The organism is Aquirufa sp., assembly GCF_044239315.1.
GTDB lineage: Bacteria > Bacteroidota > Bacteroidia > Cytophagales > Spirosomataceae > Aquirufa.
This window is the reverse complement of the sequence record NZ_JBIIBQ010000005.1, coordinates 1-115,343: the sequence shown is the minus strand read 5'-3', so window position 1 is coordinate 115,343 and position 115,343 is coordinate 1. Positions and strand designations below refer to the sequence as shown.

Sequence of the window (115,343 nt, the reverse complement as noted above, 5' to 3'; positions counted from 1 at the left end):
GGGGAGCAGTTACTTTATTTGGCCCAATTAAAAGGACTTTCTAAGGCAGAGGCGCAGAATAGATTGAAGGATTGGTTTATCCGTCTGGATATAAAAGATTGGTGGAATAAGCAGGTAGATGATCTCTCCAAAGGAATGCAGCAAAAGACCCAGTTTATTGCTACCGTGGTACATGAGCCTAAATTATTGATTCTAGATGAGCCTTTTTCAGGTTTTGACCCCATCAATGCGAATATGCTGAAAGATGAGATTTTGGGGTTGAAAGAAAGGGGGACAACGATCTTATTTTCTACCCACCGCATGGAATCGGTCGAGGAATTATGCGATAGCATTGCGCTGATTAATCGTTCTCAGGTAGTATTAACGGGCGAAAAAGATGAGGTGAGGAATCGGTTCAAAAAGTTTGAGTACGAGATCTCCTATTCGGGTCAATTAGCTGATTCCAAGGCATTTGAAATCATTAGTGTCGACCCTCAAAAGAACAGAGCAACTATCAAATTGACTCAGCCTGACCAAACGAATCAAGCCATTGCAGCCCTAATCAAGCAAGTTGATTTATTTGAGTTTAAAGAGGTGATTCCATCCTTTAATGACATATTTATTCAAGTAGTAGCCGAAACGAAATAAGCCATGAACAAGATATTATTAGTGATTCAGCGGGAATATTTGACCCGTATTCAAAAGAAATCCTTCTGGATAGCCTCTTTGTTAGGGCCTATTTTAATTACGGCTATTTATGCCGTACCTATCTGGTTAGCGATGCAAGATAAGGAAGTAAAGCGGGTAGAGATTTTAGATGAAAGCGGCTTGTTTCAAATTGCAGATCTGAAGGATAAGGAAGTGGAGTTTACTTTAGTGAAAAAACCTGCTGAGGAATTGAAAAAGTCATTTACGAAGGAAGGATATACTGCTTTTGTACATCTTCCAAAGGATATTTTGACGCAATCAAAAGAGCTCAAAATCTATTCGGAAAAGAATTTAAGCTTGCCTTTAAAGTCAACGATTGAGCGGGTCATTGAGAAAAAGGTAAGAGCTACACTCATGAAAGAAGCAGGAATAGCTTCAGATATTTATGATAAAACGCAAGTAGACGTGGGTAGTGAGACCATTACGGTTTCTGATTCAGGTAATGAAACGAGTTCATCTTCAGGCGGGGCTATGATATTAGCTGGTGTGATGGGAATGCTACTTTATATCACCTTGTTATTGTATGGATCACAAGTAATGGCTGGCGTAATTGAAGAGAAAAGTAGTCGTATAATTGAAGTGATTATATCGTCTATCAAGCCTTATCAGTTAATGCTAGGTAAGATTTTAGGGGTAGGAATGGTGGGCTTAACCCAGTTTTTATTGTGGATTGTGTTAACGATTGGCTTGTCACAGGTGGCGTCGACTTTCTACTCTGTAAGTCCGGTAAAGCAGAAAATGGAGCAAATGAAAAAAGTGGATCCAGAGGCAGCTAAACAAGTAGAAAATGCGTCTCCTATGTCGGAAGTAACCAAAGTGATCGAAAGCACGAATATTCCGTTAGTCGTAGGTGGATTTCTGTTCTATTTCTTGTTTGGGTATTTATTGTATAGCTCTCTTTTCGCAGCGATAGGTAGTGCGGTAGAGAATACAGCTGAAGCGCAGCAATTTACTTTTATCGTTATGTTACCGATTATTTTGGCATTTGTGATGGCACAATTCACGATGCAGGATCCGGATAGTACGATGGCTTTTTGGGCCTCCATGATCCCCTTCACATCGCCGATTAACATGATGGTTCGGTTGCCTTATGGCGTTCCGATGTGGGAATTAGCGACTTCCATGGTTTTATTAGTCATAGGATTCCTAGGATGTAGTTGGATTTCTGCCCGAATATACCGTGTAGGAATTTTGATGTATGGTAAGAAAGTTACGGTCAAAGAGATGGCCAAATGGCTTTTTTATAAAGGTTAACTCGCCAGCCAATTAGCTAATTCTTCTGGTTTGAATCCAGCGAAACATCTGTCATTTTGGACCAAAATAGGTCTCTTGATGGCAGATGTTTTTTCTTGTAGATAGGTGAATACATCTAGATTTGCTTTTTCGGTATCGCTTAACTGACGGTAGGTGCTCCCCTGTTTGTTCAACACCGTTTCTTCGCCTAATTGCTCGATGAAATAGCGTAGTTGCGCGGCCTCGATGCCACTTTTTTTATAATTATGAAACGCAAAAGGAATCCCTTTTTCGTTTAAATAATCAAACGTTTTTTTCATCGTATTGCAAGCAGGAATTCCGTAAATAGTGAGCATCTTATTGATTTTGGTGGTATTTTTGTGAACTAAGACAAATTTAATACAAAACATCGTATGGAGTATAGAATTGAAAAGGATACTATGGGTAAGGTGCAAGTGCCTGCTCATGTTTATTGGGGCGCTCAGACGCAACGTTCCATTGAGAATTTCCCGATTGCTCAAGATATTAATAAGATGCCCAAAGAGATTATTCGGGCTTTCGCTTTTCTAAAAAAGGCAGCGGCGATTACGAATTTTGAGGCGGGAGTGTTAGAGGAAGCGAAGAAAAATTTAATCGCTCAAGTTTGTGACGAGATTTTAGAAGGCCAATGGGCAGATCAATTCCCTTTAGTGGTTTGGCAAACTGGTTCAGGTACCCAATCTAACATGAATTGCAACGAAGTAATTGCCTACCGTGCACACGTTTTGCAAGGGGGTAATTTACTCGATGAGCAGAAATTTGTACATCCAAACGATGATGTAAACAAGTCCCAATCCTCCAACGATACATTCCCTACGGCGATGCACATTGCGGCCTATCAAACGCTAGTAGAGGTAACCATCCCTGGAATTACAAAATTGCGTGATACATTGGCTGCCAAAGCAAAAGCCTTTAAAAATGTGGTTAAAATAGGTCGTACACACTTTATGGATGCGACTCCATTGACATTAGGTCAAGAATTTTCTGGTTATGTTTCGCAATTAGATCACGGTTTACGTGCAATCAATAACTCCTTAGCGCATTTATCTGAGTTAGCATTAGGGGGAACGGCTGTAGGAACGGGTATTAATACGCCTAAAGGTTATTCTGAGAACGTAGCAAAGCACATTGCAACATTAACAGGATTGCCATTTGTAACGGCTGAAAACAAGTTCGAGGCATTAGCTGCCCACGATGCGATTGTAGAGGCGCACGGAGCCTTAAAAACAGTTGCAGTTAGCTTAATGAAGATCGGAAACGATGTTCGTATGCTTTCTTCTGGCCCTCGTTCAGGGATTGGAGAAATCTATATTCCAGATAATGAGCCAGGCTCTTCAATCATGCCGGGTAAGGTAAATCCAACACAATGTGAGGCGATGACGATGGTAGCTGCGCAAGTAATGGGTAACGACGTTGCTATCGGAATCGGTGGTTCAAACGGCCATTTTGAGCTAAATGTGTTCAAGCCAGTGATGATTTATAACTTCTTACACTCTGCTCGCCTAATCGGTGATGTGTGTGTGGCATTCAATGATAAGTGTGCAGTAGGTATCGAACCATTGCATGATAACATTAAGAAGCACGTAAATAACTCATTGATGTTAGTTACCGCTTTAAATACAAAGATCGGATACTACAAAGCAGCTGAAATTGCTCAGACTGCGCACAAAAATGGCTCTACGCTTAAGGAAACAGCGATTTCTTTAGGTTATTTAACTGCTGAGGAATTTGATGCTTGGGTTAAGCCTGAGAATATGGTAGGCGAGATCAATCTATAAGGAGAAGAAAAATACGCGATTCTCGTCGCGAATAAATAAAAAAGGCTCATACATTCAGTATGGGCCTTTTTTTATGGGTTTACTTGGCATTTAAGCCATTTCTCTCAACTCTAAGCTATAAAACTCGTTCGGGAAAGGAAAGCTTGCTGCAATTTCTTCGGCTACTTGTAAGTCAGGCAAAATTAGTGTGACGATCTGAGAAATTTCTCCACCATCGATTTGCGAAATCAGTAGATGGTCTAAAATTCCACTTTGATTTAGGGCCTTTTTTTCACCTGAAAATTTCTGAAAAAGCATATCTGCGTAGGTCGATTTTAGACCTTTCAACCAGGTCCGAATTTGGTCTAATTCAGCTTCTGATGCAAGGCTAGATTCGCTGGAAATTCCGCTGACTGGACCTCTAATAATGAACACAAATCGCTTCATAAAAAATTGTATTATTCTACTAATTTAAAATTCGGACTGGAATTTATCAAAAGGATTTTCCTTCGGTATTTTCGGAGTTGGAATGGATTTTTCTTTCGGAGCTACCTTCGCTTTTGGTAGGAAAGGGGAGAGCCATTCATCTAATTGACGAAGTGCATCCTTCTCTAATGAATAATAAATGAAGACTCCATTTCTACGCGTACTCACTAATCCTGCATCTTTCAAAACTGATAAATGCCTGGATATAGTAGGGGCGGCGTAGTCAAATTGATCAAATATAGCCGTAGCAGGAAGCTCTCCGTCCTTTAATAGTTCGATGATTTTCCTTCTAGACTCATCCCCTAAAGCTTTTGCTATGTTCTCTACAGCCATGCTATTATTTGATATTTAGCTAAGTTAATATATTGATTTTAAATCTCCAAATCAACATATTGATATGCTTGTTAGCGGTTATACTAATTAATTAGCAATATAGACAAGTAATATTTAGCAATTTAGATAATTGATATTATCAATATATAGCAGTATTGCTAAATATTAGAATAGAGAGTAGAGATGGTAAGTGGTAAATGATGGATGGTGAATGGTGAATGGGCATACTCTTCTGGACTAGCGACTAGTGACTATCGACTACCGACTAAGTCGTAGTCGACTAAGTCACGAAGTGACGACTAAGCTGCAAAGCAGCGACTACTGAGTAACATACACCCTCTTAACCCGTTCACTGATGTTTGTCATCAATTCGTAAGGGATGGTTTCAGCTAGTTTTGCTAATTCGTATAATTGTATTTTTCCGCCAAAGGCAATAGCGGTATCTTCGAGTGTAATGTCTGGAAATTCACTAATATCTACCATGCACATATCCATGCAAATGGAGCCCACGGTAGGGCATAAATGACCCTTGATTTCGAAGCTTCCTTTACCCATGCCAAGGGTTCTTGAATAGCCGTCTGCATAGCCGATTGCAAGGGTAGCAATTCGGCCTTTTCCGTTCAATTTTCCGCGTCTTCCATAGCCGATTGTCTCGTCTGGAGCTATGTTTTTGATCTGGGAAATGGATGTTTTTAGTGTTAATACGTTTTCGATTTTGTTTTTTACGTTCGGATTACCTGTAATTCCGTATAAACTGATGCCTAATCTAACCATATCTATGCGTGCAGATGGGAAATTTGAGATGGCAGCAGAGTTAGCGATATGTTTGATTGTTTGATAGCCTAGACTGCTTTCAATTTTGGCGGCTGCAAGCTTGAATTTTGTAACTTGCTCTTCTGTGAACTCAGCGTGTTGTGGGCTGTCTGCTGCGGCTAAATGACTGAGTATGCTAGCTACCCATAGATGAGGCATTTGGGCCAAGTTTTCGCTTAATTCTTCGATTTCAGAACTATCAAAACCTAATCTTTTCATTCCTGTATCAAGCTTGATATGGATTTTGATATTTTTGCTTTGTGATGTTCCGTATTCGTCGATGGCTTTTAGTAGTTCGAAGCTATAGATTTCGGGTTCTAATCCATTTTCTGTTAGTTTATCTAAATCATCTATTTGAGGATTCATGACCATAATAGGCAAATAAATTCCCTGTTTACGTAAGTAAACTCCCTCATCTGTATATGCTACGGTTAAATAATCTACACCACTATTTTGTAATAAAGTGGCTATTTCGATGGCCCCAGTGCCATAGGCAAAGGCTTTGACCATCACCATTAATTTTGTTTCTGGGCCAATATCTTTCTTAAAATACCTAAGATTGTGTTGTATGGCGTCTAAATTGACCTCTAGCTGTGTTCTATGGGATTTATTTTCAAGTCTATTGGCTAGTTTTTCAAAATTGTATTTTCTGGCCCCTTTTAGTAGAATTTGGCTTTGGATGATGTTATTTAATTGACCTGAAGAAATTAGGTCTTCTGTATTGTGATAAACGTCTATTTCTTTGAAAAATCTTTTATTTCGGATTATTTGATCACCTATTCCAATAACTCGATCTATTTTATGCTGATGAATCAAGGTGGCAATGGTTGTGTATAGTTCTTCTTCGGGAATGCCTGTTTCAAGAAAATCACTCAGAATTAATACACTTTTCTTCGTACTATTTTTTTTCAAAAGGGGTAATGCGAGTCGCAAGCCATCTAAATCATTGTTGTAGGAGTCATCGATTAAGGTATTTCCACGTAAGCCTTCTTTCATCTCTAAACGCATAGAAATGGGCTTTAATGCGTGTGATTTGATACGTATTTCTTCTCGGCTGAGGCCTAGAATCGATGCCATGATGAGGCAATGTGTGCTATTTTCTAGTGAAGCGTCGTCGTTAAAATCGATTAGACTGTCGATAAATGTTTCACTTTGGGCAGCCTTTATTACTTTGATTTGGGCTGTTTTGCCTTTTGTTTGCCAAAAAGTGAACAAGCCTTTATCTGGGCTGATTGTATTCCATCCGATGAGTTCGCAAGAGGGGTTAGTTTCCTGCATGATTTGTTTGATGGGATCATCTTGGAGATTAGTGATTCGATAGACGAGTTTTTTTGCCTTTTTAAAGAGTTGTAACTTTTCTCTTAGTTTCTCCTCATCTGAACTGAAATTAGAGCCGTGTGCCTCTCCAAAATGCGTAAAAATACCATAGTCAGGTTGGAGCATAGTTTCAATTTTGCTCATTTCGCCTTTTTGGGAAATACCTGCTTCGAAAATACCTAGGTTATGTTTCTCTTGAATAGCCCAGATAGATAGTGGAACCCCTATTTGGGAATTATAACTCTTAGGGCTTTTAATCACCTTGTAGCGGGAACCGCAAAGAGTGGCAAGCCATTCTTTACAAATGGTTTTACCGTTCGATCCGGTAATGGCAATTATAGGGAAATTGAATTGTTCCCGGTGTTGTTTGGCGATAGTCTGCAGCGTTTTAATGCTGTTTTCTACTACATATATATTCGTTTGCTCCCATTTGGCCGCTTTATCAACTATTGAACCATGCCAGGCCGATTCTTCTACAATAAATTCACGAACTCCTTTCGCATACAAGGATTCCACATATTGGTGCCCATCGTGATTAAGACCGTTAACTGCAAAGAAGGCAGTTTTAGCTGGTTCGTAAATTTGACGGCTATCAAGACTTAAGTAGCTGGCGCGTAGGTGGGCAGGGTTTTTATGCTGAATCATGAATCTAAAATACAAAAAGGCGAGGAAAACACGCCTCGCCTTTTGTTAATTTATGTGAAATAGGCTAATTAAGCCTCTAAAGCAGCAACTCCTGGTAAAGTTTTGCCTTCCATATATTCTAATAAAGCGCCACCGCCCGTTGAAACGTAGCTAACGCGATCGCCATAACCGGCATTGTTAACAGCAGAAGCAGAATCACCACCTCCAATTAGAGAGAAGGCGCCATTTTCTTCTGTTGCTTTCACAACCGCATCAGCGATAGCGTTTGTTCCGATAGCGAAGTTAGAGAATTCAAAAACACCCATAGGACCATTCCAAAGGATTGTTTTTGATTTTGCAATGGTCTCCTGGAATAAAGCAATGGACTTAGGACCGATATCTAAACCTTCCCAACCATCAGGAATACATCCGCGTTCTACGGTTTGACGGTTTGCGTTGTTGTTGAAATCATCGGCGCAAACATTGTCTAAAGGCATAATTAAGTTCACGCCTTTGGCCTTCGCCTTCTCGATTAATTGCTTCGCTAAATCTACTTTATCTGGCTCAGAGATCGATTTACCAATCTTTCCTCCTTCTGCAAGAGAGAAGGTATAGGTCATTCCACCACCGATGATTAAATTATCCACTTTGTCCAAAAGACGCTCGATAATCAAAATTTTATCTGAGATTTTAGAACCACCCATGATTGCCGTGAATGGGCGCTCTGAATATTCTAGAATCTTTTGTGCGTTATCTAATTCTGCTTGCATCACATAGCCACTCACTTTATCAGTGAAGAACTGGCCGATAACCGCAGTAGAAGCGTGTGCACGGTGTGCGGTTCCGAAAGCGTCGTTTACCCAAACATTACCCAAGCGAGCTAGTTTTTTGGCAAAATCAACATCCCCTTTTTCCTCTTCCTTGTAGAAACGAAGGTTTTCTAAAAGCAAGATTTCACCTGCTTGTAAACCGTTCGCTAATTCAACCGCCTCATCTGAAATGCAATCAGTCGCAAATTTTACTTTCACGCCAAAAACCAATGACAAAGGCGTCACTAAGTGTTTTAACGAATATTTTTCGGTAGGACCATCCTTCGGACGACCTAGGTGAGACATTAATACAACCGATCCACCGTCTTTCAAAATCTTTTGAATCGTTGGAATCGTCGCCTTGATTCGGGTATCATCTGTAATTTCGAAACGCTCATTCAATGGAACGTTGAAATCAACACGTACTAACGCTTTTTTACCAGCAAAATTGAAATTAGCAACAGTTTGCATATTTTTGTTTTGATTTATGAATAAAAGGATATTCCCCTAAAAAGGTAGACAAAGATAAACAATAATGCGGAATGATCGAAAAATTGAGATAGAATTGTCTGAAACCTATTATTGGGATCATTTCAGCTATATTCTGCGCTATATTGATCGGCATTATTTGCCTCTTTTGCAGGAAAGAGAAATAGTATTTTTAAAAGATTTTTCTGAACTTCCGTTCGCTGCGCAATGCTTGTATTTGCGATTAGCCTCCCGTCGCTCGGCTTATTTTCGGATTGAAAAATTAAACTATCCTGAAATAGGAAATTTAGCAACTCCTTTGCAGATTTTACACTTGTCTGGTTTCTTGATGGACGTAGTAGAAGGGGTTGAATCGATATTTACGAAGCAGGAATGTGTGATTTTGGCCAAAAAACAAGGCATCAAAGTCACTTCCTCCGCCTCCAAAGAAGAAGCGGCAGCACTCGTTTCTTCCCCTGATCTAATCGCCGCATTTTCTGACGGAGTCGTAGCTCCCATTCGGATGGAGGTTTTTGCCTTTCTTCAGTTCTTGTTTTTCGGTACGCGTTCTAGGGATTTAACGGATTTTGTAGTGAAGGATTTAGGCCATCGAGCCTTCGTGGAAGTGCAAGAGGATGACTTAAAGCCCTATTTTCAAACTCGGGAGGAAGCAGAACAGAAATGGGCCATTTCGTTGTGGCGAGAGTGGTTTTATACATCTTCTTTTAGTGCAGATGAGATGCTAGCTTCGTGGCGGGTGCATATGTTGCCTTTAGCTTCTAGTTTGCTAGAACCATCCATTCGAGCATTTGAAAAAGCCTGTTATGCCTTAGGTCGTTTATTAGAGCGCGAAAAGGCCTATGTAGAGGCTTTGGAGGTTTATGAGGTTTCTTTAAGCGGTGCTTCAATGGAACGTCGAGTTCGGGTATTGCAGAAAATGGGGGAGATGGAGGAAGCCATCAACTGGGCTCGCTTCGGATTAGAGAAATGTGATTCTCCTACAGAGATTCATTTTTTCGAAGATTTTCTGGCCAAACAGGCCTCTAAGAAATCAATTAAACAAGTCACCTCTTCGTTAAAGCAAGCTGAATTAATCGAGATTTCACCAGAATACATCGGTCAAGTCGAAGCTGGAGTAGCCGCCTATTTCGAAGCTCAGGGCTATTATGCGGCTTTTACAGAGAACCAGATTTGGCGCAATTTCCTCGGTTTATTCGCTTGGGATTTGATCTTCTCAGAGCGCAAAGAAGGTTTTCATCACCCTTTTCAATGGGCACCTAGTCATTATGGGAGGGAATCTTTTGCGGGAGAATTGCCAATTCATTTACTGTCTGACCGCATTGAGCTTCTAGCCATCTTGCGCGCTCGGGCCGCTGAGAACCAAGGTGCGATGAATCCATTGGTGGATTGGTATTCCCTCGATTTTGATTTAATGGAACGTTTCTTGATTGCCATGCCTGCAGATGGTCTGGCGGCCATTGCACACTATATGTGGACCCATTTAGGTACGCATGTGAAAGGTTTCCCCGATTTATTTATCCAAAAGGGTGATGAGTATGCCTTCGTCGAAGTGAAATCCCCGAACGATCATTTATCGGCTATTCAGCATTTCTGGCACGATTTTATGAAAAGGAATGGGGTTTCTATACGATTGATTAGGTTGAAGTATAAAGGAGAGTAGAGAGTAGAGATAAGAGAGTATAGAGTAGAGATGGTGAAAATGGTAAGTGGTGAATGGTGAATGTTGGAATCAAAGGGGGCAAATTTCAAAGAGCAAAGTTCAAAGTTCAGAGACGGAATCGCCGAAGTGGCGATGGTATAGTGGGTTTTAGAGTAGAGAGTATAGATAATAGAGTAGAGATGGGATGGTAAGTGGTGAATGGTAAATGTTGGAATCGCCGGTGGCGATGGTATGGCGGGTTTTAGATTAGAGATAGTAGAGTAGAGATGTTAGTTTAAAGCATAGAGCACAAAGAATAAAGAATAAAGAATAGAGTTGGAATCGCCGGTGGCGATGGTATGCATATGCGGCCTTCGACCTATTTTTCCATCGTTAAGACGAAATTTATCTCTTATCTATTCTCTATTATCTCTTCTCTCTACTCTCTACTCTGTTTTGCGACTTCTTGCGACTTGTTTAACAGATTTTATTTGGCTCCGCCAAATAAAATCTGTTAAACACTTGACATCACCTAAAAAATAAGATACGTTTATATCGAATCTAAAACGTTCTTTTTTCTGTCAGCTTTGCTAAGATTCCCAAAGCGTGTTTCACCATTAAATTTTAAGCTTATGAAAGTGCAAGTTCACGCGATCCACTTTACTGCGGACCGCAAATTGGTAGAAAGCATTCAAGAAAAGTTAAATAAGTTAGATACCTTTTATGACCGAATAACCGGAGGTGAGGTGTTCCTGAAAGTGGCGACAAGCCTAGGAAAGGTAAAGGAGAAAATGTTAGAAATTAAGATTACGGTACCAGGAGCCGTACTATTTGTGAAAGAAACAGCAAAATCATTTGAAGAAGCGTTAGACTTAGCTTTGAATGCGATTGCAGAACAGATTAAACGATATAAATCAAAGACTACCGCCGTGAAGGCGCTTCGGGCCGAAGATCTGGCTAGCGAGGAATTTTAGAAAAAATTGAAACAAAAGAGGCGACCGAAGGTCGCCTCTTTTCATATCAGGGTAAAAGGAAATTAAATTCCGAAAGCAGACTTAACCGCATCGACGTAGTCTAATTTCTCCCAAGTGAATAATTCCACTTCTTTGCTTACTATTTGGCCGTTTGGACCAACAAATTCTTTTGTAACGATTTCGTTCTTACGTCCCATGTGCCCGTAAGCCGCTGTCTCAGAATAGATTGGGTTACGTAATTTCAAACGTTGCTCGATGAAGTAAGGACGCATATCGAAGATCGCTTCTACTTTGCGAGCGATTTCGCCATCTGTCATGTCTACTTTCGCTGTTCCATAAGTATCGATGAATAAACCGCAAGGTTTGGCTACACCGATCGCGTAAGAAACTTGAACTAATACTTGGTCACACAAACCTGCAGCGACTAAGTTTTTCGCGATATGACGCGTTGCATAGGCAGCTGAACGGTCTACTTTGGAAGGATCCTTACCAGAGAATGCCCCACCACCGTGAGCACCTTTTCCACCGTAAGTATCTACGATGATCTTGCGGCCAGTTAAACCTGTATCTCCGTGAGGACCACCGATTACGAATTTACCTGTTGGGTTAATGTGATAAGTGATCGCATCGTTGAATAAAGCTTGCAATTCAGGCTTTAATTTTGCCTTCACGCGAGGGATAACGATTTCAATGATGTCCTTGTTGATTTTTGCAAGCATTTCTGCTTCTGACGCGAAATCATCGTGTTGTGTCGAAACAACGATCGTATCGATACGTTGTGGCACGTGATTGTCGCTATATTCGATCGTTACCTGAGATTTTGCATCAGGACGAAGGTATCCAATTAACGAAGGCTCGTTATTGCGGATAGCTGAAAGTTCTTGTAAGATTTTGTGGGCTAAGTCTAAGGCCAAAGGCATGTAGTTGTCAGTCTCTTTGGTAGCGAAACCGAACATCATTCCTTGGTCACCTGCTCCTTGCTCTTCTGGATTCTTGCGATCAACTCCTTGGTTAATGTCTGCTGATTGCTCGTGAATCGCTGATAAAATACCGCAAGAGTTCGCCTCAAACATATATTCTGACTTCGTGTAACCAATCTTGCGAATTACCTCACGTGTAATGGCTTGCACGTCTAAATACGTTGTTGTGTTCACCTCACCGGCTAGAACTACTTGACCTGTGGTTACAAGTGTTTCGCAAGCTACTTTAGAAGTGGGGTCAAAGGCCATAAAATGGTCAATTAACGCATCAGAGATTTGATCAGCTACTTTATCTGGGTGTCCTTCAGAAACCGATTCAGAGGTGAATAGATAAGCCATGGGCGAATATTAGTTGTTTATTTAGATTAAAATCAGGGCAAAAATACGATTATTTCAAGGAACCCGCAAGTTCAAATCAGTTAATTATTGACCGGTAAATAGTTTTTAACGCGGCTCTTACGAAAGGAAAGGTAGGAACAGACCACATTAAACGTAGGTCTTCTTTCCAGTCGGTTTCTTCCTGTAAAAATTTGAGCAATAAAGCGGGCTTATTATTGTAAAAAAGGCTTTCAAAGACTTTGGAGCCGGCTATTTTTTGATCGATTAATACTTGCAAGAAGACTTCATCCAACCAAATTTTCCAAGGATTAACAGGAATTACTAGTGAAGTGGATGGACCTTTTTCAAGTCCAGCCACGAGGTCTTTACAGAATTTTTGAGTGCGGTAAAAACTGTAACCGGTTGTGGATTTTACGAAGCCACCTGAGGTGCCTATTTTTAGATGTTTTTGGTATAAATTCTCCGGTTTATTCGGATTGTTGCGCATAGGAATTACCCCGCTTTCCTCTTCTTTTAACAGGTAATCATCGTCTGTTAGCCCATAATAGGCGAATAAGTAGGATTTGATTTTGTCGCGGTAATAATCGGGTTCACGCAAGGTTGAAGAGAAAAAAGTGTATTCAAATAGGGCCTTGCGTGGACTAGTGGGCAAAACGTACATGAATTCACATTCATTCCCAAAAGCCACTCGGAAGTCGAATAAATGAGCAGCATCCGTTTCAAAGTTATTGAAATTACATTCGACTACCCAGCCTAAGAAGTGTTGCTTAAGGTGTTGAGGGTTGTTGTTTTCGCAGGGAAAAGGACTGAAACTATCGATGATTTTTTCAATGGCATAGTAGTCGCCCGCTGATGTTTGAACGCTAGAGCCTAAGCCTTGATATGTTATGGATTCGATTTCAGCCGCTAAGAAATGTATGTTTGGATATTTGCCAAGTTCCGCCTCAATGAATGTATACCAGGCATTCCCGTTTATTTTGCGATAGGAATAAGGTTCGATAGCAATTTTTAACGATGATGGTCTAGCACTATGAAAATAAAGGGAATCCCAGGATTTTTCAGCTAGAAAATCGAATTCGCCTGAATCGGAGTTCCAATAGCAAAAGGTTTGTTCGTTACGAATACCTCGATCGATAATCAAAACGCGTCGTGAACTGAGGTTACTTTGGCTTAAATAATACGCAAAAGATAAACCGGCCATTCCTCCTCCCGCCAGGATGAAATCGTATTCTCGATAGGCTGGAGCGGGTAATTGCATAAACTAGATGTGCTTTTCCGCGTGGTAACTTGAACGTACTAGGGCTCCGGATTCCACGTAGGCAAGTCCACGTTTCAATCCTTCCTCCTTGTACATTGCGAAGGTATCTGGGTGAATCCACTCAATCACTTCGTGGTGCATTTTAGTCGGTTGTAAATATTGCCCTAGGGTTAATACATCTAGGCCGTTCTCTACTAAATCATCCATCGCTTTTAGGACTTCGTCTTGTGTTTCACCAAGCCCCAGCATGATACCAGATTTATTGCGTTTTCCGAATTCTTTCGTCCGTTTAATTTGCTCTAAACTACGGGCATATTTCGCTTGTGGACGTACGTAACGATATAAACGTTCCACCGTTTCCATGTTGTGAGAAACGACTTCTTGACCGCCTTCAATCATACGGATCAGGGCATCCCAATTCGCTTTCACGTCTGGAATTAAGGTTTCAATGGTAGTGGAAGGGGTGGTTTCTTTGACCGCACGAACGGTTTGGTACCAAATTTCAGCCCCTTTATCTTTTAATTCGTCGCGGTTCACCGAGGTGATTACGGCGTGTTTAACTTGCATTAATTTGATTGCATCAGCCACGCGACGTGGTTCGTCTTCGTCATATTCGTTTGGACGGCCGGTTGCTACGGCGCAGAAAGTACAAGAACGGGTGCAGACATTACCTAAAATCATGAAAGTCGCAGTTCCTTCGCCCCAGCATTCACCCATATTGGGGCAATTACCGGATTGACAAATGGTATGCAATTTATACTCGTCTACGATTTTGCGGACGTTCGAATATTTCTCTCCGATAGGTAATTTAACACGCAACCAATCTGGTTTACGAGTATTAGCGGAAGGATTAACTTGAGGTAATTCAATCATTTTTTTTCTATTTACTTTTTCCAAAGAAAAAGGTCACGTAACCCGTCGTATAAACAGAGCGAGGGTTGGTTTGGTTTAAAATTTCAACAGGTTGACTGAAAAAATCAAGGATAAAACCCGTCTCGACTGCTAGATAATTTTGTTTTAAGGTTTCAAATTTAAACTCTAGAGCCGTTTTTACGTGCCATCCAGGTACTAATTTTGATTGAGAAAACCCTGAAAAAAAACTCCCCTCTCCATTAATGGAGGATTTGCTGTAAGTATTATTTAATGCTTCAGCCATTGGTACGCTGGTGGTTATATTTTTTCCAGCATCGGTATAAGATAAATCAACATAGTAGGGTTTTAATAGACCAAGTGTAGGTCCAGTGGAAATACGGCCACTCAAACTTGTTCCTCCCTCTTGAGCCTGATTTAAAAGTAAATAATGTTTACCATAACTCGTTCTAAGGTTGATTAGGTAATTCAATTTTCCCTCTACATAGGTTCTTCCATTAAATGAATAAGGGGAGTCGAATTCTTGGTAATCCTTGGTATTCGTTAGGTCTATATTTATAAAGGAGCGATTAGGTAGGTTTTTAACAAAACTAAATCCTCCCAAAAGGCCAGAATTGGTATTTGTATTAATACCAACTCCCCAAGAAGCGGAGTTCTTGATTTCTTTTTTCTGGGGTACGGATGATTTTCTTTGGCCCATTCCTAAAAAGGGCATTACTAAAATCATCCATAAGAAAAAAAATCTAGCCATGAAGGTAAGGTTTAATTTCGTCCACGGAAATATCCCAGTGCGTAGCAGAATAAGGGCAAGCTCCTTTATCAATTACTAGTACTTGAGGGGATTGATGCTCCACAGCGAATTGTTCAGCAATTTGGCCTGAAATAGGTCTATATGCGATTAAATCCAAATAATACGCTGGTGTATTTTCTGAATCCCAAGCTCTTTCAAAGCGATTTAATGCAGTAGAAGAGATCGAGCAACGGGTACTGTGTTTGAAAATAACTACCGGTTTTTCCTGAGAAGTTTCCACAATTTCAACTAATTGTTTCTCGTCTGTCAAGGGTATCCAATTCATAATCACCTGCCTTTTTCGTAATTTTATCAATTCAACTTCAAATTTAGTAAAAAATGAGGGTTTGCCTCTATTCTTTTATCTTGTTTTTATATCGAGTTCTTGTTCGATTGTTTGCTTTGTTTCAAAGTAAGGCTGCGTTAATGAATGAGGGTCAAAAACAGGTTTGGGTAGGTTTAGAGCGACACTTCAATTTGAATGATAAGCCGGTTGCCTGGTTTCATAGTGCATCGATGGGGGAATTTGAGCAAGGTAGACCCATCATCGAGGCGTTTAAAAAAGAAAATCCACAGTATTTTGTGTTGGTTACGTTTTTCTCGCCATCTGGTTATGAAGTACGTAAAAACTATACAGGAGCTGATTTCGTTAGTTATTTACCATTGGATGGCTATTTCAATAGTGAACGTTTTTTAAATTTAGTGAAGCCTGCTTTGGCGGTTTTTGTGAAGTATGAATTTTGGCATTATTATTTAACAGGTTTAAAAAAGCGAGCGGTTCCTACGATTTTAGTTTCTGCGATTTTTCGCCCTAATCAAGTCTTTTTTAAGTGGTATGGAGGATTTTATCGACGCTTATTGGATTGTTTTACGCATTTATTTGTTCAAGATCAGCCCTCTGCGGATTTGCTGAATCGGGAGAATGTAACGGTGGCGGGTGACACCCGTTTTGATCGCGTGCTGGATACCTTGCGAAATCCCGTTTCTTGGGATTTATTGACCCAATTTTTAGACAATACGGAATTTATGGTAGTCGGTTCTGCTTGGCAAGCCGATATGGATGTGTTAATTCCACTGATTAATTCAAAGAAATACCCTTTCAAATGGGTGATTGCACCGCATGAAATTCATGCGGAAGAGTTATTAGCTTGGGAAAAACAGATCGATTTGCCGGTTTCTTATTCCAAAGGTTCATTACGTGAAAATGCGGAAGTTCTTTTTGTCAATGAAGTAGGACGTCTGGCGAACCTATACCGGGGTGCCTCTTTTGCCTACATTGGTGGGGCCTTTGGCGATGGATTGCATAGTACCTTGGAGGCTGCGGTATTTGGGCCAACGGTCTTTTTTGGCAATAAAAATTACTTAAAATTCCGGGAGGCAAGAGAACTAATTGAATTAGGTCTGGCATTTCCAATTGCCAATACAGAAGAATTAAACCAGGCGATGCGCGTGATTTATGAAAATGACGAGGTGTTTGTTAACAAGCAAGTCCAATCTCGGGCATACGTACAATTACAAGTTGGAGCAACGGAGAGAATCATCGAATTTGTACGTAATTTAGCAAGCAATGGAAGGAGGTAAAGGCTTAATTATGCGTTCAACAGGATCTTGGTACGAAATTCGTTCTGAGTCAGGCAAGGTATATAAAGGCCGTTTGAAGGGTAAATTTAAGCTGAAAGGTCCCAAAACCTCTAACCCCGTTACCGTAGGTGATCGTGTCATTTATGCGGTTGAAGATGAGGCGAATGAAACGGTGGTTATTGAAGAAATTATTCCGCGTACGAATTACATTATTCGTAAATCTGTTCACAAAACAGGGCAGGGTCAGTTAATGGCCGCGAATGTGGATCAAGCGATCTTCGTGATGACCTTGAAATCTCCTAAAACATCTTTGGGTTTTTTAGACCGTTTTTTAGTTACTGCAGAGGCATTTCGAATCCCTGTGACCATCGTATTTAACAAGATGGATTTATTGAACGAAGAGGAAGAGGACCAAATCTTTGAGTACGCCGCGCTCTACCAAGAATTAGGTTACGGCATCTTGTTCACGTCAATTCCGCGTAGCCAAGGCGTGGATGAATTCAAGGCGATGTTTGCGGGAAAGGTGTCGCTATTAGCGGGTCATTCTGGCGTAGGAAAATCCAGTTTATTGAATTTAGTATCTCCACATTTGAATATAAAAGTGAAAGAGATTTCTGATTTTGCCCAAAAAGGGGTGCATACCACCACCTATTCCACCATGTGGGAATTAGGTCCTGAAACCTATTTGATTGACAGCCCTGGCATCAATGAATTAGGAGTCATGGAAATCGAAAAAGAAGAACTTTCTCATTATTTTCCGGAAATGCGTGCGCTGATTGGCGAATGCAAATTCAATAATTGCCTACATATTTCAGAACCGTCTTGTGCCGTTTTGAAAGCTTTTGAAGCTGGAGATATAGCACATAGCCGTTATTTGAGTTATTTGAGTATTTTTGAGAATAACGATAACCGTCGCTAAACCTATGGAAAAATCCTATTTGTGGGGCATTGATTTAGGAGGAACCAAAATCGAATGTGCCGTATTGTCTGCCCAAGATGTAACGAAAGTGATCGCCCGAGAACGTATCGATACAGAAGCTTCAAAAGGCTATGAGCACATCATTTCTCAAGTTGCTCTTTTAGCTTCACGCGTCTCAAAACAACTAGGAGTAACTCCTTCGCAAATTGGTTTCGCCACTCCTGGTGTTTTGAATCCAGCCACTCAAACAATGAAAAACTGCAATACGACCTCTATGAATGGTCGTCCAATGGCAGCCGATTTAGCAAAAGCTTTGGGTGTTGAAGTACGTTTAGCGAATGATGCAAACTGTTTTGCCTTGGCAGAAACCTTGATGGGTGCTGTGCAGGATATTAATCCAAAGGCTGAAGTAGTTTTTGGAATCATCATGGGTACTGGTGTAGGTGGTGGTTTAGTCGTCCACGGACAAGTAATTAATGGCTTACATGGAATTGGCGGCGAATGGGGGCATAATATTTTAGAGGAGGGCGGAAAGCCGTGTTATTGCGGTAAATCCGGTTGCGTAGAACATGTGATTTCGGGGCCCGCCTTGGAGGAATTCTATTTTTCTGTATCAGGCCAAAAACTCCGCATGCCGCAAATCTTACAGGCTCACCTTGATGGAACAGATGTCCATGCATCCGCAACTATAGATCGAATGTTAGAAAATTTCGGCCGCGCCGTTTCTACATTAATTAACGTACTAGACCCTCAGGTTATCGTCATTGGTGGTGGAGTGGGCAATATAGATTTGCTTTACACCGAAGGAATCGAACGAATCAAGAAATACATTTTTAATTCAGGGGAGGTGTTGACTCCGATAGTGAAGCCTAAATTGGGGGATTCGGCTGGGGTTTTTGGTGCTGCATTGTTGTTTCATTAAGATCTGTTTAGCAAAGCCATTTCAAAATTGGGCTGCGCCATAATTTCTAAAATCCCTCAACTAAAACAGCCTTCAGCTAAAAATTCGCTTGCTCTCAACTAAGAATCTAGGAGAATAGCTTTTGATTTTTATCATTTGAAAATTATGGCGCAGCCCAATTTTGAATGAAAAAATCGAAAGGTATTATTTCTAAAATCCTTCAACTAAAACAGCCTTCAGCTAAAAATTCGCTTGCTCTCAACTAAGAATCTAGGAGAATAGCTTTTGATTTTTATCATTTGAAAATCATTGCGGAGCACGATTTTGAATGAAAAAATCAAAAACTATACTTTTAAGAAGATTTTCTTCTTCCAAAACACCCAACACACCCCCCAGCACACCAACACAAAGGTTATCGCATACGCGAGCGAGCCGTTGTATTTACCAAAGATTGGTTCAAAAATATGCCAATAAAGCCAGTCACTGCCGGATTGTCCCTGGATTTGGTATTTACCTAATTGGATCGCGATGATTTCTGAAATACCGTAAGCGAGAATCGAATTAGTTCCTAACACTAGAAAGAAGGTATTCCCGAAATGACGTTCTTTTGTTTCAATCCACCAGTTTAATAAGCCGATTAGGATGAAGTCGATTCCAGCACAAAGCAGCACGAACGAACTGGTCCACAATTTTTTATTCACCGGAAAAGCTTGATCCCAGATGAGTGCAATGATGATAAATGCACTTCCCCAGCCTAAAAGACCGAGCAAGGCGGACTTATTTTCTTTGGCCTGATTCTCTAAATATAGACTGACTTGATAGCCGAAAAGACAAGTGGAAATTGCTGGAAGTGTGCTCAGGAAACCTTCTGGGTCGAACGCGATTCGAACTCCATTCACTACATTTCCATGGTATAAGTGTGATTCACCGAACAAAAATAGGTCTAATTTTCTGACCGCATTATGACTAATATCCATCCATAAACCGGCATCGCCAAAGGCATACATAATCCCCCAGAATGACAACAAAATGCCTGCATTAATCCAAGTAAGCCATTTTGCAGGAGTCTGCAAGGTAATGAAAGCGACGACACAATAGGATAGTGCGATTCTAGGTAATACGTTCAGAAAACGTAGATTTTCGAAGGAAAAATCAGTAAATGGGAAGTAAAAAACGAAGTAATTGATCAGAAATAAATACACGGTACGCTTCAAGATTTTGTTGCGTACGGATGGAGTTAATTCATAATTAAATGCCTTAAAAGAGAAGCGCATCGCTACTCCCACCATGAATAAGAAACTCGGGAAAACGAGGTCTGTGGGTGTAAATCCATTCCAAGTGGCATGTAGTAAGGGCCCATAAGTGAAATCGCCATTTCCATTATTATTGACTAGAATCATCCCCGCTAGGGTTATTCCTCTTAAGATATCAAGTGATAAAAAACGTGTTTTCATTGAAATAGGACAGGATAGGTTTGAGTAGTTGATTCTGTGGTAAATCTAAAATAATATTTCCCAGAAACGAAGGGTCCAAGGTAAATTGTTGATTCCGATTGTTCCAATCGAAAGGTGTGAACGGTCAGACCGGAACTATTCATCATTTCTACCGTCGCAGAATGATACGGCATTTTTATTTGAATAGGAGTTCCAGGACTAATGGGATTTGGAAAAATGATGATCGATTTTAAACTTGTTTCATTCCCTAAAATAAGCTCCATGACTGAGCTCGCTTTGTTATAATTAGGTAGGCCAAAACCGCGTAGCATATCTGGTGCTTCAAATTGATTTCCTGATTTTAGAATAGCTTGCCTAATTTGTTGAGCGCTATGTCTTGGATAAGTTTGAATGAGTCCTGCGGCAAGCCCAGCGATGAGCGGAGCTGAAAAAGAGGTTCCATTGGAAATACCCACCGAGCTATCGACATAGCCTACCACGGTAGAAGAGCCCATAGCGACCACGTCTGGTTTTACTCGACGATCAAAACTAGGTCCTAGAGAGCTAAAAGAGGATAAAGTACCTAGGGCATTGACTGATCCGACTGTCAAAATGGAATCTGCATCAGCTGGAGCTGTTATGTATTTCCAGCTATTGGCGCCTTCATTCCCCGCACTAATTGTACAAAGAATTCCTTTGCTAGCGGCCCAAGCGGCGGCCTTAGAAACGAGCGTCGATTTGCCATTCATGTCCGAATAAGTATGATTATGCAAGGGGTTATCAAAGGTTGAATAGCCCAAAGAAGATGATATAATATCAGTCCCCAAGCTATCTGCCCATTCCGCTCCTCGAAGCCAATTAGCCTCTTCCACGATTAATTCGTGCCTGTTTTCTTCTGTTTGGGCTAATGCGAAAGATGCATTGAAGGCCGTTCCGATAAGTTGACCTGGTGCATTTGCCGCGATAGTTGATAATACGTTTGTCCCGTGTCCACCGGTAGAATAAATAGATGAAACGCTGGGGTCTGTCTTTAAAGTCGCTAGTACTCTTTTTTCCGAAAACAGGCTTTGTAAGTAGGAGACAGTATTGGCATTTTTAAAGCCATCATCTAATAAAGTGATCAGGGTTCCTGTGCCATCTATACCTTTTGAATGCATCTGATCGATGCCTAGTTGGATTATTTGGTTACTCGAATTGCCGTAATTGGGATTAGCGTTTGTAGCTAGGATACCGGATTGAATTTGATAGGCTTGACTGGAATCAGCGGGGAAATTCCAATAAAGTCCTTTGACGCAGCTTAATGCTAAGACTTTTTTGAGCTCATTTGGTTTTTGGGAGATGAGAGCTCCGTTAATCCATTTTAGGGGAAAGAGGATGGTAGCACCTGTAGCTTTTACTTGGTTTAAGTAATTAGTGCTAACGGGTAGATCATGTTCAATGATGGGAACGCGGTTTTTTCTACGTCTTTCCAGGCTTTTGGAACTTAAAAAAGCTTCGGGATTGTTAACCGAATACGAGTTTGAAGACTTGTCTTTGAATAGGATTAAGTAGCGGTAGGTTTGCGCCTGAGTTGCACTGGACGTAAAAAGCAAGACAAATAAGATAAACCGCTGAAACATAAAGCAAATTAAGAATTTTACGCTAATTTCGAAGGATGAAAATAGTTGCCAAATCTTTCACGTCCCTCTTTCTCGCAGCCTGGATACTGGCAGGAAGTTTAGGGATTTCCTGGACGGAGGCAACATGTGTTTACACAGGGGCGAAAAAGATCTCTGTTTCTGAGGCGAATTCTTGCTGTAAAAAGTCAACTCAAGCTCAGCTTTCAAGAGCACAATGCTGCTTTTTGGACAAATACCAGGTCAAGTTTAACTTCGATTTAACGAAGGGAAATACGGCTCTTCAGTGGGTATTTACACCTGCCTCAACTGCCGTTTCTTATCCATCGGTCGAAGTAGTTTATCAGGAACTTGATTCCTTTACTTCTTTCCATGCGAATGCACCGCCGCTACCTCAGCAGGTTCGATTAGCGCAATTACAAGCGTATTTGATTTGATGAACTAGGGTTTCCTATTTTATTCATTTAAATCAAATCACCATGTATAAATTACTTTTTTTACTGAGTTTTTCAACGCTTTTGCAGGCTCAAAAAGTTGTACGCAAAGACAGCATCGAGCGCGATACGGAATTAAAAGAATTTCGGGTCATCGCAAATCCGGGCCAAAAAGACGATCAGGCTATTTTAGCCACTGAAGTCATGACCATCAAAACCTTAGGTAAAGCAGCTTGCTGCAATTTATCTGAAAGTTTTGAGACCAATGCTTCCGTTTCTGTCAGTTATGCGGATGCGGTGACTGGTTCAAAGCAGATTCAATTATTAGGCTTGGCTGGGAATTACGTGCAAACGAATGTGGAGAATATCCCGTCGATTAGAGGGTTGAAATCCACTTTTGGCCTCAATTATTTACCAGGAACCTGGATAAAGTCCATTGACCTCGCGAAAGGGACCATCTCAGTCGTCAATGGTTATGAATCGATGGCGGGTGCCATTAATGTCGAGCTAGCCAAACCCGACACCTCCGAAGTCTATTATTTAAACACCTATACAAACTCCCAAGGTCGATTTGAAATCAATCAACAGGGAGCACACCGATTTAATTCCCGATTGTCAACGGGCGTATTTACCCATTATTCACAGCAGGTATCCCGTTTAGATGGGAATAAGGATGGATTTCTAGATTTACCTTTATTTAATTTAGTGAATGTATTAAATCGCTGGAAATACGCGACAGATCGCTGGATGATTCAATGGGGGGCTAACTACTTGATGGAGGATCGTTTAGGGGGTCAAAAGGGCATCGAATCAAATTCTGATCGGTATAAAATCTACGGATTTGGTAGCAAGACGGAGCGTTTGGAGACCTTTGCTAAAATTGCACGATTGTATCCTCAGAAGCCTTATCAGGGTTTAGCGCTTATTTTGAGCACGGCTAATCACGTGAATGACTCTTATTTTTCAGTCAAAAAATACCAAGGCCGCGAGCAGAGTATCTATGGTAATTTGATCTTTCAATCCATCATCGATAATACGAATCATACGATTAAGACCGGGGCTAGCTTTTTACTCGATTCCTACCAGGAGTCTTACCTCGATTCGGCCTATGCTCGAACGGAGATAGTGCCTGGTATTTATGGAGAATATACCTGGACGATTCCGAATAAATTAACGATGGTTTTAGGCCAAAGAGTCGACTTTCACAACCAATTAGGCACCCAATGGGTACCACGCTTGCATGTAAAGTGGGATGCAGCACCGGATTGGATTGTACGATTGTCCGCCGGAAAGGGGTGGAGACGAGTGAATCCTTTGGCAGAAAATATGGGTTTTCTAATTAATAATCGTGCCTTAACGTTAATTGGGGATTTAAATCCGCTGGAGGTTTCCTGGAATTATGGAATCACGCTGACGAAAAATATGAACATAGGATCTCGCAAGGCTAATCTAGTGCTAGATGCTTTTCAAACCGACTTTACCCAGCAGTGGATGGTCGATATGGAGGCAGGAAGCAAGCTAAGGATGTATTCAATGCCTGGAGTATCCTATTCCACCAGTATTCAGGGGGAGTTTAATTACAGCCCATTCAAACGATTTGAAATGAAGGTTGCCTACCGTTACCAAGATGTGCAGGCAGATTACATACATAATGGTGGCGATTTAATTCGTCTTTCAAAACCCTTCCTTAACAAGGATCGCGTTTTAGTTAATTTAGCTTATTCGACTCCCTATGAAATTTGGAAATATGATTTAACCTGGCAGTGGAATGGTTCTCGCAGGATACCTGACCATAAATTATCCCATTTGCACACGGGCCCTATTCAGGAAGTAATGGCACCTCCGTTTTCCACTGTTTACGGTCAAGTTACGCGTCAATTTAAAAAGTGGGAATTGTATGTCGGAGTAGAAAATCTTTTTAATTTTACCCAAAAGAACCCTATATACGTTGCTAAAGATCCATTTGCTTTGGGTTTCGATGCTTCAATGGTTTGGGGGCCGATTGTAGGCACCATGGTTTACACAGGAATACGTTATAAAATCAATTAATATGAAAAAGTACATCTTAGTTTCAACCCTTGTGATGGGAATGTTTGGGGCCTTTGCATCCACTCAGGCAGATCAAAAAGCTGCTAAAGTAAGTAAGAAAGAAGAATATGCGTGTCCAATGAAATGCGAAGGCAAAAAGACTTATTCAAAGAAAGGTAAGTGCCCAGCGTGTACGATGGATCTAAAAGTAGTTAAAAAATAAACCCATGGAAAAAATCTTATTTTTATTAATGATGCCTCTTCTAGTGCTCGCAGGCCCTAAAGAGACCGTGAAAATCAAAACCTCTGCCATTTGCGAAATGTGCAAGGAGCGTATCGAAAAGAACTTAGCTCTAACGAAAGGCGTGGCTAAGTCCGATTTGAATTTAGATGATAAAGTTATTACTGTGGAGTTTGATGCAGCAAAAATCGATGCAGCTGGAATTCGCAAAGCTATCTCGGAGACGGGATACGATGCGGACGATGTGAAGGCGATCGCTAAAGACTATGCGAAATTGCCGAATTGCTGTAAAAAGAAAGATTAATTTAAATGGTGAATGTTAAGTGGTGAATGGTAAATGAGGTTCGGAGTAAATTTTCATTCACCATTTACCATTTATCATTTACCATTAGCTCTTCATACTCAGCGCAATCCTTTTCCTTACCTCATCCACCTCCGTTACTCGAACCTGCACTTTCTGTGCCACCTTCACTACTTCGTTCGGGTCTCTTACAAACTTATCGGCTAATTGACTGACGTGCACTAATCCATCTTGGTGAACTCCGATGTCTACGAAAGCGCCAAAATTCGTAATATTCGTCACAATTCCTGGAAGAATCATTCCCACACGTAAGTCCTTGATTTCGTTAACTCCCTCCGTGAATTCAAACGCCTCGAATTGCTCGCGAGGATCGCGTCCTGGTTTTGCTAATTCCTCCATGATATCCGTTAAAGTCGGTATTCCTACTTCCGCATTTACGTATTGATTCAAGCGGATTTGCTTGCGTAAGGATTCGTTCGATAAGAGGTCGGCTACTTTGCAATTCAAGTCTTTGGCCATCTTTTCCACGATTTCGTAGCGTTCGGGGTGAACAGCGCTGGCATCTAAAGGGTTCTTTGCATTGCGAATACGCAAGAAGGCAGCTGCTTGTTCGAAGGCCTTTTCGCCTAAACGAGTGACCTTTTTTAGATCAGATCGCTTGATGAAAGGTCCGTTTTTAGTGCGGTAGTCGATGATATTTTGGGCTAATTGTGGTCCTAGGCCAGAGACGTAGGATAGAATTTGCTTGGACGCCGTGTTCAATTCAACGCCTACCGAGTTTACGCAGGATATGACGGTGTCGTCGAGGGAGGCTTGGAGTTTCTTTTGGTCTACATCATGCTGGTATTGTCCCACGCCTATGGACTTAGGGTCGATCTTAACGAGTTCTGCCAAAGGATCCATCAAGCGTCTACCGATGGAAACCGCTCCACGAACGGTCAAATCCTTGTCTGGAAACTCTTCCCGTGCCGCCTCAGAAGCAGAGTAGATGGACGCACCGCTTTCGTTGACCATAATAATCGTGATGCCCTCGAGCTTTAATGAGCGCACAAAAGATTCCGTTTCGCGACCTGCCGTTCCGTTTCCAATGGCGATGGCTTGCACTTTGTATTTCTTCACCCAGTCTTGGATGGTGTGAGCAGCCTCAGCGGCTTGACCCGGTCCCGTATGAGGATAGACTGCCGTATTCGCTAATAAGGTGCCTTGTTCGTCTAAGCAAACGACTTTGCAACCGGTTCTAAAGCCGGGGTCGAGGGCTAAGACGCGTTTTTGGCCTAAAGGTGCCGCTAATAACAGTTGTCTGATATTTTCTGCGAATACGCGAATCGCTTCTTCATCGGCGCGTTTCTTTGCTTCCGCCCGCATCTCCGTTTCCATCGCTGGCATCAGTAAGCGCTTGTAGCCATCTTGGATGGCCAAACCCACTTGTTTCGCGCAGGCATTATTCCCTGTGATGAATCGGCGTTCTAATTTGTTTAGGACCTCTTCATCTGGACCCGTTAGATTTAGGTTTAAAATACCCTCGTTTTCGCCTCTAAATAAGGCTAAAACGCGATGGGAGGGTGCCTGAGCTAACGATTCAGACCAGTCGAAGTAATCTTTGTATTTGATTCCTGCTTCTTGCTTGCCTTTCGCGACAGCCGATTTTACCGTCGTCTTGCGCGTGAACAAGTTTCTCGCTTCCTCTCTTGCTTCAGCCGTCTCCATCATTTCTTCTGCTAAAATATCTCTAGCGCCAGCTAGTGCTTCCTCTACATTTTCTAAGTATTCAGCTGCTAGTGATTCTGGGTCTTTCAGGCCTTGCAATCGAATCTGATTTGCGAGCTCTTGTAAGCCTTTCTCGCGGGCCGCCATCGCGCGTGTTTTGCGTTTCGGTTTGTAGGGAAGGTAGATGTCTTCTAATTTGGCCAAAGTCTCTGCCCCTCTAACCGCCTTCTCTAATTCGGGCGTTAGTTTCTCCAGCTCCTTAAGCGACTTCAAGATCGCCTCGCGACGCTTCTCTAATTCCACATACTGATCGCGTAAGTCTCGAATCGCCGCCACCTGCACCTCATCTAAACTGCCCGTCGCTTCCTTTCGGTAACGGGAAATAAAGGGAATCGTGGCGCCTTCGTCTAATAGGGCGATGGTTTTCCGAACTTGATTTTCGGAGATGGAAAGGGAGTGGGATATGCGTGAGATCATCTATAGAGATGGTAAATGGTGAGTGGTAAATGGTAAATGGGGTTTGGTGTAAATTTTCATTTACCATTCACCATTTACCATTCATCATTTGTTTTAGTTTTCCGGAAACGCCTCGTGGAAATACCCCGCGAACTTCCAGATTTCCTGGATTTCAGAGCCCAAGATCGGATAAGGATCGTAGGTCTTGTTCGTCGAGTTCAAGATTAAAACTTTGCGTTCTGCGAGGTGATTGATGACTTGCTTTAATACGACGCCATCCTCGCGGGTCACGACGATGCAAATCGTTCCGTCCTTTATTTGAGTCCAGTCTTCCACGTATTCCGCGAACACGAGTGAGCCGGGTTGTAGGGGTAACATGGATTCGCCTTTGATGGGGAAAACGCGGTATTTTTTGTCCTTCGGCAGGAATGGAACCTGGAAGGTGGGTAATTCTTGGATGAAACCGATGTCGTCATAAGAGGCGGTGTATCCTGCCAAAGCCTTCACGGGTACCATCTCGATATTCTCTTCGTTGTTCTGATCGACGGTCGTGGCTAAGATTCGTAGCTTAGGTTTGTTGGATAGTCCGGGGATTCTCGTAGACAAATCCTCCTTCAATAATTCATCTACCTCGACATTGAAAAACTCCGCTAGGGAGATCAAATCCGCATATTTAGGCTCCGCTCTCCCAGACTCATAGGAGCCCAAGGTCGGCTTCTTAATATTCAGTAATTCGGCCAGTTTTTCCTGCGATGTTTTCTCGGACATCTTGCTGCGTAAAAAACGTAAATTCTGACTAAAAAAAGTGCTCATTGGATTTGCTTATTAATATAAAATGAATAAAATTCGTATCTAAAATTTCTTCGTATACTTTTCGAAGTTACGAAAGGTATTCAAAATACCCAAATATCTACCAATTTTATGCAGGAGCGCGCGATTGTGCACATGGATTTAGACAGTTTCTTTGTCTCGGTGGAGCGACTCCGAGATACAAGACTCGTGGGTAAACCGGTCATCGTGGGTGGAGGGTCGGATCGTGGCGTGGTGGCGGCGTGCAGTTATGAGACAAGGGCCTTTGGGGTTCGTTCCGCGATGCCCATGAAGATGGCGCTGAAATTGTGTCCGGATGCGATCGTCTTAAAGGGGGATTACGAGGCCTATGTGCAGCATTCGGAGATGGTGACCTCGCTGATTATGGAGCGGGCGCCTCTGGTGGAGAAGGCCTCGATTGATGAGTTTTATTTAGATATGACAGGGATGGAGCGCTTTTTTGGTTCCTATGCCTTTGCCCAGGATCTGCGGGATAGAATTAAAAAGCAGATCGGATTGCAGATGTCTTTTGGTTTATCAGTGAATAAGACGGTTTCCAAAGTCGCCACGAATCACGTCAAGCCCGCCGGCGAATACCAGGTGCCAGCCGGTCAAGAGAAAGCCTTTTTAGCACCCATGACGGTGAATAAAATACCGATGATCGGTGCCGTAACGGCCCAAACCCTACGGAACATGGGTATCGTCCACGTAGGAACGCTCAGTCAAATGCCGCAAAAGGTGTTAGAGCGAACCTTCGGGAAGTCGGGGACAATGCTTTGGGAAAGAGCAAACGGCATCGACTTACGTCCTGTAGTGCCTTATTCAGAACAGAAATCGCTGTCGAAGGAGATTACCTTCGAGCAGGATAGTACGGACGTGGTTTTGTTGCGACGGATTCTGGGTTCGTTAACCGAACAGCTGAGCTACGATCTGCGCAAACTGGGGCAATGTACGTCCTGTATTACGGTGAAGGTGCGTTACTCGAATTTTGACACCCATACCCGCCAAATCAGTATTCCCGCCTCAGCCAGCGACCACCGCCTGATTCCGGCGGTCTATGAATTGTTCGAGAAGCTCTATGATCGAAGGCTCTTGATTCGCCTGATCGGAGTTCGCTTCTCGAAGCTATTGCAAGGGCAAGAGCAGCTGAACCTGTTTGACGACGGGGCGAAGCTGGTTCCGCTCTATCAGGCGATGGATTCCCTGAAGAACCGCTACGGCGAGTTTTCCATCCTGCGTGCGAGTGGATTAATGGGGAGTGCCGAACGAAGGAATCGATTGCCTGGTGCTGGTGCGTCACACGCTACTTTACCTTCAAAAAACGACGAATAGATGTATTTAAATTGCCATTCCTACTACAGCCTGCGCTATGGTACGCTTTCGCCTGAGCAATTAGTTCAGGAGGCGAAGGCGCGTGGGATTACGTGTTTGGCGTTAACGGACATCCACCGGAGTTCGGGGGTATTCGATTTTGTGCAGGCTTGTGATGCCGCGGGGATTAAGCCGGTGGTGGGGATGGAGTTCGAGGCGGGTTATGTTTGTTTAGCGAGGAATGAGGCCGGTTTTTTGCAGATCAATGATTTTGCGACGAAGTATTTAGTGTCCAAAGAACCTTGGCCTGAGCGTCCTCCCGTTTCAGACGATGTGTGGACGATTTATCCTTTAGCGCTGCGTAAGAAGATTAAGACGCTAGCCGGGCCTCGGGAGCGTTGGGGGGTGCGGGCGAGTGACCGGAATTTGCTTTGGAAAGAAAAAGAGCTGCGTGATTTCGTCTGGTGCCAGCCTTTTACGTTTCTCGATCAGCGCGGTTTCTCGATGCATCGCTTATTGCGCGCGATTGATTTAAATACTTTGTTGAGTAAGCTGTCGAAGAAGGATCAGGCGCAGGAGGACGAGCGGCTCTATTCGCCAGCCGAATTACAGGCTTGTTGTGCGGATCATCCGGAGCTGTTAGTGGAGGCGGATAAGATCTTAGCCGATTGTGCATTTTCTTTTGATTTTAAAAAGCCGAAGAACCGTTCGCTGTTTAGTTCTTCCAAAGAGGACGATTTAGCGCTCCTCACCAAGCTAGCCTACGAGGGCTTGCGTTACCGTTATCCGCGGGGGGATCGAGAGGCGAAGGCGCGGGTGGAAAAGGAGTTACGGATTATCAATGAGCTGAATTTTAATGCCTATTTCCTGATTACCTGGGACATTATTCGCTATGCGCGATCCAGAGGCTATTTTCATGTGGGTCGAGGGTCTGGTGCGAATTCCATCGTGGCCTATTGCATCGGGATTACGGATGTGGATCCGGTGGAATTAGACCTGTATTTCGAGCGCTTTATCAATGAGCACCGGACGAGTCCACCGGATTTTGATATTGATTTTTCTTGGGATGAGCGCGACGACATCATCGATTATATCTTTAAGCGCTATGGTTCGAAGCATGTTTGCCTGTTAGCGACTTATGTGACGTTTCGGGATAAGTCGATTTACCGGGAGTTGGCGAAGGTTTTTGGCCTTCCCAAAGCCGAGATAGACGCCTGGCTCGATCCCGCCACCGCGATGCGTGAAGTCACTTCGGAGATTCAGGCGCTGATTGTGAAATACGGACAGCTATTGCTCGATTTTCCTAATTACCTGAGCATCCACGCCGGCGGAATCTTGATTTCAGATGCGCCATTAAGTGCGTATACGGCCTTAGAGGGCATGCCAAAAGGCTTCCCCATCTGCCAGTTCGACATGTACGTGGCCGAGGAAATCGGCTTTGCGAAGTTTGATATTTTGTCCCAAAGAGGCCTCGGGCACATCAAGGAAGCCGTCGACATCATCCGAGCGAACCGCGGGCAAGATGTGGACATTCACCGCGTGCAAGAATTCATGAAAGATGAGGGCGTGCGCAAACAGCTGATGCGCCACGAAACGATGGGTTGTTTCTACATCGAATCCCCCGCGATGCGTTCTCTTCTAAAGAAGCTGCGCTGTCAGGATTACATCACTCTAGTCGCCGCTTCGTCCATCATTCGTCCCGGCGTATCCTCCTCTGGGATGATGAAGGCCTATATCGAGCGCTTTCACGCGCCGGATTCGTATGAACCCGTGCATCCGCTGATGGGGGAGTTGATGAAGGAAACCTATGGAGTAATGGTCTACCAAGAAGATGTGATCAAAGTGGCGCATTATTTCGCGGGCTTAACCTTAGCGGAGGCCGATGTCCTGCGCCGCGGGATGTCGGGCAAATACCGCTCCAGAGCTGAATTTGATCGAATCAGGGAGGCTTTCTTCGCGAATTGTGCCGAGAAAGGCTATCCTGAAGCCGTTTCTCGGGAGGTGTGGAGGCAGATGGAAAGCTTTTCGGGCTATTCCTTTTCGAAGGCACATTCCGCTTCTTTCGCCGTAGAAAGCTACCAAAGCCTCTACTTGAAGACCTATTACCCACTCGAATTTATGGTGGCGGTGATCAATAATTTTGGGGGATTCTATCGAACCGAGTTTTATGTGCACGAGGCTCGCCGCTGTGGCGCACAAATAGAGGCACCGGAGATTAATGAGAGCGAATACCTAACCCGAATCGAAGGCAAGCGTATTTACCTAGGCTGGGTGCATATCAAAGGCCTAGAGAAGCGTGTGATTCAGGAAATGCTAGAGGCGCGGAGGCAGTCCGGCCCTTTCCGCTCTTGGGAGGATTTTGCACACCGGGTATCCATCGGAATAGAGCAATCTATTTTGTTGATTCGAATCGGGGCCTTTCGGAATTTAGGGCATGAGAAGAAACCACTATTGTGGGAGGCACATGCCCGTTTCCAAGGAAAAGTATCCACGGTAGTGGCTATGGAAATGTTCGATGATTTCTCCCCAGAAATGGGTGTGTTGCCGGCTTTAATTCACGATTCGGCGGAGGATGCCTTCGATCAATGGGAAATACTAGGCTTTCCCCTCTGCTCCCCCTTTTTACTGCTGGAGGAATTACCAGAGACCTTATTGAATGCGGATTTAGTCTTGCCCAAAGGCGATATCATCGGCTACCTCGTCACCCTCAAATCCACGCGAACGAAGCAGGGAGAACGCATGTATTTCGGCTATTTCGTCGACTTACAAGGTGAATTCTTCGATACCGTTCATTTCCCGTCAGACCTCAAAAACTATTCTTTCCGTGGTAGCGGAATTTATTGGATGCAAGGGGTGTCGATGGATGATTTTGGCCATCGTACGCTACGGGTACAGCAGTTAAGAAAATTAGCGTGGCGGGTGGATCCGCGGTATGTTTAAAGCATAAAGAATAAAGCACAAAGAATAAAGGAGAGTAGAGAGAATGGTAAATGGTAAGTGGTGAATGGTAAATGTTTCCTCTGGACTCTTTTCCTCCGGACTACCGACTACCGACTACTGTCTACTGACCACCGCCCACTGCCGCTTGCGGCGCGTAAACCTTTTTCCCTTAAATTGCGTTATACTACAAATGAAAATCATATGAAAAAGATTCTAGGATTAGTATTGATGTTTGTAAGCCTGCAGGCTTGTGGACAACAACCCAAACAAACGATAGCAACAACAGCAACGAAGACGATGGATAATTTGCCTAAAACAGAAGCCGAATGGAAGGCTAAGTTAACAGAAGACGAATATTATATTTTACGCCAAAAAGGCACAGAAAGACCCTACACAGGTAAATTCTTGATGCATAACGAAAAGGGAATGTATACCTGCAGAGGTTGCGGCGCCCCTCTTTTTAGCTCAGAATCGAAGTTTGATTCACATTGTGGCTGGCCGAGTTTTGACAAGGAACTAAAAGCAGGTGTCATTAAAGAAACCGTCGATAACACCCTAGGCATGCGTCGTGTCGAAATCACCTGTGCAAAATGTGGAGGCCACTTAGGTCACGTTTTCGATGATGGTCCCACGGATACGGGCTTACGTTATTGCGTGAATTCGGTTTCGATTGGGTTTGAAGCCGCGAAGAAATAAATTTCTACGGTAGTCAAAAGGTCGCCGCAAGCGGCGTAGTCGTCACTTCGTGACTTAGTCAAAAACTAATCTATTGACTAAGTTCGCAGGAAGACTAAGACGCAGTCGACTAAGTCCGAAGGACGACTAAGACGTAGTCGACTAAGTCCGAAGGACGACTAGCGCTTAGCGCAGCGACTTATCTAATTCTTCTTTCCCTATCAACCCCACGCTCGTCCAAGTCTTCACTCCATTTTTGTACATTTCCAGGTAAGGAATAGATTCAATTTTCTTGGATTTTGCTAATTCTTGGTTTTCGTCCACATCGATTTCGATGAGCTCTACTTTGCCATTCTGCGCCTTTACCCATTCCTTTAAAATAGGGCTTAGTTGCTTGCATGGGCCACACCAAGTAGCATTGTAGTCAATGATGACCATCGGCTTGCCTTTGATTTTTTCAGCGAAACTTGCTTCGGTTAAACCAGCTGAAGTTGCAACTTTTGCTTCGCCCGTTGCGATAGGTAAATTAGCTGACTGCCAGGCTAACATGCCACCTGTTAAATTGACGATGGATTTGAAGCCCATTTCCTTTAGCATTCCGGCAGCGGAAGAGGATCTGGCTCCTGATAAGCAGTAAACGTAAACTGTTTTGTCTTTTGCTAATTCATCAGCGATTTGTGCGAAAGCAGGTGAACTAACATCTGCATTGATGGCACCTTCAATATGACCATTTTGGAATTCTTCGATGGTTCTGACGTCCAAAATCTGTGCTCCCGACTCTTCAGCCAAGGCTGTTTGGAATTCTGTTGCGCCTAGATCTTGTTGTCCTTCTTTTGGCCCACAAGAAAATAATAGACCGGCTAAAAAAATAGAATAAAGTACTTTTCTCATTTCGAATATTGTTTAATAATTCCTTCCAATACGTTCGCTTGAATCACCCCCGATTGGCGCCAAACCGATTTTCCATCCTTAAATAGAATCATCGTGGGCACAGAACGGATTTGAAATTTATCTGCTAAGGTACGATTCTTATCTACATCGATCTTAATGATCTTTGCAGAGTTCCCTATTTTAGACTTTAATTGCTCTAAAATAGGCTTTAACTGCTTGCATGGGCCACACCATTCAGCTGAAAAATCAACTAAAACAGGTTCTGGCGATTTTAATAATTCGGCGAATTTGCTCATAAATATCAGTATCTAGTAGTCGGTAATCAGTCGCTAGTCGCTAGTCTCTAGTCCGGGGGGAGGGAGTCCGAAGGGAAATTGTAGAGTAGAGATAAGAGAGTAAAGAGTAAAAATATCATTCACCATTCACCATTCACCATTCACCATCTCCTCTCTATACTCTCTTATCCATACTCTAATTATTCTTTATTCTTTGTGCTTTATGCTTTAAGTGATGTCCAAGCCCCACCATTGTGCACCTGCTCGAATCCATTTGCTTTTAACATTCGTTTAGCCATTCCACTACGGCTTCCCGAACGGCAGCACGTGATGATAACTTGATCTTTCTTTAATTTGTTCAAATTAGCATTTAAAGTTTGTAAAGGTAAGTTGATGGATCCTTTCACGTGTCCATCTTTGTACTCCGCTGGTGTGCGAACGTCCACCACCACAGCACCTGAAGCCATTAATTCGTTCAGATCCACTTTAGGGCCAATGCCCAATAAATTCTTCAGTAATGTTAACATTTGATTTATAGTTTATCGACAAATTTAGCCTGTTTATGTAGGGTAATTCGTGACAAATGTCTCCTATCAAATGGAAGAACCAATAAATTTCAAATTGAAAATGTTAACTTCGATAAAAATATTCCTATGAAAAAGACACTAACATTGACGCTTGTATTCGCTTTTATCTCCCTATTTGCTTTTGCTCAAAATCAGACGCATAAAGTTGTAGTTCAACTGAATACTTCGGACACTTTAGTTTGGCAGGGTGCATTAAAAAACATCTCCAATCTTCAAACTGCTTTAGGCTCCTCCACTCAAATTGAATTAGTCGCTCATGGTTCAGGAATTAGTATTTTAGTTGATGGTAAAACTACTCAGAAAGCTAAAATAGCTGAATTAGCTGCTATGGGCGTACTCTTTAAAGCCTGTGAAAATACGATTCGTGAACGAAAAATTGATCGGGCTACAATTTTACCTCAAGTGGGAACCGTTCCTTCAGGAGTTGCTGAAGTCGTTCTCAAACAAGAGGCCGGCTGGGCTTATTTAAAATACTAGTGCAAGTTAAACCTGTCTACTAAAAAAGCCTGTGATAAATGTCACAGGCTTTTTTAGCTCCAAGGCAAAAACTTAGGAATATTCCCATCCATTATTCGGGGAATTTCTTCATTTAAAAATTGCCCATTCAATACGTTTTCATAGGCTTTTATATATTTTTTAGCCATCGTAAGTGCATCAAAAACATCTCGTGCATAGGCATGGCAATCATTTCTGTTAAAATCATCTGCCGATAGAATCGCCTGCGAAAGCTCCTGGTGATTATTGCTTAAATAACCGACTTCAGAAGTCACTAATTCGGGTAAGGATCCATAGGGTGTCGCGAAGATTGGGCAACCGAAATACAAGCTTTCGGTAATAGCTAGTCCAAAAGGCTCATGCCATCGAACAGGAAAAATTAAACCTTTAGATTGAGATAGTAAATCTAATTTTTGTTGGCCTCCCACCGTTCCATAAAACGTGATCCGTGGGCTCCAAGTCATCCGAAATCCCATTTTCAAGTTTAATCTGGTACCACCTAAAACAGCTAGCGTTTCACTGGGTGACATTAATACCGTATCGATCGCTCCTTGGACATTTTTCACACGCCAAGCAGCTTTTCCTAAAAAATGGAAATGATTTCTTGACAGTTTAAGATTAGGTTTTCCATAATCTGACCAATCTAATCCATTGTGAACAAATGAGTTAGATCCATAGCGAAGCGCATGATTTTGTGATACAAAAATGGCGTTTTTATCGAGAAGGGTATCTGAATTAAGATTACCATGAATCGTTACCACATAGGGTTTTGAAAGGCTTTCTTGAGGTAATTGATTTAAATGCACCACATCAATATATTCCGGGATTTGATCGTTTAATGGGAGTTGAGGATTCCAATTAAGTACGGAAGCAAATGGACAACTAGATCCTGCAGGCACTAAGAAAGTGACCTGGTGACCAAGACTGTTTAATGATTTTGCCAGCCCCCAAATCACCCGTTCGGTTCCTCCGTAACCAGATACTGGAATTTGCTGATCATGTACTATTAAAATGTGCATTTTGAGGAGGAATGAAAAACTAATTTACAAAATATCTGCCATTTTAAAGGGGATCGAGTTTGATGATTTATGATACCTCATTGTTTAAAATTTGCCTGATAAATTATAGACAACTAATTGTGTGATATTTGTCACTTTAATGAGACATATTTTGTCTTAATTTGTAAAAAATTAAATTAATTAATTTTCAAAATTCTCTTACGTTTCCCATGAAAGTACTTATTGGTTTTTTAGTAGGAGTAGTACTTTTTTTTATAGCTTTTTTTGTAATTAATCGCTATCCAATTAAGAAAGTAAATTATACAGATACCGCTTATAATAATGCAATCGTAGACCCTAATTTCACTCATGTTTGGACGGCACCATCTGACTGGCGCATGATGTATTTAGCGCCTGAAGAAAAGGAATTGGTTGTTTATGGTCGTGAATTGATCGCACATACCTCGGATTATTTAGGTCCCAAAGGTTCCGTGAAGTCGATTTCTAACGGAATGAATTGCCAAAACTGCCATTTAAATGCTGGTACCCAACCTTGGGGAAATAACTATTTCGCAGTTCAATCCACTTATCCGAAATTTAGGGCCCGTTCAGGCACAAGAGAAAATCAAATTAAGCGCGTAAATGACTGTTTCGAAAGGAGCTTAAATGGCAAGGCTTTGGACTCTACCAGTAGGGAAATGCGTGCGATTTTGGCCTATATCAAATGGTTAGGAACGGATGTAGCTAAGGGAAAATCTCCCAAAGGTTCAGGTATTTTTAAGTTGAAAGAATTAAAAAGAGCTATTGATCCAGCGAAAGGAGAAGAGATTTATGTTGCAAAATGCCAGTCTTGCCATCAAGTAGATGGGGGTGGTGTATTAGCAGAAGGGGGAAAGTCTTATACGTATCCACCACTTTGGGGAGCACACAGTTATAACCACGGAGCAGGTCTTTACCGGATGTCGAACTTTGCAGGATATGTAAAATACAATATGCCCTTAGGAGCGACCTATGAAAAGCCTCAATTGAGTGATGAAGAAGCTTGGGATATAGCGGCTTATGTTAACTCGATGCCAAGGCCATCAAAAGATTTATCAAAAGATTGGCCTAAAATAGCAAAGAAACCTTTTGATCACCCATTCGGACCGTATACAGATCCATTCTCTGAAGAGCAGCACAAGTATGGCCCCTATAAGCCGATTAAGGAATGGGTAGAAAAGGGTTTTTAATTTAGGCTAGCTCCAAGCAAATTATAGAGCCAATTCCTAATGCTATACCAGCTAATTGCATAGGTGATAAAGTTTCTTTAAAATAAAACCAACTAACAAGAGATAAAGTAACGATATTGAATATCACGAATATGGTTGATGCTGTGGCTATATTTTTGTACTTGAAACTATAGGATAAAAATACCATTCCTACTAGATAGATAGCTAAGCCTACTATGAAGGTTTTTATATTGTTACTGATAATCCAATTTTTCATTACAATATCGCCAATAGTCAGTATTGAACCGCCAATAAATAATAGGATTAAGGGTAGAAATTGTGCCATAGTTTTATAGTTGTAGATAAGCAAGTTAAGAAATTTTTAAAAATACAAAGTCATAAAAAAAGGATACCAATAAATTGATATCCTCATTCACCATTTACCATTTACAATTTTAATGGGGCAATTGATCTCTAAACTTGCCATAAACCCACGTACCTGCTAGTGCACTCAGAATAACGATAGAAATAGCCCATACTCCAGTCCCTAATTGAGCAAAAAGTGGACCAGGACAAGCCCCTGTAATGGCCCATCCAAAACCGAAAAGTAGGCCTCCATAGATTTGGCCTTTATTAAAAGTCTTGTCAGAGAATGTTATCTCTTCCCCATGAATAGTTTTTATCTTGAATTTTTTAATCAAGAAAACGGAAATAGCTCCTACGACAACTGCCGTACCAATGACGCCATACATGTGGAAGCTTTGGAGACGGAACATTTCTTGAATGCGGAACCAGGAGATGATTTCTGCCTTTACAAATACCACACCGAAGACAATTCCGACGGCTAAATATTTAAAATTATACCACCAAGGATGGTTCAAATTTGATTCGTTCAAACACATCGTGTCTAATGAACGTACTTCAAAATCAGTTTCTTTTTGTTGCGTATTCATCAGATTATAGGGATAAAATGTAAGGTAAAACAAAATTAGCCATCACGAACCCGCCCACCATAAAACAGATAGTGGCCACCAACGAAGGCCATTGGAGATTACTTAGACCCATAATAGCATGCCCAGAAGTACATCCGCCTGCATAACGAGTGCCAAATCCAACTAGGAATCCTCCACCCACCATCATGACAAAGCCACGAACGGTAAACAAATCATGTATTTCAAAGAGTTGTACAGGTACCATTCCAGAAAGGTCAGTAATCCCGTAGCCTGCTAATTCGTTCGCTAAATCCGGATGAATAATAATAGGTGCGTCAGAACCTAAGAATTGTGCTGCGATGAAGCCTCCAATGAAGATTCCACCAATAAAGAACAGATTCCACGATTCTTTTTTCCAATCGTATTTGAAAAATGGGATGCTACTAGGAATACAGGCTGCACAGATATGTCGCAGATTAGACGAAATACCAAAGTGTTTATTGCCTAAAATTAATAAGGCTGGGACAATTAGTCCAATTAATGCACCAGCAACATACCAAGGCCAGGGGGAAGAAATTGTTTCTATCATAAGAGGTTATTCAGTGTTCAGTATCCAGTAGTCGGTATTCAGTAGTCAGTAAAAATAGATTAGAGATAAGAGAGTATAGAGTAGAGAATAAATCTTTACCATTCACCATTTACCATTCACCATTCACCATTATCTCTACTCTCTACTCTCTAATCTACTTTATTCTTTGTGCTTTATTCTTTATGCTTTATAAAAGCGTTGTGGGGCAAATATACTCAGTAAGCTTGAATTCCCCCGACTCTTTGATTCCTTTAAATCCGCTGTTCACATCGATTAAATTATCATATCCGCGTGCGCGAAGCGTTGAGTTGAAAATCATCGAGCGGTAGCCACCTGCACAGTGTACGAAGTACGTTTTATCCTTGTTGATTTTTAACATGCTTTCGTTGATGAAGTCCAAAGGCGCATTTTCAGCCTCTACGATATGCTCGCTTAAATACTCTGAATTTTTACGTACGTCAATGATTTCACCTTCACCTGCTTTGAAACGAGCAAACATTTCTGCAGGGCTGATCGATATAATTGTATCCACTTCCTTATTTGCCGCTTTCCAAGCAGCAATTCCCCCTTTTAAGTAACCGATGGTAAAATCATAACCTACGCGTGCTAAACGCGTGATTACCTCTTGTTCGCGTCCTTCGTCCGTTACTAATAAGATTTCTTGCTTGATATCTGGAATCATAGCACCCACCCAAGGAGCGAAAGAACCATCAATTCCGATGTTGATTGAATTCGGGATAAAACCAGCAGCGAAAGTTTGTGGATCACGGGTATCTAATACTAAAGCACCTGTCTCGTTTGCGGCTACTTCAAATGCTTCTGGAGATAAGGCATGCTGTCCACGCTCCATAACCTTATCGATCGAATCATATCCTTGGATATTCATCAATACGTTTAATGGAAAATAAGCAGGGGGAGCCACTAAGCCTGTTAATACCTCTTTCTTAAATGCTTCTCTTGTTAGAGCTGGATTTAACGCGTAGTTCGTTTTCTTCTGATTGCCTAAGGTATCAGTCGTTTCCTTACTCATATTTTTACCACAAGCAGATCCTGCACCATGTGCTGGATATACGATAATATCGTCAGCTAAAGGCATAATCTTGTTACGTAAAGAATCGAAAAGGAGCCCTGCCAAAATATCTTCTGTTAAATCTGCTTTTACTTTTTGGGCCAAATCAGGACGACCTACATCACCGATGAAAAGCGTATCGCCTGAGAACAGGCTGGTTTCTTTTCCCTTCTCATCGATTAATAAGAAACAAGTAGACTCCATGGTATGCCCTGGTGTATGGATAACGCGAATGGTCGCGTTTCCTAATTGGAATTCTTGGCCATCAGTTGCTGAAATGCATTCAAATTCGCAAGCTGCATTAGGTCCATAGACAATTGGGGCACCTGTTTTGGCAGATAAATCAATGTGACCAGAAACGAAGTCCGCATGGAAGTGTGTTTCGAATACGAATTTGATTTTAGCGCCATTACGTTCTGCTTTCTCGATATAAGGCTGAACCTCGCGAAGAGGATCAATAATCGCCGCTTCTCCATTGCTTTCGATGTAATAGGCACCTTGTGCTAAACAGCCTGTATAAATTTGTTCTACTTTCATATTTTATCTGAAGGGGAAGGCAATTTGTTGAATGAGAATATAAATACCCATGACCAAGACGAACCAGCCAAATCCTACTTTAAGTTTATCTCCGTCTATTTTTTTACTCAAAATATCACCTACAAATATTCCGGCAATGGCTAAACTGGTCACGGTTAGTAATAAGTTCCAATCAATGATTTGCACTCCTAGATCACCTGTGAATCCAATTAATGATTTTGCGGCTATGATTAAAAGGGAAGTACCGATCGCTTGCTTCATCGATAGTTTTGATAACATAACCAGTGCAGGGATGATCAAGAAACCTCCACCAGCTCCTACAAGGCCAGTTAGAATTCCCACTACAGTACCTTCGATGAGAATCAGCGGGTAATTAAACACTTGTTGCTCTACGACATAGTCTTCCGATTTTTCCTTCTCACATTGTTCGCATTTCCCACTAATCATGGAGATAGAGGCGGCTACCATTAAAATGGCAAACAATACCATCATCAAAAATGATTTTGTAATCACAAAATCCCCCCAAATGAAAACATCAGAAGGAATATTTTGTATGATGAATTTGCGTGTTGCATATACTGCTGCGATAGATGGAATACCGAATATGATGGCTGTTTTTACATTAATCAAGCCCTGATTGTACTTTGGAATAGCTCCGACCAGTGAACTCGCTCCTACAATAAACAAGGAATAAGCGGATGCCAAAACGGGATTAACATGAAATAAATAAACTAAAACGGGAACCGTCAAGATTGATCCTCCTCCTCCTATGAGCCCTAATGATACGCCAATAAGTAGTGAAGCTAAATAACCGACAATTTCCATGTGATTTTGACCATTTTTGTTGACGCAAAATTCTGGAATAAATATCGCTTATTTCGTGATATTTATCACATACCTAAATCCACAATTTCAATCTGGTTTTTGTTAATATTGATGTAGCCTTTCTCTGCTAATTTCTTCATCAATCGCGAAATGACCTCTCTTGATGAGTTCAGTTCTTGAGCGATATCTGTGAAGGAGGCCTTTAGGATATTTGTTTTAAGGCTTTTTTGGTGTTGTTTTAAGTACCAAAGCAAGCGCTCATCTAGATTTCTAAATGCGATTTGATCTAAGGTATCTAGTAATTCTTCAAATCGAGAACGGTAGGTTTCCAGCACAAACTGGTACCAAGACTTGTATTTAGCAGCCCACTCGTCCATCAATTCGATAGGAATGGCAATGACTTCGGTGTCTACTAAGGCTTTGGCCATAATCTGAGACGACAATTGTCTTGCCGCACAAGTCATGGAAATAGCACAAGCTTCACCTGGATGTAAGTTGTACATGAATACCTCGTTGCCCTCATCGTCTTCTCTGAAAACCTTAACAATTCCCTTCGTGACTAATACAGCAGAGCGAATAGATTGTCCTGTTTTCATCAAATATTCGTCCGTTTTGAATTTACGTACGACACCTGCTTGCTGAATTTTTTTGCTTAATTCTGGCTCAAATTGCTTGAATAATTCCATTTTAATAGTTGATAACGGCTTGTTTTTCTAGGCTTTCGTAGGCGGCATCGATTACGCGCATACTCGCGGTTCCATCTTCTCCTGGCACGGCGGGTGCCACACCGGAGCGCAAAGATTGAAAAACATTTTCATAGAATGCCATATAATTTCCTTTTTCAGAAGGAATGCGTTCTGGGCTGCCACCATCTACATGCAACAGGCCATATTCGCTAACTGCATCTACTCCCCAGTTTTCGCCCATGGGCACATGGCCTTTGTCTAAATCGACCTCTTGGCGATCCGAACGGGTTTTGATGAAGCTTCCCTTCGTTCCATGTAATTGGAAAGCAGGAATAGGTTCTTTGAAATAATAGCCACTTTTTAAACGAACGCGCAAGGCTGGGTAGTATAATAAGATTTCGAACAAGTCGATTACTTCTGTACCTGGACGCGTTTTGCGTAAATCCGCAAACACGTGCGTCGGATTACCAAATAAATGCAATGCTTGATCTATTAAATGTGGGCCTAAATCAGTCACGATTCCTGCGCCGTGACCAGCGTCTTCCTTGTGTCGTTTAGGGGACATGAGTGGATTATATCGGTCAAAGTGAAACTCTGCTTCGACGATATCGCCAAGAACGCCATCAGAAAGCACCTTTTTCAATGTTAAGAAATCGGAATCCCAGCGGCGGTTTTGGTAAACAAAAATCAGTTTACCCACCTCTTTTGCTAAATCCACCAGCTGCTCAGCCTCTGAGGCATTACAAGTAAAGGCTTTTTCTACGACGATGTGCTTACCCGCTTTTAAAGCAGCAGAAGCATACTCGAAATGAGAATAAATAGGCGTGTTTACGATGACTAATTCGATCGATGGATCGGCTAAAACGGCTTCCATCGAATCATACGACTGCACACCAGGATAGGCATTCTCGATGTTTTTCTTGGAGCGTTCCCAGGATCCTACTAAATTGAACCCAGGATGTAATTGAATGAAAGGGGCGTGAAAAACACGTCCTGACATTCCATAAGATAATAAGGCAGTTTCGATCGGTTTCATGGAAGTAAAAATAAACAATTCAGACCTTTAAACATAAACGAATTATGATGAAAAAAATACTCGCATTCAGTCTCCTAAGTTTAACAGCGTTGGGACAGTCAAAACCTTTGGTCTCACACATGTTCACAGCGGATCCATCTGCCCACGTTTTTCAGGGTCAAATTTATATTTATCCCTCCCATGATATTGATGCAGGGGTAAAGGAAGATGATTTAGGAAGTCATTTTGCGATGCGTGATTACCATGTTTTATCTCAAAAGACGCCTGCTAACCCTGTGGTTGATCATGGTGTGGCATTAAAATTAGAGGATGTGGCTTGGGCTTCGAAGATGCTTTGGGCGCCAGATGCAGCTGAATCGAAAGGGACTTATTACTTATATTTCCCAGCAAAAGACAAGGAGGGTATTTTCCGAATTGGTGTAGCCTCATCGCCAAAACCAGAAGGGCCTTTTAAAGCAGAAAAGGACTATATGAAGGGCTCTTTCAGTATCGATCCTTGTGTTTTTAAAGATAAGGATGGAACCTTTTATATGTATTTCGGTGGAATTTGGGGAGGACAATTGCAGCGCTGGAAGTCTGGAAACTATATAGCGACGGATGAATCTCAACCTGCGAATGATCAACTTGCATTGATGGCTAAAGTGGCTCGCTTGGATGCGAACATGAAAGAGATGGCTGAAGCTCCTAGAAATGTACAAATCTTAGACGCGAATGGGAAGATTTTGTTATCGGAAGATCATGATCGCCGTTTCTTTGAAGCTGCTTTTGTGCATCAATACCAAGGGAAATACTATTTCTCCTATTCGACGGGAGATACGCATAACATTGCTTATGCCACAGGATCGAGTCCTTATGGACCATTTACTTATCAAGGTGTAATTCTTAAGCCAGTAAAAGGATGGACGAATCACCATTCTATTGTGGAGCAAAATGGGAAGTGGTATCTATATTACCACGATGTGGAGATTTCAGGTAGAACTCACTTAAGAAACATCAAAGTGGCGGAGTTGAAATACCGTCCGGATGGAAGTATCGAGACGATTGATGCGTATAAATAAAAAAAAGGGCCGCTCACGAAAATGAGCGGCCCTTTTAATAAGTGTAAAATTTAGGCTAAAATATTCTTAGCATAAGCCACACATTTCTTCACTTCTTCTACCGCTGTAGAACCTGCAGGAACTTCGTATTCTAATTCGATCGTTGCAGGGAATTTGTATTTCTTCTTTTTCAATAAGCTTAACACCTCTTTTAAAGGAGTGTCGCCCATTCCCCAGGCTAAGTTGCCAGCGCCATGTTCTTTCGAGGTGCGGTCTTTGATGTGCATACTAGTGATGCGATCGTGTTTCGCTTCGATGAACGCAAGTAATGATGCGGTTGTATGAGGAGCTCCTACTGCAATGTAGTGACCACAATCTAGGTTGATTGAATTGTATGGGTTTTGGGCCAAAGCCTCATCATACACCGTATCCTTCACCTGAGTGTGGGTGTGGTAGCCAAAATAAATCTTGTGTTTTTCTCCAAGAGCACCTAAACGTTGCGTTTGAGCGGAAGAGGTAGGCAATTCCATCGTCACCGACTTTGCACCTAAAACCTTCGCTGCCCGTAATGCTGATTCCACCTCTGCGTCTGAGTTTCTCTCACTAAAAGCATTCGGTTTGTAAGCATAAACGGAAATGCCAGCGTCATCTAACATCTTGCGAACTTCCTTGAATTTATCCATCGAAACGGTTTCTCTCCAAGCAGATACATCTTTTTGGTATTTTGCCATTGCAGCTTTCTGCTCATCCGTTAGAGTAGGACGTGGCTGACCTGGAGTCCAACGCATTGGAACTGGATTTACCGGACGGCCAGCGTAATCTTCTACCGCATCTCCCATTAATTCAATGGCAGAAACACCGGAATCTACACAATACTGAATGATTTGCTTGATATCTCCTGGCATTCCGCGGAAGGAATAGGTAATCGTTCCTACTTGAACGCCACCAAAAACCGAGTTTGGTTTAGCAAAGCTAAAGGAAGAATTAGATGCCCATAAAAGGCCTAAAGAGGCTAATGAGCCCGCCGCTAAAAACTGGCGACGCGATGGTTGGTTGTTATTTTTCATGTAATAGGTTTATTTTTGATAAAAATAAGAAAATATTCTTGGAAAACTATCTTGCTAAAGTTGCTTCTGTTTCCGTTTCCTTAGGGGCAAAACCTGTTGTCTCGAATGTTTCCTTTACCATTTTGCATGGTCAATTAACAGCGATTGTGGGACCCATGGGTTCAGGCAAGACATCTTTAGCGAAAGCCTTAGCGGGTCGATTGTTTAGGACTGGGGATGTTTGGTTTCAATCACGGAATCCAGATAAAAGAGCTCATGTGATGCTCGTAGAGCAACAACATCATTTTAAGAACCGCAGTAATCTTTCGGATTTTTACCTTCAGCAGCGTTTTAATTCTTCTGATTGCGAGGATGCCTATACAGTGGAGGAGGAGTTAGTAGGTTTAGAGTTAGGTGATTGGGTTGCACTTTTCGAATTAGAAGGCTTGTTAAAAAGACCCTTGATTCAGCTTTCAAATGGTGAGAATAAGCGTTTGCAAATTGTTAAATCACTTGCCTATCAGCCGGATTGGTTGATTTTAGACAACCCTTATGTGGGTTTAGATGTAAATGGCCGTGAAGTACTCACAAAAGGCTTACTTTCTTTACAAGCTAGAGGGATTTATTTTATTTTAGTTTCCTCGCCAGGTGATGTGCCGGATTTTATTAACCAAATCATTGAATTACCCTATCCGCTCCAAGAAAATGAGAAGCCAATTCCTTTGCTTCGTCCATTAAACCCTTTCCAGGTGGCTGTCAAAATGGAAAAGGTGCAGATTACCTATGGGACTAAAACGATTTTACAAGATTTTACTTGGGAAGTTAAACGGGGAGAACGGTGGGCGATTAAGGGTCCTAATGGGGCCGGAAAGTCGACTTTAATTAGTTTGATCACCGCGGATAATCCACAAGCTTACTCGCAAAATTTGACCCTATTTGATCGAAAACGGGGGTCTGGCGAGAGTATTTGGGATATTAAACGAATGATAGGCTATGTGAGCCCTGAATTACATCTTTATTTTAAAGAGGGAGGGTCCTGCTTTTCGGTTGTAGCTTCCGGCTTATTTGATGCGCAAGGCTTATTTAAGCGGGTTAATGAAGAACAAATCGTACAGGTGAATCATTGGATGCAGGTCATGGGTGTTGCTCATTTAACGGAAAGATCGTTTACTCAGATATCAGGCGGGGAGCAGCGTATGGTGTTGATTACTAGAGCGCTCGTGAAGAATCCAGAATTATTGATTCTAGACGAGCCCTGCCAAGGATTGGATGGAGTGCAGACAGATCGACTAAAGACCGTGCTGGATTATTTAGCTGCTCAATCAGAAATGACCTTACTCTATGTTAGTCATTATGACCGCGATATTCCGTCTTGCGTGAATCAGGTTTTGGAATTAAAAAGGCTCTGAAATGGATGGGCTGGGTTTTGAGAACCATTTAGGACCATCTGCTGTCATATAAACACAATCCTCTAAACGTACTCCGAATTCCCCAGGAATCGCAATCGTGGGTTCAATGCTAAAACACATCCCTATTTCCAGGGGAGCTTTGTTTCCACGCACCATATTGCCCCACTCGTGTCCACTCATTCCGATACCGTGACCAGTACGATGTGGTAAACCTGGTAATTTATAATTTGGTCCAAAACCTGCATCCACTAACACTTTCCGCGCTGCATGGTCAACGTTTTCTGCTGGAGCACCTAGTTTAGCCGCCTCGAAACCTGCCTGTTGAGCCTTCTTCTCAAGCTCCCAAATCTGTTTTTGTTTCTGGCTAGGCTCCCCAAAAACAATCGTTCTCGTAATATCAGATTCATATCCTCCCACGCTACATCCGCAATCTAGCATCACTATATCGCCGTTTTTAAGGATTTGTTTACGTGTACTTCCGTGTGGAAAAGAGGTTGCCACCCCGAAAGTCACCGACGCAAAACCAGGCGACGCACCTTGTTCTGTGTGTGCCTGAGCTATTTTTTGGGAGATTTGACGTGGTGTACATCCCAGTGTAAGCGCGGCAATTCCAGCCTGAATGGCTTTAACTGTTACGTCGTTTGCCTTTTGCATTAAGGCGATTTCGGCTGGGGATTTGATGATTCTGCACGGAATGGTGATGGAATCTGCGCTAATAAATTGAAAATTAGAAGTTTTGCGTAACCCATCGAAGATGAAGAAACGACAGAATTCGTCGATGCCTATTTGGCCCTTCTCAATCCCTATTTCTTTTAAAACACGTGCGGTTAAAGCAAATGGATTTTCATCCTCTTCCCAAATGGAAACTTTCGTCCCTGCAGGTGCCATTTCCAAAAACCGATCTTCTTCAAAAGCCGGACAGATAAAATTTATTTCACCTTTTGCTGGAATAACGGCTAACATCGATCTTTCTGACGGATACCAGCTGATGCCCGTGTAATAATTCATGTTGATTCCTGCGTCTAAAATGATCGCCTGAATTTGCTTTTCGGCCATCAATCTTTGCGCTTTTGCCACGCGTATTTTACGTTCTTCCACACTAATTGGGGTGAACTCAATGGGTGCTAGTTTAACTGAGGAAGAATTTAACGAAAGGGTAGAGGCTAAAAGTCCTCCTTTGATGAAGTTTCTACGTTGCATCCCGAAATTTAAAATAAATCATTTACAATAGAAATTCTCTCGGGATGAATTAACTTTAAAATCAAAATTAACCTATGCGGCTACTATTTATCCGTTTCTCGGCCATCGGCGACATTGTTTTAGCTTCACCCGCCCTTCGATGTGCGAAGCAGCAGATTCCCGGTGTTCAGATTCATTTCTTAACCAAGAAGTCGATGAAGGCCGTTACGGAGGAGAATCCATATGTGGATCAATTCCATTATTTTGACAAAGACTTATCCGCTACTATTCAGGAATTAAAGGCTTATTCTTTCGATTACATCATCGATCTGCACAAGAATCTGCGCAGTTTGCGGATTCGAAAGGTGCTGGGTGTTCCTTATTTATCTTATAATAAACTGAGTGTTGAGAAGTTTTTATTGACCAAATTTGGAGTGAATCGGATGCCTGATCGACACATTTCAATGCGAAGTGTGGATACTTTGGCACCATTAGGTGTCGTGTATGATGGTAAAGGATTAGATTATTTTGTTCCTTCTGGGGTTAGTCAGCCTGTTTTTTTTCCTGACGGCTATGTAGCTTTAGTGATAGGCGCTTCTTATTTTACAAAGAAATTGCCTTTGGAATCCTTGAAGGCATTGTGTTCCCAAATTCCCCACCCCATCGTTTTAGTGGGAGGGAAGGAGGAAGTCGAAGATGGTGAAGCTCTGTCAGCTATAGATCCTTCACGCATTGTGAATACGTGTGGGGCCTACTCCTTGCAGGAGTCTGCTTTACTTGTTTCGAAAGCTCGTTTAGTGATTTCACATGACACCGGGATGATGTATATCGCCTGTGCCTTTGATAAAAATATCATTGCCATCTGGGGAGCTACTTCTCCCGCTTTACAAGTGGAACCATTTATGCCAGATAATTCGTCGGCACACGTTTTCCAATCCATTGTCCCAGATTTAAGTTGTCAGCCTTGTTCGAATTTTGGTACGAATACGTGTCCCAAAGGGCATTTTAATTGTATGAAGAATCAAGATTTACCGGAGATAGCGCGGCAAGTGGAGCGGATGTGGTAATCCTTCTACGTGTATTTCAATCGCTTTAATCTTCCTTGATAGGCTTGGTAGTAGTTTTTTTGAGCGTTTTCATCTAAGAAAGAGCTTCGAATCAATCGCTCGGTCTCTGTTGAATTTGCTAGCATTTGGGACAGAATGCGTTCCAGCATCTTTTCGGGAATTTTAGCCAGTTTACCTAACTGTAGAAATTGATTCAATATTTTGCCTTGGTATTGTGATTTAGGGTAGAGGCCGCCTTGAAGTGCGAAATCAATTTCTGCTTGGTGCATCTCTGTGTTTAACAGATCATAGGCAGGGCTCAAAACGAAGTCGCCATCTTCAGTTTCCAAGAGGGAGAAATTCTTAAGATGCGCGTCACCATTCGAGAATAAGTAATTAAAAAGGATGAGTTTAAATAGTTTAGAAGCCTCGACAGCATATGCAGGCACGTATTTTTGCATGATTTGGAACAATTCGAGGTAATTTCCCTCGTATTTGTAGTTTATGCCATGGGTTTGTGGTGTTCTGCCTGCTAAAACGGCAAAGTCCTCCTTTGCCAGTTTTTGTCCTACCTCAGTACGGTCGAAGCGTTTGGTTATATAGGCCATTTCTCCATTTTGGAAGAATATCAAACCATTCTCCGCCGTCTCTATCTGAAACACCTGTTTTGCAATTTGCATTGTCAAATGTTCATTCGCCGGCATCAGATGTTTATTTCTACCTAAGGTAGGGATCGGCTTTAAAAGGTATAGCCCGCTTTCCCCTGCTTGTGCAAGTCGCAATTTGTTTTTCTCTAATACAAAAGAATATTTCTCCTGTGCCCCAGCAATTGATATACTGGTTCTATTCTCAAGGAAAGCACCAGACACTAGTTCAGAACTCGACGGAGAATCATAAGCAAGCACATGAGCAACTTTATGATTGGAGAAAAGTCGCTGAACGGCAGAGCGGCTATAGCTTGTATTTCCTTCCGTTAACGTACTTGGACAAAAGAGGAGTTGGGTATACATTTAGTTCAGGGACTGATTAATGGTAATGGCTCCACTCGTATCATACTGAGCGGTATGAAGTAGTATACCAAAATGATCTGCGGGGTCAATCTTCTTGAATCTGCAGACTGCCTGTTTATTTAAACCCTCCGGTAATAAATGAAAAAATACGGGAAAGAGGTGAGAGGATTTGAACTCCCTTTTTGACTTAGGCATGGTCAAACTTATGGCCGGTTTTTTCTTGTCTTCAAGCCACGTTTCCAAATACCGAAAATGAAAACTTCCGTTAGCTAATTGGCTCAAAATTCCCGCCGGTTCAGTCTTATAAAGAATCGTTGTCGACCTCATTTTCTGTGTTTGTATTTTTGATTTCTAATTGCAGTTCTAGTCCTAAAACATCGGCTAATTTTTGAATGGTTTCTAAGGTCGGATTACCTTTACCTGCTTCCAATTGTTTAATTGTCCTTAAGCTGACTCCTGTTAATAAAGCGAGCGTTTCTTGGGTCACTTGAAGTCTAATTCTACGCTTTTTTAGGGTTTCAATGATGTTATTTAGGTGCATTATAATGCTCTTTTAATTGTAATCATTAACAAATATTACCTATTTCAGTTAATATTGTGCAATATAATGCACTTTTAAATGAAAATGATGATTTTCGACTATTTTTTTGAAAGTAACCTTTAAATAAATACTGTTACCAAAGAGATTATACTAAAATGGAAGTTCTTAAATTCACTAAATCAACCAAAATCCGATTCACCATGGTATCAAATACAAATCAAACATACGCTAAAAAAGGTTCTAGTTCGTCAGGATTATTCGTCCTCTTTTTTATCGTCCTTGTGTGTTTAGGAGCCTTCGCAACGAACCCAACTTCGGTAGAACATAAGCTCATTTTGAAAGATAAAATGAGGGAGTATTTGAATACAGAAATAGACAAAATGCAACTAGAGAACGACAACAAATTTGCTGCTTTAGGAGCAAGTCTTGGGGCAGCTTTTGGAGGTATAATTATTGATAAATTCATCCATGAAAGTGTAGTGGTGGATGACTATTATTTATTCTCGATTACTAATGTTCGCTGGGAGGGAAAGATCAAAATGGTAGGGTTGGGAATATTCGGTAAAGTAATTTTACACCCCGATATTGATAAGAAACTGAAAGAAGGTTTAACTAAAAATAAATGATTATGAATAGGAATGTAAATGATAAGTGGTTAGGTGGCGTACTAGGTGGAATAGCCAGATCAATGGGTATTTCATCAGGTGTCTTACGCGCTATATTTATTGTTTTATCGCTTGGGATAGGCGGTTTAACGTTTGGAATTAGCTTCGGAGCAGTTGTTTTGATATACCTGATTTTTTGGATGACTGTTTCTGAGCAGTAGTTAATAATACTAAATTTTATGAAAAAAATAGCCCTATTGAGTTGTATTCTATTATTTAGCATTTCAGCTAAGTGTCAAAAAATCTTTTCTGTCGATTATGAAAGTCAAGCAGATGTTAAAGTGTTTGTTGTTAATTATGAAAGTCAGGCTGGCTGGAGAAATTCATCGAAGCAGCATTTTTTGTATTAATCATTACTCTTTGTTTAAAACAAAAAAGCCCGACATTTCTGTCGAGCTTTCTGAGCCTCCTATCGGGATCGAACCAATGACCTACTGATTACAAATCAGTTGCTCTACCAGCTGAGCTAAGGAGGCGCATTTGAGTTCACAAAAGTAAGCCAAATGGATTAAAACGCAAAAGATTGATTGAAAAAAATTAATCTTTTTTCAATTTCTCGAGTTCCTTTTCCGCTTGAGCAATTTTCTTTTCGACCTCTGCACGTAGTTTATCCGAGTTTTTAGACTTAGCAAAGAATTCTAAGTTATTGGTTAACACGGCGATATCATTTTCTAGTGCTTGAATTTTCTTGCGCGCATCTGGAGAAGCTGATTTTCTCTCCTCGCCACCAGAATTTGATTCAGACGACAAAGATTTTAATTCAAACCCCCAGGCAGCTAACTGCTCCTTCGGTTGCGTACGTGCTAAATCAATTAACGCATTCCAGGTAGTGCGGAAACTTTCTTGAATCGCTTTCACGTTGTTACGTGGAACGAAACCGATGGCATCCCATGCTGCTTTCTTTTGGCCTAGAGTAGCTAATAGACTAGGGTCTTTTAGCATCGCTTCCATTTCGTTAAGTATCGCTCTTTTCGCCTCTAAATTAGCTTCAAATTCAACGTCCTTTGCATTCTTGCCTTTCTCACGCGTTAAATTAAAATAGGCATCACAAGCTGCTTTGAATTTAGCATAGATTGAATCCTTTTGTTTTTCGGGAACGTGACCGACCTCTTTCCATTTTTTTTGTGTTTCGATGACCATTTGGGTCACCTCAGGAGTGACGGTTCCCGTTTCCACGATTCCGTTCACCTGGTCGATCAATAATTGCTTCGCTGCTAAGTTTGCTTTGCGCTCTGCATCGATCTTTGAGAAGAATTCGCTTTTGTGTTTGAAGAAAGTTTTTAAGTCAGACCAAAAATTTTGGCTCACTTCTTTTCCTCCATCACGAGGCAATCCACCTTTTAAATTATTCCATTGCTCTTGAAGCGCTAATACCGCTTTAGAAGCTTGGTTCCATTCACTTATGTTGGCAGCGGTGAAGTTAGCGTAGTGTTTCATTAAATCACCGATCTCGCGTTTAACTTTTAGATTCTCTTCGAAAACTTGCTTTTGGGCATCATTGATGGCTCTTTTTTGTTCGAAAAGCACATCTAATGATTTCTTTACTCGCGTCCACAGCGCCTCATTGTTATCTCTGTTAGCGGGGCCGATATGTTTGTATTCTTCGAAAAGCTCTTCGGCCTCTTTCAGTAGTTTTTGAATATTTCCTCCTTCGTTAATTGCAGCAGCCATAACCTCCAACTTAGCAGCAATGAACTCTTTAGCTTGTAAATTTTTCTTGCGATCTAACTCTAGAAGTTCAAAGAAAATGCTTCTATTGCTATAAAAACGATCCACTAAGGCGTGATAACTCTGCCAAAGCGTCTGATTCATCGGTCCCTGCACACTGCCTAAACCTTTCCACTCTTCTTGAATTTTCTTGAAGGCTTTAAAGCTCGCATTCACGTGCGCCGGATCAGAATTATCATCTGAATCCACTAAAGTTCTTAATTCATTAATTAAACGCGTCTTTCCCTCTAATGCTTTCTCTCTTAATTTCTCCAAATTAGAGAAGAATGCCCCTCTTTCCGTACGGATAAAAGCTATGGTTGCATCTATTTTTTGCGAGATTTCATCCCCCTTAAAGGAGAATCCTTCTTCTGAATCTTCATTGCCAGCTTTAAAAGCAGCTATAGCCTCAGCGCGTTCGCCTTGTTTAATAGCTTCCCATGCTGTTTTTACTTCTTTCGTTAATTCATCAACTTTTTTGAAGTTCGAAGATGAGGCGCTCGCTTGAAGAATGGTTTTCAATTGCTCATAAAAAGCTAAAATGCTTTCTTTCGTCGCTTTTGAAAGATCTAGAACAGGAAATTCCACGGCCTTTTCTTCCACTACTGGAAAAACCACTTCGGCTGGAGCAGCTGCTTCGACTACAGTCTCTTCAACTGAAGTCTCTTCGACTACAGTCTCTTCAACTACAGTCTCTTCGACTGGCGTTGCTTCAGATGCTGTTGCTTCTGTGGGTGTTTCTTCTTGTGGAGTGGGAGTGGTTTCCAATTCTTCTGCTGGATTGCTCTCTTCGGTGATCATAATCGTCGTTGTTTGCGTTTTAACTTAAAAGTTTTTCAAAAATACGCTCCATCGATACAGCATGACCAATTTTCTCATTTAGGTCTGCTATAGAAATGCGCTCTTGGGTCATCGTGTTGCGATCGCGAACGGTCACGGTGTTGTCTTCCATGGTTTGGTAATCCACCACCACACAATACGGTGTTCCAATTAAATCTTGACGGGTATAACGCTTGCCTATGGCGCCACCATCGTCGTATGTTGTATTGAAGGCAAATTTAATATTGTTAACAATCTCTTGTGCTTTCTCTGCTAGACCATCTTTCTTTACTAAAGGAAGAACGGCCACTTTTACCGGAGCTAAAGCCGGGTGGAAGTTTAAGAAAACACGTTGTTTTTCTTGATCTCCTTCACCCACAGTTTCCTCTGTATACGCATTGCAAAGAATCGCTAAGAATAAACGATCGGCCCCTACGGACGTTTCAACCACATAAGGTATGTAATTTTCGTTTATTTCTGGGTCAAAATACTGTTGTTTTTTTCTCGATAAATCCTGGTGTGCTTTCAAGTCGAAATCCGTTCTTGAGTGGATTCCTTCCATTTCCTTAAAGCCAAAAGGGAACTTGTATTCGATATCCACCGCCGCATTAGCGTAGTGGGCTAATTTATCGTGATCGTGGAATTTCAAAGAGGTAGCGGGAATACCTAAAGCCAAATGGAACTTCATACGTGTTTCTTTCCACTTCGAATACCATTCCATCTCCGTGCCAGGACGAACGAAGAATTGCATCTCCATTTGTTCGAATTCTCGCATTCGGAAGATGAAATTACGTGCTACAATCTCATTACGGAAGGCTTTTCCGATTTGTGCAATGCCAAAAGGCACCTTCATGCGGCCCGTCTTTTGGACATTCAAGAAATTAACAAAAATCCCCTGAGCAGTCTCCGGGCGTAAATAAATTAAACTCGCATCCTCAGATACTGCGCCTACTTGTGTGGAGAACATCAAATTAAATTGACGTACCTCAGTCCAATTAGCCGTGTTCGAAACCGGACACTTGATATTTTCATCGATAATAATCTGGCGAACTCCCTCTAAATCCCCTGCATCTAAGCATTTCGCCATCTTTTGTAACAAAGCCTTCGCTTCCGCCTCTTTTCCTTCTTCCTCTAATTGCGCCCCTCTTTCTTCTAATAAGGTATCCGCGCGGTAACGCTTTTTGGAGTCCTTATTATCAATCATGGGATCATTAAATGAATCCACGTGACCAGAGGCTTTCCAAGTCAATGGGTGCATAAAAATAGCCGCATCAAGACCGACCACGTTGTCATTCAACATCGTCATCGCCTTGTACCAAACCGTCTTTAAATTATTCTTTAGCTCAACACCATTTTGACCGTAATCATATACCGCTTGCAAACCATCATATATTTCCGATGAGGGAAATACGAAACCATATTCTTTCGCGTGTGAAATAATATCCTTTAAAGCTGAGGCGGTATCTTGTTTTTTATTTTCCATTAAATCAATCTTAATTTCAAGCGTATAAGTTTGCAATTTACCGAAAAGAATGAAAGAATGAGGCTCGCAATGTGTTTTTTCTTAATTTTGGGCTGATTTACATGGTAAAAACCAAGATATTGATGAAAAACGTTTCCTTCGCCTTAATTCAGCTATCCTGCAGCTCAATAGTTTCAGAAAACTGGCAAAAAACGATTTCCTCCATTCGCGACGCCGCGAGTAAAGGAGCGCAAGTGATATGCTTGCAGGAATTGTTTAAATCGGTCTATTTCTGTTACGAAGAAAAGCAGGATTTCTTTGCTTTGGCAGAAGCAATCCCTGGTCCATCGACGGACGAATTAGGGGCTTTGGCAGCGGAATTAAACGTTGTAATCATCGCATCTCTTTTCGAAAAGCGTGCTGCGGGTCTTTACCACAACACTACCGCGGTCATCGATGCAGACGGGAAATACCTGGGTAAATACCGTAAAATGCACATTCCAGACGATCCTGGCTATTACGAGAAATACTATTTCACACCGGGAGATTTAGGTTATCAAGTATTTAATACGAAGTTTGCCAAAATAGGCGTTCTCATCTGTTGGGATCAGTGGTATCCAGAAGCAGCCCGATTAACGGCGCTTCAAGGAGCAGAAGTGTTAGTTTATCCGACAGCCATCGGCTGGGATTTAGAAGAAAAAGACGGTGAAATCAACCGCGAACAATACCAAGCCTGGCAAACCATCCAGCGTTCACATTCGGTTGCAAACGGCGTTCCAGTCGTTTCAGTAAACCGCGTGGGAACTGAGAATGGCCAACAATTTTGGGGAGGAAGCTTTGTATCTAACGCCTTCGGTCGCGTTATTTTCCAAGCCTCCCACGATCAAGAAGAAATTGCTTTAGTCGATGTGAACGTCGATTCGAGTGAATACTACCGCAGAACCTGGCCTTTCTTTAGAGATCGCAGGATTGATTCGTATGGGGGGATTACGGAGAGGTTTATTGATTAAATAATAGATTATAGAGTAGAGAGTATAGATAAATACAGCTCGGAAAAATAGTTATCCTCTATTATCTCTACTCTCTACTCTATTATCTATACTCTCTTATCTCTACTCTACAAAATCAGCTCCGCTGATTTTTAATGCGCTTCCAGCCAATTCTCCCCCACACCAATTCCAGTTTCCATCGCGACGCCTAAATCCATAGCTTCGCACATGATCTTGTTGATTTGGATTTTTAGGTAGTCGACTTCGTCTTTATGTGCATCGAACACGAGTTCATCATGAACGGTTAGGATCATTTTTGATTTCAGGTTCTCTTTTTCTAGGAAATCTTGGATTTGAATCATCGCGACTTTGATCATATCAGCCGCAGAACCTTGAATAGGAGCGTTAATGGCGTTGCGTTCTGCAAAACCACGCTCGTTCATATTTGCGGATAAGATATCACGTAAATAGCGACGGCGACCTAAAACCGTTTCGACGTAGCCGTTGTCGCGGGCGTCGGTGATGCTTTGGTCCATAAACGTCTTCACTTTTGGGAACTCGACGAAATATTGATCGATGATTTCCTTCGCTTCTGTGCGGGAAATTCCTAATTGAGCAGCTAGACCGAAGGCAGAAACACCGTAAATAATCCCAAAGTTTACCGTCTTCGCCTTGCGTCGCATGTCCGAGGTAACCTCTTCTAAAGGGACGTGGAATACTTTTGCGGCAGTCGCTTTGTGTACATCCAAACCGTTATTGAAGGCATCTAGCATCGATTCGTCTTTCGAGAAGGCGGCCATGATGCGGAGTTCGATTTGGGAATAATCCGCAGATAAAATCAAGTGGTTTTCATCGCGGGGGATGAAGGCCTTGCGGATTTCTCGACCACGAACTGTACGGATAGGGATGTTTTGTAAGTTCGGATCCTTCGATGAAAGTCGTCCCGTAGCGGTAACGGCTTGCATGAAAGAAGTATGAATGCGACCGGTAGTAGGGGAAATAAGTGCCGGAAGGGCATCTACATAGGTCGATTTTAATTTCTGTAATTCGCGGAAGTCTAAAATCAGAGAGGCGATTTCGTGCTCGGCTTCTAGTTTAGAAAGCACTTCTTCGCCCGTCATGTATTGACCGGTTTTGGTCTTCTTTGCTTTCGGATCAAGCTTTAGTTTTTCGAATAGAATCTCGCCTAATTGCTTAGGAGAGGCAATGTTGAATTCTTGGCCAGCCGTGGCAAAAATCTTCTCCTGAACGGCTTTGGAATCCGCTTCCAAGGTTTTCGACATCTCTTTTAAGAAGGGAACATCTAAGTTCACCCCTTCGCATTCGATGGCAGATAAAACACGTGCCAGAGGCATTTCTACCTCGTTCAGTAGTTGAACAGCCTTTGGATTTGTCGTTAATTGTTTGTCTAAGAAGGGCTTTAATTGTAAGGTGATGTCGGCATCTTCTGCGGCATATTCCTTGATCAAGTTCAGCTCCACTTCCCGCATGTTGCCTTGCTTTGCGCCTTTTTTGCCGATCAAGTTTTCGATTGACATCGGTTCGTAGCTTAAATAGGCTAGGGCCAAAGCATCCATCCCGTGGCGTTTTTCTGGCTCGATTAAATAGTGAGCCAGCATCGTGTCGTAGGTGGCGCCTTTGATTTCGATGCCATAATTGCGCAATACGCTCATGTCGTATTTGATGTTTTGGGCGATTTTGATGGTTGATTCTTTGGCAAAAATAGTTTTAAACAAATCTGCCTGCACCTGACATGCCGCCTGATCCTCTGGGAATGGCACATAAAAGGCCTCGCCCTTGCGATAAGAGAAGGACATGCCCACTAATTGCGCCTCGATGGCCACTAAACTCGTCGTTTCCGTGTCAAAACAGAAGGAATCCTGGCGGTCCAAGAAACTAATCAATGACTTGATGGCATTCTCACCTTGCACTAAATGATACTGGTGCGCGGTATTGCTTAAATTCGAGTAGCTCGTCGTGCTGACCTCTTCTTCCTCTTCCGTCTCAGGGGCTGAAGCTACCGGGGCCGGCGAACCGAACATATCCATCTGGTTCGCATCCACCTTAGGCGAAGCTTTTACTTTAGCGACTACCGGTTCATCTTCGCCTAAAATACGCTTGCGCAAGGTTCTGAATTCTAATTCTTCTAAAAGCGGTTCTAGTAAGGCTCGGTTAGGCGGAGTCGCTTTTAATTTTTCTTCTTCGTATTCGATAGGTACCTCGAGCATAATACGGGCCAAATGTTTCGATAAAATGCCCTGCTCGCGGAAATTGACTAGGTTTTCCTGCAATTTGCCTTTTAACTGATCCGTATTATCTAATAGGTTTTCTAAAGAGCCAAATTGCTCGATGAGTTTTTGGGCCGTTTTTTCTCCCACGCCAGGAATACCAGGAATATTATCCACCGCATCACCCATCAAACCTAACATGTCGATAACTTGATCTACGTTCGCGATGTTCCAGCGCTGGCACACTTCTTTTGGCCCTAAAACTTCCACTCCCTTACCCATAAAGGCCGGCTTGTACATCTTAATGCGCTCCTCCACTAATTGACCGTAATCCTTATCTGGGGTCATCATAAATACCTCGATATCCGGATTCGCGCGTACGGCCTTCTTCGCAATAGTTCCAATCACGTCATCCGCCTCGTATCCATCTAAAATAAGTAGCGGAATATCCATCGCTTCAACCAAACGCTTCACATAAGGAATCGCAATCGTAATATCCTCCGGTTGTTCCTGGCGCTGAGCCTTGTAAGGCGTGTATTCTACATGTCGAAAAGTAGGTTTAGGTGTGTCAAAAGCTACCCCTAAATAATCTGGTTTTTCCTTATTAATGACCTCTAGGATCGTATTTGCAAAGCCAAAAACGGCGGAAGTATTGATTCCCTTCGAAGAGATGCGGGGTGTTTTGGCAAAGGCAAAATGCGCGCGATAAATCAAAGCCATCGCGTCAAAAAGGAATAATTTTTTCATGTAATTCAGCTATATTTGGGGAAAAGGAGTGCCTTTGTAAAGATAATAAATTTATCCTCGAAATTATGAACTTAGCTGACCTGCGCCTAAACTACCAAAAGGGAGAATTGCACGAACAACACGTACATCCAGATCCTTTTGCACAATTTGCCACTTGGTTTAAGGAAGCGCAAGCTTCTCAGCTAAATGAGCCTAATGCCATGTTTTTGAGCACAATAAGCACTTCTGGTCGCCCCTCTGGTCGCATCGTTTTATTAAAAACAGTTGACCACGGTTTCAGTTTCTTCACGAATTACGAATCACGCAAAGGCCAGGATTTAGCCTTTTCTTCTCAAGCCTCCATCACCTTTTTCTGGGGCGAATTAGAGCGCCAAATTCGCATCGAAGGCCACGTCGAAAAGCTCTCTGTCGAATTATCCACTGCCTATTTTCATTCTCGTCCACGGGAATCGCAATTAGGAGCCTGGGTTTCCGAACAAAGTAGCCGTGTTTCTCGAGAAGAATTAGAAAAACGCTATGCTGAATTAACTGAGCAATACGAAGGCAAAACGATTCCTAAACCAGATCATTGGGGCGGTTATCGATTAGTACCGGACTATTTTGAATTTTGGCAGGGTAGACCTTCTCGCTTGCATGACCGCGTGGTGTATGATGCGCGGGAGAAAGAAGGTTGGGAGTGTTATCGGGTAGCGCCATAGGAGATAAGAGAGTAAAGAGCAGAGATAATGGTGAATGGTAAATGGTGGATGGTGACTCCGGACTCAATTCCTCCGGACTAAATCCATCTCTACTCTCTACTCTATACTCTATAATCTCTACTCTAATATTTTCTTTTCCAACGTCTTCTGACTCTGAAACCCCTCACCATATTTCACCCCAATCTTGTGGCCCATTTCCATCGCGCGTGCTTGGATAAAGTTTAAGAAGTCTGGGCTAGAAATGTAAGAAGCCGGTTCAGAAGAATTGGGATCAAAGAATTGACTTTTGAAAGCGCGGATGGCGGCTTCCTTCTGATCCCATTGTGATGAAATATCGACTACAAAATCGGGTTCTAAATAGCGATCTTGGATGTAATGATAGACTTGTGCGGGTCTCCAGGCAGGAAGGTCTCCGGTTTTTATTTGGCGTAATCCAGATAAGAAACAAGCATCTATGGCTAATTGGGCGCCTTTGCCGTGATCAGGATGGCGATCTTCTAAGGCATTAGCCAGAACGATGTCTGGTTGGTATTTGCGAATGACTTCAATTAATTTCAATTGTGTTTCTTCGTCGTTTCTGAAAAAACCATCGCGGATGCCTAGGTTTTCACGTGCATGCAAACCGAGGATTTTAGTGGCGTCTGCCGATTCTTGTAAGCGAATTTCTGGAGTGCCACGTGTGCCTAATTCTCCGCGGGTGAAATCTACGATTCCCACTTTTTTTCCAGCAGCAATGTGCTTGAGAATAGTTCCAGCGCAACTTAATTCAGCGTCGTCTGGATGTGCAGCCATTACGAGAATGTCTAGTTTCATAGCGATTAATGAATGCGGATACGACGACCAGCTCGAATGATAGAGGAGTTTTTCATCCCATTTAACTTTTTCAATTTAGCAATCGAAACTCCTGTTCTTCTGGCGATGGCACCTAACGTATCTCCTTGGCGCACTTTCGTCCATGCTCTTGTTCTAGAGCGAACTTTATCACCTACGGAGCCATACTCATTCTTTAAGGATAAAGAGCGAATGTCAAAAGATCTCGCAGTGATAATAATGTGATCAGAAACCGGTTCGAATGGACTGAAGTTATATACATTCTTCGGGTTCATTGGATTACCCTCATAGCGCGTCTCAAAGTGCAGGTGTGAACCCGTACTGCGTCCGGTGCTACCACCTACGCCGATTTGGTCCCCTGCTTTTACAAGGGTTCCAGGCTCAGCGCCTGGCGAGGCTAAGTGTGCATAGAGTGTTTCAAAGCCGTTATAATGCCTTACGAGTACATAATTACCGTAACCAGATCGGTCGTAATGACTGACACGTACGATACCATCAAAAACGGAATATACCGGATATCCCGTCTCTAAATCTAAATCTACTCCAGCGTGTAAACGGCCCCAGCGCGGTCCGAATGGACTTGTTTGCTTGATTACTTCTAAAGGTGCTGCCCAGTTACGTCCCGATGCCTTATTATATAATTCGATGTCGACAGGTTCGTCAAATTCTTTGGCATCAATATCATACGGATCAATAATTTTCGTATCCCAAATCGCAAAATAAGAGGCTACGGAAACGAAATCCTCTGTTCCTTCTGGAGCCGCTTCCTCTTCAATCTCAACGATTAGATTCTCGCCTTCATCGATAGAGGTAGTATCGAAATTACTGATACTCGCATTGACCATTTTAATAGGCTCAAACTTACGTTCCTGTAATTCAGAGCCGGCTGTCACCCCTATGGATTCGGTCTCATTTCTGAATTGCAAGGGAGGAAGCTCATCAAGTTCATCCTTCTTCTTGTTCTTTTCTTGGAAAAGTTGGGAATTGGATTTGACTTCGATTTCTGTTTTTTTCTTGAATAAATTCCGCTCTTGGGCCTTCAAGCTGAAGCCCGAAAGAAGCAGTAGACATCCAAAAATATAGGTAATAAACCTCATAAGACTAGTTTAGTGTAAATTGTTCGCGGCTAACCAACGTTCCGCGTCCAATGCCGCTATACAGCCAGTTCCGGCTGCGGTAATCGCCTGGCGGTAAATGGAATCTTGGACGTCTCCGCAAGCGAAAACGCCTTCGATATTTGTTCTTGAACTTCCTTTTTCCGTAACTAGATATTCTTGTTTATCCATTTCTAATTGTCCTTTAAATATGGACGTATTAGGTTGGTGTCCTATAGCGACAAAGAAACCAGTTAAGGCGATTTCCTCTTTCGCTTTCGTTATATTATTGACAATTCGAATTCCTGTAACACCGTTCGCATCGCCTAAGATTTCTTCGGTCTCTGAGTTCCAGTGAATTTCAATTTTCGGGTTATTTTTCACGCGCTCTTGCATGATAAGCGAGGCACGCATTTCGTTTCTACGAACGATTAAATGTACTTTAGTACATAGATTAGCTAAATAACTGGCTTCTTCTGCTGCCGTATCTCCGGCGCCTACTACGGCAACGGTTTGATTGCGGTAGAAGAATCCGTCACAAACAGCGCAAGCGGAAACACCTAGGCCATTAAAGGTGGTTTCTCCTTCCAATCCTAACCATTTTGCACTTGCACCTGTGGCGATAATCACCGCATCTGCTTCTATTTCTGTGGTATCATCGATCCACACTTTTTTAGGAGAACTTGTGAAATCTACTCTCGTAGCCATTCCGAACCGAACATCCGTCCCAAAGCGCTTTGCCTGGTTTTCTAAATCTACCATCATGGCTGGACCATCTGTTCCTTGTGGGTAACCCGGGAAATTATCAACTTCTGTTGTAGTAGTTAATTGTCCACCTGGTTGACTACCTTGGTACATCACGGGATGTAAACCTGCACGTGAAGCATAAATGGCAGCAGTGTATCCGGCTGGGCCAGAACCGATAATTAGGCATTTGATTTTTTCAGACATTGGAATATTTATCGAATGGTAATGAGCCTACAAAATTCGGGAAATATAGGCAGAAACACAAGCAATGATTTTTCTTAATAATTCTTACATTTGTCAATTAACCTAAACTAAACGAATGAAAAGCCCAACTATTTTACAGAACCTTACATTTTGGGTATTGTTGTCCATTTTAGTGGGTGTCGTAGTGGGTCATTATTCTCCTGAATTGGCCTTGTATAAGGTACTTGATTCTAAGTTTACCTATAATTTATTGGGTGTTGATTTGAGTTTTGGACCTACGCTTAGTGAAGTTTTTAGTGGAGTCTTTATTAGTTTGGTTAAACTGTTTATCAATCCCATTATCTTCTTAACGATTAGTTTAGGGATTGTGAATATGGGCAACCTGAAAAAGGTAGGTCGTGTAGGGGGAAAAGCACTCCTGTATTTTGAAGTAGTAACAACGATTGCCTTGTTGATCGGATTAGCCGTTTCTACGTTGATTGAACCAGGAATAGGAGTGATTAGAGATGACATTGCCGGTGGAGATATTTCCAAATATACCCAGAAAGCGGCAGGGTTTTCTTGGATGGGCTTTTTGAAAGAGAATTTTACCGTACAGGTCTTAGGGTTCTCGATTTTCTTCGGAATCTTTTTGAACTACGTGCGAGGAAAGGCAAAGATGATTGCTGGTATGCAGCAGGCTTCGCATTGGGTATTCAAAGGATTAAAAGTCGTCATGTATTTAGCTCCATTAGGAGCTTTAGGCGGGATGGCATTCACCATAGGTAAATTTGGTATTCATTCCTTGCTTCCATTAGCTAAATTGATGCTGACGGTTTATGTGACAATGGCTGTCTTTGTATTTGTGGTACTTGGTTTTATTATGCGAAGCTGTGGCGAGCGTATCTGGGCGTTTTTAGGCTATATTAAACAGGAATTATTAATCGTTTTAGGTACCTCTTCGTCTGAGGCTGCCTTACCTTCTTTGATGCACAAGCTGGAGAAAATGGGCTGTTCTAAGTCTGTGGTGGGTTTAGTAGTGCCGGCGGGTTATTCATTTAACTTAGATGGGACGAGTATTTATTTATCGATGGCTACCTTATTTTTAGCCCAAGTTTATGGCGTACATTTGTCTTGGGAACAAATGCTAACCATTGTGGGCATTTTGATGGTGACCTCTAAAGGGGCTGCAGGAGTGACCGGAAGTGGATTCGTGGTTTTAGCGTCTACTTTAAGTGCTTTACAAGTGATTCCAGTGGAAGGTTTAGCGCTCTTATTAGGTGTAGATCGATTTATGTCTGAAGCAAGAGCTATTACGAATTTCATTGGGAATGGGGTGGCGACGGTTTGGCTTGCTAAACATGAGGGTGAATTTCAATCAGAACAATCAACAAATTAAATTATATGTCTATTTCATCCATTTTAAGGGAAGATGCACTCGAGTATCATGCAGGAGGGAAACCTGGAAAAATTGAGGTAAAACCCACTAAATCGACGGCGACTCAGCGCGATTTATCGTTAGCGTATTCGCCGGGTGTGGCTGAGCCTTGTTTAGAGATTGCTGAGAATGTGGAGAAGGTCTATGATTATACGGCCAAAGGAAATCTAGTAGGCGTCATCTCGAACGGTACAGCCGTTTTAGGTTTAGGTAACATCGGTCCAGAGGCGAGTAAGCCAGTAATGGAGGGGAAAGGAGTCCTTTTCAAAGTATTCTCTGATATTGATGTTTTTGATATTGAATTAGCGGTGACGGATCCAGATGATTTTGTGGATACGGTGGCTCGCTTAGAACCGACTTTTGGTGGGATTAATCTAGAGGATATCAAATCCCCAGAGTGCTTTGAGATCGAGGAGAAATTGAAAGCACGCTTGAAGATTCCGATCATGCACGATGATCAGCATGGTACGGCGATCATTTCGTCTGCAGCGCTACTAAATGCCTTAGAGATAGTTGATAAAAAGATCGATAGTACAAGATTTGTGATTTCAGGCGCAGGTGCAGCGGCTATTTCTTGCATTAAACTGTATTTGAAGCTTGGCGCTCGTATTGAGAACTTCACTATTTTCGATAAGGACGGATTAGTTTCTGCGGATCGTCCAGATTTGAATCGGTATTTAGCTCCATTAGCTGGAAAGGCGGGTAGAAATACTTCGTTAGCTGAGGCGATGAAGGGAGCAGATGTTTTTCTTGGTCTATCCGTAGGAGGTATCTTGAAGCCAGAGATGATAGCCGTGATGGCTGCGAATCCCATTGTATTTGCGATGGCGAATCCTATTCCGGAGATTGGCTATGATGAGGCAAAGGCAGTTAGAGAGGATTTGATTATGGCGACGGGTCGTTCCGACTTCCCAAATCAAGTCAATAACGTCTTAGGTTTCCCTTTTATTTTTAGAGGAGCTTTGGACGTACGTGCTTCAGAGATTAATGACGAGATGAAATTAGCGGCGGCGAAGGCTTTAGCTTGCTTAGCCAAGAAACCGGTGCCTGATATTGTGAATTTGGCCTATAATGAGAAATCGTTAAGCTTTGGCCCAGAATATATTATTCCTAAACCGGTAGATCCACGTTTGATAACCACCATCTCGATGGCAGTCGCTAAAGCAGCAATGGATTCAGGTGTTGCTACGAAGCCCATCCAGAACTGGGATGCCTATGAGACGCAATTAGCGAAACGATTAGGATTAGACAATCAGGTGATGAAGTTCATCTTGAAACGCGCTAAGTCGAAACCAAAACGAATAGTGTTCGCAGAGGCGGAGAACTTAAAAGTATTGAAGGCCGTTCGCGAAGTGTTAGACGAAGGTATCGCAAAACCGATTTTATTAGGGCGTAAGGCAAATATCGATGCGATCTGCGAAGAGCACCACATTGACTTAGGGGATATTGAGATTTTTGATTTTAAGCATCCAGATAACGCAGGCTTGTTAGCTGAGTTTGCAGAACTATTCTACGAGAAGCGCAAACGTCGTGGTTTCACTAAGTGGGAGGCGGAGAAGCAGGTTAGAAAGAGTAATTACTTCGCTGCGATGATGTTAGAGACAGATAGGGCAGATGGGGTCATTTCTGGTTTGACCAAGAACTACCCAGATGCGATTCGCCCTGCCTTACAAATCATTGGTAAAAAACCAGGTGTAACCAAGGTAGCGGGTATGTATTTGTTACTAAGTAAGCAAGGGCCACTCTTCTTCTCAGATACGACGATTAACTTCTCGCCGTCTGTGGCTGATATTGTGGAGATAACACAACTGACTTCGGAGGCAGTTGAACGCTTTAATTTAAAGCCGAAGATCGCCATGTTGTCTTATTCGAATTTTGGTTCTGCTGACGGGGAAGATGCCTTGAAGATGCGGGCAGCCACGCAAATCCTGAAAGAAAAACATCCGACCTGGGTGATTGAAGGAGAGATGCAGGCGCACTTAGCTTTTGACAAGGAATTAAGACAACAGAATTATCCGTTTGCGACGTTAGGAAATGATACAGCGAATACGCTTATTTTCCCTAATCTATCCTCAGCCAATATTGCCTATAACCTGTTAAAGGAAGCGGCAGATATCGAATACATTGGTCCTATTTTATTAGGATTACGTAAACCGGTGCACGTTTTGCAATTAGGGGCGTCCGTTCGCGAGATCGTTAATATGGTCGCGATTGCAGTAGTGGAAGCACAAACTGTTTAATGATACATCCAAGCTTTTCTCAAATTTAATTGAGAGGGGCTTGGATTTTTTATCTCTTTCAATTCCTGATTCATCGCCTCTAGAATCGCCTCCTTTTCTTTCTTCCCATCTGAACTGCGTAATTCACACCCGATAGTGGGTAAAAGCTCTTTAAGAGGTAACTCTTTGTTTCCGCTGATGTATTGGTCTAAGAATTTTTTAATTCCTTTCACTTGGGTCGTCTCTGCTATGAGTTGGAATAAATCATCGTCATCAAAGGATTTTTCTGGACCAAATCGAGCTGATAAGTCGCGGATGAGCTGCTGGGTTCCATAGCGACCTTTGGTTTCATTACGGAGGTATAAATCGAGACAAAGGCCAATAAGGGCTCCTTTTTGGTATACATTGCCATATTCTTCTTTGTATTTTCCCAAAACTCCTTTGCTCATTTTTGTAAAAGGAATCGAATTGTCAAAGCTAAAATAGCTGGTTCGGTGTTTCTCCGTCATTCGCTCGAGAAAAGCAGGTAGACTGATCAGTCCTCCCTGAAGCTGCATATGTTGAGCAGCATATTCAGTTAAGCCCTCATACAACCACAGATGCTTCGACATCTGTGGATTTTGGAAATCAAAGGAACCAATCTCTTTGGAATGAAGATTCAGCGGGGTTTGAATGTGAAAAAATTCATGAGCACTTACATCCTGAATGACAGGCCCCATGACCGAAATGGAGTCTTCAGGTAAATAATAGAAAGAGGACTGCGCATGTTCTAAGGCACCATAAGATCCATTCTTCAGATGAGCGGACATCACAATCAGGAAGGCATAATTTTCAACAGGGAAAGTGCCCCCTAGGTAGTTTAATTGGGCTTTCAATAAAGGTTTTAATTGCTCTTCCACCTCTGAAGCCTTTATTTTTCTGTTAGGTGAATAGACAGAAATCAAAATATCAGCATTTGCCACGCGCAAATGAACCGTATCCGCAGGAGCCACTAAGATGGGGGCATCAGTTAGTTGTTGGAAAGAGGAGGCAGTGTAGGTATTATTGTGCGCCTGCAAGGAGGAGGAGGCAACTAAGCCCTTTGGTGTTTTCAATTGCAATGAAACTGGTACTTGCTCTCTGCCTTTTATGTACCCTAATAAAGCATGCGTATTCAAGGCAAACAAGGTGTCTTGCTGAAAATTTGTCCCAGCCGGCTCGAAAATATAGGTTCCTTTGATCTCTGGACTATCCCAGGTATCATCTACTTCGTAGCTGAGTTTCGAAGCGTTTGGTAGAAAGAACGTATTCGTATCCTTTCTGACCACAGATAAGGCTTTCCCTGTGGCATCGAAGGCCTGCAGGTTGCTCACAAATCGCCCAAAATTATAGATGGCATACGTACCTGGAACCATTTTCGGGAAACAAAACTCCTTCACTCCAGCGGGTAATTTGACATTTACCGTTAACCGATCGTTCTGCAAACGATTTAAATCAATGGAATAGCGGAGGCTATCTTGTGCTTTTGCAACGGTGAAAAAGCAAAGGAAAATGAAAATCTTTTTAAGCATTAATTTTTGAAGTTCAGCGCCTCATTAGGCTCTATTTTGGTAATCAACAGGGTAGGAATGCTCATCATGAAGCTGACTAAAAGAATCGTAAGTGCATTGACCATTATCCAAGTAGGTGCATCCCATTGGATAGGCACACTGTTCATATAATAACTTTCAGGATCAAGGGGTAACAGTTGATAGCTTGATTGTAGGTAGCAGAAAAGAAAAGCAATGCCATTACCGATTACCAATCCTCTGACCAATATGAACAATCCATTCCACCAGAAGATTCTCCTAATCTGTGATGCGGAGGCACCCATTGACTTTAATAAACCCACCATAGGCACGCGTTCCATGATGAGCACCCAAAGTGTGGCAATCAGATTAAAGCAGGCTACCACGAAAAGCAGGCTTATGAAAATCACAATGTTTTTATCCAGCATAGACATCCAGTCAAATAGCGCAGGATAGATCTCTGTTACGGGCTGTATGCGCCATTCAGGAGGCATGCTTTTCGCTAAGGCATTCGTTTTTGCTTCTAGATTTTGATTTTCTTTGAAGAAAATCTCGTAGGTGCCTAACGAGTCAGAAGTCCAGCCGTTCATTTTTTGGACCCAATCCCGGTCTGCTAAAACAAATATTTTATCGATTTCTTCTAGCCCAGTCTCGTAAATGCCTTTAATCTTCACTTTCCGCGGTCTTTCCGGAGCACTTAAAAAATAGATAATTAGCGAGTTATTGGTTTTAACTTTCAATTGTTTTGCTAAAGTTTTACTCAGAATAACCTCTTGAGGTCCATTTATAGAGCCTGATCCACTGATGATGTTCTTTTCAAGTTGCTTGACGGGGAGATCTTTCCCAATACCTTTCACCACGATTCCAGCCAAACCATCCTTTCCCACAATAATACCGGGTCTCTGCACATGGGCTTGAATATGATCAATCTCAGGACGCTTTAAGGTTTGAGCTTCCCAGGCTCGGTTACGTACCAGGGGAATTTCTGAAAGAGAATGATTACCCGATATTTGCGAGATGCGTGCATCACCGGAAAAGTTGGTAAGCTTATCTTCAATAGTTGATTTAAATCCGAAAAGAATGGCAAACGACACCAGAATAATCGCTGTTCCCACAGCCACCGTTCCGACACCCACGTAGGTCACCGTCTTGGAGAAGGAGGTGTCCTGAGTTTTCCGAATACGCCTAGCGACAAAAAGAGGGAAATTCATTAGATTTGATTTTCAATTCTGAACCGCAAAGAAAACACGAATGGGGCGTAAATCAAATAGTATTGTTTTAATGTTCTGCCTTTTGGCTTTTACAGGATTTTCTCAAAAAGCGCTTATTCCAGGCGCTGCCCAATTCTCAGCCTATCTTCCATCCTTACAAGGAAAAAATGTCGCGCTCGTTGTAAATCATACCTCTGTGGTAGGGAAGACGCATTTAGCCGATACTTTATTGTCGCTGGGGGTATCGGTTAAGAAGATTTTTGCGCCGGAGCATGGTTTCAGAGGAACGGCAGATGCAGGGGCTCACATTGATAATGAAGTAGATAAGAAGACCGGTTTAGCCCTTATCTCTTTGTATGGAAAACACAAAAAGCCTACCGTAGAGGATTTGCAAGGGATAGATGTCGTAATTTTCGATATCCAAGATGTAGGTGCTCGTTTTTATACCTTTTCTTCTACTTTGCATTATGTGCTAGAGGCCTGTGCAGAGAATCAAAAACCCTTATTGGTTTTAGATCGCCCTAATCCGAATGGTCATTATGTGGATGGTCCCGTACTTGAAAAAGCGCAAGCATCTTTCGTGGGTTTGAATCCCATTCCGGTGGTACACGGTTGCACGCTGGGAGAATTAGCGCGTATGATTAATGGAGAGGGTTGGTTAGCGAATAGTGCCAAAGCCTCCTTGAATGTCATTCCTGTCGCGAATTATACGCATGCGTCCCCGGTTCGCGTAGCGATTGCACCATCGCCCAATTTACCGAATGATCAATCCATCGCTTTGTATCCATCGCTTTGTTTGTTCGAAGGAACTAACGTCAGTGTGGGTAGAGGAACGAATTTGCAGTTTCAAGTGGCTGGAACGAATATTGCAGGACTTGGGGATTACACATTTACACCCGTCCCTAAGCCGGGAGCGATGGACCCACCTTTAAAAGGCCAAACCTGTTATGGATACAACCTATCTACCTTGCCGGCTCGGAGTTTAGGCTTTAGTCTGAAATACCTATTGTATTTTTATCAGAAGTCTGGATTAGGGGAGAAGTTCTTTACTTCGCCTTCCTTCTTTGATAAGTTAGCAGGAACAGATTCACTTCGACTGGCGATAATTGCCGGTAAATCAGAGAAGGAAATTCGCGATTCTTGGGAGCCGGGATTAGTTCAATACCGAAAAATGCGCCAAAATTACCTCCTCTATCGTTAGAATTAGGTAAAAAATTCCGACATTTGCCGTTTATTTTTAAGCAAAAACAAACATGGCGGAAAAGATCCTTATACTTGATTTCGGTTCTCAGGTGACCCAATTAATTGCGCGTCGCATCAGAGAAGCACAAGTCTATTGCGAAATACATCCTTTTAATCACATCCCAGTTATTGATGATTCCGTAAAAGGTATAATCCTTTCAGGAAGTCCTTGCTCGGTACGCGACGAAGATTCTCCTCGAGTGGATTTAAGTTTGTTTGGCTCTTTGCCCATTTTAGGTATTTGCTACGGTGCTCAATTATTAGCTCACCAGGGCGGAGGCTCCGTTAAGGCATCTGGTCACCGCGAATACGGCCGTGCTCACATGACAAGTGTGAAGCAGAGTCCACTTTTAGAAGGATTATCGGCCACAGGCCAAGTTTGGATGTCTCATGGTGATACCATCATGGAATTGCCTGCAGAATATGAATTAATCGGCTCGACCGAAACTGTTCGTGTCGCAGCCTTTGCACACGTTTCTAAGCCAATTTTCGGTATACAATTCCACCCAGAAGTGACGCACTCAACGGAGGGAAGTTTATTGATTAAGAACTTTATTGTCGGAATTTGTGGCTGCGCTCAGACGTGGACATCGGATTCCTTCGTTGATAGAACCGTTGCAGAACTTCAGGCCAAATTAGGGAATGACAAAGTCGTTCTAGGTCTTTCTGGCGGTGTAGATAGCTCAGTCGCGGCCGTTTTATTACACCGTGCCATCGGCAAAAACCTATACTGCATCTTCGTAGACAACGGTTTATTGCGCAAAGATGAATTCGAACAAGTATTAGAATCTTACAATACCTTAGGTCTAAACGTGAAAGGAGTTAACTCCAAACAACGTTTCTACGACGCATTAAAGGGTTTAACAGACCCAGAAGATAAGCGCAAGGCCATCGGTAAGACCTTTATCGAAGTTTTCGATGAGGAGGCACATTTAATTGAGGGTGTTTCATGGTTAGGCCAAGGAACAATTTATCCAGATAAAATTGAATCGGTTTCTTTAAAAGGACCAAGTGCAACGATTAAATCCCACCACAACGTGGGCGGTTTACCTGACTTCATGAAGTTGAAAGTGGTGGAGCCATTGGATGCTTTATTTAAAGATGAGGTGCGTTTAGTAGGTAAAACATTAGGTGTGCCAAAAGACATTTTAGGTCGTCATCCTTTCCCAGGTCCAGGTTTAGGAATTCGTATTTTAGGCGATATTACCCCTGAGAAAGTCGATATCTTACAAAAAGTAGATGCTATTTTCATCAATGGTTTGAAAGAAGACGGTTTGTACGACCAAGTTTGGCAAGCGGGTGCGATCCTGTTGCCTATCCAATCGGTAGGTGTCATGGGCGATGAGCGTACGTACGAGCAAGTGGTTGCCTTACGTGCTGTTTCCAGTGTGGACGGTATGACGGCTGACTGGTGCCATTTGCCTTATGAATTCTTAGGTCGTATTTCGAACGAGATTATCAATAAAGTAAAAGGGGTGAATAGAGTGGTGTATGATATATCGAGTAAGCCGCCGGCGACTATTGAGTGGGAATAAATTTCTATTTCATTTCTAAAATCGTGCTGCGTAATATTTTTAGAGTAGAGATTATAGAGTAGAGAGTGTAGATAAAGCTAAAAAGGGATCGATTTCGATCCCTTTTTTTGTTCATATGTGAAAAATCATTTCTAAACGTATCGCCGAAGGCGATTCCAAATCTATACTCTCTACTCTATAATCTCTTATCTAATTTATTCTTTGTGCTTTATTCTTTATGCTTTGATTTGTTTCTAAACCGCTGCGCGGTTTTGAAACAAATCAACGAGATAAATCACCGTTTCCGTCGCCTTCTCCATATCCTGCACAGAAACCCATTCTTGTTTACTGTGGAAGGCATGCTCCCCTGCGAAGATGTTCGGACATGGTAAGCCCATAAAAGTTAAGCGGGAACCGTCGGTTCCTCCGCGGATGCTCGTGGTTTCGGCTTTGAGGCCAGCTAGGCGCATAGCCTCCATGGCTAAGTCAATGCATTCTGGGTGGTTCACTAAGACCTCATTCATGTTGCGGTATTGCTCGGTTTGAGTGTAGGTAGCCGTGGAATTAGGGTATTTGCGCAAGACCATTTCGGAGATTTGTTGGATGATGAAGCCGTATTCTTGTAGTTTTTCCGTTTCGAAATCACGTAGGATGAATTCGATGGTGGCTTCTTCCACGCTTCCAGAGATGTCGGTGGGGTGGATGAAGCCCTCTTTTCCTTCGGTGGTTTCGGGGCTGAGGCGGTCTTTAGGGAGGGTATTGACGATTTCTGCGGCTATTTTCAAGGCGCTTTCCATACGGCCTTTGGCAAAACCTGGATGCTGAGAAACGCCTTGGATTTTTACAACGAAGCCATCAGCTGAGAATGTTTCGTTCTCTAAATGTCCTCTTTTTTCTCCGTCTAGGGTATAACCATATTTGGCATTAATCTTCCGCATATCCACATGATCTGTTCCGCGACCCACTTCCTCGTCTGGGGTAAAAAGAATGGTGATAGGTCCGTGAGGAACCTCTGGGTGTGTCATCCAAAAATGGACCGCATCCATGATTTCTGCCACGCCCGCTTTGTTGTCTGCTCCTAATAAAGTGGTTCCACTCGCCGTAATGATGTCATTCCCGATTTGTTCCGCTAAATCTGGGTGTTCGCTTAGGCGTATAATGACAGATGGGTCGTCTGGTAAAACCAAGTCTTGTCCATGGTAATAGTGGTGAACGATGGGTTTTACGCCTGCGCCCGAACAATCAGGGGAGGTATCCATATGAGCACAAAAGCATAGGCCAGGAACTTCGTGTGGTACATTGGATTCCAATTGAGCGTAGACATATCCGAATTCATCTAGGTGTGCATTAGTTATGCCAAGTGTCTGAAGTTCTTGCACTAAAATCTTGCCTAGATTTTTTTGTTTTTCAGTGCTGGGACTGCTGCTTGAATGTGGGTCGGATTGAGTATCGATTTGGACATAATTTAGAAAGCGTTCCTTCGATGTAAAGATGTAATTCATGATCAATTCCGAGATTTTTGGCATAAAATTTAAATTATATTGAAATATTATAAGAAAAAATTGTCTTTAATAAATTTATTTCTTGAGGATTTATAAAGGTAATACACCTTTAAGAATTACGTATTATCTTAGTGCCTTGAATTTACTAAGCTTACTACTATGTCTCAAAATGCTGTGATTAACCTCGATGGCCAATCGTTTGAATTGCCTACTTTCGTAGGAACTGAAAACGAAAAAGCAATCGATATTGCGAAACTTCGCGATTTATCTGGATACGTAACGTATGATCCAGGTTACAAGAATACAGGTGCAACAAAAAGTGCGATTACTTTTTTAGATGGGGAGGAAGGAATTCTGAGACATTGCGGTTACAGTATTGAAGATCTAGCGGATAAGGCTAGCTTTTTAGAGGTAGCTTATCTTTTATTAAACGGCGAATTGCCTACACAAGCTCAGCTTGATGCCTTCGAAGCTTCAGTGAAGAAATACACTGTTTCAAACGAAGCATTATTAAAAATTCAACAAGTTATTCCGTCTTCTACTCACCCAATGAGCGAATTATCTGCTCTAGTTGGTTTAATGGAGGGTCAATATAACCCAGCAGATACGAAAGAGAACATCTTACGCTTGATTGCTGCCTTGCCTATTTTAGCGGCTTGGAACTATAAGAAATCGATTGGTGAGGCTATTGTGGCTCCGGATCAATCTTTGGATTATTGCTCTAACTTCTTAAAAATGATGTTCGCTAAGCCAGGCGAAGATTACAAGGTAGACCCAATCGTATCGAAAGCTTTAAATAAATTATTAATCTTGCACGCAGATCACGAGCAAAACTGCTCTACTTCGACGGTGCGTTTAATCGGTTCTTCTCACGCGAGTATCTTCTCCAGTATTTCAGGCGGTATTCAAGCTTTATTTGGTCCATTACACGGTGGAGCTAATCAAGCAGTAATCGAAATGTTAGAAGAAATCAAGCAAGCAGGTGGAGATACGTCTAAGTTTGTAGCGATGGCAAAAGATAAGACATCAGGTTTCCGCTTGATGGGCTTTGGGCACCGCGTCTACAAAAACTTTGATCCTCGTGCACGTATCATCAAAAAAGCGGCAGACGATGTGTTGACGGCATTAGGTGTAGTTGATCCCGTTTTAACGATTGCGCAAGAACTTGAAGCTGCGGCTTTAAGTGATGAGTATTTCGTGGCTCGTAAATTATACCCGAACGTAGATTTCTATTCAGGGATCATTTACCGTGCCTTACACATTCCCACTAACATGTTTACAATCTTGTTTGCGATCGGGCGTCTTCCAGGTTGGATTTCTCAACACCAAGAAATGATGACAAACAAGGAGCCTATCGGTCGTCCTCGTCAAATTTACGTGGGTTCCCCTTCACGTGCGTTTGTTGACATCGCGAAACGATAAGTTTTTACATACCATCAGAAAGGCCTCCGAATTCGGGGGCTTTTTTGTTTTATGTAGTTAATGGTTTTAGCTTTGCACCCCCATGAAGTTATTTTTTGTCCTATTATGTTGTTTTCAGTTGTCTGCGCAAGTACAAAAAGGGCAGGCCTCTTTTTATTCGAATCGCTTGAAGGGGCATCGGACGAGTAGTGGGGAGAAATACAATCCAGCTAAATTCACGGCGGCACATCGGAAACTACCTTTTAATACTTGGGTGGAGGTATATATGCCCAAAACTAAGAAGACCACTTTCGTTCGTATCATCGACCGTGGACCCCATAGTCGTAAACGAATCATTGATCTTTCTAGGGCTGCAGCAAAAGATTTAGGATTAATTCCTTACGGTTTTTCATTGGTACACATCAAACCAGTAAAAGAAAAATCTCGAATAGATTCTTTAAATGCTATGGAATCTGCAGAAATTTATGAGTTTGAACCGAAATCTGCCATTCAGGATTCGCTTTCACAAAATCTACGATAAGGGGATTCATCTGATCTTGTTTCGACCATTCTGGCTGTAAATAAAGGGAGGCATGAGACGGCAATTTCGTCGCCCATTCTTGTGCCCAAGGAATATCTGAAGGATGATTTACCACTACTTTCAACTCATTCGTCAGCGCTAAAATGCCTTCATTGGGTGCTTTGAACTTCTTTGGGGAGAAGCAAACCCAATCCCAAATTCCTGTGATTTTTTCTGTAACACCAGATGTTTCGATGTGCGTTCTAAATCCTGCCTCTTTCAACGTCTCCGTCAAAGGGCCTAGATCATGCATCAAGGGTTCTCCACCTGTAATGACAACCAATCGGCCTGGATGTGCTAATGCCTCTTCGAGTAAGGTAGCGACTGATTTAACCGGATGGGTATCCACTGGCCAGGATTCTTTTACATCACACCAATGGCAGCCTACATCGCATCCGCCTAAACGGATAAAATAAGCTGCATGTCCTTGGTATTTTCCTTCCCCTTGAATCGTGTAAAAAGATTCCATTACCGGATAGGTAAATTCGGCTCTTTTTACGGCGGTTTTTATATCTTTGGGGTCGGATTGCATTTGGACTTAAAATTGATTGACAAAATTAAGTCTAGAATTGTAATTTAACTAATCCATGAATCCAACAAACGCAAAAAATCGCTTATTCATTGCTATTGGGCTTGTAAGCACCTTGTGTTTAGTATCCGCTTGTTGGTCAGCGCGTTGTCCACATAAAACATGTAGGGTACAAGTGGAACATCGCCATGGAGTAAGTTATTATCGCCCTAATGTGGCCTTTTCTTGGATGTGGACACCGCGTTACAAGCATATCAGGGCAGAGGATAAAAAAAATAAAAAGAAATGAAGCAAAGGGTAGTCATATCGGCAGCTTCGCTGAATCAATTGCCCTTAGATTGGGAAGGAAACCGCTTCCGTATCTTGGAGGCAGTTTCTGATGCTCAAAAACAAGGTACAGCTTTGCTTTGTTTACCCGAACTTTGTATTTCAGGTTATGGTTGTGAGGATCAGTTTTTAGCGCCTTTAACAGCAGAAAAATCCTGGGAATCGCTAGAAAAAATCGCAGCCTCTGCGCGCGAAATAGTCGCAATCGTAGGGTTAGCTCTACCTTTTGAAGGAGAGGTATATAATGTATCTGCCATCGTTTCAGCAGGCAAAATACAAGCCTTAATCCCCAAACAGTTTTTAGCCGATGACGGTGTTCATTATGAGCCTAGGTGGTTTAAAGCTTGGCCTAAAGGTCGTAGAGTAAGTTATAAAGGAATTCCTTTAGGAGATTACCGCGTTCATTTCGCCGGAATTACGCTGGGAATTGAAATTTGCCAAGATGCCTGGGAAGGGGAGAAGCGTCTAGCACATGATTTAGCACGTCGTGGAGTTTCAGTTATTTGTAACCCGACGGCCTCACACTTTGCTTTTGGCAAAGCAGAAACTAGAAAAGCTCTAGTGCTGGAAGGAGCTAAAATTATCAACGGAGCCTATGTATTTGCGAACTTATTAGGGAACGAAGCCGGTCGAATTATTTTTGATGGAGATGCCTATATTGCTCACGAAGGATCGATTAAGCAGCAGAGTCCTCGGTTCTCCTACCAGGATTTTACATTGATTACTTCAGAATTAGACCTTCCGGTTCGGGAAGACCAGGGAGAAGATGTTATCTCGTTTGATTTTAAATTACCGTCACCACAGTCCATTTCGACGGTAGCTATTCCTGCCTGGGAAGATTCTGCATCGAAAAAAGAAGAAGAATTCTCCCGTGCTGTTGCCTTGGGACTTTTTGATTATTTGCGCAAATCTCAATCGCAGGGCTGGGTTTTATCCCTCTCTGGTGGCGCAGATTCATCTGCTATTGCTTCGCTATGTTCGCTAAGTATTCAGAATGCAACGGCGGAATTAGGCTGGGAAGGTTTGAAGAAAAAGCTACACTATATTCCTTTGACTTTGCCCGAAAAAGCGATGTCAGATTTATTAACAACTATCTACCAAGGGACAGTTAATTCCTCTCAGAATACACGTGATTCAGCTCGCGAATTAGCGGAATGGATCGGTTCGATGCATTGTGTGATTGAGATTGACGGAATAGTAAAAGGATACAAAGATTTAATCGAAGGTGCTATTGGTCGTTCATTGACTTGGGAACAAGATGATATTACCCTCCAAAATGTACAAGCTCGCGTCCGTGCCCCTAGCGCTTGGATGTTAGCCAACATTAAAAATGCCCTTTTATTAGCGACTTCTAATCGTTCAGAGGCGAGTGTGGGATATGCGACGATGGATGGCGACACCTCTGGTTCGATTTCTCCTATTTCAGGTATCGATAAAAGTTTTTTGAGGACTTGGCTGCTTTGGTTAGAAAAACAAGGCTTTAAGGGACTTCATTTAGTGAATAGTCTGGAGCCAAGCGCGGAATTGCGTCCACTTTCCGAAAAACAAGTGGATGAGGAGGATTTGATGCCTTATCCAATTTTAAATACGATTGAGCGTTTAGCTTTTTATGAATTAAAGTCGCCGCACGAATGTTTAGAAGAGGTGAATAAACGCTATGGATCTGTTTTTGCCAAAGAAAAGCTCGAAGAATTCGTTCGACGATTCTTCCGACTTTGGGCCAGGAATCAATGGAAAAGAGAGCGTTATGCGCCTGGATTCCATGTAGATGACTATAGTTTAGATCCGAAGAGTTGGTTGCGTTTCCCGATTCTGTCTGCGGGATTGGAAAAAGATATATAAACAAAACACGAAGAAACAGATGTTATTAGTTGTGGATGTGGGAAACACGGATATCGTGTTTGGTTTTTATGAAGATAAGACGTGGAAGGCGGTTCTCAGGACGCCTACACACCAGCCATGGAGCGCGAATGGCGTGGTGAATTGGATTAAGAAGGAGTGGGCGTCTAAAGAATTGGGTGAAACTTTACCTTCTTTGGCCTTAATATCCTCCGTTGTTCCATCGATTTCACCTCAAATTCAGCGAGGATTAGCTCTTTGGTTAGGTTATTCGCCTGTCATGATGCGGCCTAAACTATACGGGACTTTAGAAATTCAAGTGATTGTTCCGGAAGAAATTGGCTCTGATTTAGTCGCTAATGCGGTGTATGCGCATGAAAATTATAAATCTAATGTGTTGATTGTAGATTTTGGAACAGCCTTAACCTTTACTTTAGTCAATGCGGATGGTAAAATGGAGGGCGTTTCAATCGCTCCAGGTTTAAAGACCGCGGTCAAATCACTCTTCTCCCAAACAGCTCAATTACCCGAAGTACCACTCGAAATGCCCGAGTTTAATTTAGGAACAGATACGGTTTCAGCGATTCAGGCAGGTATTTTGTGGGGCTACGTGGGTATGGTAAAAGAGATGATAAGCCGGGTGAAAGAAGATAAAAATGGGGATTTGAAGGTAGTCGCGACAGGTGGTTTATCTTCTATTTTGACACCCTTAGCCTCTTATTTCGATGAGGTAAATAAATTAATAACCTTAGAAGGTTTGCGTATCATCGCAGAACGAATTAAAGCCTAAGACCATGTTTCCGAAAGATCAAGGATATTTTTTTCCAGCCGAATGGCATCCTCACGTCGCTACTTGGATCACTTTTCCGCACAATGACCATTCGTGGCAGGAAGAGAAATTAGACCAAATGTACCCGGAATATTTTGCCTTGATCAAGGCGATTTCGCAAGGGGAACAAGTTCGGATTAATGTGAATTCTACGGAATTAAAAGAGTTCGTGGAAAGTCAGTTACCTGTTTATGGGATTGATTCAACTAAAATTGAATTCAATATTCAACCTACGAATGATGCTTGGTGCCGCGATCATGGGCCAGCTTTTCTAGTGAAAGAAGGAAGCTCAGATCGACTTTTAGTAGATTGGGAATACAATGCTTGGGGAGGGAAGTATCCGCCCTTTTCAGATGATAATGCCTTGCCTCTTACGATTGCCTCCCGTCTAAAACTCGCTGCTGTTTCCCCTGGAATCATCATGGAGGGAGGATCGGTTGATTTTAATGGAGCCGGAACGGTTTTGACGAGTCGTTCTTGTTTGTTGAATCCGAATCGAAATCCACACCTGAGTCAAGAGCAAATCGAGGAATATTTATGTCATTTTTACGGTGTATCCCAAGTGCTTTTGGTTTCAGATGGCATTGTGGGCGATGACACAGATGGACATATTGACGATACCGTTCGATTTGTCAATGAAAATACGGTGATTGCGATGGTGGAGCCGAACGAGGACGATGCGAATCACGCCGTTTTAGCCGCTAATCTTGCTGAGTTGAAGCAAATGACGCTTTTAGATGGCACTCCATTGCAAATAGTTGAGATTCCCATGCCGGATGCGGTGGTAATTGATGGTTTCCGTGCTCCGGGTTCATATGCTAATTTTTACATCTGTAATTCAGGTGTTATAGTACCTATTTTTGACTGTCCACAAGATGAAGTCGCTCTAGCCATTTTACGCGAATTGTTCACAGATCGACCTGTTATCGGGTTGTCGGCTCGAGAGATTATTTGGGGGCAAGGGAGTTTCCATTGTTTGACTCAGCAGGAGCCAGCACCATGCGTATAATCACCTTTTTTTTCTTGATTAGCTTGTTTTCTTGCACTAGAAAGCCATTGCCTCAACACCCTTTGGTTAAGGATACAACCATTTCTAAGGACAAAAACGTTCGCGTATCTCTGAAAACGTTATCTGTACTGAAGACTCAAGAGATTTTAGGTGATGAGTTGTTATTAGTGGGTGCTATAGGTATAATCGAGAATGAAAAAGTGAAGCCAGTTCAGGTATTCTCCTCTTATTTAGGGAAGGTAAAGAAAGGGCAGCTCATTCGTTTGGATACAATAAAGGCTTTAACAGTACGTTTGAAATCAGGTCAGAAAGCCAGCCTACAAATGACTCTATTCGAATTAGAGGATTACCAGCCCACGAAGAAATGGGTGAATCGGTTTAATACGGTAAGTAGTGTTTTCGCATTGCCTCTAGCCTTAACCTCCGCCGAAAATCCAATAACCTGGTTTTTATGGGGAATGAAAGCTGGTTCCTTAGGACTTGATTGGGCTAGTGAGATAGACATGAAAGACCTATTGGGGGTCTCTGAGACGCAATGGGACTACGAAACTGTTTCGCCTTCTGTTCGAAATGGAAAATGGATAGGTGGTCGAAAATTTATTGATGCTTACGAATACCGGTATCAGATTCAAATTAACGTAGATTAACCGTTTATGTCGGGGATTATTCGTAATTTTGTTAGCTTATTTTTAAGAATGAAGGATTTAAAATTTATTATTGGATTAGTCATGTGTATGCCCTTTGTGATTCTAGCGCAGAGTGCTTCACCTATTCAGATTGGTCCTAAAAAGATATCGGCTGAAAGTTTTCTGCAAGTGTACAAACCACTTGTGGAGTCTGATAGTATTACGAAAGACAATCAAGCGGATTTTTTATCAGATTACATCGATTACCAGCTAAAGATTGTAGCTGCTGAACAAGAGAAACTGGCAGATCAGCCTGATTTCAAAGAAGAATACCTGAGTTTTAGAAAGGAATTAGCTACGCCCTATTTGGTCGATATGCCTACCCTGGATATGTTAGTCAAACAAGCCTATCAGCGGATGAAGGAGGAGAAAAAGGTGAGCCAAATCTTAGTGAAACTAGGAGAGAATGCGAACCCAGCTGATACTTTGGTTGCTTTTCAGAAAATTGAGAATATCTACCAAAAGTTAAAAGCAGGAGAGGATTTTGCAGCTCTCGCTACCCGCTTTTCTGAGGATGAAATGTCCGCGGTTAAAGGTGGTGTTTTAGGGTACATTACTTCACTACAAACGGATTATGATTTCGAAAATGCCATTTATTCTATTGGAATAGGAGAATATTCGAAGCCCTTTAGAACATCTAGCGGTTACCATATCGTTAAAGTAGTAAATCAACGTCCTAACTCAGGAAAGATTCGTTTAGCACATATTATCGTGTCAGCTGCCGTAGATGCACCTACAGCCTTGCAAGTAGAGGCTAAAAAGAAAATAGAACAAGTGGAAGCCTATCTGAAGGCGGGGGAAAGTTTTGAATTAGTTTGCAAGAATTATTCCGAGGACCCTTATTCAAGAGGTCGTGGTGGCGAGATTAGACGTTGGTATTTCTCCTCTGACTTGAGTGAAGAATTGCAAGATGCTTTGTTTGGTTTAGAGCGAATTGGGGATCTTTCGAAGCCGATTCGTACAAATTTAGGCTGGCAATTGTTTAAGTTGTTGGATAAAAAACCCCTCTTGACATTTGAAGATATGTCAGAGTTTATCAAGCAAAAGGTATTGACGGATGCGGATCGCCAAGGCTTGATCAAACAGGCTTTTATGAAGCGTGTTCGGGTGGAGAATAAAGTAATTGTGCAAGAAGCGACGAAGAAGGCGGCATTTGAGCGCATGAATGTAGAAAGAACCGGAACGGAACCATTCTTGCAGGAGCCTTTATTCTCGGTTTTGGAAAAGAAGTACACGGTTGGCGATTTTTATGCACACGTACAGGCTTTGCAGAAAAAACGAATCAAATCGTTAGGTTATCTGCCCGTGGTGTCTGAACAATCGTATTTAGATGATTTGATTGAAAAAGAAACATTGAATGCGGAGGAAGCGAATTTAGAAGGTAAATATCCTGCGTTTAAAGAGCAGATGGCTGATTTTTTAGAGGGGAGCTTATTTAGTAAAATGACGGATCGAGAGATATTTGAAAAATCGTTGGATTCTCTTTCTCAGGCTAAGTATTACCAAGCAAATCTGGCTCAATTTGTCATGCCTGCCCGTTTAGAGGCAAAATTGGTTGTGGCTGATTCACAGAAAACATTGAAGGAGGCTTTGGATTTATTAAAATCTTCTCCTTATCCTATGAACAAGAAATTAGGGGATATCACGTTTAGTTTAAATGATTCTAAGGTGGAGGAAGCCTCCTCTAAGTTATTAGCTGAGTTATTTGTCACGATGGCGAAGAATGTGGACTATGTAGTGGAAGTTTCAGGTCACCGAGATGCTTCTGAAGTAGATAGTCTATCTGAAGCTAGAATAAATAAAGTGGTATCGTATTTGGCTTCGAAAGGGATTTCGTCGCACCGCATTATCCAAAAGGATGAGGCGAATTTAAAGGTAGCCTCTAAAACGGTTAAGAATAAAAATGCGCGCGTTTCTTTCCGTTTCTTTTCTTCCAGTATGGATGATGTGGTCAAGCGATTTAATGCGTTGAAACCGGAGAGTTTGGAGGCTAAGGAAGGCTATTTTAAAAAGGGAGCATCGCCTGTAATTGATGCCATAGAATGGAAAGTAGGCCCTAAGAATTATGAGGGTGCCGGTAAGTTTGCTTTTGTGGAAGTAAAGAAGGTGGAAGCTGAGCGACCACGTTCGTTTGAGGAAGCTAGAGGATTAGTGATTCGGGCTTTGCAGGTGCGCTTAGAGAGGGATTGGCTTGCGAAATTAAAGCAACAATATCCAGTAGTAATAAACCAGGTTGAATTAGAAAAATTACTGAAATAATAGAAATATGAAATTGACTCGTTGGGTTTTAAGTTGGTGTTTGGTTTTGGGGAGTTTGACTGCATTTGCACAAGAAGAAACAAACAAAAGTGTACTAGATCGTATTATTGTGAAGGTAGATAATTACTTCATATTGAAGTCTGAAGTAGAAAATCAATACCAGCAGTATATAACGAGCGGTCAACCCAATACGCCCAATCGCTGTCAAATTCTAGAAGGCATAGTCGTTAATAAATTAATGCTCGCTAAGGCCGAAATAGATTCAGTTATCGTAGACGATAAACGAATTGAAGCAGAATTAAATAGCCGAATGGAGCAAATGGAAGGTCAATATGGCTCTGCTAAAAATATTGTAGAGGCTTATGGAAAATCGATTGCGACGTTAAAGGAGGATTTACGTTCATCTTTAAAGGAGCAACTTACCGGTCGTAAAATGCAAGATAAGATTACGGATGAAGTAAAGATCACTCCGAAAGAAGTAGCAGCTTTTTTTAATGATATTCCTCGCGATTCTTTACCTTACTTACCCGCTGAAGTCGAAGTAGGTCATATAATCCGCATTGCTAAGCCCAATAAAAATCAAAAAGAAGAATTGTACGCGAAGTTGTTGGATTTCCGTCGCCGTGTAGATAAAGGGGAAAGTTTTGAGGATTTGGCCAAAGTCCATTCAGAAGATCTAGGTTCTGGGAAAATGGGTGGAGATTTAGGATTTGCAAAACGTGGAGCCATGGTAGCTCCATTTGAAGCTGCTGCTTTACGATTGAAACCGAATCAAATGTCCGAGGTAGTTGAATCAGAATTTGGGTTTCACTTAATTCAGTTATTAGAAATAAGAGGTCAAGAATACCATGCACGTCATATTTTATTAAGACCAGACTATCAAAAATTAGACTTAACTGATCCTACGAAATTCTTAGATAGCATTCGTGTTTTAGTTCAACGTGATTCTACTACTTTCGAAAAAGCAGCTAAAGATTTCTCCGAGGATAAGTTTACGCAGGATGCAGGTGGCGTCATTATGGATGCGTCCAGCGGCGGTAATCGATTAGCCTATGATGGAACGATGGATCCAGCCTTATTTTTTGCCTTAGATTCCATGCAGGTAGGTACCATTTCAACTCCCATTCCTTATCGAACAGATGATGGGCGTTCAGCAGTTAGAATTCTCTATTTAAAGGCAAAGCATCCGCCACATTTCGCTAATCTGAAAGATGATTATCAAAAGCTAGCACAAATCACCCTTTCTCGTAAAAAGAATAACGCGATTGAAAAGTGGTTCATGAAGGCAAAAGACGATGTATTTATATTTATTGATGAAGAGTATAAAGATTGTCGGATTTTAGAGAATGTGCAGCAGGAATAAAAATCAAATTACAAAGAGCAAAGTTCAAAGAGTAAAGGTGGCATTAAAAAAGGGAGCGAAGCTCCCTTTTTTAATAAGTATGAATGTAAGGTATAGAGCATAAAGCATAAAGAATAAATTTGGTATAAAAAAAGGGTTCGAAATTCGATCCCTTTTTTTATGAATATGTTTCTGAAATAATCGCCGAAGGCGATTCCAACTCTATGCTTTATTCTTTGTGCTTTATTCTTTAAAATAAGTGCATAAAATAATGAAAAAACTAAACCGCTACCGGAGCCTTAATCCCCGGATGCGGATCATATCCTTCCAGCGTGAAGTCTTCGTATTTGAAATCCAAAATATCCTTCACGTTCGGATTAATCTTCATCGTAGGCAAAGCCCGTGGAGTACGTGTTAATTGCAATTCCACTTGTTCCATGTGATTGCTGTAGAGGTGAGTATCACCACCCGTCCAAACAAAATCACCTAAACCCAGATCACAAACTTGCGCCATCATCATGGTCAATAAAGCATAGGAAGCGATGTTAAAAGGAACTCCTAAGAATACGTCCGCAGAGCGTTGGTATAATTGACAAGAAAGCTTGCCGTTAGCTACATAGAACTGAAAAAAAGCATGGCATGGCATTAAGGCCATTTTAGGCAAGTCTGCTACGTTCCAAGCACTAACGATGATGCGACGAGAGTCAGGATTCATTTTAAGTGTATGCACGGCCTCTTTGATTTGGTCGATCACGACTCCATTTGCGCCTTCCCAGCTTCTCCATTGCTTTCCGTAAACAGGACCGAGGTCACCATTTGCGTCTGCCCATTCATCCCAAATGCGTACCCCATTCTCTGTTAGGTATCCGATATTTGTTTCGCCATTTAAGAACCACAAAAGTTCGTGGATGATTGATTTTAAGTGTGTTTTCTTTGTCGTCACTAAAGGGAATCCCTCTTCTAGGTTGAAGCGCATTTGGTATCCAAAAACACTCGTGGTTCCCGTTCCTGTCCGATCGGATTTGAAAGTACCATTTTCCTTAATGTGGGTTAATAAATCTAGGTAGGCTTGCATATTAGGCGTCGAATTTTTCTCCGTTTAAAACGAGTGTATGTGTTATGGTTGCGCTAGGCTCTAATTGCGCGGTGGCAGAACAGTATTTGTCCATGGACATTTGGATGGCCTTTAGGGCTTTATTTCCGTCAATTTGGCCTTTAAGTTCAAATTGAATGTTGATCTGGTTGAAAGGGGATTTCTCTGTACCTTCGATTTTTTCACGATCACCGGAAACTCGGATTTGGAAGTCCTCGATGATCTGGCGCTGTTTCTTTAAGATCAAAATAACGTCAATGGCTGTGCATCCTCCTAAGCCCATCAACAAGAGCTCCATAGGTCTGGCGCCTGCATTGTGACCACCAATTCCTTCTGCTGCATCGATGTGCACGGGAATGGGAGAGGAGCCTTTGGCCTCAAAGTGAAAATCTTGATCTAAACGATTTAATACAACTTCCATAGGTTATTTTAACAAATTGGATTTAATTTCTTTGCTCCATAAAACTTCGCCCTTCACATTAAACAAGGTAATGGTCATAGTTCTGTCTTTTAATGGACCGGTAACTTCTATTTTAGAGAAGGCTCTTTCCTGTACCAAAGTCCCTTCCACTAGTGTCGCATTGTAATCTTGTTTCACGGCATCGGCTTTACCAGCTGTCATCGGTGAAACGGTCAAATCATACAGTGGATAGGTGCCTTCGCGCTCTAATTTATTTAAGTCTGAGATGTGGCGATCACCCGTTAAAAAGAGAACGCCTGGAATCTTGCGGTTCTTTAATTCCTTAAGTAGATAGGTTCTTTCTGCCTCGTAATTCGCCATATTCTCGAATACTTTGGCAGGGCTAACGACCTGTCCCCCATTGACGATAACTTTGAAACTGGCCCTGGAGGTAGACAATTGATCTAATAACCACGTCATTTGTTTAGCACCCCAATAGTCTTTGTTTGGATCATTTAACTCGTTAGGCGCCTTGTTCCAGCGGTCGTCCATCAGGAAGAATTCGACGTCTGCCCATTGAAATTTACCCGTAATACCTTCGTTAGGGAAGGCAAAATTCGGATTTCCCCAATACATTTTGAACATCTCTAAGGACGTGTATTTCATTGGAAATGAGCGATCTGCATCGTTTGGGCCATAATCATGATCATCCCAAATCGCGTATTGATGCACACTTCCTAGTAGAGGTTGAATAGATTTAACCGCCCGTGCATGATCATTTCGATGGATCATCCCCGTTCTGGTATAATCGGGTTCGCGGTAATAGAAATTATCTCCACCCCACAACATAAAATCTGCTTTCTTTGAGTACATCGATGCATACACCTCATCTGCACCTCCATAAGGTCTGCCTGGACGATCTGTGGCCTCTTCATTGACGTAATTACACGTTCCAAACAAGAAAGAAAAGGCAGGTGGGTCTTTTCGGTATTGCCAAAGTTCCTGTGTTTGGAACTCTAGCGGATAATCAATGGCTACTTTTTTACCATTCACCAAAACCTCATATTCGTATTTCTTGCCCATTGTTACCTCATCAGCGATGATGCGTGCGATGTAGGCAGTTGCTTTCTCGGTAGCGACTGGATCGGTTTTATGCATCGTTTTATCCCCCTTTTCCCAGTAATTTATACTCACATTAGCTGGTTTCTCGGTTTGGACCCAAACTAAAACTTCCTTCATTTCAGAATAGCCTAACATCGGCCCACTCTTGATTTGTGCGCTCACAAAAAGCGGTGCAAGGAGGAATAAGGCGATTATAATTCTTTTCATATTCGTTAGATTAGTATCTTTGTGGCTTACAATTTTCCCTATGGCATATTATTCAATTCAGAACATTCCTTTAACAGATTTAGCCAAAGAATTTGGTACACCTCTTTATGTATACGATGCCGACAAAATTAGGGAAAAAATCTCGGTTTTGAGAGGTGCTTTTGAAGGAATTGATTTGACCATAAAATATGCCGCTAAGGCAAATACCAATTTGTCCATTTTACGCTTAATGCGCGAGAATGGAGTTGATATGGACGTGGTATCACCACAGGAATTAGAGTTAGGTTTGATTGCCGGATACGAAGGATCAAACATCACATTTACGCCATCAGGCGTTCATTTTTCCGAGATTGAATATGCGGTTTCCAAAGGGTCAATCGTCAACCTTGATAATTTATCGGTTCTAGAAAAGTTTGGCCAAACTTACGGTTCCACTCAGCCTTGCATGATTCGCATCAAGCCCCACGTTTTTGGAGGGGGAAATGAAAAAATTATGACGGCTCATCCGGAGTCTAAATTCGGTATTTCGATCCATCAAAAAGGAGAAATTTTAGCGCTAGTTGAAAAATACAAAATCAATGTGATCGGTTTACACCAGCACACTGGTTCTGATATCAAGGACGGAAAGACCTTCGAGCAAGCTGCATCAGCCCTTTTTGACTTTGCATACGACTTCAAAGACTTGCAAATCATCGACCTAGGTGGTGGTTTCAAGGTGCCTTATTCACCAGAAGATCCTGGCGTAAACATGAAAGAAGTAGGCCAAATCATGAGCAACGCCTTTCGTGCTTTCTGCCAAAAATACGGCCGTGATCTACGCCTTTGGGTAGAACCGGGCAAGTTTTTAGTGAGCGAGTCAGGTACTTTCTTAACAGAAACAAACGTCGTAAAACGCGATCCCGTAAAAACATTTGTGGGAATAAATTCTGGTTTGAATCACTTGATTCGTCCCATGATGTATGGTGCTTACCATTACATTTTTAATGCTTCGAATCAAAATTCTTCTAAGCAAGAGAACTACCGAGTGACGGGTTATATCTGTGAAACCGATACCTTCTCGTTTGACTTGAAAGGGAAAGAAAATGAACGTTTATTTAATGAGGTGAAAGAAGGCGATATCATCGCCTTGGCTAACGCGGGTGCCTATGGCTTCACCATGGCTTCGCATTATAATTCCCGTTTCTTGCCAGCTGAGGTTTTAGTGGATGGCGGTGTGGCGCGGGTGATTCGGAGGAGGGAGACGATGGAGGATATTTTGCGCAATCAAGAGTAAAGATAGTAGAGTAGAGAGTATAGATCTAAAGAATAGAGCATAAAGAATAAAGAATAAAGATGGAATCAAAAAAGGGGCGAAGGCCCCTTTTTTGATGGATAAGGGTCAGTAGTCGGTAGTCAGTATCCGGTAGTCAGTGGTCAGTGGTCGGTAGTCATTAGTCGGTGGTCAGTTGTCAGTAGTCGGTAGCCGGTAGTCAGTATTCGGTAGTCAGTAACCAGTATTCAGTTCGGTGGCTCTACTCTATACTCTATGCTCTCTACTCTAATTTCTACTGACTACCGATTTCTGTCTACTGTCTACTGTTTAGGGGTCGGAATAATTTGCCTTTTCAGATATGTATTAGTATTCAGTGGCAAAATTATTTGACTTGTCGACCATTTTGACACTGAATACTAATACATAACCCACGTATCCTTCGACCCACCCCCCTGCGATGAATTAACCACCAACGAATCTTTCCTCAAAGCAACACGGGTTAAACCGCCAGGCATCACATTCACTCCATCGCCATACAGGATGTAGGGTCTGAGGTCCACGTGACGACCTTCCGCGTGATCTTCGATTAAACATGGAACACGAGATAAAGAAATGGTAGGTTGAGCGATGTAATTTCTTGGGTTGCTGAGGATTAAGGCTTTGAACTTTTCTTGTTCTTCTTTGGTGGATTTTGGCCCAATTAACATACCATAACCGCCTGCTTCATTCGCTTCTTTGACCACTAATTTTTCGATGTTTGCTAAGACATAGTTACGGTCCTCTTCTTCTGAACAAATGTAGGTCTTCACATTTTGAATGATGGGTTCCTCATTTAAATAGTATTTGATGATGCGCGGCACGTAGGCATAAATTACTTTATCATCTGCTACACCGGTTCCTGGAGCATTCGCAATGGCGACTTTGCCTTTTTTATACACATTGAAAATGCCTGGAATTCCGATCATGGAGTCCGGGTTGAAAACGTTAGGATCTAGAAAAGTGTCATCAATGCGACGGTAAATGACATCGACGATTTGGAAGCCTTTGGTGGTGCGCATTTTGACATAACCCTCGTGGACGACTAAATCACGTGCATCCACTAATTCAACTCCCATTTGTTGGGCGAGATAGGAGTGCTCAAAATAAGCTGAATTATAGATTCCAGGCGTTAATACCACCACCGTAGGATCTGGACGATCACTGATGAAACGAAGCATTTCTAATAACTTGTTCGGGTAATCGGAAATGGATCGGATTTGTGATTTTGCGACTACCTCTGGAAAGGTTTGCTTTAGTAGCTCCCTGTTTTCCATCATATACGAAACTCCGGATGGGCAGCGCAGGTTGTCTTCCAAAATCATATATTCTCCATCAGCGCCTCTAATTAAATCTGTACCTGTAATATGGATATATATGTTTTTAGGAGGTTTAATTCCAATGCATGCTTTTAAAAAGTCTTTCGAAGAGTGTATGACCTCGGCTGGAATGATCCCGTCTTTGATGATTTTTTGGTCTGAATAAATATCATTCAAGAACAAATTTAGAGCGGTGATTCGCTGTATTAATCCTTTTTCAATTTTTTCCCATTCTTTTGCTTCCACAATACGCGGGATGATATCCACAGGCATGATACGTTCAGTCCCTTCATTTTCTGAGTACACATTAAACGTGATTCCCATCGCCATTAAGGCTCTTTCAGCCGACTGTTGTCGGCGTAAGAATTCTTCTTTAGAGAGTTGTTCGACGCGTTCTTTAAAGTGTTCATAACCAGCGCGGACACCCCCGTTCTCGTCGAACATTTCATCGTAAAAACCTTCCGTATTGTAGTTGTTAAAGGAGAAATTCATTTTTTTAAACGTTAAAATGCTTAATTATTGGAAATTTACCATTTTTTGTGGGAAATTGAGGTCTTATGGCAAACTCAGAATTTTATTTCACTAGTCCGATCGGAATTTTACACATAGAATTAGCAGATGCAGGTTTGCGCTCGTGTCATTTTGTGGAGCAGGAAGAGGTTGAAATCTTACATCATCCTGTTGAAATTCAGCAAATTAAAGGGTATTTACAATCCTATTTTGAAACAGGTATACTACAAAATTATCGGATGGATCCGTCCATCGGAACACCCTTTCAACAAAAAGTATGGGAGGCTTTGACAGAAATCCCTGCAGGCTCCACTGCTACTTATGCTGAAATAGCAAAACGCCTAGAAATGCCGAAAGGAGCTCAGGCAGTAGGTAATGCAAATGGACAAAATCCTATTTTACTCTTCCATCCTTGCCACCGCGTCATCGGTTCCACGGGTAAACTTGTAGGATATAGTGGCGGATTATGGCGGAAAGAATGGTTATTAGCTAAAGAGGGGGCCACATTATTTTAGTTTATATTTGTCTATGGATAATGATCAAATCGTCGATGCGCTTGAGTTACTAGTTAAGCTATGGGATTTACATGGAGTAAATGAATTCAAGAGTAAGAATCTTGCTTTTGCAGCACGTGGCCTCGATAAATTTCCAGGTTTAATCTCCTCTTTGTCAGAAGCAGAATTAGTAGCTATTCCAGGCGTAGGAAAAGTGGTCGTCCAAATTGTCAAAGACGTCGCCACCTCAGGTACTTGTCCTGATTTAGAGCAAATTATAGAGCAAACGCCACCAGGATTACTTACCCTATTGAAAATTAAGGGTTTGGGTCCTAAAAAGGTGAGGACTATTTGGCAAGAATTACAAATTACGGAAATCGACGATTTATTAGCGGCATGCGAGGATGGTCGTTTAGCAAATTTAAAGGGATTTGGTGGTGCAGTAGTGGAAAGTGTTACACTGAATATCCATTTCATCAAGTCCAATTCGAGCAAATTACGAATCAATAAGGCCCAGGATTTAGCGGATGAAATTGCACAAGAATTAAGTGCCTATTTTAATAAAGTAACAATTGCTGGCGAGTTGCGCCGACACTGTGAAGTGATTAATTCACTCGTTTTTTTAGTGAAGACGGATGATCTTTTTGGGGCTTCTGGTTTATTGCAATCGGTTGATATGCTGGAGGAAGATTTGAAGGAATCCTCACCTTTTACGTGGAGAGGCTTTGCCAAGGGTCACTTGATACCGATTGAGATACATTTTGCGTCTTCAGCTGAGTTTGTAACGAAACTTTTCTCCTTATCTGCTTCTGCGGACCATTTGGCTCAAGTGAATTATTATGAGCGTTTTGACGGGAAAGATATATCAGATGAAAAAGTGATTTATGATTCCCAAAAAATGCCTTTTATCGTGCCTGAGATGCGGGAAGGCTTACAGGAATTTGACTGGTATGTAAAACACGGGGATAAAGCCTTGATTCAACATGCTGATTTACGTGGATGTTTACACAATCACTCTACTTATTCAGATGGAAAGAATACCTTGGCAGAAATGGCGGAAGCCTGTCGGGCATTAGGTTTGAGTTATTTTGGTATCGCGGATCACTCAAAATATGCAGCCTATGCAGGTGGGTTGAAAGAGGAGGATGTGATTCGTCAACACGAAGAAATTGATCAATTAAATGCGCAATGGTCTGATTTTAAGGTGTTAAAAGGAATAGAAGCAGATATCTTGCCGGATGGTAGTTTGGATTACGATGCCTCGGTTTTATCCTCTTTTGACTATGTGGTGGCCTCCGTTCATGCTGGTTTGAATATGGATTTAGAGAAAGCGATGCCTAGGGTAATGAAAGCCATTGAAAATCCCTACACCTCTATTCTAGGGCACCCAACCGGCCGATTATTGTTAGCTAGACCCGGATTTCCTTTGCACATGTCGAAGATCCTAGATGCCTGCAAAGCAAATGGAGTTTCTATTGAATTAAATGCTAGTCCTTATCGATTGGACTTGGACTGGCGTCATATCTATGAGGCGATGGACAAAGGAGTGTTTGTTTCCATTAACCCAGATGCCCATGCCATAGCTGGATTACAGGATATGGAATGGGGGGTGAAAGTGGGGCGTAAAGGAGGCCTTTTAAAAGAGTTAACGTTGAATGCTTTGTCTTTGGCAGATATTAAAACCTTTTTCGCTAAAAGCTAAAAATTAGGTTTCAATAAGTACTTCGCATAGAAGTCGTCAATCACCCGAACAGCTTCGGTAGGAGTATCCACAAGGGCAAACAATTCCAAATCTTCTTCGTGAATATTTCCTGCGGCCACCATCGTCTTTTTCATCCAGTCGATTAATCCTTCCCAATAGTCTTTTCCGACTAAAACAACCGGGAATCGGCCTATTTTATGTGTTTGAATAAGGGTTAATGATTCGAACATTTCATCCAGCGTTCCGAATCCACCCGGCATGATGATAAATCCTTGGGAATACTTCACGAACATCACTTTTCGCACAAAGAAAAAGTCAAAATTGATGTTTTTGTCTGAATCGATGTAGGGATTGGGGGTTTGTTCAAAGGGTAATTCGATATTCAAACCTACACTGCGGCCTCGTTCGCTGGCTGCTCCTTTGTTTCCCGCTTCCATAATTCCGGGTCCTCCACCGGTGATGACACCATATCCGTGGCGAACTAATTTGGCGGCAATTTCTTCTGCTATCTTGTAATAGGGATTTTCAGGGCTAGTTCGAGCAGATCCAAAAATGGATACACATGGGCCGATTTTAGATAATTTATCGATGCCTTCTACGAACTCACTCATAATCTTGAAAATACGCCAAGACTCCTCTGATTTAATCTGAGCCCAGGTTTTATCGCCAAAGGCTTGTTTGATTTTTTCTTCTTCCTCTTTCCAGTTTTTCTCTGTCATATTTTTACTATTTGTTTCCTAAATGTAGGACTAATCCTTTTACCTTTGCAAAAAATAAATTACAATTTTATGAATGCTCCCTTAAGTTTCGCGGTAGGCGGTGACCACGCTGGTTTTGATTACAAGAATGATTTGATCGCTTTTTTAGAGGCTAAGGGTATCACTGTTCAAGATTGTGGTACCTATTCTGCTGATTCCGTAGATTATCCAGATTTTGCTCATCCTGTAGCGGATGCGGTAGAAAAAGGGGAGGTAAGTTTTGGTTTATTATTATGTGGAAGCGCGAATGGCGTGGCAATTACGGCAAACAAACACCAAGGAATTCGGGCAGGTTTGGCTTGGAATACAGAAGTGGCTGCTTTAGTTCGTCAGCACAATGATGCGAATGTGCTATGTCTTCCCGTACGATTTATCTCCTTAGAGGAAGCAAAAGCTTGTTTGCAGGTATTTTTAGATACGCCTTTCGAAGGTGGTCGTCACCAAGGCAGAGTAAATAAGATTTCTTGTTGCTAATCTATTTCTTTTTGTAAAGTTTCGGACTCACTAGCCTATATTGATCTGTGATGGAAGGAATATATTGCGCAATTTTGGTAAAATATCCCTCAGAATCGTAAATATACGTGGGTTGGTCTTTCGTGAAGTATTCCTGAACGATAATCACGTTTTTATAGGAATTTAACTGATTTAGTAGGGGTTTAGCTAAAGCCCAATTGACAAATGGGCCTGCCATTTCATTGTGTAGGTATTCTTCTATTTCCGGGCCCAATATGAGTAGTTTTTGCCCACTGATTGGAATTATTCTTTGACGCTGATTCTTGTTAGTATCTAAGCTGTGAATGAATATTACAGACCCTACTAAAGCCACTAAAATGAGTTCCCTTTGCCAATTTTTCTTAATTAAATAAAAGAGGTTGAGGCCTAGGTAGGCTAATGGAGGCAATAACAAGACAAAGTTTATTCGGTTATAGGCTGGAAAATTAGTGATGGCAATCAGACTGAAAAATAGCCAAATTAAAGTAGTCTGCTGTACTTTCTGGGCGTGTGCCCGAATTTTTGGATTCCCCACTACCTTATATAAACCAATGATCCCAAATAGTAAGGCAGGTGAGTAAAACATTAAAACTTGTTTTGCTTCGTCGATGGAGATTAATTGAAATTCAAAGGCTGAATTTTGAAAGACTTGTACTAAATAGGAAAGGTTTCCTCTGAAAGAAAATACAATCGAAGTAATCGTTAAAACGATCATGTATCCGATTAAAATTAAAAGTACTTGTCGAATAGAAATACCTGAAAAAAACAATAAACTCAGTAATGCCCAAGGAAGTAGCCAAAAATAAGCTGGGAATAACAAGGTGGCAATGGCGATATAAATTCCAACTAAAAAAACGCGGTCATTTACTAATAGTGTTTTTTGTTGCTGAATAATCTCTTTCCAGGCAAGTAATAAAAAGGTGAGCCCTAAAAGTGCCGGATCTGGGACATAGAATTCTGTTGTCAGGTGAAACAGTAATAGATAAATACCAAAAGCTAATCCACCTAATTTAGGCATTAGATCAAAGCTTGAAATGGTTTGATGAAAGATATATGCCTGAATGGAAATGATTCCAAATGCAATGTAAGAATTAGAAGACAAGGGAATGTTAACTAGATCAAGTAGCTGGTAAAATCCAGTGGCAAATGGACCGGTATTATCACGTATGTCCTTATACAATCGAAATCCTTGATTCAGTTTTTGCCCAATTAAATAGTTCTTTATTTCCCATGGAAAATAGGTAAACCCCTGTTGAGTCTGCAGAAAAGCAAAAAATACCCCTATTAGAAGAAAGAGTAGAATCGAAATTAAGCTGTTGGATTTTATAAATTGTAACATATTTGGCTAAACGAAGCGCTAAATTACGGTGATTCCAATTATTATTATGAAATTTGCAGGTGTTTTTTGAGATAAAAAGACCTGAAAATAGAGAGCAAGCATGGAAACGAAGCGTCAGCAAAAATTTGGCCGTCAAATACAGAAAGATTTAAGTGATATTTTTCAAAAGGAATTTAAAATGATTTTTGGAAACGGAATGGTCACCGTGACGGAGGTGAAAATCAGTCCTGATCTTTCAGTTGCGCGTTGTTACCTCAGTTTCTTGCTCATAGAGGACCGTGAGGCTGTAATGGATCAGATTGATATCGCAAACAAAGCCATTCGTAATGCTCTTGCAAATCGAATTCGTAAGCAAGTACGTATTATTCCTAATTTAGTTTTCTTCTTGGATGATACTGCTGCCTATGCGGCTAAAATCGAAGCTTTGTTTGAAGGTTTGGTTATTCCACCTGCAGATGGCGACATTCCCAATCGTGTGACTGATGAAATAGATTAAAATGAGTATTTCCTTATTTGTTGCGAAAAGGTATTTTTTTTCCCCATTTAAGGCGAGTTTTATCACCTTAATTTCTCGCATTTCGATGATCGGAGTGGGAGTGGAGGTGATGGCTTTAGTGCTTATTTTATCAGTCTTTAATGGTTTAGAGGATTTTCAGATAGGTTTGTTCAAAACCTTCGATCCAGATCTAACTATTATTTCCAAGTCCGATACACGTTTTTCGTTGACTGCTACTCAATTTAATCAACTAGCAAAAATTTCTGGAGTAAGTTCTGTTCAGCCCATATTAGAAGATCAGGCTTTAATTCGTTACAATGGTAGGCAACTTGTGGTTACTTTAAAGGGAATTGATTCTTCTTTTATTTCATCGAGGCGATTAAGAGAACAAGTGGTTGATGGTGATTATTTAGTAGAGAATGAAGGAAATACATTTGGAATGGTGGGAGCTGGAGTTTTTATGTCCATGGGGATGAATTTTGATGATGTATTCCATCCAGTGGAGGTTTGGTATCCGAACCAAAAGGCGTTAGCTAAATTTCAAATAAATGAGAATGCAGCTAATTTAAAAACCTTTTTTCCTTCAGGTGTTTTGCAAGTGGAACAAATGTTTGATAATCAAATGATTCTTGTGCCATTGCCTTGGATGCGAGAACTGACTTTAGCTGATTCTAATTCGGTCTCTAAAGTAGATGTTATGTTAACAAAGGGGGCAAATGAGTTGGATGTCCAAAAGGCGATTCAACCTATTTTAGGTACTAATTATCAGGTTCAAACGCGTAACCAACAGCATGCCATTCTATTGCGGGCAATCAAAATCGAAAAGTTATTCGTGTTTATTTTGATGGCATTTATCATGGGAATAGCCTCCTTTACCCTATTTTATGCCCTCTCTCTATTGGTCATAGAAAAGAGAAAAGACTTAAGAACCTTGTTAGCAATGGGAATAACACAGCAGCAGTTATTGCGTATTTTTCTATCCGTAGGTTTATTTATTAGCTTTTCGGGTGCTTTAGTAGGAATGGCTTTAGGTTTTGCGCTTGGCTGGATACAACAAACGTTCGGAATTGTTCCTTTAGGCATTCCGAACGCTTTAATTGATTCATATCCCGTTAAAATGGAATGGTTTGATTTTTTGATGACGGCTTTGGTCGTGATTATCCTCACATTTTTGGCCTCCATCATCCCTGCCAGAAAAGCAGTTCAAATGACATTTAATCAAAAAGTTAATCAGCCAAAGGCGGATTAAATTCTCCTTCCCATTTCGAAACCACACAGGTTGCAACACCATTTCCTGCCACAGATGTGACCGTTCTACCCATATCTAAAAACGGATCAACGCCTAATAAGAGGGCAATTCCTTCTGCTGGAAGATTGAACATCGTTAAGGTACCTGCAATGATGACAAGCGATGCGCGTGGTACACCAGCTATACCTTTGGACGTAATCATTAACGTTAATAGCATGGTGATTTGTTGTTCCAAACTCAGGTGGACGCCATAAGCTTGTGCAATAAATCCAGTCGCAAATGTCATATATAACATCGATCCATCCAGATTGAAGCTATATCCTAAGGGTAATACAAAACCGACAATACGTCTCGAGCATCCAAATCTCTCAAGTGCAGCAATGGTTTGTGGAAATGATGCTTCAGAACTAGCTGTAGAAAAGGAAATCAAAAGAGCTTCTTTTAACTCTTTTAATAATCTCCAATAAGGGATTCCATTGGCAATACAAATGATCCACAGAATGACGACGGTAAAGAATAATAGGCCTCCTAAAAAGCAGATCATCAAGTAACCATAGCTAATTAAAATACTTAATCCTTTATTCGCTACCACCGTAGTCATGGCTGCAAATACGGCATATGGAGCTACTTCCATCACATAATTTACCATTTTGAAGATAACTTCCGCTAAGTTTTCAATGACATGAATTAGACGTTTTCCCATTTCACCAATGGATCCTAACGCGACGCCGAAAAATAGGGAGAAGATAACAATTTGAAGGATTTCATTCTCAGCCAATGCTTTGAAGAAGCTGTCTGGGAAGATGTGTAGGATGAAATCTTCCATTGTTTTAGCCTTGGAAGAATCAATGCCAGTTTCAGTACCAGCTGCTGGCTTAGGCCAACTTTGCAGGCTTCCTGGTTGAGTTATATTAACAACGACAAGACCTGTAACAAGCGAAAGAATAGTGGCAAAATAAAAATAACCAATAGTCTTGATTCCGATGCGCCCTACAGCTTTGAAATCCCCTAATTTAGCAATACCTACGACCAACGTGCAGAATACCAATGGTCCTACAATCATCTTAATCAGGCGCAGGAAAATCTTAGATACAATCTGAACTTTAGCTCCTAAATCGTGGCTAACTTCTGGGGAAAAAGAAAGGAAAAAGAACTCTCCCAGTACAAGGCCTAGGATAAAGCCGATAATAATCTTATTAGTTAAGGTTAATTTCATAGTGGGTTGACGAGAGATAAATACTTTTTATAAAAAGGTTTTCTATAGAAAATCATTCCCCAAAGAAAGGGGAAAAGAAGGTAATTCAAAAATGAGTTTTGAGTATCAAACGAAATTTCATCGATTATTTCACAGGTTCCCTGATCTATTTTCTTGACCCGATGCTTATGTTGCCAAAATTGTAGTCCAAAAGGCATTTTGACACCTTGATCTATAAAATACCATTCATCTTCCGTCTCTTGATCTTCTATGATAAGAGAACTCCAGGTGACTTTCAGGAAAATAAGGTTAATGATAAGAATTACCGTATCCTCTTTTTTACAACCATCAAATCTTTGCAAGGCTACTTTAGGAAAAGGAGGGGATAGTTTTAAAAGTAAATCAGCCGTAAATAGTTTTTTTACGTGACTGACGGGTGCTTGAATCGGAGTAGAGATGGAGTAGGATAGCATATTAAGCTACCAAGAGTTTTAGCAAGGTTGCAAAAAATGTTTTGATGCCTAGAGCTACATATTTAGCCCAACCTGTACTCTCTTCGGAAGTTTCAGGGGATTCCTGATCGGAAGGCAATTCACTGCTTACTACTTTCGCGGCGTTAGCAGAAGCTAATCTTGCCGTTGAATCTGTTTGGATTGTTTTTGCCTTCGGATTAAGCGCTGAGTATTCAACTCTGCCGAAATTACAGAATAGCGAAATCGTGAAAAGGGCAATGATCAGTTTTTTCATTTAATTTTTTGTTTCGCTGATTCTACGGCTAATTTTTGGGCAGCTATTTCTTCCTCTTTTGTTTTTTGATCTAATTTATTTTGAACCTGATTAGTTAAAATCTTTTCCTTTTCGATTTTAGCTTCTTTTAAACGCTCTTCTAAGTTGCTGATTTGTCGCGAGTTAGAATCAAGTTCGCGAATTAAGCGTTCCGCTTGTTTGGTATTTTTTGATTGTGCTGAATTCAATTCGGCTAATTTGTTTTCCTCGATTCGAACACCTTCCTCTAAATCAACAATTTTGATGAAATCTTCTATCCAATTGCTTGTTTCAGTTAGTTTAGCATGTCCTGTCTGGATATATTCGTCAGGTCCTATAGTGATGGAAATGAAAAGTTTAACTTTCTTATTTTCCTCTGAAACCTTAGAAATAAGGATCATCGGGCTATCTGAAATCCCTGAAACCTTCAAATCAGGACTTGAGTAAGTGCCATTTTTGCCTTCGATAACTTTACCGAATTTGCTTAAATAAGCTTTCCAGCTTGCTCTTGCATATTTTTCCTGCGTATTAACGAAGGTATAAACTCCTTCTTTTTTTGATTTATCAATTTCAGACATACCAGAAAAAACTTGAGCTGAAGCCGATAAAGCACTTACTGAAAGGAAAAGTAGAAGGACGATTTTTTTCATTTGATGAAATTTTTACTAAAGTTAGGAGATTTTTTTAGCTAGGACAACCTTGTTTTTATTTGCTTGATCTCTAAAAGCGAAAAGAGTAAACTCTCCTCCGTCTTTTAATTGAAATTTCTTTCGAATTTCATCCGCCTTTATGGGGAAATTTCGAGTAGAAATATTCGCCTGTAGGCCTGGTAAAACAGAGCGAATCCATTTTTTTTCCAAAGAACCCACCTCTAAAATCTTAAACGCTCTTCCAGCAAAATTAGTATGTAGACTTTCAGAAGTATATAAATGAGTATTTGCAGCAATTTTAAGTAAACCTTTCCCTGCTGATTTAAAAAATCCCCCTTTCAGCACTCCTGCATGTGGTTCATAGAGGTAGTTTAATATGGGACTCGTAGCGATTTCTGTTTCCGATTCTGTCGTTTTTCTGCCTGAAAATAGGAGTGAATTGGGGAAACTTAATTCGATTACGTCTATGAAAGGATCCGCAATTGATTGTGCGGTTTTCATGAACAATAATTCTTTTACCTCGTTTTTAACGCAGACGATGTAGATCTTTTCTACTCCTCCTAATTCGCGGATTGCTTGATCTAAATCCAATAATGGACTTGTTTTTATCAGTAAGCTGGTTTTTTTGTTGACGAAGGGTATTATATTTAATGCATTGGGTTCGCAATCTTGTAAAAGAACGACTTTGTTTCCTGTGCCATCTCTGCGGGCTGGATCTACATAGATGAAATCGAAAGATTTTCCTTGCTCGGCAAGCCACTTTAAACTATCGCAGGTGTGGTGATGGATGTTTCCTGCCTTCAATTGTGCATGATTAAAGGCGGTGATTTTAGTAAGATCCTCTTGTCTTTCGATGTATTCCACTTCGCAGCCTGCCTTCGCAAAGGCATAACTGTCTAAGCCCATTCCGCCTGTCAAATCTGCAATTTTCCCTTTTACTAAACTAGCTTTAAAATGGGCCGTTTCTTCTGAGGATGATTGTTCTAGTGCCAAAGAAGGAGGAAAAAATACCCTTTCATTCGCCACCCAAACAGGCATTTTGTCTTTGAGTTTTTGTCTGGCTTTGATTTGGCTTACTAAATCAGGAATGTCTAAATCAGGGTATTTTGCGGCTTCTAAAGCAATCGCAACCGGATCCCTGTGCAGGTTCTCTTGAATAAACTGGATTTCATTATCTCGAAGCATCCCCTAAAATTAGCACCTAAGCTTTAATAATTTTTATTTAAATTAGTGAAATTCAAAAGATCAAATGACCGGATTAATTCTAGCAGCGGGTGCGTCTTCTCGATTAGGAGAAGCGAAACAATTATTGGTTTACCAGGGCAAAAGCCTTTTAGAGCGTTCGATACGCTTATCATTTAGTGTTTGTGAGGAGGTGGTCGTTTGTTTAGGTGCAGAAGGGGAAAAGACGGTAAAAATCATAGAGAATTTACAAAAAGAATTTCCTCGTCTATCTTTTGTTCAAGTGGAAAAGTGGGAAAAAGGAATGGGAGAATCGCTTGCTGTAGGCCTAAGAGCAATTGATCAACAAAAAGCGGTGTTAGTTCTTTTGTGTGATTTGCCTTTTTTGACCAATGCACACATGAAAAATATCATATCCCTTGCGAATCCAGACCGAGCTATTGTCGCATCCTTCCAAGGAGTCAATTCACCACCTGTACTCATTCCAAAGGCTTTGCGTCCCCTTTTTAGTCGTTGGAGTGGAGATCAAGGTTTGGGAAAATTTTGGCGCCAAAATCCAATGCTCTGCGAAATCATTCACTTTTCTGACAAATTCAGGGACGTTGATGTTCCGGAGGATCGGGAGTATTGGGGGATTTAAAACAAAGAGCAAAGCACAAAGAGCAAAGTTCAAAGCATAAAGCACAAAGAATAAAGTTTGCATTCGCTTCGCGAATGACTTTATGAAATGTTTTTTTCATCCTTCTGAAATCATAAAAAATGAGCGTTAGCCATTTTTTATTCCCCATTTATGCTTTTTGCTCTATGCTTTATGCTTTACAAATGGTAAATGGTGAGTGGTAAATAGTAAATGGGTCGAGATTCAATAAAAATTCATTTTTCATTTACCATTTACCACTCACCATTTAGTAAGATTTCCTATCTTTGCATTTCAATTTTAAACTCAATTAAGTGGAATCAATCGGAACCCTTCCCACCGTCGAAACAGCCAAAAAATTAGGATTATTGCCCGAAGAGTATGATCGCATTCAAGAAATTTTAGGTCGCAAACCTAATTTCACCGAATTGTCGATTTTCTCTGTTATGTGGTCTGAGCACTGTAGCTACAAGAATTCAATCGTTTGGTTGAAGACTTTGCCTAAAGACTCACCACGTATGTTAGCGAAAGCTGGGGAAGAAAATGCCGGCTTGGTAGATTTAGGTGATGGTTTAGGTTGTGCGTTTAAGATTGAATCGCATAATCACCCGTCTGCGCTTGAGCCTTACCAAGGTGCTGCGACTGGTGTGGGTGGTATTAATCGTGATATTTTCACGATGGGTGCGCGCCCGATTGCGCAATTGAATTCGTTACGTTTTGGCAATATTGAATTAGCGAAGACGAAGTGGTTAGTGAAAGGTGTGGTGAAGGGGATTGGTGATTATGGTAATGCCTTTGGAATTCCTACCGTGGGTGGTGAGGTTCAATTTGATGATTGTTATAATGTGAATCCGCTGGTAAATGCGTTTTCAGCAGGTATATTAAAAGTAGGTACGCAAGCCTCAGCTATCTCGTATGGTGTAGGAAATGGCGTATTTATTGTGGGTTCTGCGACAGGAAAAGACGGAATTGGGGGTGCGAGTTTCGCCTCAGAAGATATTACGGCGAAGTCGTCGGAGAAATTACCTGCGGTTCAAGTGGGTGATCCATTCCAGGAGAAATTGTTATTAGAGGCTTCTTTGGAAATCATCGAAGCAGGTTGTGTAATTGGTATTCAAGATATGGGTGCAGCGGGTATTATTTGCTCGACATCTGAAATGTCTGCGAAAGGTGAACACGGGATGATTATTGATCTTTCCAAAGTGCCTACGCGTCAACCGAACATGCAACCTTTCGAGATTCTATTATCTGAGTCTCAAGAGCGTATGTTGATCGTAGTGGAGAAGGGTCGTGAGCACGAGGCGAAACGCATTTTTGATAAGTGGGATTTAAATTGTGAGCAAATTGGTACCGTGACAGATACAAAACGTCTTGAATTCTATCAAGATGGCGTTTTAGTGGCGGATGTGCCTGCGGATGATTTAGTTTTAGGTGGTGGAGCTCCGGTTTATCACCGCGAGTACAAAGAGCCGGCTTATTACCAAGAATTTAAGAAATTTAAGATTGATTCAGTAACTGATTTGCCCAAGGAAGAATTGCCTAAGGCTTTGAACTACATGATGAATCACCCGAATATCGCTTCCAAGAAGTGGGTGGCTCAACAATATGATTCATCGATTGGCCGGGCGAATCGCAATACTAATGCACCTTCGGATGCGGCGGTTGTGAAAGTACACGGTTCTCAAAAATCCATTGTTATTACAGTAGATTGTAATTCTCGCTACGTAAATGCGGATCCTGAAGAAGGATGCGCGATGGCGGTGGCGGAAGCGGCACGTAATATTGTTTGTTCTGGTGGTGTTCCGGTGGCGATTACGAACTGTTTGAACTTTGGTAATCCATACATCCCAGAAGTATACTGGCAATTTGTGGGTGCGATCAAAGGTATGAAGAAATCATGCGAGGCTTTCGAAACGCCAGTTACCGGTGGGAACGTTTCCTTCTACAACCAGTCTTCTGACGAAGGTCCTGTATTCCCTACACCTACCATTGGTATGTTAGGTATTTTAGAGGATCCAGCGAATAAGATGACTTTGGACTTCAAAAAAGAGGGCGATGCCATTTATTTAGTAGGGGAGTCGGTGAATGATATCGCGTCATCAGAATATGTCTATTCTTACAAAGGAATCAAAGCAACTCCAGCACCGCATTTTGATTTAGCAACGGAACAGAAATTGCAAAAAGCTATTTTATCATTGATTGAGTCTCGATTAATAGAATCGGCGCATGATGTGTCAGATGGAGGATTGTTAGTGACTTTAGCTGAATCATCATTCCCGCGCGGATTAGGATTCAGTGTAACTTCAGATTCAGCTATTCGCCAAGATGCGTTCTGGTTCGGTGAGGCGCAATCTCGTGTTGTCGTTTCAGTGGATGCAGCTAAGAAGTCAGCTTTTGAGGCGGCTTTAGAGGCTAAAGGTGTTAAATTCTCTGCATTAGGTTCTGTTCAAGGAACGGATATGGTGGCAGATGGAGCAAAATTATCAACAGTGGCTGCAGCATATCAATCTTTTGATACGGCTTTAGAAACTGCGTTAATGAAATAAATAAAATGAGCCGCTATCTAATCGCTTTTTCGTACGATGGCGGCTCTTTTCATGGCTACCAAATTCAGCCTAATGCAACGACAGTACAGTCGATTTTGCAAGATAAATTAAGTCTTTTATTGGGTTCTCCACTGGAAATTGTGGGAAGTTCACGAACCGATACAGGCGTTCATGCTCACGAGCAGTTTGCCCATTTTGATTTGCCAGAAGGTAAAAAAGTAAAAGAAAACTGGGTATTTCGGTTGAATCGTATGTTACCAGATTCTTTAGCGGTGCAAGGGATTTACCAAGTAGCTGATGATTTTCATGCTCGTTTCGCAGCTATTTCGCGGACTTATGAATACCGAATAAGTTCTTTAAAAAGCCCTTTTAATGCGCAATTTGCTTACCGTTTCAGTGTGGATCTTGATGTCGAAGCGATGAATGAGGCAGCGGCTTTGTTTTTTAAACATACCGATTACCAATGTTTTTCGAAGGTCAAGACGGAGGTGACGACCTTTAATTGTACGATTTTACATGCTAACTGGGCCACAAGAGGGGATGAATTGGTCTTCACTATTCAGGGAAATCGCTTCTTGCGCGGCATGGTTCGTGCCGTAGTGGGTACTTTGTTAGAGGTAGGGCAGGGGCGCTTATCGAAAAAGCAGTTGCAAGAAATACTCGATTCAAAAGACCGGTGTAAAGCGGGTCGTGCAGTTCCAGCTCACGGGCTTCATCTGTTGAAAGTAGAATACCCCTCGTCTACTTTTGACGCCAAATGTGCAGGATAACATCCAATAAGGTAGCAGCAGATTGTACCTTGATCTTATTCGCTTTGTAATTCAATCCTTTCAGGTTGTACTTACTGATCCAAATCTCCTTAAATCCGAGTTTCTCCGCTTCAGCGATGCGTTGATCGATGCGCGTAACTGATCTCAATTCTCCTCCTAATCCTACCTCAGCTGCGAAGCAGATAGAGGAATCGATGATTTTGTCCTCGTAAGAGGAAACGAGAGACATGCAGGTAGCTAAATCCAAGGCTGGATCATCCACTCGAATACCCCCAGTAATATTTAAGAACACGTCTTGGGTTGCTAATTTATATCCGCCTCTTTTTTCTAACACAGCGATCAACATGCTCAATCGCTTGCCATCATAACCGTTGGCAGTTCTTTGGGCATTGCCATATGAAGAAGCACTTACTAAGGATTGAATTTCTACTAATAGAGGGCGATTTCCTTCCATCAAGGTGCCGATGGCGATACCAGAGGAAGGTTCGTCGCGTTGGGATAGAAGAATTTCGGATGGATTAGTCACGGGTCTTAGTCCACTTCCCAGCATTTCATAAATGCCTAATTCGGAGGTAGAACCAAAACGATTCTTCGTCGTACGCAAAATACGGTAGATCATGTGGCGATCACCTTCGAATTGAAGCACCGTATCAACCAAGTGTTCTAAAACCTTAGGGCCGGCGATGGAACCTTCTTTAGTAATATGTCCTACTAGAAAGATGGGAGTGCCACTTTCTTTCGCAAAACGCATTAGCTCTAAGGCACATTCTCTAATCTGAGACACGGAACCTGGGCCGGATTCAATTTGATCTGAAAATAAGGTCTGTATCGAATCTACAATGATTAATTCCGGCTCTAGGTCGACTAGATGGCGGAAAATGGATTGTGTATTCGTCTCAGTTAAGATGTATAAGGAGTCAGATTTAGCGGCTAGACGGTCTGCTCTTAATTTAATTTGTTGCTCAGATTCTTCTCCTGTGACGTATAAAACGCGTGTTTGGGTTAAGGAGAGGGCAACTTGTAATAATAGGGTTGATTTTCCGATGCCAGGTTCTCCGCCGATTAAAACGAGTGAGCCAGGAACGATTCCGCCTCCTAAAACGCGGTTGAATTCAGGATCCGAGCAGGTGAGTTTAGGTAGATTTTCGAAGCTAACTTCGCTTAATAATTTCGGTTTTGTGGCCGCTTTAGGACTTCCTTTTGTCTTCCAAACCTCCGCCGGATGCACCGTAGCTTCCACTAATTCCTCCACAAATGTATTCCATTCTCCACATGAGGGACACTTACCTAACCACTTCGGAGCTGAGTGACCACAAGATTGACAGAAGAAAGACGTTTTAGCTTTGGCCATGAGGTTTATTTATGTCCAAATTTACGCTTTGATTTCGTTTTTTCTTTTTTTTCGATTGAAAAAGGATAATTTTACTATTTAATTATCAAAACTCTCAAATGATGAAAGCGCAAAAACCACTACTGTTATTATTTCTATTCATTGCAGGATTTTCATTTAGTTTATCTGCTCAAAGTTCTAAATATTTACAAGCAGGGATTAAAGGAGGTGTGAATTTGTCCAATATCGCGACTGATAATAATTTCTCAGTTAATGTGGACAAATCTCTATCTACCAAAACAGGGTATTTAGTAGGTGCCTATGCAAGGGTTGGAAGTACTTTATTTTTTCAGCCTGAAGTATTTTTCTCAGCTAAAGATTATGAAGTTAATGCCTTAAATGCATTAACAAAGACAAATGATGTCGTGTCTTTTTCTCAGAAATCAATTGATGTTCCCTTATTAGTAGGTTTAAAGTTTGGTGTAATTCGACTTGCTGCGGGTCCAGTTGCTTCGTATAGTTTTAGTGCAGATGCCTCTGCTAATAACGCATTAAAAAGTTATTTTTCTGGTTCTGCTAGAGAAATTTCTAATCGTTCTAATTTCTCTTACCAAGCCGGTATAGGAATCGACATTTTAAGCTTATCACTTGATCTTCGTTACCAGGGTGCTATCTCTGAATTATCCAATACGATGGCCATACCTACTGGTTATAATTACGCACAAAAACCTAGTTTTTTCCAGGCGACCATCGGTCTCCAAATTTTATAATTACCCTTATGAATGAACAAATAAACGTTCTTCAAGCTGAAATTGACAGTTTTGTTATTTCGAATGAAAGCGAATTAGAATCTTTTAGAAATCAGTTTGTTGGGCGTAAGAGTCGTTTAGCCTCTTTATTTGATGAATTGAAAAATGTGGCTGCAGAGAATCGCCGGGAGGTAGGTCAATCTTTAAATGGGTTGAAGAATTCAGCTGAAGCAAAGTTTGCTGAAGCACAAGAGGCCTTTGCTGGAAATGCAGCAGGATTTGAAGTTCCATCTGATTTAACGCTATATAATCCGATTTCTCAGGGTAGTTTACATCCATTAACGAAGGTTAGAGCGCGTATTTTGGAGATTTTTAATCGGATGGGATTCTCCGTTTCTGATGGACCGGAGATTGAAACCGATTTCTATAATTTTACCGCTTTAAATTTTCCTGCAAATCACCCGGCAAGGGAGATGCAGGATACTTTTTTCATTGAAAAAGGGGCTGGGGAGATTCAAGATGACGTTTTATTGCGTACACACACCTCTAATGTGCAGATTCGATTAATGCAACATCAAAAGCCTCCGATTCGCTCGGTGATGCCGGGTCGTGTTTATCGCAATGAAGCCATTTCTGCGCGTGCGCATTGCCTTTTTCATCAAGTGGAAGGTCTTTATGTGGATGAGCAGGTGAGCTTTAAGGATTTGAAAGATACCTTGTATCATTTTGCCAAAGAGATGTTTGGCAAGGATACAAAAGTACGTTTTCGTCCGTCTTATTTCCCTTTTACCGAACCAAGTGCAGAAATGGATATTACCTGTCTTTTATGTAAAGGTGATGGCTGTAATGTCTGCAAAGGTGCCGGTTGGGTGGAGATTGCAGGGGCCGGAATGGTAGACCCGAATGTCTTAGAAAATGTGGGTATTGACTCGAAGAAATACAATGGCTTTGCCTTTGGAATGGGAATCGAGCGGATCACGATGTTAAAATACCAGATCAAAGACTTACGTTTATTTACAGAGAATGACGTGCGTTTCTTAAAACAGTTTAATTAATCTGACCTATGTGGAGTTTTCAAAAAGTAAATAATTGGACGGGTTGGGGAGTTTTCTTCATCTCTTTGTTGACCTATACTTTGACGGTGGAGCCTACGGCCTCTTTTTGGGACTGTGGAGAGTTCATCGCTTGTGCCTATAAATTACAAGTACCTCACCCTCCGGGAGCCCCTTTGTTCCTTTTATTAGGCCGAATGTTTTCTCTTTTAGCTTTAGGTGATGTGACTAAAGTGGCTTATTGGGTGAATATGATGTCAGTGGTAAGTAGTGCCCTGACTATTTTGTTCTTGCATTGGACGATCGTAATGATCGGTCGCAAGATGATCAATAAGTCCTTTGAGGAATTGAATTCGAACGAACGTTTTGGATTATTAGCCTCTGGAGTGGTTGGTTCGTTGATTTATACGTTCTCTGATACATTCTGGTTCTCTGCAGTGGAAGCGGAAGTATATGCTATGTCTTCTTTCTTTACGGCGATTGTTGTTTGGGCTGCTTTTAAATGGGAGCTGGTGGAAGATAGAGCCGCATCGAATCGTTGGATCTTGTTCATCGCTTATTTAGTGGGATTATCTATCGGAGTCCACTTGTTGAACTTAGTGACACTTCCAGCATTAGGATTATTGTATTATTTCAAACGTTATGACAAGCCTACCTTAACGGGTGGTGTTATTTCGATTTTTGTTGCACTATTTATTTTAGGTGTTATCAATGCTGGAATCATACCAGGGCTTCCTAGTTTGGCCTTTGAATTTGAATTAGCTTTCGTGAATACCTGGGGCTTTTCTTATGGTACTGGAGCGATTGTGTTCTTGATATTGTTGATTGCAGCTGTGGTTTTTGGGATTCGGTATTCGTATGCCAAAGGCAAGGAAGTGCTTAATGTCGCGCTATTCTCCTTCGTTTTCCTTTTAATTGGTTATTCTACCTACACCGTCGCTTTAGTTCGTTCAGGCTATAATACGCCTATTAATGAGAATGATCCGAGCAATATCTTGAACTTCTTGAAGTACTTGAAACGGGAGCAATATGGCGAGCGTTCGTTAATCTACGGACCTGTTTATACAGCCGAGGTTACGGGTTACAAAGAAGGAGCAGAGACACCTATTTATAAAATGAAAGATGGGAAATACGTTGAATACACAAAGAAACCTGTGTATGAATACGATAAGTCCCAAATGATGCTTTTGCCCCGTGTATATTCGAATCAGGCTAATCATGTTAAGTTATATCAACAGATGTTAGGTATTCCTGAAGGAGTGAAGCCAAGCTTTGGTAAGAACTTAGAATTCCTCTTTACACATCAGTTAGGACATATGTATATGCGTTATTTGCTATGGAATTTTGTGGGTCGTGAAAGCGATTTCCAAGATGCTTGGGCAATTAATTCTTTTGAAGATACGTCCAAACTCCCGGATGTTTTACGCAATAATAAGGCGAGAAACAATTACTATTTCTTACCGATTATTTTCGTCCTTTTAGGTTTCTTTTATATGCTTCGCAAGAATGATAAGGACCTTTTAGTGACTATTTTAATGTTTGTCCTTACTGGAGTAGCTTTAACTGTTTACTTGAATTCACCCCCAACGGAACCTCGCGAGCGTGATTACATCTTCGTAGGATCGTTCTATTTTATGTCGATTTGGGCTGGTTTTGCCGTCATGCAGATTTTAGAATTTATTCAAAAATTCGTTAAAGCTGATAAAGCGAAATGGGCGATTGTTACCTTGTTAGGTTTGACTGCTCCTGCGATTTTGGCACAACAAAACTGGGATGACCATGATCGCAGTGATCGTTATCACCAAATCGATTTTGCGAAAAATTTATTGAATTCCTGTGCCCCTAATGCGATTCTGTTTACAGGAGGTGATAATGATACCTTCCCATTGTGGTATGTTCAAGAAGTCGAAGGGTTCAGAACGGATGTTCGGGTATGTAATTTATCGCTTTTGGGAACCGATTGGTACATCGACCAAATGAAGCGCAAAACATATGAATCTCAACCTTTACCGATTCAATTAACTAAGGATCAATTGATGGAAGGGGTGAATGATCAGATTTTATTCAATCCTAAAGTGGGTTTAAATGCGATGTCTTTACCTGATTATTTAGACTTATTGCACAAAGACAGCCCATCAATCCAAGAACAAACGCAATTAGGCGAGTCCATTAATACCTTACCAACGGATTCGGTGGTTATTCCAGTGGATATCGCTGCAGTAGCAAAAACAAGCTGGTTCCCTAAGCAATTCGTTCCTTATATGTCACCTGTTTTAGGTTGGAAGCTGCCATCTCACAACATTTATAAGGGCGAATTGATTCAATTGGAGATCATTTCTAACAATGCCATCTCTGGTTGGAAACGCCCAATCTACTTCGCATCTACCTTGCCAAATGATCAATATTTAGGTCTAAAAGAGTCGATGCAATTAGAGGGTTATGCGTATCGTTTGATGCCATTTAAGATTCCTGGAGCAAATGATGGCTACGTGAATTCAACGATCATGTCAGAAAACATCTTGAAAAAGATGTTCTGGAGAGGCCTTGATAATGACAAAATCTATTATCATGGTGACTTCTACTTAGGAATTCCGTCTGTAACGGCTCGCTTGAGTGTCTATCGTTTAGCGGATCAATTAGTGCGTGAAGGAAATTTGCCTCAAGCGAAGAAGGTTTTAGATCATTTGGAGCAGAAAATGCCGGATAAAGTTATTCCTTATGATCAATTCTCTGCTAGTATGGTGGAGCTTTATATTTCAGTAGGTGATGCAGCGTCTGCGTTGAAAATGGCTAAGCGTATCGTAGATCGTGATGATCAGCTATTAGACTATTATTTAGATGGCAGATACGGTGCTCATGAACGTGACGTGCAAATCGCCATATACGAAATGAACCTAGTCGTTTCTGCTCTGAAGGCTTCTAAGGTGAGCCCTGCGAAATATCAGCCGCTAGAGGCGAAGTTTAATAAGCAGATGGCAAGGTTGCAGTAGAAAGCAAAGTCCAAAGAGCAAAGTCCAAAGATCAAAGTTGGAATAAAAAAAGCGGCAGGTGCCGCTTTTTTTATGTTTTGTACTGATATTTTTTCTCTGAAATTTGCTCTTTGAACTTTGTGATTTGCAATATGTTTTCATAAAAAGCATCGCTTTTTCTATGAAAACATATCCCTCACCTTATGAAAGAACCCCTTTTCCGCCTTTCCCGGTTGTGGGGCGAAGTTAGGAGAGGAGCGAAGCTTTTCTAATAACTCCGTTTCTTCTTTGCTCACTTGCTTAGGCGTCCAAATGTTGACATGCACTAATTGGTCTCCAATAGAATATCCGTTTAGTTCTTTGATGCCTTTACCCTTTAAGCGAAGTATTTTACCACTTTGCGTACCTGCGTCTAACGTGATTTTTGCTTTTCCACTAATCGTAGGTACCTCAACGGATGTTCCTAAGGCAGCATCTACAAAGTTTACGTATAGGTCGTAGATGACGTTATTTCCGTCCCGGTGTAATAGCTCGTGCTCTTCTTCTTCGATCACAATCAATAAATCACCTGCTACACCACCTCTTGGTGGAACGTTTCCTTTCCCAGACATGGAAAGTTGCATGTCATTAGAGACTCCAGCGGGGATTTTGATTGGGATGATTTCTTCCTCAAGTATGCGGCCTTCTCCGAAGCAATCGCCACATTTTGCGCCAATTGTTTTTCCTTCTCCACTACAGTGAGGGCAGGTAGAAGATGTGACCATTTGGCCTAACATCGTTTGTTGTACTTGACGTACTTGACCTGAACCTTGGCAAGTGCCGCAGGTTTTTAGGTCTGTTCCGTTTTTTGATCCGTTCCCAGCGCAAGTTTTACAAGCGACGTGGCGTTTTACTTTGATTTTCTTTTCAACACCGTTTGCGATTTCTTCCAAATTCAGCTTAAGCTTAATACGAAGATCAGTTCCTTTGCGCTGACGTCTTCCACCTCCACGGCCTTGATTGAAAAAACTTCCAAACGGGCTTTCATCTCCTCCACCGAAAATATCTCCGAATTGAGAGAAGATATCTTCCATGTTCATTCCACCTGCACCGCCAAAACCACCGCCAGCAGCTCCACCCATTCCAGCGTGACCGAAACGGTCGTATTGTGCCTTCTTTTGGGAGTTGCTCAATACCTCATAGGCTTCAGCAGCTTCTTTGAATTTATCCTCTGCCTCCTTGTTATCGGGATTCTTATCAGGATGGTACTTCACCGCCATTTTGCGATATGCCTTCTTGATTTCTTCCTCCGATGCAGATTTTGAAACGCCTAATATTTCGTAATAATCTCTTTTTTGAGCCATTTTTTATTAATTTCCGACCACCACTTTCGCAAAGCGGATGACTTTTTCATTCAGTGTATATCCTTTTTCCACTACTTCGACCACCTTGCCTTTTTCCTCTTCAGAGGGTGCTGGGAACTGCGTGATGCAATCGTGCAATTCAGCGTCAAATAGTTCACCTTTAGCCGGCAATTCTTTTAACCCTTTGGATTGCAGAATGTTCCCGATTTTAGTGAAAATTAATTGAGTTCCTTCGGATATTTCTCCTTCAGGTGCATTGGCCAAAGCGCGCTCATAGTCATCGATGACAGGTAATAAGTCAACGATTAAACGTTCCGATGCGGTTTGGATGAGTTCTATTTTTTCTTTAGCCGTACGTTTGCGGAAATTTTCGAAGTCTGAATACAAGCGAAGGTATTTTTCCTTCATCTCCGTTAATTCATCCACGGGTGCCGTTTCTTCAGCTTCTTGGGTGTTTTCTACTTCTTGATTGATAATTTCTTCCTCAGGCGTTGGTTCGTTTTCTTTCTTTTTCATGTTACAAAATTACGATTGCGTTCTTCCCTTTACAAATTCAATACCAAAAACAATTTTCTGACACTTTGGCATAAATGAAATGACCTTTGTAATTTTAAACAAATGTCAAAAAGTCCCGCTCAAATTTCACAGCACATTAAGCAGAAAGCCCAGCAATTTGGTTTTGCCTTTTGTGGTATTTCCGAAGCGGGATTTCTAGAGGAAGAAGCGCCTCGCCTAGAAGCTTGGTTGAATTCGAATCAACACGGCGAAATGGCCTATATGGCGAATCATTTCGATAAAAGATTAGATCCGAGAAAGCTTGTTGATGGTTGTCAAACCGTCGTTTCGCTAGTCTATAATTATTTTCCGGCGGAAGAAATTCAGGCAAATCCCTTCAAGATTTCGAAGTATGCCTACGGCGAAGATTACCACCGGGTAATCAAAGACAAGATGCAGATGCTGTGGGATTCACTTCAAGAGGAGGTAGGCGAATTTACGGGTCGGATGTTTGTGGATTCTGCGCCTGTTTTAGAAAAGGCCTGGGCTAAGAAATCGGGATTAGGTTGGATAGGAAAGAATGCGAATTTGATTATCCCGAAAAAAGGAAGCTTCTATTTCTTAGCTGAACTTTTAATTGATTTGAAAGCGGCACCAGATGGCCCTATCAAGGATTTTTGTGGTACTTGTACGCGATGTATTGATGCCTGTCCTACGGAGGCCATAACACCTTATGTGGTGGATGGAAGTAAATGTATATCGTATTTTACGATCGAGTTAAAAGACCAAATGCCGGCAAACCTAACAGGGGATTTTGAAAATTGGATTTTCGGCTGTGATATTTGCCAAGATGTGTGCCCCTGGAATCGTTTTTCGAAGCCGCATGAGGAACCGAGGTTTGATACGAATTTACAGGAAGTGGATTGGGAAGGACTTTCAGAGGAAGTTTTTCAAACCCTCTTTCACTATTCTGCTATCAAACGTACGAAACTGAAGGGCATTCAGCGGAACATTGATTACGTGAAAAAAAAGAGGCCGTGAATCCACGGCCCTTTTCAAGCAAAATAAAACCCTAAAGTGATAATCGTATAAGTAAGCTAGGTTCAATGACCTCCGCTGTCTTTTTATTGGTGAGGATCATTTCGGCCGCTTTTTGGCCTAATTTCTCCGGATGAGTACTTACCACTGTGATTCCTCCAGCAATGATTTCTTTAAATGGATGGTCATTTAAGGATATGATTCCCACATCTTTTCCTAAGGTCCACTTCTTTTTCTCCGCGTATTTGATAGCCTGGAAAAGATCGGTGTCTGACAAGGTGAAGTAAACCTCATTTTGTCTGTAATCGTCCTCTTCTAGGCCATCTAATACTTGGAAATCCAATGAATTCGCTTCGCAGAATTCACTGCACGCATTGATTAATTCAGGATCGAAGTATTCATCTTCGCTCAAAACTAAATTAAGGCTGCGGTACTTATTAAACAGGTTTAGTTGGGTATTAAAAATCTTTTTTAGCGAGGGATTCGGTGGGCAAATCAGACTAGAATGACGGATGGTTCCAAAGTTTTGGTCTAATAAAATCAACCGATCCCCTGCTATCTTTTGTAAAATCTTCACTGTTTCTTCATCCTCGTCGATTAAATGAGGTTGAATCAGGTAATAATGGTAGTTTCCTAGTTGTTGCCCGATGATTTCTTTGAATTCACGTGGCTTGTACTGGTAAGTATAAATATCGACCATCACGTTTTTACCGAAATGATCTAAGAATGCATTGTAGAGCGTTTGATTTGTTTCCGTCATGCGTCCGATTAAGAAAAGTACTTTCGTCTTTACTTTCAGACTAGATTCTGAGATGAAATAACCTTTGCGGAAAATAGACGTGATGGCACCCATTTTGTGCAATTCGGTGTAGGCTCTTTCCACGGTATCCCGAGAAAGGTAGCATTCTTCCGACGCCTCGTTAATGGACGGCAATCGTTCGCCAGGTTTTAATTCTCCCATCTCAATATCCTGCAAAAGTGAATTCACTAATTGCTGGTATTTAGGAAGTTTGTTTCCTGAATTCTTTACGTTAAATGAAACAAATGTTTTATTCATATCGAAGAAAAATTCTAAAGTCAAATGTACGTGGGTGGCCTTGTTTAGCATAGGACGAATCTTACAAATACAAGGACAATTCTTGCAATCGTTTATTTCAGGACAAATCCGTCCAATTTCCTGGTATTATTCCCTAAATTTAAAGTTCGAATGAAAAAGACCCTTATCGGTTTCTTGCTATTACTCTCTTTGGGTGCAACGGCCCAAAAACAGACTCGCTATGAACGACTAAGTACCGCCTCAGGTTTATCTCAAAGTTCCATTTATAAAATTACTCAAGACAAAAAAGGCTTTTTGTGGTTTGCTACAGGTGATGGTTTGAATCGCTATGATGGTCATAATTTTAAGATTTATCGAAATGATCCCAGCGATCCGAATACCTTAAGTGGTAGCGAAATATTTACCGTGGCAGAGGATGATTTAGGAAATCTTTGGGTAGGTACGCGTAATTCTGGATTAAATAAGATTGAATTAGCGACAGGAAAGATTATACGTTTTTCGAAAGGGCCTACCGGCCAAGATATATCCAATTCGACTATTCCGAGTATTTTAAAGTTAGGTAATGGGAAGATGGGGGTGGCTGTTTTAGGGCTTGGATATTTAGTCTATAATGTGCGCTCTAATCAATTAATAAAACAGGAGTCAGAATGGAGAAATCCAATAGTAAAAGAAGTGACGCGTTTGTTTAAGCATTCTTCGGGAACAGTTTGGATGGGGACGAGGACAGGTTATTTACTTTCACAGTTAAACGCACAAAGTTTTATTCCTTATCAGTTTGGAGGAAATAGTTACCGAGTGAGGGCTTTATTTGAAACAAAGAATGGTGATATTTTAGTGGGTACAGATGGTAAAGGGATTTACCGTTTTACGCCTAAAACCCAACAATTTAAAGTCGTCTTTTACCAAGCATCTGATCCTCTATCTCGTCAAAATATTGTCACTTCTTTAGCGAAAGATGCCTTACAAAATTTGTGGATAGGTACCGACAATGGTGTCTACAAGTTAAATGGAGAGGATTTTAAGAACTATACCAATATTCCATCGAACCCGGATCCAGAATTAGGATTGTCTTCTAATTCCATTATGAGTCTTTTTACGGATGCGAATGAAAATACCTGGGTAGGTACGTGGGAAGCAGGATTGAATATTTCTTTCTTCCAAAAACCGCGTTTTGCCGTCTTGCGATATAAGCCGAATTCACTTCAGGGCCTTTTAAGTAATAAAGTGAGTACGCTGCTAGCAGACGAGGATCGGGGAGTTTGGGTA

Annotated in this window: 107 protein-coding genes and 1 tRNA gene (1 of these 108 running past the window's edge); 52 read left to right on the top strand and 56 right to left on the bottom strand. The window is 41.6% G+C overall.

Annotated features, from left to right (window positions below; translation table 11 throughout):
- Together ACILP5_RS03095 and ACILP5_RS03090 are read left to right on the top strand one after the other, a co-directional pair.
- Positions 1–627: the 3' portion of an ABC transporter ATP-binding protein gene (locus ACILP5_RS03095; RefSeq protein WP_395617192.1), read on the top strand. 267 nt of this gene lie to the left of the window's left edge; only the last 627 of its 894 coding nucleotides appear in the window; its start codon lies beyond the left edge, outside the window; it ends in the stop codon at positions 625–627.
- A gap of 3 nt (positions 628–630) precedes the next feature.
- Positions 631–1,941, top strand: a complete 1,311-nt coding sequence (locus ACILP5_RS03090; protein ID WP_395617191.1) for an ABC transporter permease — start codon at positions 631–633, stop codon at positions 1,939–1,941.
- On the opposite strand, the gene ACILP5_RS03085 is transcribed toward ACILP5_RS03090, so the two are convergent.
- Entirely contained in the window at positions 1,938–2,276 is a 339-nt protein-coding gene (locus ACILP5_RS03085; protein WP_395617190.1) for a Spx/MgsR family RNA polymerase-binding regulatory protein, read from the bottom strand. The genes ACILP5_RS03090 and ACILP5_RS03085 overlap by 4 nt on opposite strands.
- A gap of 57 nt (positions 2,277–2,333) precedes the next feature.
- On the opposite strand from ACILP5_RS03085, the gene fumC reads away from it, so the two are divergent.
- Positions 2,334–3,737: a class II fumarate hydratase gene (fumC, locus tag ACILP5_RS03080; protein ID WP_395617189.1), complete on the top strand. Its 1,404-nt coding sequence runs from the start codon at positions 2,334–2,336 to the stop codon at positions 3,735–3,737.
- Between the two features lie 90 nt (positions 3,738–3,827).
- Here fumC and ACILP5_RS03075 read toward each other — a convergent pair whose 3' ends face one another.
- From ACILP5_RS03075 to ACILP5_RS03060, 4 genes are all read right to left on the bottom strand, one after another.
- Positions 3,828–4,163 carry a hypothetical protein gene (locus ACILP5_RS03075; protein ID WP_395617188.1) on the bottom strand — a complete coding sequence of 112 codons (336 nt, stop codon included), beginning with the start codon at positions 4,161–4,163 and terminating at the stop codon, positions 3,828–3,830.
- A gap of 24 nt (positions 4,164–4,187) precedes the next feature.
- On the bottom strand, positions 4,188–4,535 hold the full coding sequence (locus ACILP5_RS03070; protein ID WP_395617187.1) for an ArsR/SmtB family transcription factor: 348 nt from the start codon (positions 4,533–4,535) through the stop codon (positions 4,188–4,190).
- A gap of 318 nt (positions 4,536–4,853) precedes the next feature.
- Positions 4,854–7,310 carry a bifunctional UDP-N-acetylmuramoyl-tripeptide:D-alanyl-D-alanine ligase/alanine racemase gene (locus tag ACILP5_RS03065; RefSeq protein WP_395617186.1) on the bottom strand — a complete coding sequence of 819 codons (2,457 nt, stop codon included), beginning with the start codon at positions 7,308–7,310 and terminating at the stop codon, positions 4,854–4,856.
- 68 nt (positions 7,311–7,378) lie between these two features.
- On the bottom strand, positions 7,379–8,569 hold the full coding sequence (locus tag ACILP5_RS03060; RefSeq protein ID WP_395617185.1) for a phosphoglycerate kinase: 1,191 nt from the start codon (positions 8,567–8,569) through the stop codon (positions 7,379–7,381).
- A 64-nt stretch (positions 8,570–8,633) separates the two neighbouring features.
- On the opposite strand from ACILP5_RS03060, the gene ACILP5_RS03055 reads away from it, so the two are divergent.
- Positions 8,634–10,247, top strand: a complete 1,614-nt coding sequence (locus ACILP5_RS03055) for a VRR-NUC domain-containing protein (protein WP_395617184.1) — start codon at positions 8,634–8,636, stop codon at positions 10,245–10,247.
- Between the two features lie 611 nt (positions 10,248–10,858).
- The gene (locus ACILP5_RS03050) at positions 10,859–11,200 is read left to right on the top strand and encodes an HPF/RaiA family ribosome-associated protein (RefSeq protein WP_395617183.1); all 342 of its coding nucleotides are present in this window, start codon (positions 10,859–10,861) and stop codon (positions 11,198–11,200) included.
- A 62-nt stretch (positions 11,201–11,262) separates the two neighbouring features.
- Here the strand turns inward: ACILP5_RS03050 and metK are convergent, their stop codons facing one another.
- The 5 genes from metK to ytxJ form a co-directional block, all read right to left on the bottom strand.
- Positions 11,263–12,519: a methionine adenosyltransferase gene (metK, locus tag ACILP5_RS03045; protein WP_395617182.1), complete on the bottom strand. Its 1,257-nt coding sequence runs from the start codon at positions 12,517–12,519 to the stop codon at positions 11,263–11,265.
- Between the two features lie 76 nt (positions 12,520–12,595).
- Complete coding sequence (locus ACILP5_RS03040) at positions 12,596–13,777, bottom strand: lycopene cyclase family protein (protein ID WP_395617181.1); 1,182 nt, start codon at positions 13,775–13,777, stop codon at positions 12,596–12,598.
- A 3-nt stretch (positions 13,778–13,780) separates the two neighbouring features.
- Entirely contained in the window at positions 13,781–14,650 is an 870-nt protein-coding gene (lipA, locus tag ACILP5_RS03035) for a lipoyl synthase (RefSeq protein WP_395617180.1), read from the bottom strand.
- Between the two features lie 7 nt (positions 14,651–14,657).
- The gene (locus tag ACILP5_RS03030) at positions 14,658–15,398 is read right to left on the bottom strand and encodes a hypothetical protein (protein WP_395617179.1); all 741 of its coding nucleotides are present in this window, start codon (positions 15,396–15,398) and stop codon (positions 14,658–14,660) included.
- Positions 15,391–15,723 (bottom strand): bacillithiol system redox-active protein YtxJ, encoded by a 333-nt coding sequence (gene ytxJ / locus ACILP5_RS03025; protein WP_395617178.1) that lies wholly within the window; start codon positions 15,721–15,723, stop codon positions 15,391–15,393. The genes ACILP5_RS03030 and ytxJ overlap by 8 nt, the downstream gene beginning before the upstream one ends.
- A gap of 53 nt (positions 15,724–15,776) precedes the next feature.
- On the opposite strand from ytxJ, the gene ACILP5_RS03020 reads away from it, so the two are divergent.
- The 3 genes from ACILP5_RS03020 to ACILP5_RS03010 are packed head-to-tail and all read left to right on the top strand — an operon-like array spanning position 15,777 to position 18,859.
- On the top strand, positions 15,777–17,018 hold the full coding sequence (locus ACILP5_RS03020; protein WP_395617177.1) for a 3-deoxy-D-manno-octulosonic acid transferase: 1,242 nt from the start codon (positions 15,777–15,779) through the stop codon (positions 17,016–17,018).
- Positions 17,005–17,937, top strand: a complete 933-nt coding sequence (rsgA, locus tag ACILP5_RS03015; RefSeq protein ID WP_395617176.1) for a ribosome small subunit-dependent GTPase A — start codon at positions 17,005–17,007, stop codon at positions 17,935–17,937. Before ACILP5_RS03020 ends, rsgA begins: the two co-directional genes overlap by 14 nt.
- 4 nt (positions 17,938–17,941) lie before the next feature.
- A complete protein-coding gene (locus ACILP5_RS03010) occupies positions 17,942–18,859 on the top strand; it encodes an ROK family protein (protein ID WP_395617175.1) in 918 nt (305 codons plus the stop codon).
- Between the two features lie 323 nt (positions 18,860–19,182).
- Here ACILP5_RS03010 and ACILP5_RS03005 read toward each other — a convergent pair whose 3' ends face one another.
- Entirely contained in the window at positions 19,183–20,292 is a 1,110-nt protein-coding gene (locus tag ACILP5_RS03005; RefSeq protein ID WP_395617174.1) for an acyltransferase family protein, read from the bottom strand.
- The gene (locus ACILP5_RS03000) at positions 20,289–21,890 is read right to left on the bottom strand and encodes a S8 family peptidase (RefSeq protein ID WP_395617173.1); all 1,602 of its coding nucleotides are present in this window, start codon (positions 21,888–21,890) and stop codon (positions 20,289–20,291) included. The genes ACILP5_RS03005 and ACILP5_RS03000 overlap by 4 nt, the downstream gene beginning before the upstream one ends.
- A 35-nt stretch (positions 21,891–21,925) precedes the next feature.
- Between ACILP5_RS03000 and ACILP5_RS02995 the strand changes: the two genes are divergently transcribed.
- Genes ACILP5_RS02995 through ACILP5_RS02980 form a run of 4 tightly spaced genes read left to right on the top strand, consistent with a single transcriptional unit; the run spans position 21,926 to position 24,894 of the window.
- On the top strand, positions 21,926–22,324 hold the full coding sequence (locus ACILP5_RS02995) for a hypothetical protein (RefSeq protein ID WP_395617172.1): 399 nt from the start codon (positions 21,926–21,928) through the stop codon (positions 22,322–22,324).
- 42 nt (positions 22,325–22,366) lie between these two features.
- Complete coding sequence (locus tag ACILP5_RS02990) at positions 22,367–24,370, top strand: TonB-dependent receptor plug domain-containing protein (RefSeq protein ID WP_395617171.1); 2,004 nt, start codon at positions 22,367–22,369, stop codon at positions 24,368–24,370.
- A gap of 1 nt (position 24,371) precedes the next feature.
- Entirely contained in the window at positions 24,372–24,572 is a 201-nt protein-coding gene (locus tag ACILP5_RS02985; protein WP_395617170.1) for a heavy metal-binding domain-containing protein, read from the top strand.
- 4 nt (positions 24,573–24,576) lie between these two features.
- Positions 24,577–24,894 carry a heavy-metal-associated domain-containing protein gene (locus ACILP5_RS02980; RefSeq protein ID WP_395617169.1) on the top strand — a complete coding sequence of 106 codons (318 nt, stop codon included), beginning with the start codon at positions 24,577–24,579 and terminating at the stop codon, positions 24,892–24,894.
- Between the two features lie 84 nt (positions 24,895–24,978).
- Here ACILP5_RS02980 and ACILP5_RS02975 read toward each other — a convergent pair whose 3' ends face one another.
- Both ACILP5_RS02975 and ACILP5_RS02970 read right to left on the bottom strand, forming a co-directional pair.
- The gene (locus ACILP5_RS02975) at positions 24,979–27,075 is read right to left on the bottom strand and encodes a Tex family protein (protein ID WP_395617168.1); all 2,097 of its coding nucleotides are present in this window, start codon (positions 27,073–27,075) and stop codon (positions 24,979–24,981) included.
- 93 nt (positions 27,076–27,168) lie between these two features.
- Complete coding sequence (locus ACILP5_RS02970) at positions 27,169–27,867, bottom strand: XRE family transcriptional regulator (RefSeq protein WP_395617167.1); 699 nt, start codon at positions 27,865–27,867, stop codon at positions 27,169–27,171.
- A 108-nt stretch (positions 27,868–27,975) separates the two neighbouring features.
- On the opposite strand from ACILP5_RS02970, the gene dinB reads away from it, so the two are divergent.
- From dinB to msrB, 3 genes are all read left to right on the top strand, one after another.
- Entirely contained in the window at positions 27,976–29,196 is a 1,221-nt protein-coding gene (gene dinB, locus ACILP5_RS02965; RefSeq protein WP_395617166.1) for a DNA polymerase IV, read from the top strand.
- Positions 29,197–32,115 (top strand): DNA polymerase III subunit alpha, encoded by a 2,919-nt coding sequence (locus tag ACILP5_RS02960; RefSeq protein WP_395617165.1) that lies wholly within the window; start codon positions 29,197–29,199, stop codon positions 32,113–32,115. It begins immediately after the preceding gene.
- Positions 32,116–32,316: 201 nt separating this feature from the next.
- Positions 32,317–32,811, top strand: coding sequence for a peptide-methionine (R)-S-oxide reductase MsrB (msrB, locus tag ACILP5_RS02955; protein WP_395617164.1), 495 nt, complete (start codon positions 32,317–32,319; stop codon positions 32,809–32,811).
- A 165-nt stretch (positions 32,812–32,976) separates the two neighbouring features.
- Here msrB and ACILP5_RS02950 read toward each other — a convergent pair whose 3' ends face one another.
- The 3 genes from ACILP5_RS02950 to ACILP5_RS02940 all read right to left on the bottom strand — a co-directional run bounded on the left by ACILP5_RS02950 (position 32,977) and on the right by ACILP5_RS02940 (position 34,483).
- Positions 32,977–33,681, bottom strand: a complete 705-nt coding sequence (locus ACILP5_RS02950) for a thioredoxin domain-containing protein (protein ID WP_395617163.1) — start codon at positions 33,679–33,681, stop codon at positions 32,977–32,979.
- The gene (trxA, locus tag ACILP5_RS02945; protein WP_395617162.1) at positions 33,678–33,977 is read right to left on the bottom strand and encodes a thioredoxin; all 300 of its coding nucleotides are present in this window, start codon (positions 33,975–33,977) and stop codon (positions 33,678–33,680) included. Before trxA ends, ACILP5_RS02950 begins: the two co-directional genes overlap by 4 nt.
- Before the next feature lie 200 nt (positions 33,978–34,177).
- Positions 34,178–34,483 carry a rhodanese-like domain-containing protein gene (locus ACILP5_RS02940; protein ID WP_395617161.1) on the bottom strand — a complete coding sequence of 102 codons (306 nt, stop codon included), beginning with the start codon at positions 34,481–34,483 and terminating at the stop codon, positions 34,178–34,180.
- Positions 34,484–34,609: 126 nt separating this feature from the next.
- Between ACILP5_RS02940 and ACILP5_RS02935 the strand changes: the two genes are divergently transcribed.
- Positions 34,610–35,020 carry a DsrE family protein gene (locus ACILP5_RS02935; RefSeq protein WP_395617160.1) on the top strand — a complete coding sequence of 137 codons (411 nt, stop codon included), beginning with the start codon at positions 34,610–34,612 and terminating at the stop codon, positions 35,018–35,020.
- 53 nt (positions 35,021–35,073) lie between these two features.
- Here ACILP5_RS02935 and ACILP5_RS02930 read toward each other — a convergent pair whose 3' ends face one another.
- Positions 35,074–36,057, bottom strand: coding sequence for a glycosyltransferase (locus ACILP5_RS02930; protein WP_395617159.1), 984 nt, complete (start codon positions 36,055–36,057; stop codon positions 35,074–35,076).
- A gap of 209 nt (positions 36,058–36,266) precedes the next feature.
- Between ACILP5_RS02930 and ACILP5_RS02925 the strand changes: the two genes are divergently transcribed.
- A complete protein-coding gene (locus ACILP5_RS02925; protein WP_395617158.1) occupies positions 36,267–37,265 on the top strand; it encodes a c-type cytochrome in 999 nt (332 codons plus the stop codon).
- 1 nt (position 37,266) lies between these two features.
- On the opposite strand, the gene ACILP5_RS02920 is transcribed toward ACILP5_RS02925, so the two are convergent.
- The 7 genes from ACILP5_RS02920 to ACILP5_RS02890 all read right to left on the bottom strand — a co-directional run bounded on the left by ACILP5_RS02920 (position 37,267) and on the right by ACILP5_RS02890 (position 42,918).
- Positions 37,267–37,590 carry a DMT family transporter gene (locus tag ACILP5_RS02920; protein WP_395617157.1) on the bottom strand — a complete coding sequence of 108 codons (324 nt, stop codon included), beginning with the start codon at positions 37,588–37,590 and terminating at the stop codon, positions 37,267–37,269.
- 109 nt (positions 37,591–37,699) lie between these two features.
- Positions 37,700–38,146 (bottom strand): DUF6691 family protein, encoded by a 447-nt coding sequence (locus ACILP5_RS02915; RefSeq protein WP_395617202.1) that lies wholly within the window; start codon positions 38,144–38,146, stop codon positions 37,700–37,702.
- Between the two features lie 55 nt (positions 38,147–38,201).
- Positions 38,202–38,765, bottom strand: coding sequence for a YeeE/YedE family protein (locus tag ACILP5_RS02910; protein WP_395617156.1), 564 nt, complete (start codon positions 38,763–38,765; stop codon positions 38,202–38,204).
- 187 nt (positions 38,766–38,952) lie between these two features.
- Positions 38,953–40,371, bottom strand: coding sequence for a rhodanese-like domain-containing protein (locus ACILP5_RS02905; RefSeq protein WP_395617155.1), 1,419 nt, complete (start codon positions 40,369–40,371; stop codon positions 38,953–38,955).
- A gap of 3 nt (positions 40,372–40,374) precedes the next feature.
- Positions 40,375–41,196 (bottom strand): sulfite exporter TauE/SafE family protein, encoded by an 822-nt coding sequence (locus ACILP5_RS02900; protein ID WP_395617154.1) that lies wholly within the window; start codon positions 41,194–41,196, stop codon positions 40,375–40,377.
- 65 nt (positions 41,197–41,261) lie between these two features.
- The gene (locus ACILP5_RS02895) at positions 41,262–41,882 is read right to left on the bottom strand and encodes a Crp/Fnr family transcriptional regulator (RefSeq protein ID WP_395617153.1); all 621 of its coding nucleotides are present in this window, start codon (positions 41,880–41,882) and stop codon (positions 41,262–41,264) included.
- A 1-nt stretch (position 41,883) separates the two neighbouring features.
- Complete coding sequence (locus tag ACILP5_RS02890; protein ID WP_395617152.1) at positions 41,884–42,918, bottom strand: Gfo/Idh/MocA family oxidoreductase; 1,035 nt, start codon at positions 42,916–42,918, stop codon at positions 41,884–41,886.
- Between the two features lie 47 nt (positions 42,919–42,965).
- Here ACILP5_RS02890 and ACILP5_RS02885 point away from each other — a divergent pair, with 47 nt between their 5' ends.
- Positions 42,966–43,976: a glycoside hydrolase family 43 protein gene (locus tag ACILP5_RS02885; protein ID WP_395617151.1), complete on the top strand. Its 1,011-nt coding sequence runs from the start codon at positions 42,966–42,968 to the stop codon at positions 43,974–43,976.
- A 50-nt stretch (positions 43,977–44,026) separates the two neighbouring features.
- Here ACILP5_RS02885 and ACILP5_RS02880 read toward each other — a convergent pair whose 3' ends face one another.
- On the bottom strand, positions 44,027–45,022 hold the full coding sequence (locus ACILP5_RS02880; RefSeq protein WP_395617150.1) for a sugar phosphate isomerase/epimerase family protein: 996 nt from the start codon (positions 45,020–45,022) through the stop codon (positions 44,027–44,029).
- 38 nt (positions 45,023–45,060) lie between these two features.
- Between ACILP5_RS02880 and ACILP5_RS02875 the strand changes: the two genes are divergently transcribed.
- Positions 45,061–46,410: an ATP-binding cassette domain-containing protein gene (locus ACILP5_RS02875; RefSeq protein ID WP_395617149.1), complete on the top strand. Its 1,350-nt coding sequence runs from the start codon at positions 45,061–45,063 to the stop codon at positions 46,408–46,410.
- Here the strand turns inward: ACILP5_RS02875 and ACILP5_RS02870 are convergent.
- Positions 46,396–47,610, bottom strand: a complete 1,215-nt coding sequence (locus ACILP5_RS02870; protein ID WP_395617148.1) for a M24 family metallopeptidase — start codon at positions 47,608–47,610, stop codon at positions 46,396–46,398. The genes ACILP5_RS02875 and ACILP5_RS02870 overlap by 15 nt on opposite strands.
- Before the next feature lie 74 nt (positions 47,611–47,684).
- Here ACILP5_RS02870 and ACILP5_RS02865 point away from each other — a divergent pair, with 74 nt between their 5' ends.
- Entirely contained in the window at positions 47,685–48,656 is a 972-nt protein-coding gene (locus tag ACILP5_RS02865; RefSeq protein WP_395617147.1) for a glycosyltransferase family 9 protein, read from the top strand.
- 5 nt (positions 48,657–48,661) lie between these two features.
- On the opposite strand, the gene ACILP5_RS02860 is transcribed toward ACILP5_RS02865, so the two are convergent.
- The 3 genes from ACILP5_RS02860 to ACILP5_RS02850 are packed head-to-tail and all read right to left on the bottom strand — an operon-like array spanning position 48,662 to position 50,186.
- Positions 48,662–49,645 carry a type II toxin-antitoxin system HipA family toxin gene (locus tag ACILP5_RS02860; RefSeq protein ID WP_395617146.1) on the bottom strand — a complete coding sequence of 328 codons (984 nt, stop codon included), beginning with the start codon at positions 49,643–49,645 and terminating at the stop codon, positions 48,662–48,664.
- The gene (locus ACILP5_RS02855; protein ID WP_395617145.1) at positions 49,646–49,972 is read right to left on the bottom strand and encodes a HipA N-terminal domain-containing protein; all 327 of its coding nucleotides are present in this window, start codon (positions 49,970–49,972) and stop codon (positions 49,646–49,648) included. It lies immediately after the preceding gene.
- Entirely contained in the window at positions 49,947–50,186 is a 240-nt protein-coding gene (locus ACILP5_RS02850) for a helix-turn-helix transcriptional regulator (RefSeq protein WP_395617144.1), read from the bottom strand. Before ACILP5_RS02850 ends, ACILP5_RS02855 begins: the two co-directional genes overlap by 26 nt.
- A gap of 200 nt (positions 50,187–50,386) precedes the next feature.
- On the opposite strand from ACILP5_RS02850, the gene ACILP5_RS02845 reads away from it, so the two are divergent.
- From ACILP5_RS02845 to ACILP5_RS02835, 3 genes are read left to right on the top strand one after another with little or no spacing between them, the layout of a single operon-like run.
- A complete protein-coding gene (locus ACILP5_RS02845; RefSeq protein WP_395617143.1) occupies positions 50,387–50,812 on the top strand; it encodes a hypothetical protein in 426 nt (141 codons plus the stop codon).
- A gap of 2 nt (positions 50,813–50,814) precedes the next feature.
- Complete coding sequence (locus tag ACILP5_RS02840) at positions 50,815–51,012, top strand: PspC domain-containing protein (protein ID WP_395617142.1); 198 nt, start codon at positions 50,815–50,817, stop codon at positions 51,010–51,012.
- 18 nt (positions 51,013–51,030) lie between these two features.
- Positions 51,031–51,201, top strand: a complete 171-nt coding sequence (locus ACILP5_RS02835) for a DUF6150 family protein (protein WP_395617141.1) — start codon at positions 51,031–51,033, stop codon at positions 51,199–51,201.
- Between the two features lie 53 nt (positions 51,202–51,254).
- Here the strand turns inward: ACILP5_RS02835 and ACILP5_RS02830 are convergent.
- The 3 genes from ACILP5_RS02830 to ACILP5_RS02820 all read right to left on the bottom strand — a co-directional run bounded on the left by ACILP5_RS02830 (position 51,255) and on the right by ACILP5_RS02820 (position 54,860).
- Positions 51,255–51,327: transfer RNA gene (locus ACILP5_RS02830), tRNA-Thr, on the bottom strand.
- A gap of 61 nt (positions 51,328–51,388) precedes the next feature.
- The gene (locus ACILP5_RS02825) at positions 51,389–53,359 is read right to left on the bottom strand and encodes a DUF349 domain-containing protein (RefSeq protein WP_395617140.1); all 1,971 of its coding nucleotides are present in this window, start codon (positions 53,357–53,359) and stop codon (positions 51,389–51,391) included.
- 19 nt (positions 53,360–53,378) lie between these two features.
- On the bottom strand, positions 53,379–54,860 hold the full coding sequence (locus ACILP5_RS02820; protein ID WP_395617139.1) for a glycine--tRNA ligase: 1,482 nt from the start codon (positions 54,858–54,860) through the stop codon (positions 53,379–53,381).
- Positions 54,861–54,979: 119 nt separating this feature from the next.
- On the opposite strand from ACILP5_RS02820, the gene ACILP5_RS02815 reads away from it, so the two are divergent.
- Positions 54,980–55,849, top strand: coding sequence for a carbon-nitrogen hydrolase (locus ACILP5_RS02815; RefSeq protein ID WP_395617201.1), 870 nt, complete (start codon positions 54,980–54,982; stop codon positions 55,847–55,849).
- 131 nt (positions 55,850–55,980) lie between these two features.
- Here the strand turns inward: ACILP5_RS02815 and polA are convergent, their stop codons facing one another.
- Complete coding sequence (gene polA, locus ACILP5_RS02810) at positions 55,981–58,803, bottom strand: DNA polymerase I (protein ID WP_395617138.1); 2,823 nt, start codon at positions 58,801–58,803, stop codon at positions 55,981–55,983.
- 65 nt (positions 58,804–58,868) lie between these two features.
- Here polA and pdxH point away from each other — a divergent pair, with 65 nt between their 5' ends.
- Positions 58,869–59,501, top strand: coding sequence for a pyridoxamine 5'-phosphate oxidase (pdxH, locus tag ACILP5_RS02805; RefSeq protein ID WP_395617137.1), 633 nt, complete (start codon positions 58,869–58,871; stop codon positions 59,499–59,501).
- A 117-nt stretch (positions 59,502–59,618) separates the two neighbouring features.
- On the opposite strand, the gene bshB1 is transcribed toward pdxH, so the two are convergent.
- The 3 genes from bshB1 to trxB are packed head-to-tail and all read right to left on the bottom strand — an operon-like array spanning position 59,619 to position 62,377.
- A complete protein-coding gene (gene bshB1, locus ACILP5_RS02800; RefSeq protein WP_395617136.1) occupies positions 59,619–60,314 on the bottom strand; it encodes a bacillithiol biosynthesis deacetylase BshB1 in 696 nt (231 codons plus the stop codon).
- A 5-nt stretch (positions 60,315–60,319) separates the two neighbouring features.
- Positions 60,320–61,429 carry a peptidoglycan DD-metalloendopeptidase family protein gene (locus ACILP5_RS02795; protein ID WP_395617135.1) on the bottom strand — a complete coding sequence of 370 codons (1,110 nt, stop codon included), beginning with the start codon at positions 61,427–61,429 and terminating at the stop codon, positions 60,320–60,322.
- Between the two features lie 9 nt (positions 61,430–61,438).
- A complete protein-coding gene (trxB, locus tag ACILP5_RS02790; RefSeq protein WP_395617134.1) occupies positions 61,439–62,377 on the bottom strand; it encodes a thioredoxin-disulfide reductase in 939 nt (312 codons plus the stop codon).
- A gap of 115 nt (positions 62,378–62,492) precedes the next feature.
- Between trxB and ACILP5_RS02785 the strand changes: the two genes are divergently transcribed.
- Both ACILP5_RS02785 and ACILP5_RS02780 read left to right on the top strand, forming a co-directional pair.
- A complete protein-coding gene (locus ACILP5_RS02785) occupies positions 62,493–63,755 on the top strand; it encodes a cation:dicarboxylate symporter family transporter (protein ID WP_395617133.1) in 1,263 nt (420 codons plus the stop codon).
- Between the two features lie 5 nt (positions 63,756–63,760).
- Positions 63,761–66,034, top strand: coding sequence for an NADP-dependent malic enzyme (locus ACILP5_RS02780; RefSeq protein ID WP_395617132.1), 2,274 nt, complete (start codon positions 63,761–63,763; stop codon positions 66,032–66,034).
- On the opposite strand, the gene ACILP5_RS02775 is transcribed toward ACILP5_RS02780, so the two are convergent.
- Together ACILP5_RS02775 and ACILP5_RS02770 are read right to left on the bottom strand one after the other, a co-directional pair.
- Positions 66,031–67,563 (bottom strand): peptidase M61, encoded by a 1,533-nt coding sequence (locus ACILP5_RS02775; RefSeq protein ID WP_395617131.1) that lies wholly within the window; start codon positions 67,561–67,563, stop codon positions 66,031–66,033. The genes ACILP5_RS02780 and ACILP5_RS02775 overlap by 4 nt on opposite strands.
- Positions 67,563–68,771 (bottom strand): ABC transporter permease, encoded by a 1,209-nt coding sequence (locus ACILP5_RS02770; protein WP_395617130.1) that lies wholly within the window; start codon positions 68,769–68,771, stop codon positions 67,563–67,565. The genes ACILP5_RS02775 and ACILP5_RS02770 overlap by 1 nt, the downstream gene beginning before the upstream one ends.
- A gap of 40 nt (positions 68,772–68,811) precedes the next feature.
- Here ACILP5_RS02770 and ACILP5_RS02765 point away from each other — a divergent pair, with 40 nt between their 5' ends.
- Together ACILP5_RS02765 and guaA are read left to right on the top strand one after the other, a co-directional pair.
- On the top strand, positions 68,812–69,972 hold the full coding sequence (locus ACILP5_RS02765) for an exo-beta-N-acetylmuramidase NamZ domain-containing protein (RefSeq protein ID WP_395617129.1): 1,161 nt from the start codon (positions 68,812–68,814) through the stop codon (positions 69,970–69,972).
- Between the two features lie 52 nt (positions 69,973–70,024).
- Positions 70,025–71,548, top strand: a complete 1,524-nt coding sequence (guaA, locus tag ACILP5_RS02760; protein WP_395617128.1) for a glutamine-hydrolyzing GMP synthase — start codon at positions 70,025–70,027, stop codon at positions 71,546–71,548.
- A 233-nt stretch (positions 71,549–71,781) separates the two neighbouring features.
- Here the strand turns inward: guaA and pepT are convergent, their stop codons facing one another.
- Positions 71,782–73,053, bottom strand: a complete 1,272-nt coding sequence (gene pepT / locus ACILP5_RS02755; protein ID WP_395617127.1) for a peptidase T — start codon at positions 73,051–73,053, stop codon at positions 71,782–71,784.
- Between the two features lie 135 nt (positions 73,054–73,188).
- On the opposite strand from pepT, the gene ACILP5_RS02750 reads away from it, so the two are divergent.
- A complete protein-coding gene (locus tag ACILP5_RS02750; RefSeq protein ID WP_395617126.1) occupies positions 73,189–74,451 on the top strand; it encodes a citrate synthase in 1,263 nt (420 codons plus the stop codon).
- Between the two features lie 82 nt (positions 74,452–74,533).
- Entirely contained in the window at positions 74,534–74,971 is a 438-nt protein-coding gene (locus ACILP5_RS02745; RefSeq protein WP_395617125.1) for a septal ring lytic transglycosylase RlpA family protein, read from the top strand.
- On the opposite strand, the gene ACILP5_RS02740 is transcribed toward ACILP5_RS02745, so the two are convergent.
- Complete coding sequence (locus tag ACILP5_RS02740) at positions 74,895–75,542, bottom strand: 7-carboxy-7-deazaguanine synthase QueE (protein ID WP_395617124.1); 648 nt, start codon at positions 75,540–75,542, stop codon at positions 74,895–74,897. The genes ACILP5_RS02745 and ACILP5_RS02740 overlap by 77 nt on opposite strands.
- A 55-nt stretch (positions 75,543–75,597) precedes the next feature.
- Here ACILP5_RS02740 and ACILP5_RS02735 point away from each other — a divergent pair, with 55 nt between their 5' ends.
- From ACILP5_RS02735 to ACILP5_RS02705, 7 genes are read left to right on the top strand one after another with little or no spacing between them, the layout of a single operon-like run.
- Positions 75,598–75,828, top strand: a complete 231-nt coding sequence (locus ACILP5_RS02735) for a hypothetical protein (RefSeq protein WP_395617123.1) — start codon at positions 75,598–75,600, stop codon at positions 75,826–75,828.
- A complete protein-coding gene (gene nadE / locus ACILP5_RS02730; RefSeq protein ID WP_395617122.1) occupies positions 75,825–77,708 on the top strand; it encodes an NAD(+) synthase in 1,884 nt (627 codons plus the stop codon). Before ACILP5_RS02735 ends, nadE begins: the two co-directional genes overlap by 4 nt.
- 19 nt (positions 77,709–77,727) lie before the next feature.
- Entirely contained in the window at positions 77,728–78,495 is a 768-nt protein-coding gene (locus tag ACILP5_RS02725; RefSeq protein WP_395617121.1) for a type III pantothenate kinase, read from the top strand.
- Between the two features lie 4 nt (positions 78,496–78,499).
- Complete coding sequence (locus ACILP5_RS02720; protein ID WP_395617120.1) at positions 78,500–79,543, top strand: agmatine/peptidylarginine deiminase; 1,044 nt, start codon at positions 78,500–78,502, stop codon at positions 79,541–79,543.
- The gene (locus tag ACILP5_RS02715) at positions 79,534–80,190 is read left to right on the top strand and encodes a hypothetical protein (protein WP_395617119.1); all 657 of its coding nucleotides are present in this window, start codon (positions 79,534–79,536) and stop codon (positions 80,188–80,190) included. The genes ACILP5_RS02720 and ACILP5_RS02715 overlap by 10 nt, the downstream gene beginning before the upstream one ends.
- A 48-nt stretch (positions 80,191–80,238) precedes the next feature.
- On the top strand, positions 80,239–82,488 hold the full coding sequence (locus ACILP5_RS02710; protein WP_395617118.1) for a peptidylprolyl isomerase: 2,250 nt from the start codon (positions 80,239–80,241) through the stop codon (positions 82,486–82,488).
- Positions 82,489–82,495: 7 nt separating this feature from the next.
- On the top strand, positions 82,496–83,851 hold the full coding sequence (locus ACILP5_RS02705; RefSeq protein WP_395617117.1) for a peptidylprolyl isomerase: 1,356 nt from the start codon (positions 82,496–82,498) through the stop codon (positions 83,849–83,851).
- 259 nt (positions 83,852–84,110) lie between these two features.
- On the opposite strand, the gene ACILP5_RS02700 is transcribed toward ACILP5_RS02705, so the two are convergent.
- From ACILP5_RS02700 to ACILP5_RS02690, 3 genes are read right to left on the bottom strand one after another with little or no spacing between them, the layout of a single operon-like run.
- Positions 84,111–84,905, bottom strand: a complete 795-nt coding sequence (locus ACILP5_RS02700; protein WP_395617116.1) for a thymidylate synthase — start codon at positions 84,903–84,905, stop codon at positions 84,111–84,113.
- 1 nt (position 84,906) lies between these two features.
- The gene (locus ACILP5_RS02695; RefSeq protein ID WP_395617115.1) at positions 84,907–85,344 is read right to left on the bottom strand and encodes an OsmC family protein; all 438 of its coding nucleotides are present in this window, start codon (positions 85,342–85,344) and stop codon (positions 84,907–84,909) included.
- A gap of 3 nt (positions 85,345–85,347) precedes the next feature.
- Complete coding sequence (locus tag ACILP5_RS02690; protein ID WP_395617114.1) at positions 85,348–86,652, bottom strand: alkaline phosphatase D family protein; 1,305 nt, start codon at positions 86,650–86,652, stop codon at positions 85,348–85,350.
- A 40-nt stretch (positions 86,653–86,692) separates the two neighbouring features.
- Here ACILP5_RS02690 and lysA point away from each other — a divergent pair, with 40 nt between their 5' ends.
- Positions 86,693–87,925 carry a diaminopimelate decarboxylase gene (lysA, locus tag ACILP5_RS02685; protein ID WP_395617113.1) on the top strand — a complete coding sequence of 411 codons (1,233 nt, stop codon included), beginning with the start codon at positions 86,693–86,695 and terminating at the stop codon, positions 87,923–87,925.
- Between the two features lie 395 nt (positions 87,926–88,320).
- On the opposite strand, the gene ACILP5_RS02680 is transcribed toward lysA, so the two are convergent.
- Positions 88,321–89,751 (bottom strand): circularly permuted type 2 ATP-grasp protein, encoded by a 1,431-nt coding sequence (locus tag ACILP5_RS02680; protein WP_395617112.1) that lies wholly within the window; start codon positions 89,749–89,751, stop codon positions 88,321–88,323.
- A 65-nt stretch (positions 89,752–89,816) separates the two neighbouring features.
- Here ACILP5_RS02680 and ACILP5_RS02675 point away from each other — a divergent pair, with 65 nt between their 5' ends.
- Both ACILP5_RS02675 and ACILP5_RS02670 read left to right on the top strand, forming a co-directional pair.
- A complete protein-coding gene (locus tag ACILP5_RS02675) occupies positions 89,817–90,284 on the top strand; it encodes a methylated-DNA--[protein]-cysteine S-methyltransferase (protein ID WP_395617111.1) in 468 nt (155 codons plus the stop codon).
- Between the two features lie 13 nt (positions 90,285–90,297).
- Positions 90,298–91,965 carry a PHP domain-containing protein gene (locus tag ACILP5_RS02670; RefSeq protein WP_395617110.1) on the top strand — a complete coding sequence of 556 codons (1,668 nt, stop codon included), beginning with the start codon at positions 90,298–90,300 and terminating at the stop codon, positions 91,963–91,965.
- Here the strand turns inward: ACILP5_RS02670 and ACILP5_RS02665 are convergent.
- Positions 91,962–92,684, bottom strand: coding sequence for a TIGR00730 family Rossman fold protein (locus ACILP5_RS02665; protein ID WP_395617109.1), 723 nt, complete (start codon positions 92,682–92,684; stop codon positions 91,962–91,964). The two genes, ACILP5_RS02670 and ACILP5_RS02665, sit on opposite strands and share 4 nt — an antisense overlap.
- 69 nt (positions 92,685–92,753) lie before the next feature.
- Between ACILP5_RS02665 and rpiB the strand changes: the two genes are divergently transcribed.
- Entirely contained in the window at positions 92,754–93,197 is a 444-nt protein-coding gene (gene rpiB, locus ACILP5_RS02660) for a ribose 5-phosphate isomerase B (protein ID WP_395617108.1), read from the top strand.
- Between the two features lies 1 nt (position 93,198).
- Here rpiB and ACILP5_RS02655 read toward each other — a convergent pair whose 3' ends face one another.
- Positions 93,199–94,395, bottom strand: a complete 1,197-nt coding sequence (locus ACILP5_RS02655; protein ID WP_395617107.1) for a DUF6427 family protein — start codon at positions 94,393–94,395, stop codon at positions 93,199–93,201.
- A 259-nt stretch (positions 94,396–94,654) separates the two neighbouring features.
- On the opposite strand from ACILP5_RS02655, the gene rbfA reads away from it, so the two are divergent.
- On the top strand, positions 94,655–95,050 hold the full coding sequence (gene rbfA / locus ACILP5_RS02650; protein WP_395617106.1) for a 30S ribosome-binding factor RbfA: 396 nt from the start codon (positions 94,655–94,657) through the stop codon (positions 95,048–95,050).
- A 1-nt stretch (position 95,051) separates the two neighbouring features.
- Positions 95,052–96,299, top strand: coding sequence for an ABC transporter permease (locus tag ACILP5_RS02645; RefSeq protein WP_395617105.1), 1,248 nt, complete (start codon positions 95,052–95,054; stop codon positions 96,297–96,299).
- On the opposite strand, the gene ACILP5_RS02640 is transcribed toward ACILP5_RS02645, so the two are convergent.
- The 5 genes from ACILP5_RS02640 to ACILP5_RS02620 are packed head-to-tail and all read right to left on the bottom strand — an operon-like array spanning position 96,277 to position 100,094.
- Entirely contained in the window at positions 96,277–97,515 is a 1,239-nt protein-coding gene (locus ACILP5_RS02640; RefSeq protein WP_395617104.1) for a dicarboxylate/amino acid:cation symporter, read from the bottom strand. The genes ACILP5_RS02645 and ACILP5_RS02640 overlap by 23 nt on opposite strands.
- The gene (locus ACILP5_RS02635) at positions 97,512–97,967 is read right to left on the bottom strand and encodes a hypothetical protein (protein ID WP_395617103.1); all 456 of its coding nucleotides are present in this window, start codon (positions 97,965–97,967) and stop codon (positions 97,512–97,514) included. Before ACILP5_RS02635 ends, ACILP5_RS02640 begins: the two co-directional genes overlap by 4 nt.
- A 1-nt stretch (position 97,968) precedes the next feature.
- Positions 97,969–98,241, bottom strand: a complete 273-nt coding sequence (locus ACILP5_RS02630) for a hypothetical protein (RefSeq protein ID WP_395617102.1) — start codon at positions 98,239–98,241, stop codon at positions 97,969–97,971.
- Positions 98,238–98,909, bottom strand: a complete 672-nt coding sequence (locus ACILP5_RS02625) for a hypothetical protein (protein WP_395617101.1) — start codon at positions 98,907–98,909, stop codon at positions 98,238–98,240. The genes ACILP5_RS02630 and ACILP5_RS02625 overlap by 4 nt, the downstream gene beginning before the upstream one ends.
- Before the next feature lie 21 nt (positions 98,910–98,930).
- Positions 98,931–100,094 carry a class I SAM-dependent methyltransferase gene (locus ACILP5_RS02620; RefSeq protein WP_395617100.1) on the bottom strand — a complete coding sequence of 388 codons (1,164 nt, stop codon included), beginning with the start codon at positions 100,092–100,094 and terminating at the stop codon, positions 98,931–98,933.
- Positions 100,095–100,158: 64 nt separating this feature from the next.
- Between ACILP5_RS02620 and ACILP5_RS02615 the strand changes: the two genes are divergently transcribed.
- The 3 genes from ACILP5_RS02615 to truA all read left to right on the top strand — a co-directional run bounded on the left by ACILP5_RS02615 (position 100,159) and on the right by truA (position 104,044).
- Positions 100,159–100,731: an NTP transferase domain-containing protein gene (locus ACILP5_RS02615; protein WP_395617099.1), complete on the top strand. Its 573-nt coding sequence runs from the start codon at positions 100,159–100,161 to the stop codon at positions 100,729–100,731.
- 311 nt (positions 100,732–101,042) lie between these two features.
- Positions 101,043–103,274, top strand: coding sequence for a phosphoribosylformylglycinamidine synthase subunit PurL (gene purL / locus ACILP5_RS02610; protein WP_395617098.1), 2,232 nt, complete (start codon positions 101,043–101,045; stop codon positions 103,272–103,274).
- Between the two features lie 5 nt (positions 103,275–103,279).
- On the top strand, positions 103,280–104,044 hold the full coding sequence (gene truA / locus ACILP5_RS02605; RefSeq protein ID WP_395617097.1) for a tRNA pseudouridine(38-40) synthase TruA: 765 nt from the start codon (positions 103,280–103,282) through the stop codon (positions 104,042–104,044).
- On the opposite strand, the gene radA is transcribed toward truA, so the two are convergent.
- Positions 104,016–105,395: a DNA repair protein RadA gene (gene radA, locus ACILP5_RS02600; RefSeq protein WP_395617096.1), complete on the bottom strand. Its 1,380-nt coding sequence runs from the start codon at positions 105,393–105,395 to the stop codon at positions 104,016–104,018. The two genes, truA and radA, sit on opposite strands and share 29 nt — an antisense overlap.
- 98 nt (positions 105,396–105,493) lie before the next feature.
- On the opposite strand from radA, the gene ACILP5_RS02595 reads away from it, so the two are divergent.
- Genes ACILP5_RS02595 through ACILP5_RS02585 form a run of 3 tightly spaced genes read left to right on the top strand, consistent with a single transcriptional unit; the run spans position 105,494 to position 110,165 of the window.
- On the top strand, positions 105,494–106,144 hold the full coding sequence (locus ACILP5_RS02595; protein WP_395617095.1) for a porin family protein: 651 nt from the start codon (positions 105,494–105,496) through the stop codon (positions 106,142–106,144).
- Positions 106,145–106,152: 8 nt separating this feature from the next.
- Entirely contained in the window at positions 106,153–107,178 is a 1,026-nt protein-coding gene (gene pheS / locus ACILP5_RS02590) for a phenylalanine--tRNA ligase subunit alpha (protein ID WP_395617094.1), read from the top strand.
- 8 nt (positions 107,179–107,186) lie between these two features.
- Positions 107,187–110,165 (top strand): protein O-mannosyl-transferase family, encoded by a 2,979-nt coding sequence (locus ACILP5_RS02585; protein ID WP_395617093.1) that lies wholly within the window; start codon positions 107,187–107,189, stop codon positions 110,163–110,165.
- 158 nt (positions 110,166–110,323) lie between these two features.
- Here the strand turns inward: ACILP5_RS02585 and dnaJ are convergent, their stop codons facing one another.
- Together dnaJ and ACILP5_RS02575 are read right to left on the bottom strand one after the other, a co-directional pair.
- The gene (dnaJ, locus tag ACILP5_RS02580; RefSeq protein WP_395617092.1) at positions 110,324–111,487 is read right to left on the bottom strand and encodes a molecular chaperone DnaJ; all 1,164 of its coding nucleotides are present in this window, start codon (positions 111,485–111,487) and stop codon (positions 110,324–110,326) included.
- A gap of 6 nt (positions 111,488–111,493) precedes the next feature.
- Positions 111,494–112,003: a nucleotide exchange factor GrpE gene (locus ACILP5_RS02575; RefSeq protein ID WP_395617091.1), complete on the bottom strand. Its 510-nt coding sequence runs from the start codon at positions 112,001–112,003 to the stop codon at positions 111,494–111,496.
- Between the two features lie 102 nt (positions 112,004–112,105).
- Here ACILP5_RS02575 and queG point away from each other — a divergent pair, with 102 nt between their 5' ends.
- Entirely contained in the window at positions 112,106–113,023 is a 918-nt protein-coding gene (gene queG / locus ACILP5_RS02570; RefSeq protein WP_395617090.1) for a tRNA epoxyqueuosine(34) reductase QueG, read from the top strand.
- Between the two features lie 31 nt (positions 113,024–113,054).
- Here the strand turns inward: queG and ACILP5_RS02565 are convergent, their stop codons facing one another.
- Entirely contained in the window at positions 113,055–114,077 is a 1,023-nt protein-coding gene (locus tag ACILP5_RS02565) for a GntR family transcriptional regulator (protein ID WP_395617089.1), read from the bottom strand.
- A gap of 150 nt (positions 114,078–114,227) precedes the next feature.
- Here ACILP5_RS02565 and ACILP5_RS02560 point away from each other — a divergent pair.
- Positions 114,228–115,343 (top strand): two-component regulator propeller domain-containing protein (locus tag ACILP5_RS02560; protein ID WP_395617088.1); only part of this gene is annotated, 1,116 nt, incomplete at its 3' end.

Coding starts and splice junctions, on each gene's coding strand:
- ACILP5_RS02940 (WP_395617161.1), bottom strand. CDS start 34,483: ATGTTAACATTACTGAAGAATTTATTGGGCATTGGCCCTAAAGTGGAT.
- ACILP5_RS02670 (WP_395617110.1), top strand. CDS start 90,298: ATGGATAATGATCAAATCGTCGATGCGCTTGAGTTACTAGTTAAGCTA.
- ACILP5_RS02950 (WP_395617163.1), bottom strand. CDS start 33,681: ATGAGAAAAGTACTTTATTCTATTTTTTTAGCCGGTCTATTATTTTCT.
- ACILP5_RS02785 (WP_395617133.1), top strand. CDS start 62,493: ATGAAAAGCCCAACTATTTTACAGAACCTTACATTTTGGGTATTGTTG.
- lysA (WP_395617113.1), top strand. CDS start 86,693: ATGGCATATTATTCAATTCAGAACATTCCTTTAACAGATTTAGCCAAA.
- nadE (WP_395617122.1), top strand. CDS start 75,825: ATGAAGCAAAGGGTAGTCATATCGGCAGCTTCGCTGAATCAATTGCCC.
- ACILP5_RS03040 (WP_395617181.1), bottom strand. CDS start 13,777: ATGCAATTACCCGCTCCAGCCTATCGAGAATACGATTTCATCCTGGCG.
- dnaJ (WP_395617092.1), bottom strand. CDS start 111,487: ATGGCTCAAAAAAGAGATTATTACGAAATATTAGGCGTTTCAAAATCT.
- ACILP5_RS03070 (WP_395617187.1), bottom strand. CDS start 4,535: ATGGCTGTAGAGAACATAGCAAAAGCTTTAGGGGATGAGTCTAGAAGG.
- ACILP5_RS02635 (WP_395617103.1), bottom strand. CDS start 97,967: ATGCTATCCTACTCCATCTCTACTCCGATTCAAGCACCCGTCAGTCAC.
- ACILP5_RS02745 (WP_395617125.1), top strand. CDS start 74,534: ATGAAGTTATTTTTTGTCCTATTATGTTGTTTTCAGTTGTCTGCGCAA.
- trxA (WP_395617162.1), bottom strand. CDS start 33,977: ATGAGCAAATTCGCCGAATTATTAAAATCGCCAGAACCTGTTTTAGTT.
- ACILP5_RS02775 (WP_395617131.1), bottom strand. CDS start 67,563: ATGCTTAAAAAGATTTTCATTTTCCTTTGCTTTTTCACCGTTGCAAAA.
- ACILP5_RS02820 (WP_395617139.1), bottom strand. CDS start 54,860: ATGGAAAATAAAAAACAAGATACCGCCTCAGCTTTAAAGGATATTATT.
- ACILP5_RS02795 (WP_395617135.1), bottom strand. CDS start 61,429: ATGAGGTTTATTACCTATATTTTTGGATGTCTACTGCTTCTTTCGGGC.
- ACILP5_RS03065 (WP_395617186.1), bottom strand. CDS start 7,310: ATGATTCAGCATAAAAACCCTGCCCACCTACGCGCCAGCTACTTAAGT.
- ACILP5_RS02625 (WP_395617101.1), bottom strand. CDS start 98,909: ATGAAAAAAATCGTCCTTCTACTTTTCCTTTCAGTAAGTGCTTTATCG.
- ACILP5_RS02690 (WP_395617114.1), bottom strand. CDS start 86,652: ATGAAAAGAATTATAATCGCCTTATTCCTCCTTGCACCGCTTTTTGTG.
- ACILP5_RS02565 (WP_395617089.1), bottom strand. CDS start 114,077: ATGAATAAAACATTTGTTTCATTTAACGTAAAGAATTCAGGAAACAAA.
- ACILP5_RS02645 (WP_395617105.1), top strand. CDS start 95,052: ATGAGTATTTCCTTATTTGTTGCGAAAAGGTATTTTTTTTCCCCATTT.
- ACILP5_RS02595 (WP_395617095.1), top strand. CDS start 105,494: ATGATGAAAGCGCAAAAACCACTACTGTTATTATTTCTATTCATTGCA.
- ACILP5_RS02890 (WP_395617152.1), bottom strand. CDS start 42,918: ATGAAACCGATCGAAACTGCCTTATTATCTTATGGAATGTCAGGACGT.
- rbfA (WP_395617106.1), top strand. CDS start 94,655: ATGGAAACGAAGCGTCAGCAAAAATTTGGCCGTCAAATACAGAAAGAT.
- rpiB (WP_395617108.1), top strand. CDS start 92,754: ATGAATGCTCCCTTAAGTTTCGCGGTAGGCGGTGACCACGCTGGTTTT.
- ACILP5_RS02715 (WP_395617119.1), top strand. CDS start 79,534: ATGCGTATAATCACCTTTTTTTTCTTGATTAGCTTGTTTTCTTGCACT.
- ACILP5_RS03060 (WP_395617185.1), bottom strand. CDS start 8,569: ATGCAAACTGTTGCTAATTTCAATTTTGCTGGTAAAAAAGCGTTAGTA.
- ACILP5_RS02840 (WP_395617142.1), top strand. CDS start 50,815: ATGAATAGGAATGTAAATGATAAGTGGTTAGGTGGCGTACTAGGTGGA.
- radA (WP_395617096.1), bottom strand. CDS start 105,395: ATGGCCAAAGCTAAAACGTCTTTCTTCTGTCAATCTTGTGGTCACTCA.
- ACILP5_RS02880 (WP_395617150.1), bottom strand. CDS start 45,022: ATGAAAAATAACAACCAACCATCGCGTCGCCAGTTTTTAGCGGCGGGC.
- ACILP5_RS02630 (WP_395617102.1), bottom strand. CDS start 98,241: ATGAAAAAACTGATCATTGCCCTTTTCACGATTTCGCTATTCTGTAAT.
- trxB (WP_395617134.1), bottom strand. CDS start 62,377: ATGTCTGAAAAAATCAAATGCCTAATTATCGGTTCTGGCCCAGCCGGA.
- ACILP5_RS02885 (WP_395617151.1), top strand. CDS start 42,966: ATGAAAAAAATACTCGCATTCAGTCTCCTAAGTTTAACAGCGTTGGGA.
- ACILP5_RS02990 (WP_395617171.1), top strand. CDS start 22,367: ATGTATAAATTACTTTTTTTACTGAGTTTTTCAACGCTTTTGCAGGCT.
- ACILP5_RS02725 (WP_395617121.1), top strand. CDS start 77,728: ATGTTATTAGTTGTGGATGTGGGAAACACGGATATCGTGTTTGGTTTT.
- truA (WP_395617097.1), top strand. CDS start 103,280: ATGAGCCGCTATCTAATCGCTTTTTCGTACGATGGCGGCTCTTTTCAT.
- ACILP5_RS03030 (WP_395617179.1), bottom strand. CDS start 15,398: ATGGCTAGATTTTTTTTCTTATGGATGATTTTAGTAATGCCCTTTTTA.
- ACILP5_RS02695 (WP_395617115.1), bottom strand. CDS start 85,344: ATGGAAGTTGTATTAAATCGTTTAGATCAAGATTTTCACTTTGAGGCC.
- ACILP5_RS02640 (WP_395617104.1), bottom strand. CDS start 97,515: ATGAAATTAACCTTAACTAATAAGATTATTATCGGCTTTATCCTAGGC.
- ACILP5_RS03090 (WP_395617191.1), top strand. CDS start 631: ATGAACAAGATATTATTAGTGATTCAGCGGGAATATTTGACCCGTATT.
- ACILP5_RS02620 (WP_395617100.1), bottom strand. CDS start 100,094: ATGCTTCGAGATAATGAAATCCAGTTTATTCAAGAGAACCTGCACAGG.
- queG (WP_395617090.1), top strand. CDS start 112,106: ATGTCAAAAAGTCCCGCTCAAATTTCACAGCACATTAAGCAGAAAGCC.
- ACILP5_RS02735 (WP_395617123.1), top strand. CDS start 75,598: ATGAATCCAACAAACGCAAAAAATCGCTTATTCATTGCTATTGGGCTT.
- ACILP5_RS02975 (WP_395617168.1), bottom strand. CDS start 27,075: ATGATCTCACGCATATCCCACTCCCTTTCCATCTCCGAAAATCAAGTT.
- ACILP5_RS02825 (WP_395617140.1), bottom strand. CDS start 53,359: ATGATCACCGAAGAGAGCAATCCAGCAGAAGAATTGGAAACCACTCCC.
- pepT (WP_395617127.1), bottom strand. CDS start 73,053: ATGCCAAAAATCTCGGAATTGATCATGAATTACATCTTTACATCGAAG.
- ACILP5_RS02930 (WP_395617159.1), bottom strand. CDS start 36,057: ATGCACATTTTAATAGTACATGATCAGCAAATTCCAGTATCTGGTTAC.
- ACILP5_RS02750 (WP_395617126.1), top strand. CDS start 73,189: ATGTCTCAAAATGCTGTGATTAACCTCGATGGCCAATCGTTTGAATTG.
- pdxH (WP_395617137.1), top strand. CDS start 58,869: ATGAACTTAGCTGACCTGCGCCTAAACTACCAAAAGGGAGAATTGCAC.
- ACILP5_RS03010 (WP_395617175.1), top strand. CDS start 17,942: ATGGAAAAATCCTATTTGTGGGGCATTGATTTAGGAGGAACCAAAATC.
- ACILP5_RS02835 (WP_395617141.1), top strand. CDS start 51,031: ATGAAAAAAATAGCCCTATTGAGTTGTATTCTATTATTTAGCATTTCA.
- ACILP5_RS03050 (WP_395617183.1), top strand. CDS start 10,859: ATGAAAGTGCAAGTTCACGCGATCCACTTTACTGCGGACCGCAAATTG.
- ACILP5_RS02925 (WP_395617158.1), top strand. CDS start 36,267: ATGAAAGTACTTATTGGTTTTTTAGTAGGAGTAGTACTTTTTTTTATA.
- ACILP5_RS03005 (WP_395617174.1), bottom strand. CDS start 20,292: ATGAAAACACGTTTTTTATCACTTGATATCTTAAGAGGAATAACCCTA.
- fumC (WP_395617189.1), top strand. CDS start 2,334: ATGGAGTATAGAATTGAAAAGGATACTATGGGTAAGGTGCAAGTGCCT.
- ACILP5_RS02740 (WP_395617124.1), bottom strand. CDS start 75,542: ATGCAATCCGACCCCAAAGATATAAAAACCGCCGTAAAAAGAGCCGAA.
- ACILP5_RS02865 (WP_395617147.1), top strand. CDS start 47,685: ATGCGGCTACTATTTATCCGTTTCTCGGCCATCGGCGACATTGTTTTA.
- pheS (WP_395617094.1), top strand. CDS start 106,153: ATGAATGAACAAATAAACGTTCTTCAAGCTGAAATTGACAGTTTTGTT.
- ytxJ (WP_395617178.1), bottom strand. CDS start 15,723: ATGAATTGGATACCCTTGACAGACGAGAAACAATTAGTTGAAATTGTG.
- ACILP5_RS02905 (WP_395617155.1), bottom strand. CDS start 40,371: ATGAAAGTAGAACAAATTTATACAGGCTGTTTAGCACAAGGTGCCTAT.
- ACILP5_RS02855 (WP_395617145.1), bottom strand. CDS start 49,972: ATGAGGTCGACAACGATTCTTTATAAGACTGAACCGGCGGGAATTTTG.
- ACILP5_RS02615 (WP_395617099.1), top strand. CDS start 100,159: ATGACCGGATTAATTCTAGCAGCGGGTGCGTCTTCTCGATTAGGAGAA.
- ACILP5_RS02705 (WP_395617117.1), top strand. CDS start 82,496: ATGAAATTGACTCGTTGGGTTTTAAGTTGGTGTTTGGTTTTGGGGAGT.
- ACILP5_RS03055 (WP_395617184.1), top strand. CDS start 8,634: ATGCGGAATGATCGAAAAATTGAGATAGAATTGTCTGAAACCTATTAT.
- ACILP5_RS02970 (WP_395617167.1), bottom strand. CDS start 27,867: ATGAGCACTTTTTTTAGTCAGAATTTACGTTTTTTACGCAGCAAGATG.
- ACILP5_RS02770 (WP_395617130.1), bottom strand. CDS start 68,771: ATGAATTTCCCTCTTTTTGTCGCTAGGCGTATTCGGAAAACTCAGGAC.
- ACILP5_RS02900 (WP_395617154.1), bottom strand. CDS start 41,196: ATGGAAATTGTCGGTTATTTAGCTTCACTACTTATTGGCGTATCATTA.
- ACILP5_RS02845 (WP_395617143.1), top strand. CDS start 50,387: ATGGTATCAAATACAAATCAAACATACGCTAAAAAAGGTTCTAGTTCG.
- ACILP5_RS02860 (WP_395617146.1), bottom strand. CDS start 49,645: ATGTATACCCAACTCCTCTTTTGTCCAAGTACGTTAACGGAAGGAAAT.
- ACILP5_RS03000 (WP_395617173.1), bottom strand. CDS start 21,890: ATGTTTCAGCGGTTTATCTTATTTGTCTTGCTTTTTACGTCCAGTGCA.
- ACILP5_RS02780 (WP_395617132.1), top strand. CDS start 63,761: ATGTCTATTTCATCCATTTTAAGGGAAGATGCACTCGAGTATCATGCA.
- ACILP5_RS03075 (WP_395617188.1), bottom strand. CDS start 4,163: ATGAAGCGATTTGTGTTCATTATTAGAGGTCCAGTCAGCGGAATTTCC.
- ACILP5_RS02710 (WP_395617118.1), top strand. CDS start 80,239: ATGAAGGATTTAAAATTTATTATTGGATTAGTCATGTGTATGCCCTTT.
- polA (WP_395617138.1), bottom strand. CDS start 58,803: ATGAAAAAATTATTCCTTTTTGACGCGATGGCTTTGATTTATCGCGCG.
- ACILP5_RS02935 (WP_395617160.1), top strand. CDS start 34,610: ATGAAAAAGACACTAACATTGACGCTTGTATTCGCTTTTATCTCCCTA.
- lipA (WP_395617180.1), bottom strand. CDS start 14,650: ATGATTGAATTACCTCAAGTTAATCCTTCCGCTAATACTCGTAAACCA.
- ACILP5_RS02960 (WP_395617165.1), top strand. CDS start 29,197: ATGTATTTAAATTGCCATTCCTACTACAGCCTGCGCTATGGTACGCTT.
- ACILP5_RS02675 (WP_395617111.1), top strand. CDS start 89,817: ATGGCAAACTCAGAATTTTATTTCACTAGTCCGATCGGAATTTTACAC.
- metK (WP_395617182.1), bottom strand. CDS start 12,519: ATGGCTTATCTATTCACCTCTGAATCGGTTTCTGAAGGACACCCAGAT.
- ACILP5_RS02870 (WP_395617148.1), bottom strand. CDS start 47,610: ATGCAACGTAGAAACTTCATCAAAGGAGGACTTTTAGCCTCTACCCTT.
- ACILP5_RS02575 (WP_395617091.1), bottom strand. CDS start 112,003: ATGAAAAAGAAAGAAAACGAACCAACGCCTGAGGAAGAAATTATCAAT.
- ACILP5_RS02980 (WP_395617169.1), top strand. CDS start 24,577: ATGGAAAAAATCTTATTTTTATTAATGATGCCTCTTCTAGTGCTCGCA.
- guaA (WP_395617128.1), top strand. CDS start 70,025: ATGGCGGAAAAGATCCTTATACTTGATTTCGGTTCTCAGGTGACCCAA.
- ACILP5_RS02920 (WP_395617157.1), bottom strand. CDS start 37,590: ATGGCACAATTTCTACCCTTAATCCTATTATTTATTGGCGGTTCAATA.
- ACILP5_RS02895 (WP_395617153.1), bottom strand. CDS start 41,882: ATGGAATTATTCAAGCAATTTGAGCCAGAATTAAGCAAAAAAATTCAG.
- bshB1 (WP_395617136.1), bottom strand. CDS start 60,314: ATGAAACTAGACATTCTCGTAATGGCTGCACATCCAGACGACGCTGAA.
- ACILP5_RS02915 (WP_395617202.1), bottom strand. CDS start 38,146: ATGTGTTTGAACGAATCAAATTTGAACCATCCTTGGTGGTATAATTTT.
- rsgA (WP_395617176.1), top strand. CDS start 17,005: ATGGAAGGAGGTAAAGGCTTAATTATGCGTTCAACAGGATCTTGGTAC.
- ACILP5_RS02995 (WP_395617172.1), top strand. CDS start 21,926: ATGAAAATAGTTGCCAAATCTTTCACGTCCCTCTTTCTCGCAGCCTGG.
- ACILP5_RS03085 (WP_395617190.1), bottom strand. CDS start 2,276: ATGCTCACTATTTACGGAATTCCTGCTTGCAATACGATGAAAAAAACG.
- ACILP5_RS02585 (WP_395617093.1), top strand. CDS start 107,187: ATGTGGAGTTTTCAAAAAGTAAATAATTGGACGGGTTGGGGAGTTTTC.
- ACILP5_RS02765 (WP_395617129.1), top strand. CDS start 68,812: ATGGGGCGTAAATCAAATAGTATTGTTTTAATGTTCTGCCTTTTGGCT.
- ACILP5_RS02680 (WP_395617112.1), bottom strand. CDS start 89,751: ATGAATTTCTCCTTTAACAACTACAATACGGAAGGTTTTTACGATGAA.
- ACILP5_RS02700 (WP_395617116.1), bottom strand. CDS start 84,905: ATGCAAGCCTACCTAGATTTATTAACCCACATTAAGGAAAATGGTACT.
- ACILP5_RS03020 (WP_395617177.1), top strand. CDS start 15,777: ATGAGGGTTTGCCTCTATTCTTTTATCTTGTTTTTATATCGAGTTCTT.
- msrB (WP_395617164.1), top strand. CDS start 32,317: ATGAAAAAGATTCTAGGATTAGTATTGATGTTTGTAAGCCTGCAGGCT.
- ACILP5_RS02665 (WP_395617109.1), bottom strand. CDS start 92,684: ATGACAGAGAAAAACTGGAAAGAGGAAGAAGAAAAAATCAAACAAGCC.
- dinB (WP_395617166.1), top strand. CDS start 27,976: ATGCAGGAGCGCGCGATTGTGCACATGGATTTAGACAGTTTCTTTGTC.
- ACILP5_RS02850 (WP_395617144.1), bottom strand. CDS start 50,186: ATGCACCTAAATAACATCATTGAAACCCTAAAAAAGCGTAGAATTAGA.
- ACILP5_RS02720 (WP_395617120.1), top strand. CDS start 78,500: ATGTTTCCGAAAGATCAAGGATATTTTTTTCCAGCCGAATGGCATCCT.
- ACILP5_RS02910 (WP_395617156.1), bottom strand. CDS start 38,765: ATGATAGAAACAATTTCTTCCCCCTGGCCTTGGTATGTTGCTGGTGCA.
- ACILP5_RS02985 (WP_395617170.1), top strand. CDS start 24,372: ATGAAAAAGTACATCTTAGTTTCAACCCTTGTGATGGGAATGTTTGGG.